Source organism: Mesorhizobium sp. WSM4807, assembly GCF_055811615.1.
In genome coordinates this window covers 1-106,778 of record NZ_JBVVQY010000021.1, presented here as the reverse complement: position 1 = coordinate 106,778, position 106,778 = coordinate 1, and the positions used below count along the sequence as shown (strand labels likewise).

The window sequence follows — 106,778 nt, the reverse complement described above, 5'->3', positions numbered from 1 at the left end:
GAACCCCCTCGCGCACAATGCGCAAAACTGTTCGCGATGTCCTCGCACACCTGTTCGCGATGTCCCCAGTCCAAACATCTCCTTGTGGGGGAGATGTCCGGCAGGACAGAGGGGGGCGCTGTCCCTCCGCGATCAAAGGTTCTGCACCGCAGCAGCGCTCCAAGGCAACGGAATGGCTCCCAGGGTCTGCGCCACGTCGCTTCGCTCCTTGCTCCGCCCTTGGATGAGGAAGGCGCAGGGGGCTTAATCGCAAAAGTTGGAGATTGGTGCTAGGAGCAGCCGGCGCCTGATCCAAGATCTCTTCGCGCGACGTCTTTTCGCGCGGCACCGAGGCGGCCGATGCGCTAGAAGCCGAAGAATTGCCAGCCGACCAGATAGCCAAGCGCGACGACCACCAGGGGAAACAGGGCCGGCGCCAGCTGGCTGAAGACGGAACGCCTTGCCGGTTCCTTTGGGGCATTCCTTTCGGCGTTTCCGAGATTTTTGGTCATGGTCCAATATAGTAGCAATCGCTGATTAACGATTCACCAACATGCTGCGCCCGCCCCGGAAACGGGGCGGTTTTTTCGCGTCTTCCACGGAGCTCGTCGCCATTGCCGCCCAAAACTGTCGTGCCGGTCGATTGAACCTGCATGGAGCCGGTCGCGTCGCAGCATGCGGGAACCAATCGCCGCCCACCTGCTTTGGCAAGGAGGTTCGCGGGAAAGGAGTTCGACATGAAACCTTTCGCATTCCTGCCGAGCGCGTTGATCATCGGCGTGCTCGGCGCACTGGCGTTGGCGGCGCCGGCTGCCGCCCAGACGGATGACCAGACACAAGACCAGGCGCCTGCCGGCCCCTGCCAGGCCCAGCCGCAGAACGGCCAGCAGCAGGAGCCGCCCGCCAACAACGGTGCCGGCGACAGCCTGACCGACACGCTTGATCCCTGCAACGGCGTGCTGCTGCCGCCGCCGACCGGCGATCAGGGCATGGCCGCACCGCCGCCGGACGAAGGCAGGACACCGGTGCTCAAGCCCGGCGAGGTGCCGGCGCAGCCGCAGAAACAATAGGTTGGGGCATTTGCCGTCTCGGCGCCTGACGGGAGCCCGACGCCGGCAGGCTTTTTTGCTGGGGGGCGGAACATTAGTTCTCGCTAAATGTTCCTTTCGAAGCAGTCGATATCACCCCCTCCGGTATCGCTGCTGATCGGGCAATCCGATCGGCCCGCGTGCCTGCGAAAGGAACGCGGGCCACCGCGGCGGCTCGCGGGAACGCACCAGAGCGGCGCCAATACGGCGATCGATTAGCCGCCGCTCACGGAACAAGAAGGTTGCGTGAGCGTTTCCAAAGAGGGCCCGCCGTCCCGATTGTGATCTATTGTTGCCACCAGTGGAAGGCGAAGTCCGCCAACAAGAACAGGAGAAGACGATGAAGATCCACCTTGTTCCTGCCGCCGCCGGGCTGGTTCTGCTCACCGGTGTCGGCGTGGCCACCGCAGACCAGGTGATTGTCACGCCCGAGCAGCAGACGGTCATTCGCGAATATGTGGACAGGCACCCGCTGGCGTCGATCAGCCTTCTGGGAGTGGAGCTCAACATCGGTTCCACCGTGCCCGACACGGTTGAGCTTCACCCGATCGACGTTCCCGACGTGAAATACAGATACGTGGTCGTCGACGATCGCACCGTGCTGGTCGATCCCGGCACCCGCAGGATCGTGAAGGTCATCGACTGACCTTCACCCGCCGCTCTCTCGGGAAGACGCGAGAGGAGCGGCGGCTGGCCGGCAGGCAGCCGGCTGTTGATCGTCTTGTCGCGGGAAGGAGCCATTTCCATGTTGCCGCATGTCGAGTCACGCAATGTGGCCGCATCTGTCGACAAGCTGCTTGCTGAACGGGGCACTGCCCTGTTGTCGATGAAGGAGTTGATTGCAGCCGTGCGTGAGCAAACTGGAACGGAGCGCTCGGACGCGGATCTGGCGGGGCTGATTACCAAGAAGGCGGCACTCCTCGGTGTCGCGGTTCTGTCCGAATAGGGCTGAAGCCGCCCAAAGCGTCGATCCGACTCATGACGTCGATCCTAACTCATGACGCTAATGAGAACTTGGGCTAAGACAGCTGTTGCCCAAGGCCTTGAACCGAACCGATGGAGGCAACAGTGACGGACGACAGGCAGGAACGCATTCGCCGGCGGGCTCACGCGATCTGGGAACAGGCCGGCCGGCCCGACGGCGCGCATCAGCAGCACTGGGACCAGGCCACTGCCGAGGTCGACGGTGAGGAGAGCAGGCCGAAAGCCAAGGCGGCTCGACCGAAGGAGCCGGCGGCCGCCAAGGCCAAGCCCAAGGACACTAAGCCAAAGGACACCAAGTCAAAGACTGCTCGGCCGCGCAAAGGTTCAGCGAGCTAGAACAATAACGCTTCGGCCGCGGGACGAAGCTCTGTCCCGCGGCCGAAAGCGTGAGTTTCCGAAATCGATCTCGGCTACATGCCGCAGTGCCTGTCGTTGACCGTCGGTGAGACCGTGCCGGGAGCCTTGTGCGTGGCATCAGGCAGCGCGCCCTGCGGGCCTATAGCGCAGTTCCGATCGGCATTGGAATTCGTGCCGTCGGGGCCCGCAATAATGCTACCGGTAATCCCGCGATCGACAGCATCCGGCTCATCGGCCAGGTTCGGATCGATCGGGGCCGGGTCGATAACGACGCTCCTGTCGCTGCCGGTACCCATTTCAGCATCTGTGTCGGCGGTACTCTGGGCCATCGCAGAGGTGGCCAGGCCGGCGGCGAGCACGGACGCCGCGAGAATCTTCGTAAGCATGGTTTGCCTCCATTTGTCTCCATTTTTTCGGTTGTCGCCGCATCGCGACTACAGAAAAAACCGCTCGGGGGTGGTGAAGGTTCCCATAAAATTCCAGTCTGCGACGAACCGTCGTGATCAGCAGGGCAATCTTGCCCGGCAAATGCCGGGAACTCAAAAGCGTGCTGGCAGCGAGCCGTTGACATGCCTGCCATGTCACGATATTGAACAAGACTATACAGGTTTACTGAACAGGTATTCCATGGCGCGTCGCACGACTCCGTCGTCTCCCGGAACGGGCAAGCCCGAACGGATCGCCACCGTCCTCGAACACGAGATACGCTCCGGCGTGCTCGGCTTCGGCGACCGCCTGCAGAGCGAGAACGAGCTCGTCCAGCGCTTCGCGGTCAGCCGCAACACCATCCGCAAGGGCCTCGAGGAACTGTCGAGCCGCGGGCTGATCACCACCAAGGTCGGCATCGGCTCGTTCGTCACCTTCGACGGCATGCCGGTCGACGACGCCGTCGGCTGGTCGCGGGCGCTGGCCAATGCCGGCGCCAATGCCGACACGCGCACGCTCAGGCTCGAAGTCATGCAGGATGCCGAGCTCGCCGCCAGGCTCGGCGTCGAAAGCCCGTTCTTCATCGCCGTCGACCGGGTGCGCTCCAACGCCGATGACGGCCATGCCATCTCGATCGAGCGCAGCCGCTTGCCGCTGTCGCCGGAGCTGGAGGACGTGCCGCTGCGCGGCCTGCGCGAGGGCTCGCTGCACCAGACGCTGCGCGGGGCGGGGCTCGTCCCCGATCACGGCGAGGAGTGGGCCGACATCGAGATGCTGAGCGCCGCGGACGCGGCCATTCTCGACTGCGCGCCCGGCGCGCCGTTCCTGCGCACGCGGCGCCTGACGCGCGCCGCCGATGGCCGCGCCATCGAATATGTCACCAGCCTGCTCAATCCGGCGCATTTCGCCCTTCACCTGGAGTTCTGAGCATGGACAGCGCCGAGGCGATCGACCGGGCGATGGGTGTGCTTATCGGCGGTGCGCTGGGCGATGCGCTCGGCATGCCGACGCAGCTTTTGTCGCCGGCCCGCATCGCCGAGCTCTACGGCCAGGTCGAGGATTTCGTCGCGCCCGTCGCCGATCATCCGGTGTCGAAGGGCCTGGTCGCCGGCACTGTTACCGACGACACCGAACAGGCGCTGCTGCTCGGTCGTGTCCTGGTTGTTTCAGGCGACAACTTCGATCATGCGCGCTGGGTCAACGCGCTGCTCGACTGGGAGCGCGAGGTCAAGGCGCGCGGCAGCTATGACCTGCTCGGCCCGTCGACCAAGCGCGCCATCGACGCCATCAATGACGGCGTGCCGGCCGAGGAGGCGGGACGCAGCGGCGATACCAATGGCGCGGCGATGCGCATCGCGCCGGTCGGCATCATGATGCCGCTGGAGCCGCTCGACGGGTTGGTCGCCAAGGTGGCGGAAACCTGCCGCGCCACGCACAACACCTCGATCGCCATTGCCTCGGCCGCAGCCGTCGCTGCCGCCGTCAGCTGCGGTGTTGCCGGCGGCGATTGGCGAGCAGCCTCGGACCGTGCGGTTGTGGCGGCAAGGCAAGGGGCGGCACTCGGACACTGGGTCACCGGTGGCGATATCGCCGCGCGGATCGACTGGGCGAGGAGCCTCGTCCGCGGCAAGGCCGTCACTGATGGCATCCGGCTGATCGTCGACCTGGTCGGCACCGGCGTCGCCAGCCAGGAATCGGTTCCGGCGGCCTTCGCGGTGCTGGAAATAGCCGGTGGCGATCCCTGGCAGGCGGCCGTCATCAGCGCCAATCTCGGCGGCGACACCGACACGATCGGCGCCATTGCCGCCGGCATGGCAGGCGCCTGCACCGGCTTTTCCCGATTGCCGCAGGAACACATCGCCCGGCTCCAAGGGCTCGACATGGCGCAGGTGCGCGCGCTCGCCGCCGATCTGGTCGCGGTGCGGATGGCGAAACGCGGTTCAGGCAAGGATGCGGCGGCATGAGCGGGCGTCTCGTCCATATCGGCAGCGCGGTGGTCGACTATGTCTACCGCATCGACGCCTTGCCGGCGCCCGGCACCGAAAAGACCGCATCGAGCTTTGCCCAGGTCGCCGGCGGCGGCTTCAACATGATGGTCGCGGCCAGCCGCACCGGCATTAAGGTCGTCTTCGGCGGCCAGCTCGGCAGCGGACCGAATGGCGACTTCCTGCGCGCCGCCTTGGCCGCCGAAGGGATCGCAACGCTGACGCCGCCATCACCCGTGATGGACAGCGGCAATTGCGTCGCCATGATCAGCGGCGACGCCGAGCGCACCTTCGTGTCATGGCCTGGCGCCGAGAGTGTGCTCAGCCTCGGCATGATGGCGCCCGTCCGGGTTGCGCCGGGGGATTGGGTGTTCGCCTCCGGCTATACGCTGAGCTATGTCGGGAGCCGCGACGCGCTGGCCGACTGGATCGAGGCGCTGCCGGCGGAAATTCCCTTCGTCTTCGATCCGACGCCTGTCATATCGGAGATTCCGCGCGCCATTCTCGACCGGGTGCTGGCGCGCACGAACTGGCTGAGCTGCAACACTACGGAAGCGGCCGAGATCGCCGGCCCCGGCGCTGTCGAGGCCATTGCCGCCCGGCTTCTTTCCAATCACTGCCCCACCGCCGAGGCGGTCATCATCCGCGCCGGGGCGAAAGGCTGCTTCGTGCGGCTGGCTGACGGCACCGCGCAGGCCGTGCCCGGTTTCAAGGTTGCCGCCGTCGATACCAACGGCGCCGGCGACACGCATATCGGCGCCTTCGTCAGCGCGCTGTCGCGCGGCGTGCCGCCCTTCGAAGCGGCAAGTTACGCCAATGCGGCGGCGGCGCTCTCGGTCACCCGCCATGGCGGGTCGTCGGCGCCGACCGACGAGGAGATCCAGACATTCCTCAGCCATAACGATCGATCCGCGCACGGCCGCAAGCAAAAGGCCCATTCATGACAGGCTAAATGACGCAACAAGCCCGCCAACGGGGCAAACAATGAGAGGAACGAACATGCGCATGCCAAAATTGACTGCATTTGTGACGGCAACCGCCGTCTTCGCTTCGGCACTCACGCTGGCCGCCAGGGCCGATGAGGTGCATGTGCTCAACTGGAAGGGCTACGGCGCCGACGAGCCCTGGGCCATCGCCGCCTTCGAGAAGGCGACCGGCAACAAGGTCGTCAACGACTTCTTCAATTCCGAACAGGAAATGCTGACCAAGCTCAGGACCAATCCCGGCCTCTACGACGTCGTCATGATCAACGCCGCCTTCAACGACCAGGCGATGGCGGAAAAGCTAATCCAGCCGATCGACGTCTCGAAGATTCCCAACTATGCCGACATCAGCCCGGACAAGGCAGGCTCGCCGATGCTCGCCCGCGATGGCAAGGTCTATGGCGTGCCATGGGTATGGGGCCTGACCGCGCTCGCCATCAACGAGAAATCCTTCGAGACGCCGCCGACCAGCATCACCGAGATGTGGAACGAAGCGCATAAGGGCCGCGTGGTCATTCGCGACGATGCCGTCGAAGCGGTCCAGTTCGGCGCCATCGCCACCGGCCAGAACATAAACGACATCAAGGATATGGAAGCGGTCAAGGCGAAGCTGACCTCGCTGATGCCGCAGATCAAGACATTCTGGAGCTCGGAGAACGACTGGAACCAGATGGTTGCCTCCAACCAGATCGACATCGGCACCTATTGGAGCGGTTCGGCCGACCGGGCCAAGACGCATTTCAAGCTGCCGGTCGCGCTGGTCATCCCAAGGGAAGGCGCCGTCGCCTGGCTCGACGCTTTTTCCATTCCGGTCGGTGCCAAGAACGTCGCCGGCGCCGAGGCCTTCATCAACTACATGATCGATCCCGGCTTCTACGTCGAGTGGGTCACCAAGGTCGGCGCGCCGGTCTCGGCCAACACCAAGGCGGTTGCCGCCCTTCCCGAAGATGCGTTCAACCGCAAGGTGATGGGCGACCCTGATGTCGCCAAGCGCATCCAATTCCAGGCGCCGATCACCGACGCGCAGCGCGAGGCCTATCTGGCGCTGTGGCAGGAGATCAAGGTCAATGTGAAGTAACGGGCGGGGTGAAGTAACGGCAAGCTTTTCGGGAGGAGCATATGGCTGGACAGGTCGCGACCGGTTCGAGGAGCGGATTGCGATCGGCGTTGCCGTTGCTCCTGCCTGCCTATCTCTGGCTGACGGTGGCGATCTTTTTGCCGCTGTCGGCCATGGTCTTCTTCTCCTTCATGACCGAATTGCCCCTGGCGGGGAAGGTGTGGGCGTTCACGCTCGACAACTACGCCACCTTCTTCTCAGAGCGGCTGTATTTGACGCTGCTGCTGGCGTCGCTCAGGCTCGGGCTCGAGGTAACGCTGTGGTGCGTCGTCATCGGTTATCCCGCGGCCTATGTGCTGGCCAAGGTGCTGAAGGGACGCAGCCGCGAGGCGATCTTCCTGCTCGTCATCCTGCCGTTCTGGTCGAACGGGCTGGTGCGCATCTTCTCCTGGGCGATGGTGCTGCGCGAAGGCGGCATTCTCGACACCGCGCTCAACGCCGTGCTGCCGTTCAAGATCAACATCGACCTGATGTATTCCTATCCGGCCGTCATCATCGGGCTGGTGCACTCCTACGTGCCCTACATGGTGCTGACCTGTTATCTCACGCTGCAGGCGATCGACGATTCTCTGATCGAGGCAGGACGTTCGCTCGGCGCCTCAAGACTGCAAATGCTGAAACGGGTGATCATCCCGCTGTCCATGCCGGGGCTGGTCGCCGGAGCGGCGCTGATCTTTGTTCCCGTCGTCGGCTCCTTCATGGAACCGCGCATTCTCGGCGGCCGCACCGGCACTTTTTACGGCACGATCATCGAGGATCAGTTCGTCGCCGTCTTCAACTGGCCGCTCGGCGCTGCCTTGTCGTTCATCCTGCTGGCCGTCGTCCTGGTCATCCTGGCGCTGGCGTCGCCGGTGCTGAAGAGGGCCGCCTGATGGCGACGACCCGTATCCTGGAATGGTGTGGGCGCCTCTACATCTGGCTGCTGCTCGCCTTCCTCTACCTGCCTGTTATCATCATGGCGCTGATGTCGTTCAACGTCTCGCCCTTCTACCAATTGCCGCTCGAATGGACGACTGAGTGGTACGCTTCGTTGTGGCAGAACGATCAACTGATCTCCGCCACCTGGAACAGCATAGAGATCGCCATCATCACCACCATCATCTCCACGGTGCTCGGCTCGGCGGCTTCGCTGGCGCTCTACCGCTATGAATTCCGCGGCAAGAAAGTCCTGCAAGCGCTGCTGTTTCCACCGATCGCCATTCCGTGGCTGATCACCGGCACGGCGATGCTGATCTTCTTCTTCGGCGTCGGCATCGGGCGTGGGCTGTTCGCGATCCTGCTCGGCCATGTGGCGCTGGCGCTGCCCTATGTCATCGTCGTCGTCTCGGCCCGGCTGCAGACATTTGCGCCGGAGCTGGAAGAAGCGGCGCGTTCGCTCGGCGCCAACCAGTGGCAGGTGACTTCGCGCGTGACGCTGCCCTGGATCATGCCGGGCGTCATCGCCGGCGGGCTGTTCGCCTTTGCCGTGTCGTTCGACCAGTTCGTGGTCTCCTACTTCCTGTCGACGCCGGGCCAGACAACGTTGCCGGTCGAAATCTACGCCGCGATCCGCAAGGGTTTTACGCCGGAGATCAATGCCGTCTCGACGATCATCATCGTCGTCTCAATGGCGCTGATGCTGCTCACGGCACGGTTCTTCAAATTCGGCGGAGAGAAATAATGGCAGGCGTGCAGGTAGCGAATTTGTCGCGCAGCTTCGGCGCGCACAAGGCGCTGGACGACGTCTCGATCGATTTCGCCGACGGTGGTTTCTATGCACTGCTCGGGCCGTCGGGCAGCGGCAAGACCACTCTGCTGCGGCAGATTGCCGGTTTCGATTTTCCCGACTCCGGCCGAATCACTATCGGCGGCGAGAGCGTCGAGCGGGTGCCGGTCGAGAAGCGGCGCATCGGCATGGTGTTCCAGAACTATGCGCTGTTTCCCAATATGAGCGTGGGTGACAATGTCGCGTTCGGCCTGTCGGTGCGTGGCGAGGCCAAGGCAACGATAGCCATCGAGGTGCAGCGCGCGCTCGAGCTGGTGCAGCTCGGCAAGCTCGGTGGCCGCCGGCCGCACCAGCTGTCCGGCGGCCAGCGCCAGCGCGTTGCGCTGGCACGCGCCATCGTCACCAAGCCGCGCGTGCTTTTGCTCGACGAGCCGCTGGGCGCGCTCGACAAAGCGCTGCGCGTCGACATGCAGATCGAGCTGAAACGCATCCAGCGCGAGATCGGCATCACCACCATCTTCGTCACCCACGACCAGGAAGAAGCGCTGACGATGAGCGACCGCATCGGCATCCTGCGCGACGGTCGGCTGGTGCAGGAAGGACCGCCGGAGGAGATCTACGACAGCCCGAAGAGCGAGTTCGCCGCCACCTTCCTCGGCGACGCCAACATCTTTCGCGGCGAGACCACCGGCACTGGCATCCGCTTGCCCGACGGCACGGCGATCGCCGCCGGGGCAGGCGCGGCGCTTGCCGCCGGCGCCAAGGCCAGCTGCGCGGTGCGGCCCGAACGCATCCGCATCGCCACCGATTCAGGGACGTCTGATCCGAACGCCAATATGCTCAGGGGGCAGGTTTCCAAGCGTATCTTCGCCGGCAACAACAGCACTTATTTCGTCGATCGCGGCGGGCAGACGCTCAAGGTCATCGTGCAGAACACCGGCATTGAAAGGTTGGCGGAGGGGCAAAAAGTGGTGCTGCGCTGGTCGCCGGAGAGCACGGTGCTGATCGCCACGGGCTGATTAAAAGCTGGCGATCCTTCCCACCCCCCTCTGTCCTGCTGGGCAGAGGGGGGTGCTGTCCCTCAGTCTGTCGGGCATAGTGGGACGCCGGAGCATGCCGATGATGCTGGAATTGACGACCGAGGATCAGTCCATGCTCGATGGCGAGCAGGGCCCGGCCGTGGCCGCCGCGATGAAGATACTGGTCGCCTTTTCCAACGCAGTCGGCGCCCGCAAGCTGTTGGACATTGCAGGAGCCCATATCGATGGCTGCCTGTATCACGGCCAGGCCAGCCTCGATTTCGTCGAAAGGCTGGTCGAGGGAGGCGGTCGTGTGGTTGTACCAACAACACTCAATGTCGGCTCGTTCGACCTCATCCATCCCGGGCTGGTGAAGATGCCGGCCGCCGAAGAAGTGCCGGCGCGGCGACTGATGAAGGCGCATCTGGAACTCGGCTGCCAGGCGACCTTCACCTGCGCGCCCTATCAGACCCGGTTCCGCCCGGCTTTCGGCGAGCAGATCGCCTGGGGCGAGTCCAACGCGATCGTCTTCGCCAATTCGGTGATCGGCGCGCGGACCAACCGCTATGGCGATTTCATCGATTTGTGCTGCGCGATGACCGGGCGCGCGCCGGCCTGGGGCCTGCATTTGAGCGATAATCGACGCGGCCAGATCCTGTTCGAGCTGACCGGTTGTTTCGAGCCTACCGATACCCTGTTCGTTGGCGTCGGGCTGATCATCGGGCAGGCGAGTGGCGACCGCATTCCTGTGATATCGGGCCTGCCGCAGCCGCGCGACGAGGACCAGCTGAAGGCGCTGGGTGCGGCGGCGGCAACGGCGGGCGCCGTGGCGCTGTTTCATGCGGTGGGCATCACGCCGGAAGCAAAGACGCTCGACGAGGCAATTCGCGGCATGGCGCCGGAGGCGATGATCCGGATCTGTCGCGCCGACATCGACCAGGCGCTGGCAAAACTGTCGAGCGTCCCCGACGGCGCGCCGCTTGCAGCGGTGTCGCTCGGCACGCCGCATTTTTCCCATGACGAGTGGATGCGCCTGCTGCCGATGCTGCGCAAGATCGCGCCGGGCAGGAGCGTTCCGATCTATGTCAACACCGGACGCGCCACGTTGAAGAGATTGCAGGATGAGGGCGAGCTGGACGATGCGCAAAAGTTCAGCCTCATTCCGGTGACCGATACCTGCACCTATGTCACCACCATCCTCGAGCGTCTCGACGGCGTGGTGATGACCAATTCCGGCAAATGGGCACATTACGCGCCCGGCAATATCGGCGTGTCAGTGGTGTTCGGCGATATGGAAGATTGCGTCCGCTCGGCAGCGGCCGGGCATGTCGTGCGGAGCGCGCCATGAAAGGGCTGGAAAAGTCGGTCTTGAAGAGAGTTGGCACGTTCCAGCTTGCCGGCGAGGCGCAAGGATTTGCGCTGGTGCTGCCGCAAGCGCTCAGCTTCTGGGGCGGCGTCGATGCAGAAACTGGCGACATCATCGACCGTTCGCATTCGGACGTGGGCGGCAACGTCGCCGGCAAGATCCTGGTGATGGCATCCGGGCGGGGGTCGTCGTCCTCGTCGTCGGTTCTGGCAGAGGCGATCCGCAGGGGCACCGCGCCGGCCGGCATCCTGCTGCAGCGGCCGGACCCGATCCTTGCCGTCGGCGCCATCGTCGCCGAGTTCCTCTACGACATCAGCATGCCGCTGGTCGTCTGCGACATATCAGGCATTGCCTCCGGCGACCGGATCGCGATCGGCCTGGGCGAGAATGCGCAAGCGATGGTGAGCAAGCTCTAGCCGGCCATCGGTCCCGCCGCGCCCCGCCGCCAATAGGCCGCAGCGAGCGCCTCGTCGCGGCCAAGCCCGAGCGTGTCGCGCCAGTGCTCGCAAACGATCCTCGCGGCAGCCGCTTCCGCCGCGAACCAGCCGAATGCCGAACCGTTTGGCATGCGGAGGCGATCCCGGTCCTCCTCGTCCCCGAAGACAATAGCCCGCACGGCATCGAGCTCAAGATTAGCCTGATCGCCGCAGCGCCACAGCCCGCGCTTGCTGGCGCGGCCTCTCTTAATCCCGGGAGCTTCCGTTCAGATCTCCGGGATGCTTTCCCTGAAGATTACCTGCAGCCTCGGCTGGTGCAACTCGTAGGGCAAGTCCCTGATCGCGTGGCTCAAGGTGTTGAGCGCCTCGCGGGCCTCGACGCGCGGGTTCTGGTCGATGACCGCGTCGAGCGTGCCGTCGAGTAAAAGGTCCTTGGTGCCTTCCGTCACTTCGTGGCCGAGAAACACGGTCGACAGCGCCCGGCCTCGCTCCTTGAGTGCGCGAGCGATGCCGGTGTTGCCGGCGCCGACATTGTAGATCGCGGCCAGGTCCGGGTGCCGGTCCAGCAGAGCGGAGGCCTCCAAATAGGCCTTTTCCCGGTCGTCGAGCATCTCGCGCATCTCAACGATCTGCAGATTGGGCGAGTCTTCCGTCAGGATGTGGCGGAAGCCCATCTCGCGCTCCTCATGGCCGCGATAGGAGAGCGAGCCGGCGAACAGCGCGACCTTGCCCGGACGATCGGCGGCCATGAAGCGGTTGAGCAGGTAGCCGGCAAGCCGGCCGGCGGCGCGGTTGTCGATGCCGATATAGGCGACCCTCGGCACGTGCAGGATATCGGATGCGATGGTGACGACCTTGACGCCGCTGGCCGATAGCGAGCGGATCGCCTCGCGGACCGTCGGATGGTCGAGCGCGATGACGCCGACGCCTTGCGTCTGGCCGCGCAATTCCTGCAGCAGGCGGGCAAGCCGGTCGGGATTGAAGCCTTCGATCGTGGCAACGCGCACATCGAGGTCCGGTCTTGACTGCGCCTGCGCCTCGATGTGCCGGTGCAGCATCTTGATGAAGGAATTGGTGCCGGCGGGCAGGGCGAAGTCGAGCCGTATGACATCGCCGCGCGGTGCATTGCGCGGGATCGGGCCGTTCGAATTTTCAGCGATGTAGCCTAGCCGCTGCGCCGTTTCCAGCACGACCTCGCGGGTGCGCGCCCTGACCCCGGCGCGGTTGTTGAGCACACGGTCGACCGTCGCGGCTGAAACGCCGGCTTCCCGGGCTATGTCTGTCAGAGTGGACCGCACAGTCGATCACCTCATTGCTGGTGCGCTACAGGCGCATCAAAATCGCGGACTAGCGGATCGGATGGCGGACGACGATTTCATTGTCATCCGCGATTCTGATGGGAAATGATGTATCCGGCCTTAGCCGATGCGCAAGCCGGCGCGCTACATCAAATCGTCGAGCCGGGCCGAAAAGGATCGGCGCGGCGCTCGGTTCCCTCAAATTCAAGCACTAGGTGCCGTGGGCTGACCTCGCTGGACTGCATCCTCTCCCTCATTTGCGATGTTATGACGTGTTTTGATTATTTATGATGTTGACAGCCTTCCCATAGTGCCGTCAATATCCATCATGAGGGCCGTGGAGGAACAAGGCCCTCGAGGGAGGACTTCCAATGTCTGATATGATCCGCATGTCGCGGCGCCGTTTGCTGGCGTCCGGTGGAAAGGCGGCCGTGCTTGTTGCCGCCGCAGGTATCGCACCGAAATTCATTCGTCCCAGCCGCGCCTATGCGGCCGATGCTCTGGTGCCGGGCATGATCGGCGGCCCGACGGGCTTCGACGGTTCGGAGCGCTATCAGTATGGTCCCGACACGCCGGAAGGCCGCGCCATCGAGGCGGCCAAGGCGATGAAGGGGGCAGGGAAGGCGCCGGCCAAGATCGTGCTCGGCCTGTCCGATGGCTCGATCGGCCAGCTGACGCAGCCGTTTCCCGCCGGCGCGCCTTCGATCAAGGATCTGTGGGAAAAGGAAACCGGCATTCCGCTCGAGATCGTCGGCGTGCCGAACGGCCAGGAATTCACCAAGACGATGCAGGACATCTCCACCAAAGGTGGAGCCTATGACATCTACGCGGTCGAATGGAACCGTCTCGGCGACCTCGCCGAAACCGGCGGCATCCTGAAGCTCGACGACTTCGTCGCCCAGTACAAGCCGGAATGGGACGACCCCGAGCGCGGCTATGTCAACGGCGCCAAGGGCGTCTCGCTGCTCAACCAGTATCGCGGCTCGACCTATGGCGTGTCGCTGGATGGCGATTTCCAGACCTGGGTCTATCGCACCGATCTGTTCGGCGACGCGGCCGAGAAGAAAGCCTTCTCCGACAAGCATGGCTACGAACTGGCGCCGCCGAGGACTTGGAAACAGCATGACGAGATCGCGGCCTTCTTCCAGCGCCCCGACAAGGGTCTGTTCGGATCGACTGATCTGCGCAACCAGGGCTGGGGCTACACCAACTGGTATCAGCGTTATGTCTCAATGGCTTCGCCCAACCAGTTCCTGTTCGACGACACCGGCAAGCCGCTGATCAATTCGGAGCAAGGCATAGCTGCGACCAACGAGTATATCGCCTCGCTGGCCCATCATTCGCCGGATGCGATCTCGTGGGGCTGGCCGGAGCAGTACGGCAATTTCGCCAAGGGCGGCGCCGCCATGACCTGCGCCTTCTCCAACCTGCCGAAATTCCTCGACAATGCCGGCAACAAGGATTCGCAGGTCACCGGCAAGATCGGCTCGATGCTGCCGCCGGGCCGCGAGATCGATGGCAAGCTGATCAGCCGGTCGGTGCTGTGGCTCAATCTGTCGGCTTCAGTCTCTTCGCAGGCCAAGAATCCGGAGGCCTGCTACCTGTTCCTGCAGTGGCTGGGATCGAGCCGTATCTATGCCTGGATGACCGCCAATCCCGGCGGCTATTTCGATCCGTTCCGGCTGTCGGATTTCTCCGACCCGCTGGTCCGCCAGACCTATCACGCCTACCACATGGATGTGGTGCGCGAGACGGTCGCCCGCACCGTGCCGACCATCAACTATCCCGGCGCCACCGCCTTCCACAATGCGCTGGACGAGAACCTCGTCGCCGCGCTGACCAAGGCCAAGACCGCCGAGCAGGCGATGGCCGACACCGAGGCCGAGTGGAAGAAGATCGCCCGCCGCACCGGCGAGGAGAAGCTTCTCGAAGCCATCAAGACCAACAAGGAGGCCTGGCCCACCGTCCTCGATCCGATCAGCTGATCCTCCTCCCAGTATCCGATTGGAGGGGAGGAGTGTGCTCTTCCCTTCCGCAAACGATGGTACCAGCAAAGCTGCAAGATGAAGCGTTCCGTTCCTTTCGAAATATTCCGCTATGCAGCGATCCTTGCGGCCATGGCGGTGACGCTGGTGCCGATCCTGTGGATGGTGTCGATGGCCTTCAAGCCGATCGCCGAATGGTCGGCGACCGGCGCCGACCTAACCTGGTGGCCGAAGAACCCGACGCTCAGCAATTTCCGCTTCGTCTTCGGTGAATCGACCAACAACCTGATCGTCGCGCTCGACCGTACCGCCCTAAAACCGATCCTGTCATCGCTGCTGTCGGCGGTGTTCGGAACGGCGATCGCCATGTCGGCGGGCACCGCGGCGGCCTACGGGCTGTCGCGCTTCGGCTCGGGCCAGAACCTGCCGCTGGCGCTGATCCAGCTCCGCCTGTTTCCGCCGATGGCGGTGATGACCCCGGTGATGATCATGTGGGCCTTTCTCAACTTTACCGACAGCTGGTGGGGGCTGTCGCTGATCTACGGCATCGTCACGCTGCCCTTTGCGTTCTGGCTGATGAAGACGTTCTTCGACGACATGCCGCGCGAGATCGAGGAAGCGGCGCTGGTCGAGGGCTGCTCGCGATTGCGCGTCTTCACCCGCATCACGCTGCCGATGATGCGCGCGCCGCTGGCCAGTGCCGCGCTGTTCGTCTTCATCCTCAACTGGTCGGACTATCTGATCGCGCTGCTTTTGACGACACGCGAATGGGTGACGGTGCCGGTCTACATGGCCTCGCTGTCGTCTTCGATGACCGGCCAGCTCTACGGTGCCAAGGCGGCACTCGGCCTGATCGCGGCGGTGCCGCCTGTCATCATGGGCATCGCGATCCAGCGCCATCTGGTGCGCGGGCTGACCTTCGGGGCGCTCAAGCAATGAGCGCGGTCACTGCCACGATTCCGGAGGACGCCTCCGCTTTGGAAGACAACAGGAAAACCGTCCAGGCAAAGCCGGCTTTGCGTGACGAGGGCGCGCGGCTCGGTTTCCGGCTGACACTGCCGGCGCAGATCCTGGTGCTGTTCATCGCGGTGTTCCCGCTGTTGATGCAGCTCTATATCAGCCTGACCGACTGGTCGCCGCTGTCCGGCCTCGGCTGGTGGAGCGCCTGGTCGCTGTGGAACAACTTCGCCAACTACACCGACCTTGCCGCCGACGCGCGCTTCTGGAGCGCGCTCAAGAGAACGGCCATCGTCATGATCGTCTGCGTGCCGGCGGAATTCCTGCTCGGCTTGGCACTCGCCACGCTGTTTGCCGACGAGTTCCCGGGCAAGCGGATCTTCTATTCGATCCTGCTGATGCCGATGATGGTGGTGCCGGCGGTGGCCGGCTACATGTTCTTCATGCTGTTCCAGTCAGGCGGACCGGTCAACGACATCCTGTCGGCGCTATCAGGCTTTCCCGTCACCATCGCCTGGCTGTCGGACCCGACGCTGGCGCTCATCGCCGTCATGCTCGCCGACATCTGGCAATGGACGCCGCTGATGTTCCTCATCCTGCTTGCCGGCCTGGTCGGCGTGCCCGTGGACCAGATCAAAGCGGCGACGCTACTTGGCGCCAATCCCTGGCAGCGCTTCGTCACCATCGTGCTGCCGAAGATGAAGACGATCATCATCATCGCGCTGGCAATCAGGGTGATCGAGAACTTCAAGATCTTCGACACGCTCTACATCATGACGGGCGGCGGTCCGGGCGTCGCTACCGAAACCATCTCGGTCTACATTTACAAGCTCACCACCCAAGACCTGATCTGGGGCTATGTCGCTGCGATCGCGCTGGCCATATTGATCGTGCTGTCCATCGTCGCGGTGTTTGCCATGAAGCGCATGGCCCGGGCGCGGGAGGTGCCGGCATGAGCGCGATCCATCTGCAGAACCTGGTCAAGAAGTTCGGCGACTTTACCGCCTTGAAGACGATGGATCTTGCCATCGCCGACGGCGAGTTCATGGCGCTGCTTGGGCCGTCGGGCTGCGGCAAGTCGACGACGATGAACATGATCGCCGGCATGGAAGAGCCGACCAGCGGCAAGATCGTGTTCGGCGAGCGCGACATGGCCGGCGTGCCGATGGGGCGGCGCGGCGTCGGCTTCGTCTTCCAGAACTATGCGATCTTCACCCATATGAGCGTGCGGCAGAACCTCGCCTACGGCCCAAAAATGCGCGGCGCGCCAAAGGCCGAGATCGATCGCCGCGTCGGCGCGATTGCCGAGATGCTGCAGCTGACTCCGCTGCTCGACCGCAAGGCCGACAGGCTGTCGGTCAACATATTGCAGCGCGTGGCGATCGGCCGTTCGGCGATCATGGAGCCGGCGATTTTCCTGCTCGACGAGCCGCTGTCCAATGTCGACGCCGCCTTCCGGGCGGTGATGCGGACCGAATTGAAACAGCTGCAGCGTCAGTTCCGGCAGACCATGGTCTATGTCACCCACGACCAGCTCGAAGCGATGACCATGGCCGATCGCATCGCGGTGATGGACCATGGCGTGCTGCAGCAGGTCGGCACGCCGCTTGAGGTCTACAACGATCCGGCCAACCTCTTTGTCGCCCGCTTCATCGGTGCGCCGGGCATGAACCTGCTCAAGGGCAGGCCGGCGGAAAGCGACCGTGGCCTGGTCATCGATCTCGGGCCGATCGGTGTCACGCCGCCGCTGCCGGACAATCTCGCCCCGGCGGTGAGGGCCGCGCGCGAAGATGTGCTCTACGGCTTTCGGCCTGAGCAGGTGATTCTCTCAGACCGCGGCCTGTCGATGCCGGTAACGTTCGTCGAGCGCATCGGCGCGCGCACCATCGTCCATTTCGGCCAGGGCGAGAGCACGGTGAAGGCGGTGTTCGACAATGACGTCGGGCTGGCGATCGGGCAGACAGCGGTTGTCGCGCCGGCCCAGGCGTCCGTGCGTGTGTTCGACGCCGCCACCGGCCTTGCCATGAAGGCGGGCTGAGACCATGGCCGATATCGTCTTCCGCAATGTGACGAAACGCTATGGCGACACGCTCGCCGTCGACGACGCCTCGTTCACTGTCAACGACAATGAGTTCTTCTGCTTCTTCGGCCCGCCGCTATCGGGCAAGTCGACGGTGCTGCGTCTGGTGCTCGGGCTGGAGACGCCGGACGCCGGCGAAATCCTGATCGGCGGCAGGCCGGTCAACACGGTGTCGCCGGCCGAACGCAATGTCGCCATGGTGTTCCAGAACCTGGCGCTGTTTCCGCATATGAGCGCGCGCGACAATGTCCGCTTTCCCCTGGTCGAACGCCGGGTCGCCGAGGCCGAAATCGAAAAGCGTGTCGCAGACGTCGCGGCCAAGCTGCATATCGGCCACATCCTGCATAAGCCGCCGGCGCAGCTTTCGGGCGGCGAGCGGCAGCGCGTGGCGATCGCTCGGGCGCTGGTGCGCGACCCCAATGCCTATCTAATGGACGATCCAATCTCGGCGCTCGACGCCAGGCTGCGCGAGGAGACGCGCGTCGAGCTGAAACGTATCCAGCGTGAGCTCGGCAAGACGCTGATCTATGTCACGCACGACCAGGAAGAGGCGATGTCGGTCGCCGACCGCATTGCCATCCTGGAGAATGGCAAGATCAGGCAGATCGGCGCGCCGGCCGAGATCTATGACCGGCCGGCCAGCACCTATGTGGCGCGGCTGCTCGGTTCGCCGATGATGAACATCTTGAAGTTGCTACGCGGCGAGGGCGGCGTCGAGGCGGCCGAAGGCACGATCCGCATCGCGGATAAGGCCGCGCCGGCCGATGCCGTCGAGATCGGGCTCAGGCCTGAAGACATCAAGGTCCGGCCCTGGCTGGATCGGGATGGAACATCGGATGGGCGCGCGGGCCGCCCGGCGCGAGTGTTCGAGGTCGAGCCGCTCGGCGGCTATACCGTCGTGACACTCGCTGCCGGGCAGGCGCGCCTGAGCGCGCTGCTGCGCGGCCAGCCGGACATCAGGCCGGATGCCATTGTGGCGATATCCTGCGAGCCGGGCAGGGTGCATTATTTCGGGCAAAGCGGGGGAGCGCTGGCAAGATGACGGCGGCTGCAAGGAACGAGCTTCGGGAGGAACATATGGCTGGCGAAGAAATAGCGGGCAAGGGCTTCGAGCCGGACGTTAAAGTCCGCACCAGGGAATACAAGATCGGCTGCGTCGGCGCCGGCATGATCATGGCCGAATGCCATCTTGCCGCTTACAAGGAAGCCGGTTTTCCGGTAGTGGCGATCGCCTCGCGGACCAAGGCCAGCGCCGAGAAGGTCGCCAGGCGCTGGGAGATCCCGACTGTCCACGACACGCCGGAACAATTGATCGAGGACGAAAACGTCGAGATCATCGACCTTGCCTTTCCGCCCGACCAGCAGCCGGCGCTGATCCGCCATGCGCTGAAGCAGAAGCATATCAAGGCGATCCTGGCGCAGAAGCCGCTGGCACTGTCGCTCAAGGATGCGATCGAGTTGCGCGATGAGGCCGCCAGGGCCGGCAAGATCCTCTCGGTCAACCAGAACATGCGCTACGATCAATCGATGCGCGTGCTGAAGCAGATCATGGACAGCGGCGCGCTGGGCGACATCGTCTTCGCGCAGATCGACATGCACGCCATCCCGCACTGGCAGACATTTCTCGAGGACTACGACCGGCTGACGCTTGCCAATATGAGCGTCCACCATCTCGATGTGCTGCGCTTCCTGTTCGGCGATCCCGACGAGATCACCACGCTGACGCGCAAGGATCCGCGCACCCGCTTCGACCATTCCGACGGCATCACCGTTTCGACGCTGCGGTTCCCGTCCGGGGTGCTCGCCGTATCGCTGGAGGACGTCTGGTCCGGTCCACGCCAGGACGGTTACAAGGACGACCAGCACATCAACTGGCGCGTCGACGGCACCAAGGGCGTCGCCAAGGGCACGATCGGCTGGCCGACAGGCGCCGCCTCGACGCTGACCTATGCCTCGACCGAGACCACCGGCGGCGAATGGGTGACGCCCAGCTGGGACACGATGTGGTTCCCGCATGCCTTCATCGGCGTGATGGAGCAGCTCCAGCACGCTGTGAAGACGGGTGAGCCGCCCGCACTTTCCGTCGCCGACAACGTCAGGACCATGGCGCTGATCGAAGCGGGCTATCGCTCGATCGATGAGGGTCGCACGGTCAAGCTTTCCGAAATCTCGACAAACTCAATCAACTGAATCGCTTACAGGGAGGACTTCACATCATGATGCAGGCAGGTATCTTCACGGGCTATTTCCCGTACGGCCTCAAGGAAACCGCGCAGAAGATCCGCGCGCTCGATTTCAACACGGTGCAGCTCGACCTCCATTTTAGGGATATCGACCTGTCGGCCGGGCAGATCACCAAGGACAAGGCAAGGACTGTTCGCGACACCTTTCGCGACCACAATCTGCCGGTATGCTGCGTGTCGGGTTACACCAACATCATCCATCCCGACATGGGCGAGCGCGAGAGGCGCGTCGGCTATCTGAAGGAGATCATCCGCAATGCGCGCCATTTCGGCACGCCTTACGTGATCTCGGAAACCGGCACCTACAACACCGAGTCCGACTGGGTGCACCATCCGAAGAACAAGACCGAGGAAGGTTTCGAGGAATGCCGCAAGGTCATCGCCGACCTTGCCCAGACGGCCTACGACCACGGCGCGGTCTTCCTGCTCGAAACCTATGTCAACAACGTCGTCGGCTCGGTCGAGGAGACGGTGAAGATGTTCGCGCAGGTCGACCATCCGGGCCTCGGCCTTTTGATGGACCCGACCAACTATTTCGAGACGCACAACATCGACAGGATGGACCAGATCCTCAACCAGGTGTTCGACACGCTGACCGACAAGATCAAAATAGCCCACGCCAAGGACGTCAAGCGCTCGGGCGGCGACAAGTCGGAGAAGCACGCCGACATCGGCGACGAGGACGCGCTGGAGAGCCACACTTTCCGCGGTGTAGGCGAGATCGAGCTGCCGGCGCCCGGCCTCGGTTCGCTGAACTACGATCTCTATCTCAAGCGGCTTGCCGAAAAGCACCCGAACATCCCGGTCATCATCGAGCATCTCTCGGAAGATGACGTGCCGCGGGCCAAGAAATTCCTCGACGGCAAGTTCCGCGCCAACGGGCTCTGACAGGTGTCCTGCGTCGCCGCGGCGGCGCTTTCAGCCGGGAGGAAATATAATGGAGGAAGAGAAATGTTGAAATTCGGATTGAAACTGGCGGCGGCCGCGACGGTGCTCGCCGGTCTCGCATTCAGCTCGCAGGCATTGGCGCAGGAGAAGACGTTCTATCTGCTGTCGCATGGCGGCCCGTCGGATGCATTCTGGCTCGACTGGAATGCCGGTGCCACCAAGGCCTGCGACCAGCTCAAGGTGACCTGCAAGATCTCCTTCAGCGGCGGCGACATGGCGGCGCAGAAGGAAGCTTTCAGCTCAGCACTCGCCGCCAAGCCGGACGGTATCGCCACCACCTCGGCCCAGCCCGGGCTGTGGACGGAAGAGGTGAAGGCAGCCAAGGCTGCCGGCATCCCGATCGTGTTCTTCAACACCGACGATCCGGCAACCGGGCGGCAGGCCTATGTCGGCGCCGATCTCAAGGAGGCCGGTGCCATCTGGGCCAAGTACCTGGTCGACCACAAGATGGTGAAGCAGGGCGACAGGGTGTTCCTGCCGGTGGAAGTGCCTGGAGCCAGCTACCAGCAGCTCGAGACCGAAGGCATCGCCAGCGTCTTCGATCCGCTCGGCATCAAATATGACGTGGTCGATTGCGGCACCGATCCGGCCGGCATCATTGCCAAGATGACCGACTACATGGTGGCCAACAATCCGCCGGCGATCATCGCGCTCGGCGATTCCGTGGCGGCCAGCATCAAGCGGGTGTTCGACAGCGCGGGCGTGCCGGCCGGCAAGATCCCGGTCGTCGGCTGGGGCAATTCCAGGGAAACCGCCGAAGCCGTCAAGGCCGGCTTCGTCAACGCGGCTGCCTGGCAGTTCCCGTCGGCGCAGGGCTTCATGCCGGTGGCGCTGCTCGGGCTTGCCGCCTCGGGTGAACCGATCGGCTACGACATACACACCTTCAGCCTCTACGACGCGACAAGCGTCGAGCCGATCCTGAAACTCTACGACAAGTGATTGAAACTGACGCCCGCCGCGCACGCGGCGGGCGTCACCTTGAAGTATGGTCCAATCCGTCATGACAATTGCCGCAGAAGAGGAAATGCCCGACGTGAAACGCAGGTCGAGCCTGATCCGCTCGCCGCAATTCTCCTCGCTTGTCATCCTCATGGTGCTGCTGGCGGTGTTCGCCATCGCCGACGCCAACTTCCTGTCGCCGCTCAACATCTCCAACATGATGGCCTTCCTGCCCGAGCTCGGCATCATCGCGCTCGGCATGACGCTGCTTTTGACAGCAGGCGAGTTCGACCTTTCGGTCGGCGCCGTGTTCGGGTTGGCGCCGGTCATGGTCATGCTGCTGGTGCAGAGCGGCCAGGTTGATATCGGTGTGGCGCTGCTTGCCGGGCTGCTGCTGTGCGTGGCGATCGGCGCGATCAACGGGCTGATCGTCACCAAGATTGGCATCTCCTCCTTCCTGGTGACGCTGTCGATGCTGCTCGTCGTGCGGGGTGCTGCGCTCTACATCACGCAAGGCTTTCCGCTAAAATCCTGGAACCAGCCAGGCTTTTTCGTGACGCTGCTGGCCGGCAGCTTCAATATCGGAACGTTCCGTTTCTATACGTCCTTGTGGTGGTTCATCGCCCTGTCGTTGCTGGCGATCTACGTGCTGCACTACGCCAAGCTCGGCAACTGGATCAGCGCCATCGGTTCGAACCGTAACGCCGCCGTGGCGCGCGGCGTGCCGGCCGATGCGGTCAAGATCTGGCTGTTCATCCTGACCTCAGTGCTGGCGGGTCTGGCCGGCATGATCAGTGCGTTCCGCATCTCGGCCGCCTCGCCGGTGGCCGGTACCGGTTACGAGCTCGAAGTGATCGCCATGGTGGTGGTCGGCGGCACGGCGCTGACAGGCGGGCGCGGCACGATCCTGGGCACGATCGTCGGCGCGCTGATGCTGCGCAGCATCCGCAACGGTATCGTGCTGATCGGCGTCCCGGGGCTCGCCTACAACATCTTCGTCGGCGTCATCATCCTTGCCATGCTCATCCTGCACGCTTTGCTGCAGAAGAACGCCGCCAGGAGCTGAATATGGAAGTGCTTCGGCTGCAAAACCTGCAAAAATCCTTCGGCAGCGTGCGTGCGCTGAAGAACGCGTCGTTCGCACTCAACGAGGGCGAGGTGGTGGCCTTGTTGGGCGACAACGGCGCCGGCAAATCCACGTTGATCAAAGCGATCTCCGGCGTGTTTCCCGTCGACCGCGGCGACATCTATGTGCGCGGCCAGAAGGTCTCGATCCGCTCGACGCGCGACGCGATGGATCTCGGCATCGAGACCATCCACCAGGACACGTCGCTGGCGCCGGACCTCAGCATCGCGCGCAATCTCTTTCTCGGTCGCGAGCCGGTCAACTTGAAATGGCTGGGCGTGTTCGCGCCGCTCGACCTCGCCAAGCTGCGCGATGCCGCCGCGGCACTTTTGAAGCGGGTCGGCATCTCGAAAAAGCTCGATGCCGATGCGCTGGTCAGCACGCTGTCGGGCGGTGAGCGCCAGTCGATTGCCATTTCGCGCGCCATGCAGTTCGCCGCCAAGGTCATCATCCTCGACGAGCCGACCAACAATCTCGGCGTCGAGGAAACACACGGCGTGCTGCGCTTCGTCAAGGAGGTGCGCGCCGCCGGCCATTCGGTGCTTTTGATCACCCACAACATCCATCACGTCTTTCAAGTCGCCGACCGTATCATCGTCATGCGCCGCGGCGAGATCGTCGCCGAGCAGACGGTCGCCGATACCGACCTGCTGACGGTGGAGAGCATCATCACCGGCGCCGACATGTCGGCGCTGCTCAAGGAGACGAGAGCAAAGTGAAGGAACTGGCCGTCACATGGTAGAGCTTTACGGCAAGACGCTTTCGCGCCGGCAGGTCTCGGAGCGGTCCGGCATGCTGTCGCAGTTCGCCGGTGTGCGGTTGATGACGCTTGGCGACGGGGTGGAGCGCGGCATACGGATGCTCGAGTTCCGCACCGGCTCCGGCCTGCGTTTCACCGCGCTGGTCGACCGGGCGCTTGATATCGCCGATTGCGATTTCAAGGGCCAGGCGATCGGCTGGCATTCGCCGAGCGGCTTTCGTCATCCCGGCCTGCACGAATACGAAGGCGAGGACGGGTTGGCCTGGGCGCGATCCTTTTCAGGCCTGCTTCTCACTTGCGGTCTTGACCATATCCTGTTCATGGACGAGGTGCCGGCTGACAGCTACAATTATCCGCCGAAGAAGACAGTGCGTCATTCGCTGCATGGCCGCGTCAGCACCATTCCGGCGCGATTGACCGGTTATGGAGAGGCCTGGGACGGCGACCGTTGCGTGCTGTGGGCCGAGGCCATCGTCCAGCAGTCGACTGTATTCGGCGAGGATCTGCATCTGTTGCGGCGGATCGAGGCCGATGTCGGCGGCAACGAGATCCGGCTTTCGGACCGGGTCGTCAATCACGGCTTCAACCGGGCGCCGCATATGTATTTCTACCACATCAATGTCAGCCACCCGGTGCTCGACGAAGGCTCGCGCTATCTGGCGCCGATTCGCGACGTTGTCTGGGCGGGCCATGCCGGCGAGCGCTACGAGGCGCAAAAGGTCGGCTATCGCACAGTGCCGGCGCCGCAATTGGGTTTTAAGGAGCAGGTCTGGCAGCACGAGCTCGGCGCCGACGCCGACGGAGACGTGCCGGTGGCGGTGGTCAACGACCGTCTTGGCCTTGGCCTGGAAGTCGTCACGCGCAAAGACCAGTTGCCTTGCGCCTATGAATGGCAGAATTTCCAGGCGGGACAGTATGCGCTGGGCATAGAGCCGTCGACGCATCACGTGCTCGGCAATCTGGCCGCGCGCGAACGCGGCGAGATGATCTGGCTGGAGCATGGCGAGAGCCGCTCCTACAATGCGGTGTTCCGGGTTCTCGACGGCGCCGGCGATATCTCGGCTGCTGAAAGCCGGATCGCGGCGATCGCCGGGCAGCCGCAGCAGGATTATCCGCAGCCGTCAGGCAATTTTCCGGTTCTCGGGGGCAGGTCGTGATGGCGAGGACGATGCGAAGCACCAGTTGGGATGTTGATTCCGGTCGGAGCGGGGAGGGCTCGCGGCCCGTCAGGATTTGGAGGTCATAATAATGGCTGGCACAATGAAGCGCGACTACAGCCTGGTCGGCGAAAGCACGCGCAGGGCGATCGAGACGGGGCTGGCCTCGGCCGAATGGTACCACACCGACGTCTCCCGCAAAGCGATGAAGGAATTGATGCAGCGTTCCGACGGTCCGGCGATCCGCGATACGATCATCTGGATCTTCGCCATCCTGGCTTCCGCCGCCGGCGGCATCTACTTCTGGGGCACCTGGTGGTGCGTGCCGTTCTTCTTCGTCTATGGCGTGCTCTACGGCTCCTCCAGCGACTCGCGCTGGCACGAATGCGGCCATGGCACCGCTTTCCGGACGCGCTGGATGAATGATGTGGTCTACCAGATCGCCAGCTTCATGCTGATGCGCAATCCGGTGACCTGGCGCTGGAGCCATGCCCGCCACCACACCGACACCATCATCGTCGGACGCGATGCCGAGATCGCCGTGATGCGCCCGCCGGACCTTTTGCGTGCGGCGCTCGCTTTCACCGGCATCCTTGATTTTCGCTATTCGCTTCCGGCGCTGGTGCGCCAAGCATTCGGCAAGCTGACGCCCGACGAGAAAAGCTACGTCCCCGAGATGGAACAGCACAAGGCCGTCATCGCCGCGCGCTGGCACGTCGCCATCTACATCGCCACGATTGCGCTCGCCCTCACTATGCGGTCCTGGGTGCCGCTGGTGCTCATCGGCGTGCCGCGCCTCTACGGCACCTGGCACATGGTGCTGACTGGCCTGCTGCAGCACATCGGTCTCGCCGACAATGTGGTCGATCATCGGCTCAACAGCCGGACCGTCTACATGAACCCGATCAGCCGGTTCATCTACTGGAACATGAACTACCACGTCGAGCATCACATGTTCCCGATGGTGCCCTATCATGCGCTGCCCAGACTGCACGAGCTGATCAAGCACGATTTGCCGGAGCCGAACCCGTCGATGTGGCATGCCTATCGCGAGGTCTGGCCGGTCCTGCTCAGGCAACTCAAATACGAGGACTATTTCCTCAAGCGCGAACTGCCTCCGACGGCGCGGCCGTATCGTGGCGAGTTCCACGAAGTGAACATGTCGGCAGCAGCTGAATAGGCACCGCGCGCCGCCGCAATGCAGAAATTTCGGGAGAAATAGAGATGGCCGATTGGGTCGAAGCGTGCGCTGTGGACGACGTCGACGAAGAGGATGTCATCCGCTTCGATCATGGCGGCCGCACCTTCGCGATCTATCGTTCCCCGGATGACGAATTCTTCGCCACAGACGGGTTTTGCACGCATGAGAAGGCCCATCTGGCCGACGGGCTGGTCATGGACGACATCATCGAATGCCCCAAGCACAATGGCCGCTTCAATTACAAGACCGGCCAGGCCAAAGGGGCTCCCGTCTGCGTCAATCTGCAGACCTATCCGGTCAAGGTCGAAGCTGGCAAGGTGATGATCCAGATCTAAAGCATGATCCCGAAAAGTGGGAACCGGCTTTTGCTGCGCTGGCCTTCGGTTCGGAAAAGATTATGCAAATTGAATCCTGACCGGCCTTCCGTTCACGTAACAAAGGGGACCAAATCGATGAGCCGTAAAAGACCCACGATCGCCGATCTGCGCGCCATAAAGGGCAAGCGGCAACTGACCATGCTGCGCGTGTTGACGATGGACGAGGCCGATGCCGCCGAAAGAGCCGGGGTCGACATCGTGTCGGTGCCGCCTGAATTGGTGCTCAACCCGCAATATCGCGATGCCGCACCCAGCCTGTTCACCATGCCGGGCGACAATTTCTACGAGATCGGCACAGCCGACGATTTCGTCCGCTGGGCGTTCCGGCTCTACAAGGCGAGCGCCGACGCGGTCTATTGCAGCGCTGGTTATGCCACTGTCAAACGGCTGGCTGATGACAATATCCCGGTGATCGGCCATGTCGGCCTGATCCCGTCGCGCGCCACCTGGACCGGCGGCTTCAAGGCGGTCGGCAAGACGGCCAACAGCGCCATGCAGATTTTCGAGGCAGTCAAGCGGTACGAGGCGGCCGGCGCGGTCGGCGCCGAGATCGAAGTGGTGCCGGTCGAGGTGGCCAAGGCGATTTCGGAGCGCACCTCGCTGATCATGCTGTCGATGGGGGCGGGCACCGGCTGCGACGCGCAATATCTGTTCGCCGACGACATCCTTGGCCAGAACCGTGGCCACATGCCCCGCCATTCCAAGGTCTACCGCAATTTTGCCGCCGAATATGACCGCCTGCAGGCGGAACGCATCGCCGCTTTTGCCGAATATGTCGCCGACGTGAACAGCCTGGCCTATCCAGAAGACAGGCATGTGGTGCATATGGACCCGGACCAGCTCGGTCTGTTCATGAAAAGGGTCGACGGCGCGACCTGAGCAAGGCGGCGTGAACCAGCTAGGCCAGCCAGTTCCCATTGGCGAGCGCTGCATGAAGCGCTTCGGCCTCGACGCCGAGCGGCCGGTCTTGCTTAAGCAGAGGGACAAGCGCGCGCACCGCCGCATGAATCGTGGCGGTCGCCGGCGCCAGCGCCAGCCCGTGGCGCAGGTCGACGGCCTGTGCGGCCGCCATCAGCTCGAAGGCGATCATCCGCTGCCACAGCACGATCATGTCGGTGCATTTCGAAACGGCCAGCGGTGCTTGCGTGGCATGGTCCTCGACGCCTTCCGAGACGGCCAGGAAGTCGAGCATTACCGGGTTGGCCTTGTGGCGGATGGCGGCGAGGATAGCGGTCACCGTCTTTTGCAGCGGCACGAAGCCGGCCGAAGCGCCGCCGACCGGCGACAGATATTTGGGCAGTCCGTTGCGGCCTGAGCCGGTGAGCTGGATGAAGCGGGCAGCACAGGCAGCCGCACATTGAGCGATGGCAAGGCCAAGCGTCTCGAAGGCCAGCGACAGCGACGGGGTGTGGAAATTGCCGGTCGACAGCACCATGTCGTCGTCGCCCAGCACCAGCGGATTGTCGGCGGCGGCGTTAAGCTCGATCTCGACGGCTTGCCTGGCATGATCGATTGCCTGCAGCAGCGCGCCGTGGATCGATGGCATGCAGCGGATCGACAACGGGTCCTGCAATGTCGTCGGCGTCGGCGCCTTGTCGCGTGCCAGCAGATCGCGCAAACCTTGCGCCGCCTGCTGCTGGCCGGCGGCCGGTCGCGCCGACTGCAAGCGCGGATCGAGGATCGTCTGGTTGGCGCCGAGGCCTTCCATGGTCAGCGCGCCCGCCTGCTGTTGTTGCGCGAAGGCGGACAGTGCGTCGACCACCGCCAGCGCGCCGCTGCCGGCGGACACCGCCGAGGCGCTTATCAGCGACAGCCCGTCCTTGGGGGCGAGGCTGACGGGGGCGAGGCGCGCCATTGCCAGCGCCTTGGCCGCCGGCATGCGCCGGCCCTGAAACTCGGCTTCGCCATCGCCGGTCAGTATGCGGCCGAGCGTTGCCATCAGCACCAGGTCGCTGTCGCCGATCGAGCCCAGCGACGGCATCACCGGATGCACGCCGGCATTGAGCGCGTCGGTGAGTGCGACGAAAACCTCCGATGAAATGCCAGAACCGCCGGCCGAAAACATCGCCGCCCGGGCAAGCATCGTCGCGCGCACGATGTCTTGCGGCAGCACGTCACCCACGGCGCCGCTGCGGCCGTCCAGCAACTGGCGCTGGAAGGCGCTGGCGTCGCCGCTGACCGACGTGCCGAGATTGGCGCCGAGCCCGGTGTTGAGCCCATAGATCGGCTGGCCTGAGGCGGCGGCGCGGTCGAGCACTTTTCGCGCCCTGTCTAGCCTCTCCATGACCGCAGGGGCTACTTCGACCTTGCGTCCGTCGCGGGCAATCGCCGCGACATCCTCGACGCGAATGCCGGCCCCGGTGAGGACGAGCGCACTCATGCAAAGCGCAGCCGCTGGCCGATGCCTTGGGCCTGCGCCTTGGCCAGCATCGCCTTGCCCAGCGCGATATCGGAGAGCGACAGGCCGCGATGCCAGAACAGGATCGTCTCGTCGTCGCTCTGGCGTCCTGGCTTTAGACCGGCGGCGATCTGGCCAAGTTCGGCGTGCAGCGTCTGTTCGCTCAGGCGTCCGGTCTCGACATGGGCGCGCAGCGAGCCGAATTTGCCGCCCTTGCACTGGCCCCAGTCGTCGACGACGATCTTTTGCATGATGTCGGTCAACGACAGCTCCACCGCGCTCATCGTCCCGTAGGGCATCACCAGCGCGCCGGGCCTGATCCATTCGGTCTTCAGCAGCGGCTGCGGTTCCGGCAGCCGCGAGGCCTCGACGATGATGTCGGCGCCCTCGACGCAAGCGCGCCAGTCGGTGACCGCCGTGACCTTCTTGCCGAGATCGGCGGACAGCTTGGCGGCAAAGCCGTCGCGGCTTTCCGGCCGGCGCGAATGCACGCGGATCTCGTCAAAGTCGAAAAGGTGGTCGAGCAGGCGCACGTTCCAGTAGGCGGTGCCGCGCGCGCCGATATGGCCGAGGATCTTCGACGTTTTTTTCGCCAGATGTTTTGCGCCGATGGCAGTGACGGCACCGGTGCGCATGTCGGTGATCCCAGTGGCGTCGAGAATGGCGCGCGGCGTGCCGGTGCGCGGATCGAAGAGGTTGAGGATTCCGAATTCTGATGGCAGGCCGTGCAGGTAATTGTCGACATAGTCACCGACAATCTTGACGCCGGCCGCATCGAGCGGCGCGACGTAGCCGCGCAGGACATTGAAATGGCCGTTGAAGGACGGGTCCGGCTCGAGATGGACGCGCGGCTCGATCACCGTCTGGCCGTTGCCCTGCGCCATCAGGCCGGCCTCGACCGCTTCGATGATTTCGGCATCGGTCATGTCAAGCGCTTCGATGTCGAGGGCGTTGAGATAATCGATGTAGATGGGCTTCATGCGCAGATTGGTCCTGATGAAGAGGGCGTTCCTAGTCAGAAGAGACGAAACGAAATCGCGAAGCGTCAAAGTTCGATGGCGAGTTTCAGTCATCGCATAACAGGTCGCGATACGACACGAAAGTTTGTTGGTCCATATCTGGACGGCGCCGCTCAAATGCTGTTCAAACCGGTGCGTCATCGATTTGCTGGACAATTGCCTGGTTCCCGGTGGCGCGGGAAAAACTTTCGTACAGTTCTGCGCATGACCGCCATTCCCGAAAACAAAGCCTTGGCCGAGACCGGGACCACGGCGCGGCAGGCGCGGCGCGTGGCGCTGATCGTCGCCGTCGCCTTCTTCATGCAGCTTCTGGATTCGACGATCATCTCGACGTCGCTGCCGCAGATGGGAGAATCCTTCGGCGTACCGGCGGTGGCGATGAGCATCGGCATGACCGTCTATATGCTGACCATGGCGGTGTTCGTGCCGCTGTCGGGCTGGCTCGCCGACCGCTTCGGCGCGCGAAACATCTTCCTCGTGGCGATTGCGCTGTTCACGCTGGCCTCGATCGCCTGCGGCATCTCGCAGAACCTGACTCAGTTCGTCGCCGCGCGTGCCGTGCAGGGCCTGGGTAGCGCGCTGATGACGCCGGTCGGCCGAATCCTGGTGCTGCGCAACGCCTCGAAGTCCGAGCTGCTCAACGCCACCGCGCTGATCACCTGGCCGGCGCTGTTCGCGCCGGTGATCGGGCCGGTGCTTGGCGGCTTTATCACCACGTATCTCTCCTGGCACTGGAATTTCTTCATCAACATTCCGCTCGGCGCAGCGGGACTAGCGCTGGTCGCCCGCTTCATTCCCGGCGACCGCGACTCCGAAACCAGGCCGCTCGACTGGCCGGGCTTCCTTCTGACCTCGGTCGGGCTCGCCTCAATGCTCTACGGCCTCGAGCGCATCGCCCATCCGGAAGACGGCGCCATGCCGACCGTAGCGCTGCTTGTCGCCGGCACCTTGGTCGGCTGGCTGGCCGTGCGGCATCTGGCGCGCGCAAAAAATCCGCTGCTCGACCTCACGGCATTCAAGGTACAGACTTTCGCCATCTCGACGCTGTCGGCCGGCACCATTTTCCGGGTCGCCATCAACGCCACGCCGTTCCTGCTGCCGCTGCTGTTCCAGGTCGGCTTCGGCCTGAGACCCGTCGATGCCGGCATGCTGATCCTGGCCTATTTTCTGGGCAATCTCGGCATGAAGACGGTGACGACACCGACGCTGAAGCGCTTCGGTTTCCGTTCGGTGCTGGTCGTCAACGGGGTGATCGCATCGCTGTCGATCATGGCCTGTGCGGCGATATCGCCGCAGACCCCGCAAGCGCTGGTGGTGGCGCTGATGATGATTGCCGGGCTGTCGCGTTCGATGCAGTTCACCGCGCTCAACACGCTGGCCTTCGCCGATGTGGCCTCACCGCAGCGGAGCTCGGCAGCGACGTTGTCCAGCATGCTGCAGCAAGTGGCGATGCTGTTCGGCGTAGCGGTCGCCGCGGCGCTGCTCAACTTGTCGCAGATCGCGAGAAGCGGGCCGGTGCTCGACCTCTTCGACTTCCGCCTCGCCTTCCTGGCGATCGGCGCTATCGGGCTCGCGGCCTCGTTCCGCTTCTTGGCGCTGCCGCCGACGGCGGGCGCCGAGGTTTCGGGCCACTTTCCGCGGAACTGAGGTCGGGCTTGACCTTCTCCCCGTGTGGGAGAAGGTGGCCGAGCCCACGGGTCTTGCCTCCGGCAAGCCCGAGGATAGGCTCCGTTCGGTCGGATGAGCGACTATCTCTGATGTCAAGTTGCATTAGCGAACTCTTTGCGCGCATCGCGTGCTTTTGCATTGAGAATGACGAGCAGCTTTCTGGCGAGTGCGATGCGGATGACCATCTTTTCCTTTCCGGCGGCCTGCAACCGTTGATTGAAGGCGCCGAGGTGAGGATCGTAGCGGGCAACGATGCGGGCAATGAGGAAGAGGATGGAGCGCGGTCCTGCGCGCCCGCCCCGCACCGGCCTTCGGCCACTGCGCTTGCCGCTGTCGTTGGCGATCGGCGCCAGGCCGGCCAGCTTGGCGATGGCCTTGTTGGAGAGCAGGCCGATCTCAGGCAGTTCGGCCATCAGCCGCGCCACGGTGCGGGAGGCCACGCCCTTGAGCGAGCGGAAGGCCTGGTCGAGGCATGCCCACAGTGGATCGTCGTCGATCAGCGAGGCGATCTCGCCCTCGAGCCGGCGGCCCTGGCGCTTGAGCACGGCAATGACCTCATCGAGGCTGGCAATGGTCTCGGCATCGGGCGGCAGCGCTCTTGCGCTGCTTCTGAACGGTGAGATCGTCCGTCACCTGGCAAAGCCGGGCGACCAGCGCCTTGAGCCGCTGCTGGGCCGCACTCGGCGGCGGCGTCGGCTGCAGCCGTTTGACCTGCGCATAATGGGCAATGACGGCGGCGTCGATCCTGTCGGTCTTCTCCAGATAGCCCATCGCCTCGGCGAAGCGGCGCACGCTGCGCGCGTTGACGATGCCGCAGGGCTGATCCATCTCCCACAGAAGCAGGTAGGCAAGACGCTCGTAGCCGCCGCTCGCCTCCATGACCACGAGCTCGACGCCGTGAGACCGACAGAAGGCGGCAAGCTCGGCTATGCCTGCCGCGTCATTGCCGAAACGGCCCCACGCGCCGCTCGGCACGACATGGGCGTCGAGCCAGTCCTTCGAAATATCTATTCCACAGATGGTCTTGTTCACGGTAACCTGCCTTGTGCGTACGATTGGAGCCAAGCGACTATTCGGTCGTGCGTGACGTTGGCGAAGATCCCAAGCTCATCCACGGTTGTAACCGGAGGGTAACGGGCGACTTCGCCATGCCTCGGGCCGGATGGCCATCCGACCCGAGGCACAGTCGCTTCCATCGCACAAAAAACCTTCCGTGCAGATACAAGGGGTGCTGGAAGAAACGCGGCGCGCAAATATAAAACGATTTGAAGCGCTTACATCTTCTATGCAACGATCCTTCCAGCACCCCTCATCCGACCTCGCTTCGCGAGGCCACCTTCTCCCACAAGGGAGGGGAGGTCAGCGCGTCACACCGGCCGATACACGCGCTCCGCCGTGTTCCAAAAAATGCCCGCCTCGGCGGCCGCGCCATGCTTCGCCACCGCGTCGCGGTGCGCCTTGATCAGCTCGGCGTGGCTGGTCCACAGTTTCTCGATCGGGAAGTTCGAGCCGAACATCAAATGGTCGCTACCGAGGATGTCGATCGCGTTGTCGACGATGTAGGCGATCAGCGCCGGGTCGTTGCGGTGGACGAAGGTGCCGAGCCCGGAGAGCTTGGCATAGAGATTGGGCGCCGCCGACAGAGTGCGCAGACCGGCTTTCCAGACTTGCGTGGTCTCCTCCGACATGTCGGTCAGCATGCCGGCATGGGTGAGGATGAAATTGGTCTCGGGATTTTCGCCGACAAGCGTCAGCCCGTCCTTCATCTGAGCCGGGAAAAGCTGCAGGTCGAACGACAGGCCGTAGTCCTTCAGTCGCGCTACGTTGGCCCGCACCTTCGGGTCGATGACCTGATCGGGGAAGGCGGCGAAGCGGAAGGCCGGCGTTTCGTGCCAGTGCAGCTGCATGCGCACGCCGCGCAGCAGAGGGTACTTGATCAGCCGGTCGATCTGGGGCCTGATATCGTCCACCGTCATGTCGGCATAGCCGACGATGGCATGCGGCCAGCCGGTCTCGTTGGCCGTCTTCTGCAGGAAGGTGACTTCGGTCTCGAAATCCTCCTTCGCCCAGTTGGTCTGGACGTAGACCGCCTTCTCGACGCCAGAGCCTTGCTGATCGGCGAGGAACTCCTCGATAGGGTAGTCGCGGCGGATCGGCTCGTAAGGGCCGAAGATGCGCGGCACCATCGGCCCGCGCAGCCACGGCTGGTCTTCTTGGCGCCAGATGTGGAAATGCGCGTCGATCGCCTTTTTCATCATGAAACCCTCTTCCAGATTGCTGCGGCCGCCGGAGCGGGGCGGGCGAGCGACAGGATGAAATCGCTAAGACCCGAGATCGAAGAACCATCGACCAGATCGTCGAGCACCGGCAGCATGGCGCGAAGCGCTGCCGTGGCCGGCTGGAAACGCGGGTCGCCGGCCAGCGGTGTCGCCAGCGACAGCCGGAAAGCGCGGGCGCTCAGCCGGCGCATCGCCATCTCAAGCTCGGCATGGCCGCCGCGCTCCAGCGCATCCGACAGGATGACAACCGCAGCGCCGCGCGCGAAGGCGGAGAAGCGCGGCACCGACAGGAAGGCGAGCAGCGCCAGCCCCATACGGGTGCCGCCGTCCCAGTCATCGACCTGCGCGGCCACCCGGGCCAGCGCCTGGTCGCGGTCGCGAACGCGCAGCGCTGTGGTAATGCGGGTCAGCCGCGTGCCGAAGGTGAAAATTTCGGCCCGGTCCGCGCCTTGCACCGCCGCATGCGCCATTTTGAGATAGTCCGATGTGTAGAGCTTCATCGAGCCCGACACGTCGATCAGCAACAAAAGCTTGCGCGGCACCATTTGCCGGCGGCGCAGCAGCGGCGACGGCACGTCGCCGTCGGCACTGACGATTTCGCGGAGCGAACGGCGCAGATCGAGCTTGCCGCGCGCGTGCGTTCGCACGGTGCGGAAGGAGCGACGGACGGGCAGGGCGGTAGCGAGCTTGCGGCGGAAGGCGGCAAGCCCGTCGCCGTCACGCTGGAAGTCGCGGGCGCTCAGCTGTTCGGCGCCGGACGACAGCTCGCCGCCTTTCTCCTGGCGCGCCACCTCGATCTCTTCATCGCTGGCGCCGCCGTCGTCTTTGACGCGGGTTTCCTCGTCGGCCTCGCCTTCGGCCACGGCCGCGGTGTTGCCGTAGAAATGGCTGTGGAAATGCGCCTCGAATTCGTCGCGGCGGTCGGGCGGCGGCGCCAGCGTGGCAAGGGCCGCTTCGTGGATATCGGCCATCGACCGCGGGCCAAGCAGCGTCACCGCCTGCATGAAGCCTGACACCTGCTCGGGCGCCACAGGGAAGCCATAGCGGCGCAGCAGCCGGCCGAAGCCGAGCAAGGGTGCAGCCGCCCGGGGTAAGGCCGCGGCGCTCACGCCAGCGCCTCCTCGACGATTCGGCCAAGCTCGGGGGCGATGTAGGACAGGTCTTCCTCGTCCTTGATCAGCACTCCGATGGCGCGGCGAAAAGCTTCCGGCCACGGGCTGCCGCCTTTTTCGAGGATCGTCGCGGCGTTCGCCCATTCGACCGCTTCGGCGATGCCCGGCGGCTTGGCCAGTGGCCGAGCGCGGATGTCGCGCACGGCGGAAGCCACGGCGCGCGCGGTCGCCTCGGCGACGTCACCGGCGCGCAGCATGATGATGGCGGCCTCGCGCTCGGCGTCGGGGTAGGTAATCCAGTGGTAGACGCAGCGGCGCCGCAGCGCCTCGGCCAGTTCGCGGGTGCGGTTCGAGGTCAGGATGACGATCGGCTGCGATTTGGTGCGAATAGTGCCGCGCTCGGGAATGCTGATCTGGAAATCGGACAGGAACTCCAGGAGCAGCGCTTCGAACTCATGATCCGAACGGTCGATCTCGTCGACCAGCAGCACGCGCTTTTCCGGCGCCTTCAGCACCTGCAGCAGCGGCCGCGCGATCAGGAAACGGTCGTCATAGATGTCGATCTCGTGCTCGCCGGCGTGGCGGATGGCGAGCAACTGGCGCTGGTAGTTCCATTCGTAGAGCGCGTGTGCTGCGTCGATGCCTTCATAGCATTGCAGCCGCACCAGATCGCGCCCGAGCAGTTCAGCTATCGCCTTCGCTGCTTCGGTCTTGCCGACGCCGGGCGCGCCTTCGAGTAGCAGCGGCTTGCCCAGCCTGATCGCCAGAAAGATGGCGGTGGCCAGGCTCTCATCGGCCAGATAGCGCGAGGCGGCGAGGCGGGATGCCACCGCCTCCGGCGACGTCGCGACAGTCTCGGCGCTTCTCTTGGGCATTTCCAGCACTCAGTTCGGCGCGCCGGCTTGCGCTTTCAGCGCCCGCAGAATGCGCTCCGGCGTGATCGGCAGCGTGTCGATGCGCACGCCGACCGCGTCGAAGACGGCATTGGCGACTGCCGGGATCTGCGGGTTGGCGCACATTTCGCCTGGTCCTTTGGCGCCATAGGGTCCGTCGGCCGAGGGCCGTTCCAGCACGATGATCTCGGTTTGCGCAAGATCGCCAGGACCCGGCATCAGATATTGGTTGAAATCGGTGCCGCCATGATCGCGGTTCGGGTAATAGGGTTCGGTCGTCTCGTAGAGTGCGTGGCTGATGCCCATCCACGAGCCGCCGACGAGCTGCTGCTCGACCATTTTCGGGTTCAGCGCGCGGCCAATCTCGAAGACATTCTTCACCGTCAGCACGGTGACCTCGCCGGTTTCGTCATCGACCTCGACCTCGGCCACGGTGCAGGCGTGCGCATAGCAGGTCGACGGTTTCATCGCGCCGGTTTCTTTCTCGGGATATGAGCGCGGGATCAAAAACATGCCGCGGCCGGAAATCGAGCGGCCGCGCTTGAAATGCGCCGACAGCGCGACATCGAAGATCGAGATCGATTTTTGCGGGGCGCCCATGACCAGGATGTTGCCCTGGCCGTCGATCTCGAGGTCCGAGGCATTCACTTCCAGCTCCTCGGCCGCCACTTCCAGCATCACCTGGCGGGCTTCCCTCGCCGCTTGGATGACAGCGTTGCCGGCGCGATGCGTGCCGCGCGAGGCGAAGGTGCCCATGCAGTGTGGGCCGGTGTCGGTGTCGGCGGTGTCGACGACGACGCGGTCGGTCGGCACGCCGATCGTCTCCGCGCAGATCTGCGCCATGATCTGCTTCATGCCCTGGCCGAGATCGACACTCGACAGCGTCACCATGAAATTGCCGGTCGGCGTCGAATGGACCAGCGCCTGCGTCGGGTCGCCGCCGAGATTCATGCCGGTCGGATAATTGATCGCGGCGACGCCGCGTCCGCGCCTGATCGCCATCTCAAGCTCCCTTCGCGTAGGACGACATCGCCATGAACTTCTCCGCCACCGGCCAGTTGGCGGCGCGCGAGGCTTCCTGCATGCACTCGATCAGAGCCGCGCCTTCGGTCGGCTGGCGGTGCGCCTTCATGTCGCCGTCGCGGTAGGCGTTGATGAAGCGGAATTCGAGCGGGTCCATGCCGATCAGCCGGGCAAGCTTGTCCATCTGCACTTCCAGCGCGAAATCGCCGATGGTGACACCGAAGCCGCGCATGGCGGAGGAGGGGGTGCGGTTGGTGTAGACGCAGTAGGTGTCGATCCAGACATTCGGGATCGTGTAGGGGCCGGGATAGTGGCCCGCGCCCTTCTGCGCGCCATAGGGCGAGTGGCGCGAATAGGCGCCGGCATCGGTATAACCGGTGACCTTGCGGGCGACGATGCGACCGTCCTTCATGACGCCGTCCTTGATGACGACCTTTTCCGCCGCGCGCGGCGAGGAGATCTGCATCTCCTCCGCGCGGCTGTAGATGAAGGAGACCGGACGCCCGGTCAGCTTGGCGCCGAGGATCGCAATCGGCTCGACAATGACGTCGACCTTGCCGCCAAAACCGCCGCCGACTGTACCGCCGACGAAATGCAGTCTGTTGCCGGGCATCTGCAGGATGATCGAGGCATTATCGAGCGTGAAGAACATCGCCTGCGTGTTGGTGTAGCAGGTGAAGCGATCGTTGCCCTCAGGGGCGACGATGCAGCCGGTCGTCTCGGTCGGCGCATGCTCGATCGGCGACGATTGGTAGGTCTGTTCGAGCACGTGATCGGCGCTGGCGAAGCCGGCCTCGACATCGCCGAAGCGCACCTTGCGGCATTCACCGCTGTCATAGAGATAGTAGTTCCGGCCGTGATATTCGTTGACTATCGGCGCGCCGGGCTTCAGCGCTTCCTCCATGTCGAAGACCGCCGGCAGCACCTCGTAATCGACCTTGACCTTGGCCGCCGCCTCCTGCGCGGCACGCTCGGTCTCGGCCAGCACCGCCACCACCGCCTCGCCCTTCCAGCGCACCTTGCCGTCGGCCAGCACCGTCTCGTCCTCCGGCCCGATCTGGATCAGGATCAGGATGGTGTAGACATTGTGCGGGACGTCCTTGGCGGTCAGAATTTTCACCACGCCCGGATGCTTTTCGGCCTCGGAAGTGTCGATGCTGCGGATGCGGGCGTGATGGTGCGGGCTGCGCACCATCTTCAGATGCAGCATGCCGGGGAAATTGCGGTCGGCGAAATAAGTGGTCTTGCCGGTGACGTGACCGGGTGAATCCGAACGCGGCCGCGGTTGGCCGATCTCGTGCAGATCGTCCTTGCGCTGGTCGGCGAAATAGCTCTTGCGGAGTTCCATCTTTTTGACTCCCGTCAGGCCGCATTCTGCGAATTGGACCGCGCGGCGGTCAGCACCGCCTGGATGATCGGCTCGTAGCCGGTGCAGCGGCAGATATTGCCCGACAGAGCTTCGACCACCTCGTCGCGGCTGGGGTTCGGCGTGTGGTCGAGCAGCACCTTGGCGGCCATGATCATGCCCGGCGTGCAGAAGCCGCATTGCGTGGCGAAGACGTCGAGGAAGGCGCGCTGCAAAGGGTGCAGCACGCCGCCTTCCGAAAGACCTGACGTCGTGGTGATGGCGGCGCCGCTGCAGGTCTCGGCCAGCGTCAGGCAGGAAAGCCGCAGCTCGCCGTCGATGATGACCGAGCAGGCGCCGCATGTGCCCTGATGGCAGCCGCCCTTCGGCGAGGTGTCGCCGATCTTGTCGCGCAGCGCATGAAGCAGCGTCGTGCCGCTGTCGATGAATTCGGCCTTCTCCGCGCCGTTGAGCGTGAACTGAACCGGGACCTTTGCCATCTTTTCTACTCCTTGCGCCGCAGCCAGGCGGACTTACCTGCCATTGGCTTTCAGGCGAGCAAAAGCCGGCCGAGATGGACCGGCAGGACTTCGTTGCGATACCAGGCACTGGCGATCGGATCGGTGATCGGCGCGGTGCCGTCGCTCGCAACGGCCAGCGCCGGCGCGATGCCGTCGCTGGTGAGTATTCTGCCGAGCAGCGCCTTCTCCGCCGCCGTCGCGCGCATCGGACGGTCGGCCATGCAGCCAAGCGCGATCCGCGCCGAAGTCACGGTGCCGTCCGGCGCCTGTTCCAGCACGGCGGCGATGCTCAGCACCGAGACGCCCTTCGGCTTGATCCGCGACACTTTCAGGAAGCGAAAGCCGCCTTCCACTGACAAGCTGAAGCCGACCGAAGTGACGATGGCGTGATTGCTTTCGCGCTTTGCCAGGAAGGTTTCGATCGGCATCTCGCCGCCATCGATGCTGACTGTTGCGTCCAGCGCCAGCAGCGCCACGGTGAAATCGCCATAGGGCGCCGGGGCGAAGAGATTGCCGCCGACCGTCGCCATATTGCGGATCGCCGGGCCGCCGACGGCGCGCGCGGCGCGGGCAAGGGAAGAGAGGGCCGGGTGACGGGCGATCGCCGCCATGGTCACCGAAGCGCCGATGCGGACCTTGCCGCCGGAAACAGTGATGGCCGACAGCGCCGGCTCGGTCGACCTGATAAGACTGGAGACCGAGACATCGCCTTCATTGGCGGCGCGCACGGCCAGCGTGCCGCCGCCGAGATAGCGGGTGCCGGCGGCTTTCAGCGCCGCATTGGCGTCCTTGACCGTCGAGAAAGTCTGCAGTGCAAGCGCCATGGAACGCTCCCTTGGCTCAGCTTTGGCCAGCGAAATGACTTTTCAAAGCGTTGAAACCGCCCTGGAAGACGTTGGCGCCCATGCCTTCGGCCAGCTTGTCGGCTTCCTCGGGAGCAGCGTCGAAGCTGGCGGTCCATTCGGCATACGTGCGGTCGCCATCGGTCACCCGCCGCAGCTGCAGCGTCGCCTTGTGGTTGGTGAGCGGTTGGGGCGTCTCCAGGATGGAGTAGCTGACGAGGAAATTGTTGTCGGAGAAGTCGAGCAGCTTTTCGCGGATGCGGGCGCCGCTGGCGAGCTGAAAGTTGCGCACGCAGCCGATCGCGCCGGCATCCTTGCCGTCCTCGATATGGCTTTCGACCATGCGCGGGTGCCAGCTCGGCAGACCGTTGAAGTCGCGAATGCGCGCCCAGACCTTTTCGACCGGTGCGTCGATGACGCTGGAGATGGTGACTTTCGCCATATGATCGTTCCCTTGCAAATATCTGTGTCGCGAGGGTAGGGCGGCGAGCCCGGCGGCGCTTATCAATGCGTCTTGAACGCCTATCAATAAGTCTGAAAATGTTCAGGAGATGGCCCGCGCCGCCTCGCGATAGAGTGTCGGCGGAACGCCGACATGATCGCGGAAGAAGCGCGAGAAATTGCCCTGCGTGGTGAAGCCGAGATTGCAGGCGACCGAGATCAGCGGCTCCTGTGACCATTGCAACTGCCGCACTGCTTCCTCCATGCGCAGCGTGTTCCAGTAGACGTTGGGCGTCAGATTGGTCTGCTCCTTGAACAGCGCGAAGAAATGCGGCCGCGACAGGCCGACGCTGCGCGCCACATCATCGAAGCAGATGCGTTCGCAGACATTGGCCTTCATCAGCTGGATCGCCTTACGGACACGAAAATCCTGCATGGTGTGGACCCGGGCGCGCGCCACTTGCGGCGCCGAGGCGTCGGCGGCGTCGAGCACGCTGTCGATGAAGCGCTCGATCTCGTAATTGGCGATGTCGTCGATGCTCTCATTGTCGCTGAGATGGTCGAGTAGGTTGGCTGCCGCCTTGTGCAGCCAGGGCTCCAGCGTGATCGCCGGCGCTGAAAATAGCGGCGCGGACGACGGCAGGTCGCGGCGCCGGCGCGCCCAGTCCGGATCGATGTAGAAGGCGAGGAACAGGCCGGGCCGGCCGTCGCGGGACAAAGCGTGGCTGTGCGGCTGGAAGGAATTGATGCCGGCGGCGGTGCCCGGCCCAAGCCGCACCGTCTCGCGGCCGATGGTCATCTCGCCGGCCGTGCCTTCCAGCCAGATGATTATATGCGCCTCGACATGGGCATGAGTGACGAAGTCGCTGGCGACGTTCAGGACAGAAACATGTCCGAACCGGCCCCAGTAGAGCCTGATCGCTTCAGTCATGGGTATATCCTCCCGCAGGCGACTGGCCTCCCTTCGCCTGCAATGGGGATAGTGTGGCTCAGTCCGGGCCTGCGTCAAGGCACATGCGCACGCCTGGGGCCCGTCATGGGCCGTACCGGCCGATTTTCAGACTGAGCGATAGCCAAGGGAAACGAATAGCGCTCGTGACCTACGGCCTATTCATTGCGCCTGAAATTGCGGAGCCGGTCGAACAGGACGGCCAGCAGAATGGCACCGCCGATGAACACCCCTTGCCAGAAGGCGTTGATGCCGAGCAGGCCGAGGCTGTTGCGGATCACTTCGATCAGCGCCGCGCCGACGACGGCGCCAAAGGCCGTGCCCATGCCGCCGGCCAGGTTGGCGCCGCCGATGACGGTGGCGGCGATGACCTGGAGCTCCATGCCATTACCGAGATTGGTGGTGACGGCGCCCAGCCAGCCGGTCTGGATGATGCCGGCAAGGCCCGCCGCCAGCGCCGAGATCATGTAGACCGCGACCTTGATCTGGCGCACCGGAACGCCGGTCAGCGTCGCCGCATGCTCGTTGCCGCCGATGGCGAAGATGTGCCGGCCGAATTTCGTCCAGCGCAGGACAAAGCCGGTGATCAGCGCCAGCAGGATGGTATAGAGCACCGGATTGGCGATGCCGAACACAAAGGCGCCGCCGCCCAGCGCCAGTAGCTTGTCGTGATCGGGCCCGAACTGGAAGACGACGGTGTTGTTGGAGGCGACCATGGCCAGGCTGCGGGCTATCGACAGCATGCCGAGCGTCACCACGAAGGGCGGAAAGCCGAGATAGGCGATCAAGATGCCGTTGAAGGCGCCGATGATCAGCGCCGTCGCGATCGCAGCGGCAATGCCGATCTCGATGCCGTAGCCGGCATGCATGGTCACGGCCAGCACCATCGAACACAGGCAAAGCACCGAACCGACCGAAAGGTCAATGCCGCCGGTGATGATGACGAAGGTCATACCGAGCGCGACGATTGCGACGAAGGTGACGTTGCGGGTGATGTTGTAGAGGTTCTTCGTCGTGGCGAAGGAATCCGTGGCCACGGACAGGAACAGGCAGGCGAGGATGACCGCGATCACCACCCAGAAGGTCTGGCTGGCAAACACCCTGGTCAGCAAAGTGTGCTGTTTCTGCGCGATCGTCTGGTCAAGAGTTACTGCCATCGTCGACCTTTATCTGCTTGCGTGGTGAAACCCGCTGACATCAAACCTGTTCGATGGCGCCGGTGATGAGCCCGGTGACTTCCTCGGGCGAACTCGACGCGATCGTCTTGTCGGCAACCTTGCGGCCGCGCCGCATGACGATGACGCGGTCGGCAACGTCAAAGACATCGGGCATGCGGTGACTGATCAGAACGACCGCAATGCCCTGGTCGCGCAAATGGCGGATCAGGTTCAGCACCTCGGCCACCTGCCGGACCGAGATCGCCGCCGTAGGCTCGTCCATCAGCACGATCTTGGCTTGCGAAAGCATGGTGCGGGCGATCGCCACCGCTTGCCGCTGGCCGCCCGACATCTGCTTGACCAAGTCGCGCGGGCGGGTTTCGGATTTCAGCACGGCAAAGATCTGGCCGGCACGCTTGTACATCGCGGCATAGTCGAGGATGCGAAACGGCCCGACGCCGCGGCGCAGCTCGCGACCGAGATAGACGTTGGCGGCGGCCGTCAGATTGTTGCACAGCGCTAGGTCCTGGTGGACGATCTCGATGCCGTGCTGGCGCGCCTCCACCGGCTTGTGCAGGATCAGCTCCTTGCCGTCCATCTGCATTGTGCCATGGCTCGGGCGGAAATTGCCGGCGATCATCTTGACTAGCGTCGACTTGCCGGCGCCGTTGTCGCCCATCAGCCCGACCACCTGTCCGGCCTCGAGCGACAGCGAAACGTCGTTGACAGCCTGGATGGCGCCGAAATGTTTTGAGATGTTGGCGAGTTCGAGAACCGACACCAGACTGCTTCCTCCGTGCTTTCCGGCCTGCGGTTCTGCCGCCGGCCTCGCTCTTCCCAGCTCCTCCCGGGAACCGCTTTCGCCATTTACGCACAAGCCCCCTTGCCGTCAACAGCGGCTTGTTTCGAAAAATCCGTTTTGTAGGACAAATAGCAATTGACGTTGGTCGCAAGCCGATATTAGCTAAGCGTCGAGGAGATTATGCCGATCTCCTGTCCCGGTTCGCCGGGCAGAATCGGCGGAGGTTTATCGGTCGAGGATCTGGCAGCGTCCGTATCGCGCTGGTCCGCGACCGCATCTGGAAATGCTTATCGGCCCGGCTTGACGACACGAGCGCTCGCGAAACGAACCTCTGTCATCGCGCATCCGGGCTGGTCTGTGTGGCGGGCACGCCGTGTCCGTCTGTTTCAAGGGAGGACTGAAATGAGGAAATCACTATTGCTCGCTGCCGTCGCCGTGTTGGCGTTGGGCGCCGGGCCGGCTTTGGCCAAGAAACAGCTCGTCATCGTGGTGAAGGGGCTCGACAATCCGTTCTTCGAGGCCATCCACCAGGGTTGCGAGAAATGGAACTCGGAAAACGCCAGCTCGGAATATGAATGCTTCTACACCGGTCCAGCGTCGACTTCGGACGAGGCCGGCGAAGCCCAGATCGTCCAGGACATGCTGAGCAAGCCGGACACGGTGGCGATGGCGATTTCGCCGTCCAACGCGCCGCTGATTGCGCAGACCATCAAAAGCGCCAATCCGTCGATCCCGATCATGACGCTCGATGCTGACCTCAGCAAGGAAGATGCGGCGCTGCGCAAGACCTATCTTGGCACCGACAACTACCTGATGGGCTACAAGATCGGCGAGTACATCAAGAAGGGCAAGCCGGAGGGTGGCAAGATCTGCACCATTGAGGGCAATCCGGCGGCCGACAACATCCTGCGCCGCGCCCAGGGCATGCGCGACGCGCTTTCAGGCCAGAAGGATCTCCCGGCGCTCGCCGGCGAGGGCGGCTGGACCGAGGTTGCCGGCTGCCCGGTGTTCACCAATGACGATGGCGCCAAGGGCGTGCAGGCGATGACCGATATCCTCGCCGCCAATCCCGATCTCGACGCCTTCGGCATCATGGGCGGCTGGCCGCTGTTCGGCGCGCCGCAGCCCTATCGCGACCTGTTCAAGCCGATGGCCGACAAGATCGCCAGCAACGAGTTCGTCATCGGCGCCGCCGATACGATCGGTGACGAGGTGGCCATTGCCAAGGAGGGTCTGGTGACCGCGCTGGTCGGCCAGCGGCCGTTCGAGATGGGCTACAAGGCGCCCTCGGTGATGATCGACCTGATCGAAGGCAAGCCCGTCGCCGATCCGGTCTTCACCGGTCTCGACGAGTGCACCAAGGATACGGTCGATACCTGCATCCAGAAGTAGGTTCGCAGTTCGGGGCGTCCGATCGACGGGCGCCCCGTCACACCGGTTCATGAAAAACGTGCGAGGTGACATTGCCGGGGCGATAGGCTCCCGCTTTGCCGCGCCTTGAGTTCAGCCTGTGCCGGGGAACATGGATGTCGGACGCAAGATTGAAAAAGCGACTTACCACGGTCAAGGCACGGGCCAAGGTCAAGGCACCGGCCGCCCGTCCAACCGGCGCCCGCCGTGCCGATGCGGCGCTGATCCCCGGATCGAGCGTGCATGCGTCGCTGGCCAACGAGATCGGCCTCAGGATCGTGCGCGGCGACTATCCGCCGGGAACCATCCTGCCCAACGAAGCCAAATGGTCGGAAACCTTCGACGTCAGCCGCTCGGCGGTGCGTGAGGCGATCAAGATGCTGATGGCCAAGAGCCTGCTGGCCTCACGCCCCAAGATCGGCAGCTGGGTCGAGCCGAAGGAGCGCTGGAACCTGCTCGATCGCGACGTGCTGGCCTGGTACGCCACGGCGCCCGATCGCGAAATGTTCCTGCGCACCGTCCAGGAATTCCGCCACATCATCGAGCCGGAAGCCAGCGCCTTTGCGGCGATCCGGCACAGCGACGAGCAGATGGCTGAGATCAGCCAGGCCTGCCGGGAGATGGGCGAGGCGGCGACGCTGCCGGAGCGCACCCGCGCCGATACGCGATTTCATCTCGCCATCCTGCGAGCGTCGGGCAACGACCTCCTGGTGCCGCTCGGCGTGTTGATCGAATCCGCGCTCGACCATCTGTTCGTCTTTGTCACCCGCGAGACCAGCGACCAGCGGCGGGCGCAGTCACTGCATGAGGCGATCGAAAAGAACATCCGTCTCAGGCGTCCGGCGGCTGCAAGGAATGCCGTGCACAGGCTGCTCGCCAACACCGACGACGTTATCGGGCGGTCGCGGCGATAAGGTCAAACGCAATCGCTCTGAACGGCAAAGTTCGGCTCTAAGCGGAAACTCGTTCGCGCTCGGCCGAATTCCCGCCCATGAACCGAAAGCGACCTTCGTAGGTCGGGCCGGAACGTCTGCAAAGGGGGCAATCCACTTCGTAGCACGCGATGGCAACAACCGCTTAGGCCCGATTTTGTTGAGAACCTCGGCAAGCGCGAGCGCTTTAGCCGTCAACTAACCCGCGCAGGGATACGGCAAATCCAGGTATAAGCCTAATCGAAGACGAGACGAGTGCGCTGTAGGAACAGCCAAGATATCCACGTTCGCGGAAAGGACTGTCGGCGTTGACGGGATTGGCGTAAACTACACGCTTGGGGTGTCATCCATGCGTATCATCACAGTGGCTTTTGTGGCGCTCGCGGCGTTGTTCATCTGCCCCGCGCGGGCGGAGGTATTGGTCGGGGTTTCGGCCGCGATGACGGGACGGCTCGCCTGGATTGGTGAGCAGGGGCAGCGTGGGGCAGAGATGGCTGTTGCCGACTTCAATGCGGCGGGCGGCGTTCTCGGCCAGCAGGTGGGGTTAATCGCGGTCGACGATTTCTGCGATCCCGAGCAGGCGGTGGTGGCAGCCCGGAAGCTGGTCGCTGATGGCGTGGTGCTCGTCATCGGTCATTACTGCTCCGGAGCCTCGATCCCGGCATCGAAGGTGTACGAGGCGGCGGGAGTTCTGCAGATTTCGCCGGGATCGACCAATCCGCAGCTGACCGAACAGGGTCGGGCCAACGTCTTCCGCGTCATTGGTCGCGACGATACGCAAGGTATCGTGGCCGGCAACCACCTAGCCGATCGCTGGGGCGACAAGAAGGTCGCGATCCTTCACGACACCACGACATATGGGAAAGGTCTCGCCGATGAGACCAGAAAGCAGCTGAACAAGCGGGGCGTGACCGAAGCTGTCTACGACGCGTACACCCCAGGCAAGGACGACTATTCGGCCGAGGTCGCTGCACTACAGGCCGCTGGCGTCGCCGTGCTGTATGTCGGTGGGTATCATGCCGAGGTTGCGCTGATTGTTCGCGCCGCACGCGACCGCGGCTACGCGGTTCAGATCATCTCCGGCGATGCCCTGGCGACCGAGGAATTTGCCCTGATCGCCGGCCCCGCGGCCGAGGGGACCCTCTTCACGTTCTCCGCGGACCCACGGCGAAACCCCGAAGCGGTCCCGGTAGTGGAGCGATTCCGTGCCGAAAACTTCGAGCCCGCAGGCTACACGCTGCTGAGCTACGCAGCCGTCCAGGTCTGGGCGCAGGCGGTCGAGAAGGCAGGTTCGCTGGAGCTGGCGACGGTCATCGCGACCCTGCGCGGGCAGGAGTTCGACACTGTCCTGGGCTCGATCGATTTCGACGACAAGGGCGATCTCTCGACCCAGAACTGGGTATGGTACGTCTGGCGAAGTGGAGAGTACGTGCCGGTCGAGTAAGAACCGGTCATCGGCGCTGCTCGGGACATCTGATGCAGGGCAAATCAGCCGCTCGTTCGGATCGAGCATCGGTACGAGCCTGAACGCCTCGGTATATGCAGCCGCCTGTTGCGTCTCCGTTGCCGGGATCGCGGCCGACCCAGGCACGTCCCGCCTGCGGAAAGGGCTGTCGGCGTTAACCATATTAGCGTAAGCTAAGGTTTGGAGGTGCAGTCATGCACCGCGTGGTTACCATAGCTGTCGCCGCGTTTGCGGCCTTGGTCATCTGCCCGGCGCGGGCGGAGATACCGATCGGAGCAGCTGGTCCGGTCACTGGGCGGCTCGCTTGGAATGGCGAGCAGCTGCAGCGCGGCGTGGAGATGGCCGTAGCCGACATCAATGCTGCGGGCGGCGTACTCGGGCAGCAGGTACGGCTCATCACCGCCGACGATTTCTGCGATCCCGAGCAAGCGGTAGCGGCCGCCCAAAAGCTGGTGGCTGACGGTGTCGTTTTCGTTGTCGGGCATATGTGCTCCGAGTCGTCGATCCCGGCATCGAAGGTCTATGAGGCGGCGGGGATTTTGCAGATTTCGCCAGCCTCCACTAACCCAATGCTGACGGAGCAAGGTAGCGCCAACGTGTTTCGTGTCATTGGCCGCGACGATACGCAGGGGACCGTGGCCGGCAACTACCTGGCCGACCACAGGGCCGACAAGCAAATTGCAATCCTTCACGACCGCACGACCTATGGGAAGGGCCTCGCCGACGAGACCAGAAAGCAGTTGAACAGGCGGGGCGTAACCGAAGCGATCTATGAAGCGTACGACCCCGAGAAGACCGACTATTCGGTTGAAATCGCTGCTCTAGAGGCAGCCGGCATTGCAGTGTTGTACCTTGGCGGCCGCTATGACGCGGCCGCACTCATGGCCCGTGCTGCACGCGACCGCGGATACTCACTTCAACTCGTCTCAGGCGATGCCATGGCGACCGAGGAATTCGGCCTGATCGCCGGCCCCGCGGCCGAGGGAACTCTCTTCACGATCCCTGCGGACCCGCGGCGAGACCCTGAAGCGGCTCCAGTCGTGGAGCGGTTTCGTGCCGAAAACTTCGAGCCCGAAGGCTACACGCTGCTGAGCTACGGCGCCGTCCAGGTCTGGGCGCAGGCAGTCGGGAAGGCTGGTTCCCTGGAGCTGAACGCAGTCATCGCAGCACTGCGCGGCCAGCAGTTCGACACGGTGCTCGGCCTGGTCGATTTCGACGAAAAGGGCGACCTCACGAACCAAAGTTGGGCGTGGTACGTCTGGCGGGATGGAGGTTACGTGCCGGTGGAATAGGATGATCCCGCCCCGCCGCCGCCGCGCCTGAGGCATCTTATGCGGACCAAGTTAGCGCGCTCGTTCGGATCAAAGCGTCGCCGCGATGCTTGAAAGTCTCGGCATACGCGGCCGCCTGCTGCTGGCTTTTTTCGGGATCAGCGCCTTCGCAGTGCTGGCAACAGCGGCTGCCCTGTATGCCTTTCTCCAGGTCGGCGACGTCGTCGACCGCATCACCAGGGATCGAGTGCCGTCGGCGCTTGCCTCCCTCCAGCTGTCGCGCCAGGCCGAGCGGGTCGCGGCCATTGCGCCGGCCGTGCTGACGTCAACTAGCAAAGCCCGGCACAACGAAGTCTCGGCCGCGATCGGGGTCGAGATGACGCGCCTCGAGGAGCTGCTGGCCGCGCTCAAGGGTGCCGCGCTTGGAACGCCAGCGGTGGCTGAGATCGAGGCTGCGGTGTTCGGTCTCAGGCGCAACCTCGACGCTCTCGACGACCTTGTTGCCACGCGCCTCGCCGTGGTCGCGCGCAAGGAAGAGCTGTTGCGCCGCTTGTCGGCGACGACAATTGCAGGCCAGCGTCTCGTGGCCCCCGGCATCCTGGTGATGAATTCCAGGCTCGCGCAGTGGCGGGCCGCGGCCGACGCATCGCTCGCGCCGGATCGAAGCGCGGCGGTCATGGCCGATCTCGTCCAGGCGATTGCAGCCTACATCCCCCAACAGAGGGCGCACCAGGAAATGTCGGCGGTCAACGACGCTCTGGTCAGGACGGCGGACGCGTCGACGCCGGGCGATCTGGCGTTGATCCTGTTTCCGCTGCGCCGGTCCCTTGCCGCTCTGGAAACGATCTCCGCCGAGATCGACGAGAAGCTGCAGGTCCGCTTCCGACAACGGGTGGACGAGTTTAAGGCGCTGATCGATGGCGAAAAGAGCATCCCCAAGGCCCGCCAGGACGAGCTCGCCGTCTTGGCGCAGGGCGAAAAGCTTCTCGGCGAAAACAATCGGCTGTCGCGCAGCCTCACCGCTGCCGTTGATCGGCTGGTCGCCGCGGCGGACCGCGAGATCACCGCGTCCGGTCTCGAAGCCGCGGTCGTCCAGCGCTACGGCACCGGAGTTGTCCTTGGCTCCGCCTTCCTCAGCCTTCTGAGTTCGGTTCTGGTGGTCTGGCTCTATGTTGACCGAAGCCTTCTCGCCCGGCTGGGGGCGGTGAGCCAAGGCATGTTCGCGATCGCTGGCGGCAACCTTCGAGCGCCCCTACCTGCCGCCGGCCGAGACGAAATCGGCCGCATGGCCGAGGCGCTCAGGCTGTTCCGGGACACCGCGGTCGAGGTCGAGGAAAAGAACCTGCGCGAGGTCGCCGAGGCGCGCCAGCGGCTCGTCGATGCCATCGAGAGCATCTCCGAGGGATTCGCTCTCTACGACGGGCAGGACCGGCTCGTCCTCAGCAACAGCCGCTATCGCGAACTGCTCTACGCCGGCCTGGAGGAAATGACGCCCGGCACGATATTCGAGCACATCATCCGCCGGTCTGCTGAGCGCGGCTACATCAAGGATGCTGAGGGGCGGGTCGAGGAATGGGTCGCCGAGCGGCTCTCCCGGCACCGCAACCCTGGCGACCCCTGGGTGCAGCGGCGCGGCGATGGACGATGGATCATGATAGGCGAGCGGCGGATCACCGGCGGCGGAACGGTCGCCGTCTACTCGGACATCACGGAGCTGAAGCAACGGGAGGAGAACCTCGCCGAGAAATCCGCGGCTCTCGAGGCGCTTTCCAACAAGCTGGCCAAGTATCTCGCGCCGCAGGTGTACAAATCGATATTTTCCGGCCGTCAGGACGTCAGGATCGCCAGCCAGCGCAAGAAGCTGACCATATGCTTCTCAGACATCGCTGGCTTTACCGAGACCACTGACAAGATGGAGTCCGAGGATCTCACCCAGCTCCTCAACCACTATCTGACGGAAATGTCGAAAATTGCTTCGGATCACGGCGCAACGATCGATAAGTATGTCGGTGACGCGATCTTGATGTTTTTCGGCGATCCGGAGACTCGCGGTGTCAAGGAGGACGCGCTCGCCTGCGTCGAGATGGCCCTCGCCATGCAGAAGCGGATGACCGACCTTGCCGAAATCTGGCGTGACATCGGCATCGAAACGCCGCTGCGCTGCCGCATCGGCATCCATACCGACTACTGCACCGTCGGCAATTTCGGCAGCGAAGACCGGATGGACTACACGATCATCGGCGGCGCCGTGAACCTCGCCTCACGCCTCGAGCAGGAGGCGCCGCCGGGCGCCGTGCTCATTTCCTATGAGACGTTTGCGCAAGTGAAGGACATGATCGACTGCGACGAACTGGGGCACATCCACGTCAAGGGGATCGCCTATGCGGTCGCCACCTATCGCGTCATCGATCTGAAGGCCAATATGGTCGCCGCCCGCAGCGCCGTTCGAACCGTGCTGCCGCATCTCAGGCTGGAGGCTGAACCCGAGCTGATGTCTGCTGACGAGCGTGACCAAGCCGCTAATGCGCTTCGAGACGTGCTCGATCGACTTTGTCACAAGCTTGGGTAGTGGGGCTCGCGCCCGCACCCGGTTCGTCGCCTTCTACAGCGCTCACCTTGTCGACCAACGCAGGGATGGTTCCTTCGCCAGCGCCTCCTTTGGGGCCGAGACTTTACCTTCCCGGCGTCGCTGGCAAGGTCGGCAATTGGCGCCACTTGCTCGTTCTCATCGGCGAGACGAATGGCAGCATTCTACCCATCTTGGCCATTTGCGCTGGCTGGTTGGGTTTGCCCCTAGATGGTAGTCCTAAAGGTTCGGTTCGGAAGATGATGATCAAGCAGGAGCATAGCGCCTGGTTCTATTGCAATGAATCAGGCTTTGGGCTCATGAAAATTCCATGTCGGCTCTGCAGCCTTCATTGCGCGTCCTATCGGACGCGTGGCGCTGTAGGCGGCGTCAGGTCGACGCCGTTGACCTTGCCGATATGCGTGGCCAGCATCGGCACATACTGATCGGCCGGCCCGGCGGCGAATGCGCCGGCGAAGGCGTTCTTGGTGGCATTACCGAGCGGGTTGGCGATGCCGGCGGCACCCGCCATCGATTCGAGATAGGTGAGGTCTTTGAAGGCGTTGGCGATGGTGAATTTGTGCGCGTCGCGGTCGCCTTCCAGCGTCCAGCGCATAAAGGTCTGGTAGAAGCCGCAATCCATGCGGCCGTTGCGGATGACGCTGTCGAAGCGCGGCGGCGAGATGCCGACCTTCTGCGCCAGCGCCAGCGCCTCGGAATAGATCGCGGCATAGCCCAGCGAAATGAAATTGTTGAGCAGCTTCATGCGGTGGCCGTCGCCGGTGTCGCCGATATGGACGATACGTCCGGCCCAGGTGTCGAGCACCGGCTTCAGCCGGGCAAAGACCGCGTCGGATGCGCCGACCATGGCGTCGAGCGTGCCTTCCCACGCCTCGTTCGGCGTGCGGCTCAGCGGGGCATCGACATAGTCGACGCCGAGCGCCTTAAGTTCGGCGGCAAGCGTTACCGTCGAGGTCGGATCCGAGGTCGAGCAATCAACGACCACCGAACCCTTCTTCAGGCCTTCCTTGAGGCCGCCGGGCCCGCGGATGATAGCTTCGACCTCGCGCGAGCCGGTGACGCAGATGAAGACGATATCAGATGCCACTGCCACGTCGCGCGAGGTCGCGGCTTCCTCCGCACCCCGGCCAAGCAGGTCTTGCGCCGGCGCGCGGTTCTTGCGGCCGAGAAACGTCAGGGAATAGCCCTTGTCGACGATATTCTTCGCGATCCCGTGGCCCATCAAGCCAAGTCCGATGAAGCCGATCTTCTCGCTCGCGGCGGTCGTGTTCATGTCGTGTCGTCCTGTGTTGCTGATATCGATGACGGCGCTGCACTTTGGCAGGCGAATTGTTGAAGCGGGTTTTCGCCGCAGGCGGTTGGCAGGCGATTGCGGAATGCCATATTGTCTGACAATACACATGAATCTTAGGGAATGTGGAGAGCAAAATGACGAAGCGGATCATGTTCACCGGCGGCAGCGGCAAGGCCGGGCGTCACGTCGTGCAGTATCTGGTCGAGCAGGGCTGTCAGGTGCTCAACATCGACACCAAGCCGCTCGACAATCCCAAGGTGCGCACCTTGATCACCGATATCACCGACAGCGGGCAGGTGTTCAATGCGCTGTCGAGCTATATGGGCCTGCATGAATTCGACCCGTCGCTGCGCGCGCAGCCAGTCGATGCGGTGGTGCATTTCGCGGCGATCCCGCGCATCATGATCACGCCCGACAACGAGGTGTTCCGCATCAACGCGCTCGGCACCTACAATGTCATCGAGGCGGCGGTGAAGCTCGGCATCCGCAAGGTGGTGATCGCTTCCAGCGAGACGACCTATGGGCTGGTCTTCGCCAACGAGCCGCGCGACCCGACACATTTCCCGCTCGACGAGGAGTACGATGTCGATCCGATGGATAGCTACGCGCTGTCGAAGATCGTCAACGAGAAGACGGCGCGCGCCTTCGCGCTGCGCAGCGGCATCGACATCTACGCTTTGCGCATCGGCAACGTCATCGAGCCGCATGAATATTCGCTGTTTCCGAAATGGTTCGCCGATCCGGGTTTCCGCAAGCGGATCGCCTGGAGTTATGTCGACGCGCGCGACCTCGGCCAGATCACGTTGCGCGCCATCGAAAAGGACGGGCTCGGCTATCAGGTGTTCAATGCCGCCAATGACGACACCTCGTCCGACCTGCCGACGGCCGAATTGCTGAAGCGGTTTTATCCCGGCGTGCCGGTCAAGGGCGAACTTGGTGAATACGAAACGCTGCTCTCCAACCGCAAGGCGCGGGATATGCTCGGATTCCGCCCGGAACACAGCTGGCGGAAATACGTCAAAACGACATGACGGGGTCGATGCATCCGGGCTGATCTGTGCACAGAAGCAGGCTTTGCAGCCCGAGGCTTTTCCCGTGCTTGACAGCTTTCGGAATCCGGACTTTGTGAACGCATGCGGGACGGCAAGCCGAATAAGGGAAAAACACCGGCCAAGGCGGCGTCTGCCGAGCGGGCGGCAGTCGTTCGCCGTGCCGACGCGGCGCGTATGCCTGGGTCGAGCGTGCATGCGTCGCTGGCCAACGAAATCGGTCTCAGGATCGTGCGCGGCGACTATTCGCCGGGAACCATCCTGCCCAATGAAGCCAAATGGTCGGAGACCTTCGACGTCAGCCGCTCGGCGGTGCGCGAAGCGATCAAGATGCTGATGGCCAAGGGCCTGCTGGCGTCGCGCCCGAAGATCGGCAGCTGGGTCGAGCCGAAAGAGCGCTGGAACCTGCTCGATCGCGACGTGCTCGCCTGGTACGCGACATCGCCCGACCGCGAGGTGTTCCTGAAAACGGTGCAGGAGTTCCGCCACATCATTGAGCCGGAAGCGACCGCCTTTGCCGCCATGCGGCGCACAGACGAGCAGATGGCCGAGATCAGCCAGGCCTGCCGGGAGATGGGGGAGGCGACGACGCTGCAGGAGCGCACGCGCGCCGATACGCGTTTTCATCTGGCCATCCTGCGCGCCTCCGGCAACGATCTTCTGGTGCCGCTCGGCGTGCTGATCGAATCGGCGCTCGATCATCTGTTCGCCTATACGACGCGGGAACTGGACGATTTGCAGCATGCGCAGAAGCTGCACGAAGCGATCGAAAAGAACATCCGCCTGCAGCGGCCGGATGCGGCGCGCAACGCGGTCCGCAAGCTCCTGGCCAATACAGATAGCGTCATCAAGTCGAGGTAGGCCGACCCTCTAATCTTCTCTCGGGCGACCAAACGCGGCGCGCAGTTCGTCCTTGGCGTCCTCCAGCACTTTCTTCTGTTTGGCCGGCAGGTTTTTGCCGGCACGGTTGATGTAGAAATTCAGCATCGACATGGCGGACTGGAACGGCTCGGCCTTGCGCCGCTCGCTCTGTTCGGCCGATCGCTTCAGCGATGCCGCAATCTTCTTGGGGTCGTGGGATTCGAAGATATGCTCCTCGAGGTCCAGCGCATCGCTGTGCTCGGTCACCTCGGCCGACCATTTCCTTTTCGCGGTCATGACAAACTCCTTCCATTGGTAAGTTTGATGGAAAACTCCGGGACGGCAGCCACTGTTCCACCGCAGTTCGATCCCTGGAGCCACGGATTTGCCTGTCGTGGCGCTGCACGGCGCCGCCAATGCACCGATAGTGGTGTCGAACCGGTCGATTTTCTCAGAATCGCGGACAGGAAACGCCTTGACCACAACCGTCTCCAGCCAGGCAAGCAGCCGCGGCATCGACAGCGCCTATGCCTGGATGCGGCTCGGCATTTCCGTGCTGCTGGCGACGATCGGCGGCGTCGGCATGTGGGCGGTGGTCGTGGTGCTGCCCGCCGTGCAGGCGGAATTCGGCGTCGATCGCGCCGCCGCGTCGATGCCCTATACCGCGACCATGGTCGGTTTCGCGGCCGGCAATGTGCTGGTCGGCCGCGCCATCGACCGCATGGGCTACTGGATCCCGGCGCTCATTGCCTCGGTGGCGCTCGGTACCGGTTTCCTGCTGGCGTCGCTGACCACTTCGATCCTGCAGTTCACTCTTGTCCAGGGACTTTTGATCGGCGTCGGCACCTCGGCGATTTTCGGGCCGCTGATCGCCGACATCTCGCACTGGTTCAACCGCCGCCGCGGCGTCGCGGTGACGGCTGCCGCCGCCGGCAACTATCTCGCCGGGGCGATCTGGCCGTTGGCGATGCCCTTTGTCATGCAGGCCGAAGGCTGGCGTTTCACCTATGCCGCGATCGGCGTCGTTTGCCTCGCGACCATGGTGCCGCTGATCCTGCTGCTCAGGCGCGGCGCACCACGTGCCGCCGCTCCCGGTTCGCCCGGCAGCCGGCCCGTCCAGCCGATCTCACTGTCACCGGCAGCCTTGCAGGTGCTGCTCGTCGTCGCTGGCCTTGGCTGCTGCGTGGCGATGTCGATGCCGCAGGTCCATATCGTCGCGTATTGCATGGACCTCGGCTACGGCGTTGCGCGTGGCGCCGACATGCTGTCGATCATGCTGGCGGCGGGCGTCGTCAGCCGGCTGGCGTCCGGCTTCCTTGCCGATCGCATCGGCGGCGTGAAAACCCTGCTGATCGGCTCGGTGCTGCAAGCCCTGTCGCTGTTGTTCTACATCCCCTTCGACGGGCTCGCGTCGCTTTACGTCGTCTCGCTGGTTTTCGGCCTGTCGCAGGGTGGCATCGTGCCTTGCTATGCCATCATCGTGCGCGAATACATGCCTGCCAAGGAGGCCGGCCAGCGCGTCGGCATCGTCATGATGGCAACCATCTTCGGCATGGCGATCGGCGGCTGGATGTCGGGCTGGATCTATGATCTGACCGGCTCCTACGCCGCCGCGTTCCTTAACGGTATCGCCTGGAACCTGTTGAACATAGCGGCCATGATGCTGCTGCTGTGGAAAGCGCGGCGCAGCGCCGCGGCAATGGCCTGAGCACTGACCCTTTGAACTTCGGCTCACGACCCCCAGCGGAAGTTCGCTGACTAATGACTGACCGTCCGCGATCACCGGTCCACGTTCCTGCTTGACTTACTCATATCTCGGTGGTTATTGGTTTATCAATAGCCAACAAGTTATCGATTGCGATGCCACAGCCCCACGAGATCCTTTTCAGAACGCTTGCCGATCCAACGCGACGGGCCATCTTCGAGCGGCTGTGTCGCGACGGAGACCAGACCGTCGCGGCCCTGACCGCTCGGGCCGGGGTCTCGCAACCGGCCGTGTCAAAGCATCTTGGGATGCTGAAGCAGGCCGGGTTGGTACACGACCGTCATGAAGGCCGCAACACGCATTATAGCGCGCAGCTCGGCGCCTTGGCGCCGCTGATCGACTGGACGAACCAAATGGCTGGGTTCTGGCAAAGCCGGTTCGACAACCTCGAAGATCTGCTCAAAAGGATGGACCAATGACCAACACTGAGACCGAAGCGCGCGCCGTCGTTGTCGAACGGGAGGTCGCTTTTCCGCCGGAAAAGATCTGGCGCGCGCTCACGCAATCACACCTGATCGAGGAGTGGCTGATGAAGAACGATTTCAAGCCAGACGAGGGGCACCGTTTCAATCTCAGCGCGGACTGGGGGGCGGTCGACTGTCAGGTCCAGGCAGTCGAGCCCAACAAAACGCTGTCTTACACGTGGGATACCAAGGATCTCAAAAGTGTCGTCACGTGGACGCTCACCCCTACGAGCACGGGGACCCATCTGCGAATGGAGCAGTTGGGCTTCCGGCCGGATCAGCAGCAGTACTACCAGGGTGCCCAATACGGATGGCAGCGGTTCTTTACTAACCTGGAGCAGATCCTGGCGCGGATAGAGTAAGGCGTGCCGGCGCCAACGGGCAATGGCCAACAAGACGTCATCAAATCAAACAAGCTTGCAAATAAGGCTGCCGCCAAGCGGGTCGCCCTATCCGCTTCAGCTCGTCTTCAGAGGAGGTGCTCATGAACTGGAATACGTGGATTCGGCAATTCCACCGCTGGCTGTCGATCATTTTTACGGCGGTCGTCGCTGCCATCTTCATCACCTTGGGCGTAGGTGTCGAGCCCGCCTACTGGGTGTACCTCATGCCGCTGATCCCGCTCGGCTTGCTCATGCTCAGCGGTCTCTACTTGTTCGCGTTGCCCTATGCCACGAGGTGGCGCAGCGGACGACGCACGGCGTAGAAGCCTGAGCACGGTGGACGACAAGACGCCCGCGAACCCACCCACAGCCGAAATTCAAACTGTGGCGCTACCCGAGTTCGGGTAGCTGTCCTGGCCGGTTCGCTTGACAATGGGGTAAGGCTGCGCGACGCCAGACGGGTGCGGCAAGTCGGGTTGGCATGGCGACAGTGGCAAAGACGCTGAACAGCATTTCGCGGCCGCGCTTCGGCGAAGGCGCCGCGTTCGGGACAAGGCTATGACCAAACCGCGCTCGCGCCGCGGCGGCGGCCGTCCGACGATTGCCGATGTCGCGCGTAAGGCCGGTGTCGGCGCCATCACGGTTTCCCGCGCCTTGCGCGAGCCGGGGCGTGTTTCGGAGGATCTGCGCCGCCAGATCCAGGCGGCCGTCGATGAACTCGGCTATCTGCCCGACCCGAATGCGCGAGCATTGGCTTCGGCGCGCGCCGAGGTCTTTGGCGTGCTGGTGCCGTCGCTCACTAACAGCGTCTTTGCCGAAGTGCTGCGCGGCATCTATGACAGCCTGTCCGACAGCTCCTACCGCATCCAGCTCGGCAATACCCATTATTCCGGCCTCGAGGAGGAACGGCTGCTGCAGGTGTTCGGCCCGCAACGCCCGGCGGCGCTGATCGTGGCGGGCATCGACCAGACGCCAACGTCGCGAAGACTGCTCGAGACGGCCGGCTGTCCGGTGGTGCAGGTCATGGAGACCGGGCCCGATCCGGTCGACATGATGGTCGGCTTCTCGCATTTCGACGGCGGCAAGGCGGCGACGGAGCACATGATTGAAACGGGCTATCGCCGCATCGGCTTCATCGGCGCGCGCATGGACCCACGCTCGCAGCGTCGGCTGGCCGGCTATCGCGCGGCGATGGAGGCGGCCGGTCTGTTCGACGCGCGGCTGATCACCACCACGCCGGTGCCGTCCAGCGTGACGCTCGGGCGCGAACTGTTTCGTGACGCGCTGGCCAAGGTGCCGACGCTGGACGGAGTTTTCTGCAACAATGACGACATTGCGCTCGGCGTACTGTTTGAGTGCCACCGCGCCTCGATCGCCGTGCCGAAGACGATCGGCATCACAGGCTTCAACGATCTCGACATGATGGAAGTGGCTTTTCCATCCATCACCAGCGTCCGGACGCCTCGCTACGAGATCGGCCGGCTGTCGGTCGCGATGGCGCTCGCGGCGATTGCAGGCAAGCGGCCGCAAGAGCCGGTCGTCGACCTCGGCTTCGAGCTCAGGTGCCGCGAGAGCACTGCCCGCTGAAAGCCTTCCAGGCATCGCGAAATGACGCTTTACACGGCGTCATGGGTAGCGCTACCATCTGCCTTTGGGAGGAAGCACGCGGCAAAGACCGAAGTCTGTTTATTATATATAAGCGACAGCTCATGCTTGTTTATTATGTATAATATGATAGTTTTTACTTCGGTTAGCCGAGCGACAAGGGAGGAGATCGGGTCGGCATTCGGCCGCCTGGAAGGCGCGAAGGGCAAGGCGGGAGGTGCCGGGCCGGACGCGCGAGACGCGTAGGCACAATCAAAACTGCAACTGGGAGGAATATCGATGTTCAAGTCACTTGTTGGTGGCATCGTTGCCGCCACTGCATTCGTCATGCTGAGCTCGTCGGCGCTCGCCGAAGCCGAAATCGTCAAAGGCCCGTCCGCCGAGCCGGACTGCTTCGCGCCGTGGGCGGCCGACACGCAGTTCTTCAAGTTCCCCAAGAAGGAAGGCCCGTACCGCATCGCGCTTGCCAATGGCTACATCGCCAACACTTGGCGCATCCAGATGGTGCAGACGGCGAAGGCCTATGCGGCGCAGCCGGAGGTCGCGGCGAAACTGAAGGAATTCAAGGTCGTCTCGACCGGCGAAGACGTGCCGGCGCAGATTTCGGCGATCAACAACTTCATCGATTCCGGTTATGACGCGATCGTCGTCAACGCGCAGAATCCGACAGCGTTCGGACCGGTCATCAAGCGCGCCAAGGAAGCCGGCGTCGTGCTGGTCGCCTTCGACAACATTCTCGACACCAAGGACGCCATCAACGTCAATGTCGACCAGAAAGGCCTTGGCGAGTTGTGGGCCAACTGGCTGGTCAAGCATGTGCCCAATGGTGGCAAGATCCTTGAGGTGCGCGGCGTTGCCGGCACGTCGGTCGACACCGACCGCCATAACGGCATCCACGAGGTTTTCAACGCTTCCGGCAAGAAGTGGGAGGTCACCGAAGTCATCGGCAAATGGGACGATGGCGTGGCGCAAAAGGCTACGGCCGACGCGATCGCCACCAACGGTCCCTTCGACGGCATCACCGGGCAGGGCGGCGACACCGGCATCGTCCAGGCGATGATCGATGCCAAGCATCCGTTCGTGCCGTTCGGCGGCGAAACGGAGAATGGCTTTCGCAAATTCTGCGCGAAGTTTGCCGCAGAGGGGCTGAAATGCTCGTCGGCCGGAACCGGCCCGGCCCAGGTAGCGGTCGCCATCAAGACGGCGATTGCCGCGCTCGAAGGCCAGGTCGTCCCGCAAGCGGTGAAGCTGCCGCTGGCGATCGTCGAGGATCCGAACTTCAAGGAAGGCGAGGACTATTTCCCCGACCAATCCGACAATTTCTTCGTCGGCAACTCTTTCCCGACCTGCGGCATCAACTTCACCGCGCAGGAAATCATGGGCCAGAGCAAGGAAAACCAGTAGACTGTCGCTCGGCGCCGCGGGCTATCCCGCGGCGCCGGTCCCAAAGAACAAGCGCCTTGGGAGGGGCCGATGGACGGTGCGGTTCCGCTCTTCCGCATGGAGGGCATATCCAAGCGCTATGGCGGTGTGCGGGCGCTGGAAAAGGCCGAGCTTTCGGTTACATCAGGCAGCATTCACGCCATTCTTGGCGAAAACGGCGCCGGCAAATCGACGCTGATCAAGGTCATGGCCGGCGTCGTCGCACCTGACGAAGGCCGCATGATGCTGGACGGAAGCGAAGTGACCTTCGCGTCGCCGGCCGCGGCCAACCAGGCCGGCATCGTCTGCATCTTCCAGGAACTGTCGCTCGTCCCCGAACTCAGCGTCGCCGACAACATCGTCATTTCCGATCCGCCCAGGCGTTTCGGCATGATCGACCGTAAGGCGCAGCGCCGCATCGCGGAAGAAGCCCTTGCTCGCGCCGGCGCTGCCGACATCCACCCGCTGGCGCTGGTCAAGGATCTTCCTCTTTCAAGAAGGCAGATGGTCGAGATCGCCAAGGCGCTGGCACGCAAGCCGCGCATCCTGATCCTCGACGAGGCGACCTCGGCGCTGACCGCGGCCGACGTCGCGAAGATTTTCGGCGTCTTGAAGCGGCTGCGCTCGGAAGGGCTGGCGCTGCTCTACATCTCGCATCGGATGAACGAGATCGCCGAGCTAGCCGACCAGTGCACGGTGTTCCGCAACGGCCGCAACGTCGCCAGCTACGCGGCTGGCACGAAGAGCGACAATGAAGTCGTCGAGCTGATGATCGGCCGCGAATACAGCCACATCTTTCCGCCAAAGCCGGTGCGCGCGCCGGCCACCGCCGCGCCCGTGCTGGAGGCGCGAAAACTGTCCTGGACCGATCGGCTGGACAATATCTCGCTCACGGTCGGGGCAGGCGAAGTCGTCGGCCTTGGCGGTCTCGACGGCCAGGGCCAGCGCGAGTTGCTGCTCGCCTTTTTTGGTGTGCTGCGCGGCCTCAGCGGCCAGATATTGATCGATGGCAAGCCGGCGGTCATCGCCAGCCCGGCCAAGGCTCGCAGTGACCGGATCGGCATGGCGCTGATCCCGGAAGATCGCAAGACGGAAGGCCTGATGCTGCCGATGACGGTGCGCGAAAACCTCTCCTTCGCCGCACTCGACCGGCTGTCCAGGGCCGGCATCATCGACCGTGCAGCCGAGCAGCGGCTGATCGACGACATGGTGGGTCTGCTGGCGATAAAGACGGCAGGGCTCGACATTCCGGTCGGCGCGCTGTCCGGCGGCAACCAGCAGAAGGTCGTCATCGCCAAATGGCTGATGCGGCAGCCGCGCATCATCCTGCTCAACGACCCGACGCGGGGCATCGATGTCGGCACCAAGCAGGAACTGTATCAACTGATGCGCAAGCTTGCCGACCAAGGCGCGGCGATCCTGTTTTACTCCACCGACTATGACGAGCTGATCGGCTGCTGCGACCGGGTGCTGGTGCTCTATGACGGAGCGGTCAAGCGCGAGCTGGTCGGCGCCGAGATCACCGAGCGGGCGCTGATCGCCAGCGCGCTCAACATCCATGGCGAAGAGATGCCTGTTAGAGGCATGGCGAAGACGCCAGCCCGAGGAGCGGACGCGTGAAGGATTGGCGCTATTGGCTTGCCGAACAACGCGGAACGCTGCTGGCGTTCGGCATCTTCATCGTGATGTTTACGATCTACACCTCGAACCATCCGGCTGGCTTTACCGCCAACGTCGTGCAGACGGCTTCCAACAAGGGCGTGCTGCTTGCCTTCGTCGCCATGGCGCAGACGCTGGTGGTGATCACCGCCGGCATCGACCTTTCCGTCGGCATGATCTTCCTGCTGACCAACTGCCTGGCCTCATGGCTGGTCATCGGCACCGGCATCGAGACCGCGTTGGGCGTCGTCGCGGTGCTTGGCACCGGGCTGCTGTGCGGGGCGATCAACGGCGCCATCGTCATCTACGGACGGCTGCAGCCGATCGTCACCACCATCGCCACCGGCGCGGTCTATTTCGGCATCGCGCTGCTTTTGAGACCCTTCCCGGGCGGCTCGGTCAACGAGGATCTCGCCGATGCGCTGACCGGACGGCTGTTCGGCGTGGTGCCGGCGAGCCTGGTGGCGCTGCTGGCCGTCGTGCTCGTCGTCTGGGTGCCGTTCAGCCGCTCCGTGCTTGGCCGCGCGGCTTATGCGGCCGGATCGTCTGAGATGGCGGCCTACATGTCCGGCGTGCCGATCCGCCGCGGCAAATTCGCCGCCTATACGCTGGCCGGCCTGCTGGCCGCGATCGGCGGGCTGTTCCTGACCTTCTTCACCTATACGGGCGAGGCGGCCTATGCCAGCGGCAATGCCTATACGCTGTTCTCGATCGCCGCCGTGGTGCTCGGCGGCGTCTCGCTGTTCGGCGGCAAGGGCAGCGCCATCGGCGCGATTTTTGGGGCGCTCGCCTTCCGCACCATCGGCGACCTGCTCTTCGTTTTCGATTTCGATCCGCTCTGGCAGCCGCTGTTCCAGGGCGTCATCCTGCTGATCGCGGTCAGCCTCGGCGCCTTCGCCCTGTTCAGAGTCCGCAACCGCCTGGAGTGGTTCCTGTGAGCGAAACGACCGTCGGCGGCATCGCTGGCCGCATGCCGAAATTCATCCGCCGCGCCGACCCTGCGGTGCTGACCGCCTTTGCCTGTATCGTGCTGCTGCTGTTCGTCGGCAGTCTCTATTCGCGCAGCTTCCTGTCGCCGGAATATCTGCTGCAGCAGCTCAAGGTGGCCTCGTTTCTCGGCATCATCGCCACCGGCATGATGCTGGTCATCCTGCTCGGCCAGATCGACCTGTCGGTGCCGTGGTCGGTGGCGGCGGGCGCAATGATGGCCTGTGCGGCCGCCGCCTACGGCCCGGTCGGCGTGGCGCTGGCGATCCCGTTCGGCATCTTCTGCGGTCTGCTGATCGGCGTCGTCAACGGCATCGGCGTCGCTTATCTGCGCATTCCCTCGATGATCATCACGCTTGCCACCAATGCCGTCGCGCAAGGGCTGATGGTGGTCTATACGGGCGGCTTCTCGCCGCAGGATTCGGCGACCCGGGCGATGCGCTATCTGGCGACCGGCTTTGCCATTCCAGGCGTGCCCAACGCGGTCGTCATCTGGGCGCTGATCGGTGCTGCGATGGTTTTCGTGCTGACCCGCACAGGCTTCGGCCGCACGGTCTACGGCATCGGCAACCGCGAGCGCGCCGCCTACCTCTCCGGCATCGACACGCGGCGCGTGGTGCTGATCGCCTTCGCCGTGTCCGGCGGGCTCTCCGCCTTCGGCGGCGTGCTTCTGGCCGGCTATGCCTCCAAGGCGGCGCAGTCGATGGGCGACGCCTATCTCCTGCCGTCGATCGCAGCGGTCGTGCTTGGCGGCACCTCGATCCTCGGCGGCCGCGGCTCCTATCTCGGCACGGTCGCTGGCGTCATCCTGATCACGCTTTTGCAATCCATTCTTTCGGTCATGCAGATGCCGGAGGCGGGCCGGCAGATCATCTACGGCGTCGTCATCGTCGCAATGCTCCTGCTTTACGGCCGCGCGCCGGCCAGCCGCTGACCCGCATCGTGGACGAAAAGGCAGCACAAATGCAGAGGGATGCTGTCCGGTCCGCACCGGCCGTCGTGGTGATGGGCGTCGCCGGTTGTGGCAAGTCGGCCGTCGGCGAAGCGCTGGCCGCAGCGTTGGGCGCCATCTTCGTCGAGGGCGACCGGCTGCATCCGCCGGAAAACGTCGCGCGTATGGCAAGAGGCGAGCCGCTGACCGACGCATTGCGCGAAGGCTGGCTCGACGCGATCGGCCGGCGCATTGCGGGATCGGTCGGCGAAGGGCAATGCGTGGTCGCCGCCTGTTCGGCGCTGAAGCGCAGCTACCGCGAACATCTGCGCGGCTTTTGCCAAGACATCGTTTTCCTCTATCTGGAAATCGATCCCGCGACCGCAAAGCAGCGTGTCGGCTCCCGCCAGGGCCATTTCATGCCGGCAAGCCTGGTCGACAGCCAGTTCGCCACGCTCGAAGCGCCGGCAGCCGACGAGAACGCATTGACGCTCGATGCGACGCGCCCGGTCGCCGACATCGTCGGCGATGTCGTGAGCCTGTTTGAGGCGAATTCATGAGCCGGTTTCGCCGGCGCGGATCCCGCTTTAGCGGCGGCTGATCAGATCTGCGACGTCAGTTCGACTGGAAAATCGTCATTGTCGGCGTCGCGCATCGCGGCGAGGCTGCGATTGTCCAGCACCTCGGCGATCGCCTGGCGCACCTCCAGCATCATGTTCCGGACCTGGCATGTCGCTTCGTCGCAATCCTCGCAGCGCTGATATTGGGTGCGGCTGGCGCAAGGGATTGGCGCCAGCGGCCCGTCGAGGACACGCACGACATGGCCGATCTTGATCTCGGAGGCCGGCCGGGCGAGGCGATAGCCGCCTTCCTTGCCCTTGCGGCTCTGGACGAACCCGGCATTGCGCAATTCGCCCAGAATGGCATCCAGGAATTTCTTCGGGATGTTGTTGGCGACGGCAATGTCGTTGACGAATGCGAGCTGGCCGACCGGCAAGCCTGACAGATGCACGAGGGCCTTGAGGCCGTATTTGCCTTTTTTGGTAAGCATGCCCGATTCAGTTCATGAAAACCCCAACCGCCCCGCATCTGGCGGTTGTTTGTGTGTAAATCATGACGTTTTGGTCGCGCGATGCAGTTTCGCGAAAACAAGCCGTCTGATGGAACGGTAGGCACAAACACGTTGATTCTTCGTGACGTTTTGGATGGTCCGCCCCGAAAATGCGCGAAATCACCTTTCCGGACCGCGAAAACGAAGAAGGCCGGCAAAAGCCGGCTTTCTTATCACGTTCGAAGATTGCTTGCTTCAGCGGCTACCATAGGTCTGGTCGAGCAGTCCGCCGGCTGCGAAATGCTCGACCTTGACCTTGGCCCAGCCGCCGAAGACGTCCTCCACCGTCAGCAGGCGGACATCGGGAAACTCGGCCTTGTATTTGGCGGCGACCGCCGCGTCGCGAGTCCGCAGGCCGTTGCGGGCGGCGATGTCCTGGCCCTGCGGCGTGTAGAGGAAGTCGAGATAGGTCTTGGCGAGGTCACGCGTGCCATGCTCGTCGGCGACCGTATCGACGATCGCCACCGGAAACTCCGCCAGCAGGCTGACCGAGGGTGTCACCTGCTCGAACTTGTCATCGCCATACTCCCTGCGGACGCCGCGCGTTTCCGACTCGAAGGTGATCAGCACGTCGCCGATCTCGCGCTGCACGAAGGTGGTGGTGGCGGCGCGTCCGCCGGAGTCGAAGATCGGGACGTTGTTGAACAACTTGGTGACGAATTCCTTCACCTTGGCGTCGTCGTCCTTGAAGGCCTCCTTGGCGTAGGCGGTGGCCGCCAGATAGGTGTAGCGCGCATTGCCAGACGTTTTCGGGTTGGGGAAGATCACCTGGACGTCGTCGCGCACGAGATCGTTCCAATCCTTGATGTTTTTCGGATTGCCGGCGCGCACCAAAAAGGACGGCAGCGAATAGAAAGGCGAGGCGTTGTCGGGGAAGTCCTTCTGCCAGTCGGCGGAGATAAGACCCTTCGAGACCAGGAAGTCGATGTCGATGACCTGGTTGAAGGTGACGACATCGGCGCCGAGGCCCTCGGCAATGGCGCGCGCTTGCGCCGACGTCCCGGCATGCGACTGATCGATGGCCACGCCGGGGTGCTCGGCGATGAAGGCCTTGTTGACCTGCGCAAACAATTCGCGGCCTACATCATAGGACGCATTCAGCAGTCTGTCGGCCGACCAGGCTTGGGAGGATGCCAGGAACAGGCCGGCCAATGTGGCGACGCCAAGCAAAAATCGCTTCATGAAAACAGGCCTCCAACGCAGTGCGCTTATTACCCAACCATAGCGGCAAGGCATGATGGGCGACGAGACACGTAGAACGGCTTCGCCACATCATCGCGAGAAAAATGTTCCCATTCCGGGCCGTCGCTAGGATTTTCTTTCAAGCAGGGTGTTCGAGGCTCACCTGGGCAGCGGTGCCCGGTCGGCCCTTGTGCTGGCAAGACGATTGCGTCATGGCGTAATCTGGCATATACAAATGGTATATACAAGGGAGCCGTCGCCATGCCCCAGCGCCGCCATTCTACAACGCCACCGAAAGAGGCGAAGCTGTTTCGTAACAATCGCAGCCAAGCGGTGCGCATTCCTGTCGAGTTCGAGCTCCCCGGCGAAAAGGTCTTGATCAGCCGTGAAGGCGACCGCTTGGTCATCGAGCCGGTCCGCAAACCTGGCCTCACGGGGCTGCTCGCGCAATGGGCGAAAGAGCCGCGGCTCGGTCCCGAGGAGGACTTCCCCGAGATCGACGATATGCCTGTCAAATCCGAGGATTTTTTTAAATGAGGTTCATGCTGGACACGAACATTATCAGCGACATGATCCGAAACCCGGCAGGCAGAGCCGCCAGCGCCATCCTGCGCGTGGGAGACGCCGCCGTGTGTACCAGCATCGTCGTCGCCTCGGAACTGCGATATGGCTGCGTCAGGAAAGGATCGGTCAAGCTGCTCAAGAAAGTCGAGGAATTGCTGGCTGAGATTCCTGTCTTGCCGCTCGATGTGCCGGTGGATGTCGAGTACGGCGCGATTCGCGCCGAGTTGGAACGCATCGGCCAGACCATTGGCCAAAACGACCTTTTTATTGCTGCCCACGCCTACGCACTGGGCACTACCCTGGTGACGGCCAACACGGCAGAGTTCAACCGGATCAAAGGCCTGAAGGTCGAGAACTGGCTGGTGTAGGCCGGATAGAGGATCAAGCAGTCGGAAAAAGCTTCCAGCGCCGCGGCCTGAACGCCACCCGGCTTTTCTGCGCCGCCGGATGGTCGACGGGCAGCTCGATCTCGACCCGCTGACGCTCGCCGCCGATTTCGAGCTCCACCCGTCTGGTGCCGGCGACGCGGCGGCTGGCGGCGACCGTGCCGGCGATGCAGCCATTGCATTCGTCCACCAGTTCGACATCGTGCGGACGGAAGAACAGCGTCGCTTCGCCTTGCGGTGCATGCGGCGCGGACAGCCCGATCGGGCGGTCGGCGATCCAGACCTGACCGTCTTCGACCTTGACGGGAAGCGCACTCGATTCACCGATGAAGCCGTAGACGAACGGCGAGTTCGGTGTGTCGTAGATTTCATCGGCGGTGCCGACCTGCTCGATGCTGCCCTGGCTCATCACCACGACGCGGTCGGCAAGCTCGAGCGCCTCTTCCTGGTCATGGGTGACGAAGACCGTGGTGTGGCCGGTGGCGTCGTGGATGTCGCGCAGCCAACGGCGCAGTTCGCGGCGGACCTGGGCATCGAGCGCGCCGAACGGCTCGTCGAGCAAAAGCACGGCCGGTTCGATCGCCATGGCGCGGGCAAGCGCCACACGCTGGCGCTGGCCGCCGGAAAGCTGCGCCGGATAGCGTTTCTCCAAGCCGGAAAGCTGGACGAGGTCGAGAAGCTCTGAGGCACGGCGGCGGATTTCCTGCGCCGACGGCCGTGACGGCCCGTGCCGAACTTTTAAGCCGAAGCCGATATTGTCGGCCACCGTCATATGGCGAAACAGCGCATAATGCTGGAAAACGAAGCCGACATTGCGCTCCTGGATCGACTTTTGCGACGCATCCTCCTCGCCGAAGAAGATCTTTCCTTTCGTCGGCCGCTCCAGCCCGGCTATCAGCCTGAGCAGCGTTGTCTTGCCGGAGCCGGAAGGCCCGAGCAGCGCGATCAACTCGCCGGACTTGATGTCGAGCGAAACGTCGTGGAGGGCCGGAAACCGTTCAAACTCCTTGCGCACGTTGGCAACGCGAACTTCCATCAACCGTCCCTTTTTTCAGTGTCCGCGCGTCGCGGCGATCTCGGCGCCGTAGCGCATTTCGAGAAGTGTTTTCAAGACCAGCGTGACGAGCGCCAGGCCCGCAAGCAGCGAGGCGACGGCGAACGCGGCGGCAGCATTGTACTCGTTATAGAGGATTTCGACATGCAGCGGCATGGTGTTGGTCAGCCCGCGTATGTGGCCCGACACCACCGACACCGCGCCGAACTCGCCCATGGCGCGGGCATTGCACAACAAGACGCCGTAGAGCAGCCCCCATTTGACGTTGGGCAGCATCACGTACCAGAACGCCTGCCAGCCATTGGCCCCGAGCGACAGCGCCGCCTCCTCGTCGCCATTGCCCTGTTCCTGCATCAAGGGGATCAGTTCGCGGGCGACGAAGGGAAAGGTGACGAAGATGGTGGCGAGCACGATGCCCGGCACGGCAAAGAGGATGACGATGCCATGCGACTTCAGCCAGGCGCCGAGCAGGCCTTGCGCGCCGAACAACAGCACATAGACCAGTCCGGAAATGACCGGCGAGACCGAAAACGGCAGGTCGATGAGCGTGGTTAGGAAGGCCTTGCCCTTGAACTCGAACTTGGCGATCGCCCAGGCGGCGGAGATGCCGAAGACGATGTTGAGCGGCACCGAGATCGCCGCCACCAGCAGCGTCAGGTGGATCGCCGAGCGCGTGTCGAGGTTGGTCAGCGCCTCCGTATAGGCACTGAGGCCCTTTGCGAAGGCTTCGTTGAAGACGACGATCAGCGGCAACAGCAGGAAAATGCCGAGGAAGGCAAAGGTCACGATCATCAGCACGGCTTTCGCCGGGCGGCTTTCGGTTATTGCCGCCGACTGGCTTTCGTGGTGCGGTGCGTAGGATTTGATCTCCGGATCAGCCATAGCGCTTGCGGCTCCACGTCTGCACCAGATTGATGACCAGAAGCATCACGAACGACAAAGCGAGCATGATCGCCGCGATCGCGGTCGCCGCCGCATAATTGTATTCCTCCAGCCGGATGACGATCAAAAGCGGCGCGATCTCGGATTTGTAGGGCAGATTGCCGGCGATGAAGATGACGGAGCCATACTCGCCGACACCGCGCGCGAAAGCCAGCGCAAAACCGGTGACGATGGCCGGCGCCAGGCCCGGAAGCAGAACCCGGGCGATGGTCTGGAAGCGATTGGCGCCGAGCGTGGCAGCCACTTCCTCCACCTCCTTGTCGATCTCCTCCATAATCGGCTGGACGGTGCGCACGACGAAGGGCAGGCCGATGAAGATCAGCGCGATGACGATGCCGAGCGGCGTGTAGGCGACCTTGATGCCGAGCGGCGCCAGCAGGCTGCCGAGCCAGCCATTCGGCGCGTAGAGCGTGGTCAGTGCGATGCCGGCAACCGCCGTCGGCAGCGCGAAGGGCAGGTCGACCATGGCATCGACGATTCGGCGGCCAGGAAAGCTGTAGCGCACCAGCACCCAGGCGACGATCGTGCCGAAGACGACATTGACCGCGGCGGCAAAGAAGGCGGTGCCGAAGCTGATTTCAAGCGCATTGATGGTGCGGCGGTCGGTGGCGATCGCCCAGAAATCGGCCCAGCCGAGCGCGGCCGATCGCCAGATCAGCCCCGACAGGGGAATGAGGATGATGAGCGTGAGGTAGGCAAGCGAGAAGCCGAGCGTCAATCCGAAACCCGGAATGACGCTCGGCTGTCTGAACCGCCACCCCGCCTTGGCGGGTGCTGTGGTCATGTCGTCCTGATCTAGAATCTAGCTTACTGGGTCTACTGGGCCGGCTTGTAGATCTGGTCGAATATACCACCGTCGCCGAAATGGTAAGGCTGTGCTTTCTTCCAACCGCCAAAAAGCGGATCGTCGATGGTGATCAGCTTGATCTCAGGCAGTTTGGCGAGGTCCTCCGCCGGCACCAAATCGGGCTTCGACGGGCGATAGTGGTTCTTGGCGATCAGCGTCTGGCCTTCCTTGGAGTAGAGATAGCCTAGATAGGCTTCGGCGACTTTTCGCGTGCCTTTGGCGTCGACATTGGCGTCGACCACGGCGACCGGCGGCTCGGCCAGGATCGAGGTCGGCGGGTAAACGATATCGAAATTATCGGCACCGAATTCGTCGAGCGCCAGATAGGCCTCGTTTTCCCAGGCCAGCAACACGTCGCCCAGGCCTTTTTGCGCGAAAGTCACGGTCGCACCGCGCGCACCGGTGTCGAGCACCGGAACATGAGCGTAGAGATTGCCGACGAATTCCTTGGTCTTGGCCTCGTCACCGCCATCCTTGGCGTTGGCGTAGGCCCAGGCGGCGAGATAGTTCCAGCGCGCGCCGCCCGAGGTCTTGGGGTTCGGGGTGATCACCTGGACGTCGTCCTTGACCAGATCGCCCCAGTCCTGGATGCCCTTCGGGTTGCCTTTGCGGACGAGGAAGATGATGGTCGAGGTGTAGGGCGCCGAGTTGTTCTCGAACTTGGTCCGCCAGTCGGGATTGATCGTCTTCGATTTCTCCACGATGGCGTTGATGTCGCCTTCGAGCGCTAGCGTCACCACGTCGGCGTCGAGGCCGTCGATCACGGCGCGGGCCTGCGCGCCCGACCCGCCATGTGACTGCTGGACGGTTACCGTCTCACCGGTCTCGGCCTTCCAGTGGGCGATAAAAGCCTCGTCGAATTGCTTGTACAGCTCACGCGTCGGGTCATAGGACACGTTGAGGATGGTGGTATCGGCAAACGCGAAACCGAGCGTGCCGAACTGGACAGATGTGGCAACCAGTGCGCCGAGCAGTTTCCTGAAACGAGGATTGGTCATTTCCGCCTCCGTTGAGCTCACCTCAATCTACTGAATTGGTAGAAATTAGATGCAATCAATGTTGCTTTTTTTGGCCTTGTGAAGCAATTTTTCGCCGACCTTTGGCCTCATGAGGAAATTCTTTCCTCGCAACGCTGCAGTGCGGATTCGGGCTCATGAAGCGATCTATCTAGAGACAGGTCGCGTCTCGGCAATGGCTGGATGTGGTGCGAGCGCGAATTGCCTTCGCAGCGGCCAGCGTTTAGTCGGCGGTGACGGGAAAATCGAAGCGCTGCTTTGGAAATGGCTCGTTTTCCAGCGTGAAGTGCCACCATTCGCGCGCATAATTCCTGAAGCCGCCGGCGCGCATGGCCTCGACAAGCCTCTTGCGATTTGCGGTTGCTTCCCCGGCGAGCGGACGGTGCGCCGTTTCGCTCATCGGGTCGAAACAGTCGAAGCCGGTGCCGAAATCGAGCGTATCGGCATTGGGCGCGCCGCAGGCCTGTTTTGGAGCGGTGTTGCGGTCGGCTCGCGCGATGGCGACATCGACGGTCGAGCCGCGCGAATGCGTCGACAGTTCGCCGACATATCCTTTGGCGATGAGGTCCTTGCGCTTGACCGTCGGATACCATTGCGGGTCGGGTGGTCCGCCTTCCCCAGTCCATTCGCCAATGTCGGAGACGGCGCGCGCCGGGCGGTAGCAGTCGAACACGACCAGCGTCAGCCCCTCGGCGGCAATCGCTTTCTGGACTCCGGAAAGCGCTTCCGCCGCTCGCCCGGTGAGGATGCATACCGGCGCGTCGTAGCCGGCTGCCTTGCGGTGCAGGAAATTATCTGTGCGGGCGTAGCGGATGTCCTGCCGGATGGTGCGATCGATGTCGGCCAGCCGAACGAAGCCGGCGGGGAGGTCTGCGGACAAGACAGGGGCGGTACCGGCAGCCGACAGCAGGGCGCAAAACGCAATGCGCTGAATCGCTTGGCGCATTCTATTCAACGAACACTTTCACGCTGGCCGCGCGCCCGGCCGCGTCGATCACGGTCAGGGTCGAATAGCCGGCGCCGTCCGGCTGCCAGGTCGCGGTGCGCCGCCGGTCGATGCCGACCAGCGGCTTGCCATTGGCCAGCCAGCGGAACGGGGCGCGGCCGCCTTGCAGCTTCAGCACAAGCGGCGTGGCGTCGGCGGCAGTGGTGCCGAGATCGACGCGGGCGCCGTCGGGCGGAAAAATGATCGTCGGCGCGGGCTCGGTCGACGTCGCCTGGACCAACCCGTCGGCGCCAGAACCGAAGCGCGCCAATGTCACCGGCAGTTCGTCGCGCCTGGGTCTGACGACGCCGGCCGGCTGGCTTGGCAGCGGCACGGCAGCCAGGCCGGAGCGGACAAAGCCCTCGAACAGGATCGGTGCGGCCGAGACATAGCCGGACAGGCCAGGCACCGCGCCGGCATCAGGACGGCCGACCCAGACGCCCAGCACGTAGCGCCCGTCGAAGCCGACCGACCAGGCATCACGGTAGCCGTAGGAGGTGCCGGTCTTGTAGGCGATGCCGCGCCGGGCGGCACCCTCGGGCGGCTTGACGCCCGACAATATGTCGGTGATCTGCCAGTTCGCCTGATCGTCGAGGATGGAAGCGGTGGAGCGTTCGGCATTCGCCGGCTCGGTGCCGTCATGCAGCGTGTGCGCCTTGCCGCCATTGGCAAGCCCGGCATAGAGCTGGACGAGGTCGCGCAGCGTCACGCCGACGCCGCCAAGGCCGATGGCGAGACCCGGCGCCTTGTTGACGGGCAGGATCGGCGCGACGCCGGCCTGGCGGAAGCGCGCGAGCAGCCGCGCCGGCCCGACCGCGTCGAGCACACTGATCGCCGGTACGTTGAGCGACAGTTGCAGCGCCTGCCGGATGCTGACGTCGCCCTGGTAGTCCATGTCGAAATTCTTCGGCCGGTAGCCGGAAAAATCGGTCGGCCTGTCGTCGATCAGTGTTTCCTGCGCGACCAATCCCTGTTCGAAGGCGAGCCCGTAGATGAACGGTTTCAGCGTCGAACCGGGCGAGCGGACGATCCTGGTCATGTCGATCCAGCCGGAGCGGCTGGCGTCGAAATAGTTGGCAGAGCCGACTTCGCCGAGGATCTCACCGGTGCGGGCGTCGGCCAGCACCATGGCGACGGAGAGGCGGGGGCCAAGCCTGGTTGCGGCATCCCTGGCCACCTGTTCCAGCCCTTCCTGGACGCTCTTGCGGATCGTCAGTCGCAGCTTCTGGCCAGGAACGGCCCTGGGCAGCATCGCATTGGCGGCATGGGCGGCGAGCGCCGGCAGCGTGCGGCGGATGGCGGAAACATCGTCGAGCGCGGCACGTGCGGCCTCGCGCTCGCCGAGCAGGCCTGACGAAACCATCCGCATCAGCACCCGGTCGCGGGCGGCGTGGGCGATTGAAAGGTTGCGGTCGGGCCGGCGCTTTTCCGGCAATTGCGGCAGCGCGACGAGCAGGGCCGCCTCCGAGACCGTCAGCCGCTTCGGCTCCTTGCCGAAATAGGCGAGCGAGGCGGCGCGCACACCTTCGAGATTGCCGCCATAGGGGGCCAGCGTCAAATAGCGTTCGAGGATCTCGCGCTTGGTGAGCCGCCGCTCGACCTGTAGGGCGCGCAGCATCTGCTTGACCTTCGAGCCAAGGCTGCGGCTGTCGCGCGGTTCGGTCAGCCTGGCGAGCTGCATCGACAGTGTCGAGCCGCCGGAGACGATACGGCCATTGGCCACGAACTGGCCGGCGGCGCGGGCCAGCGCCAGCATGTCGACGCCTTCATGGTCCCAGAAGCGCTTGTCCTCATAAGTCACCAGCATGTCGACGAACTGTCTGTCGACCTGATCGAGGCGAGTGGCGAGCCGCCAATAGCCGTCCGGCGTGGCGAAGGCCCGCAACAGCTGGCCGTCGCGGTCCTGCACTTCGGTCGATACCGTCAGCGCCGCCGGCAGCGGCGGCGGAAAGGCGCGGTCGAGCTGCCAGAGGGTGGCAGCGGAGAGGGCGAGGAAGCCGGCGAGGGAGGCGGCGGCGATGGCCGAACGGCGCAAAATTTTTCGGGAAAGCACGGCGCCGCCCCTCATCCGCCTGCCGGCACCTTCTCCCCGTATTGTGACGGGGAGAAGGGGGCTGTCACGGCCCACGGTGGCTTTTCTGCAGCGTTCGAGTTTGGCGAAAACTTCGGCGCAGGCCTCTTTCTCCCCGTCACTATACGGGGAGAAATGCCCGGCAGGGCAATGAGGGGCAGCGCCATCGCCATGTTCCTGTTCGCCATCTTTGTCTTACGGCGCCTTGACCTCCATCATGCCGGTCGCGGTGCGGGCCGAATATTGCGGCCGGTACATGTCCTCGACACTCGCCGCCGGATGCGCATAGGCGCCCGGCGTCACCGCACGCACGACATAGGCGAGCGTGATGTTGCGGTCGCCGTCGCCATCGTTCGGATTGAAGGCGGCGACGAAACGGTCGTCGCGGAATTCGAGATGGGCGGCGTCGGTCTGGGCCAGCCAGGAGAAGTTCGACAACTGGGCGCTGGAAACCAGGCCCGGATTGTCGATCTCGAAGCCGGCCGGCAGCAGATCAGTGATCACCAGACGCGACGGCCATTTGTTCTGCTCGTAGACCTTGAGCACGACGACATAGCGTTCGTTCTGGGTCGCCTCCGTGACATTGGCTTCGGTGCCGTCGAGCTTGTAGTAGGTGCGGCCGATGGTGAAGCCGTTGCCGCTGGCCGGCAGCGGCTGGATCGGCGAGGCCACCGTGGTGACGACCGCCTGCAGCGGGTTGCTGCCGGTGTTGGCGACGGTCAGTGGACTGTCGGCAAGGTCGCTGCCGGCGATCTGGTCCGAATAGGCGCCGGCATGCGGCGCGCCGTTGATGGTCAGCGCGATCGAATCGTTGCCGGCCTTCAGTGCGCGGGCCGCCAGCAGCATCCAGGACTCGTCCTGCGTGCTGGTCCATCTGACGGCGGCGCGTTCCTGCGTCACCCGCTTGATCAGCGCCGGCACGATCGTCGGTACCGGCTTCGATTCGGCGGCGAGCGCCAGCATCGCCGCGCCGTCACGCAGCGGCGAGCCATAGTCGGACCTGTAGTAGTCGTATGCGGAGGTCGACTGGGCCAGTTGCAGGGCGGCCTGGAAGGCGGCTTCCGAGCGCTGCGTGTCGCCGTAGAGCGCCAGGCCTGCCGCCAATTGGGCGACGGCCATCGGGCTGGAAAAGGCTTCGAGCTGTGTGTCGGCATAGTAGCGCAGATCGCCGATCGAGGCCTTCTTGTTGCGGGCCAGCACATAGAGCGCATAGGCGATCTCACTGCCGCGATCCTTGACGTCCTGGTCGTAGCCGATCGCGTTTTGCAGATTGCTCAGCGCCTGGTTCATCGCCTGGGCCGGCACGTCGTATTTCTGCTCGCGCGCCCGGGTCAGGAAGTCGGTGACATAGGCGTCGAGCCACAGGTCGCCGGAGCCCGGACCCCACAGGCCGAAGCTGCCGGCCGAGGCCTGGTAGCTCAGCACCTTGTAGATTGCGTCCTGGATGCGGCCATGCAGGTCGGCGTCGCTGGCCATGCCGACGCCCGACGCCATCTCGTTGACATAGAGAAGCGGCATGGCGCGGCTGGTGGTCTGCTCGGCGCAGCCATAGGGGTAGCGGTCGAGCGTCATCAGGAGCGACGGCACGTCGAAGGCCGCCGCCTGCGAAACGCCGACGCTGACCGAAGCGCCGTCGAGCAGGCTTGCCGCCAGGAGCTCCTTGTCGACGCGCAGCGACCCGCCATTGCCCTTGAGGTCGACCACCATGCGGGTGGTCACCGGCAATTGCGCCGGGCGCACCGGCACATAGAGCGTCTGCTCGACAGCGGTGCCGTCGGCATGGGCGAGCTTGATGGTGATCGAGGCGTCACCCGGCGTTTCAGCGATCAGCGGCACGGTCAGCGTCTGCCGCTTGCCCTTGGCGAGCGTCAGCTTTTCGGGCAAGGCGGCACTGCCGGTCGAAAGATTGCCGGTGGTGTTTATCGACAGTGCATAGTCGCCCTCCGGACCGTCGGTGTCGGTGACATCGAGCCGCATGACGGCCGAATCGTCGGGCGCCAGGAAGCGCGGCAAGCCGGCGGTGATCACCACCGGATCGCGCACGATCACGTCGGACTGGGCATGGCCGACCCCGTCCTCGGTCCAGGCGACGGCCATGACGCGCACGGTGCCGTTGAACTGCGGGATGTCGAAGTCGATCCGCGCCTTCCCGTCGGCATCGAGCTGGACCGGACCGGAGAAGAAGGCGACCAGCTTTTCGGTCGGCGGGTTGCCTTGCGACTGTATGTTGGCGCCGTCGCCGCCGGTGCGCAGCTTGCCTGACGTGCCCAGCGAGCCGTCGATCAGGCGGCCGTAGAGGTCGCGTACCTCAAGGCCGAGCATGCGCTGGCCGAAGAACCAGGTCTCCGGATCCGGCACCTTGTAATTGGTCAGATTGAGAATGCCGACATCGACGGCCGCGACCATGACATAGGCGTTGGCGCCCGGCTGCACGCCGGCCACGGAGACCGGGATCGACAGCTGCTGGCGTGGCATGGTCTTGTCCGGCGGCGTCAAGGTGACGGCGAGCTTCTTCGAGCCCGGATCGACCTTCAGCCATTTGACGCCTATGGCGCGCGCCGGCATGCGGGTTTCCTGCGCATCGCCCGGCCTGAACAGCGTTGCCGTGACATAGGCGCCGGCGCCCCAGTCGTCGCCGACCGGGATGTCGATGGTGCTGCCGCCGGCCGGCACGCTGGCTGTGACGGTCTTCAAGAGTTTGTCGGCGCCGATGGTGACGAGCAGCTCGCCGGCAAAATGCGGCGACACTTTGAGCTTGGCCACTTCGCCCGCCGCGTAGTTATCCTTGTCGAGGGCGATTTCCAGGCCGTCAGGCGTTTCGGTTGTGGTGGAGCTGACATACCAGCCGGCGTCGAATTCGTAGCTGGTCGCCGGGCCTTCCGGGTCCGAGGTCTCGATTTCGAGCCGATAGCGGCCCCAGTCGACCGGCAGCGAGACGGTGGCCTCGCCGTTAGCGGTCAGGTCGACCTGGCCGTTGGCCACCGACTTGGTGAAAGTGACCGGCTCATAGTTCCAGGAATTGCTCGAGCGGTACCATTGGTAATTGCGTTCGACCTTGACCAGCGACCATTGCGCGCCCTGCAACGCCTCGCGCTTGCCGTTGGGGTCAACGGCAATCAGGCTGAACTTCGCCGTGCCGCCTTGCGGCACCTCGTCACCGTCGAAATCCGGGCGGATGCCGATCATGTGGCCTTGCGGCCGGATGCCGATGTTGAGCGAGCGCTCGACGGCGCGGCCGCCGGTCTCGCGCATCCTGACCGTAACCTTGGCATCGACCAGTTTGGTGGTCGAGGGCAACTGGTCGACGGAAACCGGGAAGGTTGCCTTGCCGTCTTCACCGACCACGGGCAGGCCGGTGAACGGCGTGACTGACGGTTCCGCCGACTGCTCGTCGGCGAGGCCGAAGGAATAGCCCTTGAAGCGGTCCCAGTCGCGGATGGTCGACAGCGTCAGTTCGCCTTCGAGCGCCAGCCCCGCGGCCGGCGCGCCATAAAGGAAGCGGCCGTCGACAGTGACGTTGGCAGTTTCGCCCTGCGCGATCTCCTGCTTGTCTGAGGACAGGTCGAACTCGATGCGATCCGGCACGAAATCCTCGACCAGGAACATCTGGCTAGCGACCGCCGCCTGCTTGGGGTCGGTGTGGATCGCTACCGTCCAGGTGCCGCGCATGGCGTTGGGTTCGAGCGGCAGGTCGACGGCATGGCCGCCGGCCGACACGCCATCGCTGACGATGCGGCGGTTCTCGACGCCGTCGGGACGGGTGAAGATGAAGGTCAGCGGCAGGTTCTCGACCGCCTTGGCGGCGCCATCGCGGGCAAGCGCCGCGACATGGACGTCCTCGCCGGCGCGGTAGATGCCGCGTTCGGTCCAGGCATAGACGTCGAGCGCGCCCGGCGCCGGACGCCCCGTGACGCCGCGATCGGAAAGATCGAAGCCGGCGCGGCCCATGTCGAGGAAGACGAAGTCGCTGTCACCCTGCTTGGCTGTCAGCACGGCTGGGACCATGCCGCCGTCGCCCCGCGTCAGTCCAGGCTTGAAGACGGCGCGGCCTTCCGCGTCCGTGGTTGCGGTGCCGAGGATTTCATTGTTCCTGGCCAGCAGCGTCAGTTCAGCACCTGATATCGGCTTGGCGGTTCCGAGCGAACGGGCAAAGACGTTCAGCCCATCCTGCCCGGTATAGGTCGACAGGCCGATATCGGAGACGACGAACCATTGCGTGGCGCGCGAATCATAGTCGTTGTCATTCTCATCGACCGGTTGCGCGGTCAGCACATAGACGCCGGGCTTGCGCTGCGGCAGCGCTTCGTCGACCGGGAAGGAGGTGGTGACTTCCTTGTTCAGGTCGTTGGCGATGTCGAGCTGGCCTTGCCAGACCGGCTCGCCCATCTGATCGGAAATGTTGGAGATGTCGTAGCCGTCAAGCTGGCGCAGGAACTGGTAGCCGGACAGAAGCTGGGTCAGCGAGCGGTCGCCGATGCGGTAGAGCTTCATTTCGGCGGCGCTCATGTTGACGGTGACGACCGGGATGCCGCGGCGCGCGCCGGCCGGCAGCACGAAGCTGTCGCCGGTGAAACGGGCGGACGGAGCGCGGTCCTGCACATAGATCGACAGCACCACCGGGGTGGTGATCACCTCGCCGATGGCGGCCGGCAGGCCGGGGCGGAAGGTCACGTCGTAATGCTGGCCGTGCTCGAGCCCCTCGACGCAGATCTGCTTGTCCTTGGCCTCGACGCCCTTGGGGGCGGCGTTGTCGACGGTGACGAATTGCGAGTAGTCGACACCGGTCTTGACCAGGTCCTCGGAAAACTGCGCGCAGATACGCGGCGCGCTGGTGTCGGCGTCGACCGTGTGATCGACGACGCGGAAGCCCTTGCGGGCCTTGAGATCCTGATAGGCGGCCGAGACCCAAGGCGAACTGACCAGCGCGAGGCTCGCTTCGTAGGCCTGCAGGGCCGGCCGGGGGAGGTCGCGGCGGTCGAGCCCGTCGCCAAGCAGCGCCAGCGCTTCGGAGCGCGTTTTTGTAGTGCGCAGCAATTTGTAGGCGTTGAAGCCGGCGGAGGTGGCGTTCGCCGGCAGGGTGGACGCCTCCGCGCTGTTGGCGGTCGGCTGCACGGCGAGCGTTTCCCGCGCCAGTTCGAGCCAAAGCTGGCCATCGTCGGGCGATACCGAAACCAAAGCCTCATATTTCTGCATGGCCGTGCGGTGGTCGCCGGTCTGCGACGCCTGTTTTGCCGCCTCCCGCAGCGCCGTCAGCCCTTCGGTGGGCTTGGTGTAGGCCGGGCCGGTGAGCCTGTTGCGGTATTGCTGGGCCTGGTCGGCCATCCAGGCGGGGAAGAAGGCGAGGTCCGGCGGCGCGCCGATATCGGGGTCGCCATCGACGTTGACGACCTTGCCGGCGACGGCGCCGTTGAAGGGCTTCAGCGTGTTATAGTCCGATTTGAGAAAGCACCATTTGACTTTGGGGTTATAGGTGAAGGCGCGGCAGGCGGGATCGCCGAGACATGTCGTCTTGCACTGGTCGAGGCTGACATTCTGGTCGGATCTGAGATCGAAACCGAAATAATCGGAATTGCCCGATGTCACCACCCGGCGCGCTTCGGCCGCTTGGGCGACACTGCTCCAGGCGAAAAAGAGAAGAAAAAAGATCGACAGACCACGAGCCGCGCGCATTGCCATAACACCCTCCAGACACTGCTTACGTTACGTCCAGACATGTTCAAGCTCAGTCACGCTTGTCAACACGAGGACGCGGCAGGTTCCGCCTGCCAACGGTTTCCTTTCCGGCCGATGACCGGTAGTACCTCCATAGGACAGGGATCACGCATTCTTGCGGCGACGCAGAAGGTGTGAATTCCAAGCCCTGTCCATTTCAGACAATTGGATTGTGGCTCCTTTACGAGCAATTCAGAACTTCATTCCAATTTTAGCTTTGGCAGCTAGTGTAGAGTTGTAATGTCGGCGTATGAAAGGCAGATGTGGGGAGGAACCGCGCCACGGCGTGTGCTTTCGCACGCCCTGCTTTTCGCCTTGCTGTGCTCGACTGCATTGGTTGCCGCGAGCGGAAATGCGGCCGCTTTCGAGATCTTCGGCATCAAGCTGTGGGGATCGTCAGAGGACGAAGACGCCGACATCGTCGATCCGCTGCGCTATGCGGTGACCATCGAGGCGCCCGACGCCGACGAGGACCTCGCCGAGAAGCTCGAAAACGCCTCGGCGCTGCAGGACGACGAAGAACGTCCAGTCTCTGGTTCGCTCGGCCTGCTGGCCAAGGCGCGTGGCGACCGCGATCAGCTTGTCGCCGCACTTTACGCGGACGCCCGCTATGAGGGCGTCGTCACCATCACCATCGAAGGCAAGCCGCTCGACGATTTGCCGCCCGACGCCGAATTTTCGGGTCCGCAGCCGATCCCGGTGGTGATCAACATTGCGACCGGGCCGAAATTCACGCTTGGCGACATCAGGCTGGAGGGCGATGCGGCGGGGCTGGCGGGCGCCGATTTCGGCCTGATCGCCGGCGGCGATGCCGGTTCCGGTGCCGTGCTCAAGGCCGAGGCGTCGATCGTGCGGGCGCTCAAAGAGGAAGGCAGGCCGCTGGCCAAGGTGACGGAGCGCGAGATCGTCGCCGACCACGCCACCTCGACGCTCGACGTAACGCTGACCGTGGCGGCCGGGCCGGTTGCCGGCTACGGCGACACCACGGTCGAGGGCACCGAAAAGGTCGACCGCGATTTCACCGAATATATGACCGGCCTGAAGCGAGGCCGCCAATATTCGCCGGAAGAGATCGACGAAGCGCGCGACCGCCTGCTTGGGCTGGAAGTCTTCAACAGCGTGACGCTGAAGGAGGCCGACGGTCTCGACGCCGACGGCAACATCCCGATCGGCGTCGAAGTGAGCGAGCGCAAGCCGCGCTTTTTCGGCCTTGGCGGCACCTTCTCCAACACCGAGGGGCTCGGCCTCGAAGGCTATTGGGGCCACCGCAACCTGTTCGGCCGTGCCGAAAAGCTGCGCATCGAGGGCGCAATCAGCGGTATCGGCAGCAATGAGCTGACCGAGCTCAACTACAATGCCGGCATCATGTTCGAAAAGCCGGGCGTCGTCGGGCCGGCGTCGAAATTCTTCGCCGGCGTCAACACCGTATTAGAGCATCCCGACGCCTACGACCATTTCTCGGTCAAGGGCAACACCGGCCTGTCTTATGAACTCGACAGGCAGCAGACGGTTTCCGCGGAAGTCGCGCTCGACTATTCGAAGATCACCGACTCTTTCGGCAAGCACACCTATCTGATCGCCAGCGTTCCGCTGCGATATGTCTTCGACAATCGCGACAGCCGGCTGAACCCGACGACCGGATTCAGGGCGCTGGCCTATGCCGAGCCGAGCTACGACATTTTGAACGGCGCGGCCTTCGTCAAGCTGAGAGGCGAAGGATCGGCATATCAGTCGCTCGATGCGGCCTCGAAGTTCGTCTTGGCCGAACGCGTCGCCATCGGCTCGATCATCGGTGCCGGCCTTCAGGATGTTCCGGCCGACCGGCGCTTCTATTCCGGCGGCGGCGGCTCGGTGCGCGGTTATGCCTATCAGGGCATCGGTCCGAAGGACGCCGACGGAGAGCCGATCGGCGGGCTATCCTTCTTCGAGACCTCGGTCGAGATGCGCATTGCCATCACCGACACGATCGGCGTCGTGCCGTTCGTCGATGCCGGCACGGTCTCGACCAAGCAGTTCCCGGATTTTTCCGACACTCAGGTCGGCGCCGGCGTCGGCCTGCGCTATATTACCCCGTTCGGACCGCTGCGCATCGATGCGGCGGTGCCGCTCAACCGGGGTCCCGATGACCCGCATTTCGGCATCTATGCCGGCATCGGCCAGGCGTTCTGATGACAATGTTCAAGCGCGTCCTTCGCATTATCCTTTACACGCTGCTCATCGTGGTGGCGGCGGTCGTCGGTGCGCTCGTCGTGCTGACCAAGACCGAGCGCGGCCGCGACAATCTCGCCGGCATCATCTCGACCATGGCGTCGACCGATGACCGGAAGGTCAGGGTCAGCGGCATCGACGGCATCTGGTCCGGTGCGCTGACTGTCGATCATGTGGTGCTGGAGGATCGCCAGGGCGCCTGGCTGGTGGCGCGCAAGGTGGCCGTCGACTGGTCGCCGCTGGCGCTTCTGTCGAAAAACTTCAGCGCCGGCCGCATCGCCGCCGATCGCATCGAACTGGCGCGGCTGCCGGTGGCCGGCACCCAGCCGAGCCAAGATGGCGCCACCACCCTGCCGGTGTCGCTCGACATCAAGCAGATCGACCTGCCGGAAATCGCGGTCGGGCAGGCGCTGGCCGGCAGCGGTATCGCAGAGCTCGCGGCCAAGGGGTCGTTCAAGGCCGACGCGGCGCCGCTGGCGCTCGAAACCAGCCTCAACATCACCCGCCATGACGGCAAGCAAGGCCAGGTCGACGCCAACATCCATTTCGCGCCCGCCGACAACAAGCTCGACCTCGATCTGAAGGCATCGGAGCCGGCCGGCGGCATCATCGCCAATCTGCTCAATTTGCCGGATGCGCCGCCGGTCAACATCGTCGTCACCGGCACGGGACCGGTCGCCAACTGGAACGGCATCGGTACCTTCGTCGTCGACGGCCAGATCGTCACCCAGATCACCGGCCGCCATCAGTTCACCGATAAGGGCAACTATGTCGAGGCCAAGGGCGACGGCGACTTCCAGCGCTTCATGCCCGACAATCTGAAGTCCTTATTTGCCGGCAAGACCAGCTTCGACCTTGCCGGAACCGCGATCGTGACCGGCGGCGTCGAGGTCGAGCGCGCCGGCATCGACAGCGATGCCGTGCATGGCACCGCCGCCGGCATCATCGACCCCAATGGCGCCAGCGACCTTTCGGTGGAGCTCGCCGCCAAGGGCCCACCGATCGTGCTCAGCCTCGGCACCGCGGTGCAGCCGGTGACGGTCGCGATCACCGGCGCCACGGCCCGCGCGTTCGGCGGCGGCAAGGCGCCGATAGTCGACATCGGCGCGTCTCTGGTCTCGGTGGTGGCGGGCGGCACGCGGGTGGACGATCTGTCGGCTGAAATCCATTCCGACGGCTTCGACATCCAGGACCGCAGCGGACCGGTCACCATCAAGCTTATAGCCGGCGGCCTGAACACCGACGTGGCGACGCTGGCGCCGCTGGTGACCGGCAGGGTGTCCGCGGACCTCGCCGGGTCGGTCAGCAAGGACGAGATCGTCGTCGACCAAGGCACGCTGCGCAGCGATGCGCTCAATGCCTCGGTGACGTCCAAGGTGACGCTGGCCGATTTGGCGATGACGCTCAAGATGAATGCCGATGCCGTCTCGACAGCGCTGCCGCCGCAGATCCGCCCGGTTCTCGGCGAGCGTGTGACATTCTCGGCGACCGCGACCCGCGACCCGCAAGGCTTGTTTGCCGCCAATGCACTGCAATTCACTTCGGGCTCGCTCAGCGCCAGCGGCACCGCCAGCGCGACGGGCACCGACATCCAGGCCGATATCAGGGGTACGCTCGGTGACGTTTCGGTGCTGTCGCCGATGGTTGGCGTACCGGTGGGCGGGGCCGTCGATTTCGCGCTGACGGCGAGCGGCGCGCGCACGGCGCCGGATTTTTCGGTTTCGGCCGACAGCGACAGCCTGACCGCGTCGGGCCGCACGGTTAAGACGATCAAGCTGACTGCGACGGGGAAGGCCGACATCGCCAATCCCGCCGCCGATGTCTCACTGACCGGGTCCGTCGACGACCAGCCGCTCGATCTCAGGGTATCGTTGGTGACGCGTGACGGAAAGCGTTCCCTCAACGGGCTTAGCCTGTCGCTGGCCGACAACAAGATCTCGGGTGATCTCGCTCTCGACGACAGCTTGCTGCCGCTCGGCACGTTGGCACTCGAAGCGCTCGATATCGGGCCGCTGGCCGCACTTGCCGGGCAGACGGCGGCAGGCGACGTGCAGGGCAGCATCCGCCTCTCGAGTGATGGTGGCGCGCCGACGGTCGCGATCGATCTGACGAGCGGGTCTATTTCGCGCGGCGATCTGGCGGCAAAGACCATCGCCGTCAAGGCGCTGGTTGCCAACTATCTCAAGGCACCGGCGATCTCCGGCACGATCAAGGCTGAAACGGTCACTTCGGGGGCCACCGTGGTCAGCGGCATCGGTGTCGATTTGAAGCGCGAAGGCGATTGGACCGGGTTTTCCGGCGGCGCCACCGTCGCCGGCATTCCGGCCACGCTCGAAGGCAGGGTGAAGATCGCGGACGGCACGACAAGCGTCGAGATCGCCTCGGGCGAAGCGACCATTCGCGGCATCAAGGCGGCGATCGTGCAGCCGTCGACCCTGAGCATCGCCAATGGCACGGCCAGCATCGAGAAGCTGCTGCTCGATGTCGGCGGCGGATCGGTGACCGTGTCCGGCACCGCCGGCCCGACGCTCGACCTCGCGGCGGAGTTTTCCGCACTGCCGGCCGCCCTTGCCAATGATTTTTCACCCGGCCTCGTCGCCGCGGGTACGCTCGGTGGAACGGCGCAAGTGACGGGACCGTCGGCAGCCCCCGACATTCGTTTCGAGGCGCAGCTCAGCGGCGCCGAAACCAGCCAGACACGTCAGGCGGGGCTCGGCCCTCTCAACCTCGACGCGGCAGGCCGCTTCTCCTCCGCCAGTGGCGTCGCCATCGACCACGCGACGCTTGCCGGTGACAAAATTTCCGGCAAGGCCGCCGGCACCATCAATCCGAACGGCTCCAGCGATTTTGCGCTCGACCTCGCCTCGACCGGCCCGAGCCTGCCGCTGGCGCTTGGCAGCACCGAGAGCCCGATCAATCTCGAGTTGCAGGCGCTGTCGGTGGAGGTCGCGGGGCAGGGCATGCAATCGACGCTGAATATCTCCGCGACACTGCCGTCGGTCGCCACCAACCTCGCCAACGCCGAAGGCATCGCGCTTGCGCTCCATTCCGACGCCTTCGATCTGAAGGGCCGGACAGGGCCGATTTCCGGCACGGTGACGGCGGACAAGATCGGCCTGGACAATCCGACCATCGCGCCGCTGCTCGCCGGAAAGATCACTGCCAAGGTCGCCGGCGATCTCGCTACCGATACCATCGTCATCGACAGCGGGTCGGTGACGGGCGACGCGCTGAACACCGGCTTCGACGGAAGGGTCTCGCTGGCCGACGGCGCCATCGATCTCAACCTCAGGGCGGATGCGGCTTCCGCAGCGCTGCCGGCGGCAGCGCGCGGTGTGCTCGCCGAGCGGACAGAACTCAGCGCGGCACTGAAGCGTGACGCCAATGGCAATGTCACCGCCAACGCGATCAGGCTGGTATCAGGTGCATTCAGCGCCGACGGGCAGGCCAGCCTTGCCGACAACCAACTCGCCGCCGACATCAAGGGCGCGCTGACCGACATCTCGCTTCTGTCCGGGGATGCCAGGGGCGCCATAACGTTCGCGCTGAACGCGCAGGGCGCCGGTACAGCGCCCGACCTGTCGCTGACGGTCAACAGCGACCGGCTTTCGGTGGCGGCGCGAGAAATCACCGGGCTAAAGCTCACCGCGACGGGGAAGGGCGACATTGCCAGCCCGGCGGCCGATATCTCGCTCACCGGATCCGTCAATGACGAGCCACTCGATTTCAAGGCGTCGCTGGTAACGCGCGGGGGAAAGCGGTCCATAAACGGACTAAGCCTGTCGCTGGGCGACAACAAAGTTTCGGGCGACCTTGCTCTCGACGATAGATTCCTGCCGCTCGGCACGGTGGCGCTGGATCTACCCGATATCAGTCCGCTCGCAGCCCTGGCGCTGGAAAAAGCTAACGGCGACGTGCGTGGCACGATCGCCTTCTCGAAGACCGGCAATGCGCCTGATGTCGCCATCAAGGCGACCACAGATTCAATTTCGCGCGGCGATCTTTCGGTAAAGACGGTCACCATCGATGCACTGATTGCCAACTATCTCGCCGCACCGGTGATCTCCGGAAAAATCCGTGCCGACAGCGTCACCTCCGGCGGCACCGTCATTCGCGGCATCGATGTCGATCTCAAGCGTGACGGCGACTGGACCGGGTTTTCCGGCGGCGCCACCGTCAAGGACATTCCGGCCAGGGCCGAAGGCAGGGTGAAGATCGCGGACGGCACGACAAGTGTCGAGATCGCCTCGGGCGAAGCGACCATTCGCGGCATCAAGGCGGCGATCGTGCAGCCGTCGACCCTAAGCATCGCCAATGGCACGGCCAGCATCGAAAAGCTGATGCTCGATGTCGGCGGCGGATCGGTGACCGTGTCCGGCACCGCCGGCCCGACGCTCGACCTCGCGGCGGAGTTTTCCGCACTGCCGGCCGCCCTTGCCAATGATTTTTCACCCGGCCTCGATGCCGCGGGCAGGCTCGGTGGAACGGCGCAAGTGACGGGACCGTCGGCAGCCCCCGACATTCGTTTCAAGGCGCAGCTCAGCGGCGCCGAGACCAGCCAGACCCGCCAGGCGGGGCTCGGCCCTCTCAACCTCGACGCGGCAGGCAGCTTCTCGTCCGCCAGCGGCGTCGCCATCGACCACGCGACGCTTGCCGGTGACAAAATTTCCGGCAAGGCCGCCGGCACCATCAATCCGAACGGCGCCAGCGATTTTGCGCTCGACCTCGCCTCGACCGGCCCGAGCCTGCCGCTGGCGCTTGGTAGCACCGAGAGCCCGATCAAGCTCGAGCTGCAGGCGCTTTCGGTAAAGGCTGCAGGGCAGGGCACGCAGCCGAAGCTCGACATTTCCGCGACGCTGCCTTCGGCCGCCACCAATCTAGCTAAGGTAGAGGGGCTCACCCTGGCATTGCACTCGGACGCCTTCGACGTGAAAAGCCGAACGGGGCCGATTTCCGGCACGGTGACGGCGGACAAGATCGGCTTGGACAATCCGACCATCGCGCCGCTGCTCGCCGGCAGGATCACAGCCAAGGTCGCCGGCAGCCTCGCGACTGACACCATCGTCATCGACAGCGGCTCGGTGACAAGCGAGGCACTGGACAGCGGCTTCGACGGAAGGGTCTCGCTGGCCGACGGCGCCATCGATCTCAACCTCAGGGCGGATGCGGCTTCCGCAGCGCTGCCGGCGGCAGCGCGCGGTGTGCTCGCCGAGCGGACAGAACTCAGCGCGGCACTGAAGCGCGACGCCAACGGCAATGTCACCGCCAACGCCATCAGGCTGGTGTCCGGCGCGCTGACCGCCGACGGGCAGGCCAGCCTTGCCGACAACCAACTCGCCGTCGACATCAAGGGCGCGCTGACCGACATCTCGCTTCTGTCCGGGGATGCCAGGGGCGCCATCGCTTTCGCCCTGAATGCGCAAGGCGCCGGCACCGCGCCCGACCTATCGCTGACGGTCAACAGCGACCGGCTCTTGGTGGCCGAACGCGAGATCACCGGGTTGAGGCTCACCGCCACCGGCAAGGCCGATGCCGCCAACCCGGCGGCCAATGTCCAACTGACCGGAAATGTCGCGGGCCAGCCCCTGCAAGGCCGTGCCGTGCTGGCGACGTCCGACGGCAAGCGCGCCATCAACGGGCTTTTGCTGTCACTCGGCAAGAACCGGGTATCAGGCGACCTGGCACTTGACGATGCCTTCGTGCCTGATGGCACCGTGGCGCTCGACCTGCCTGATATCGGACCGCTCGCAGCCCTTGCGCTGGAAAAGGCGGAAGGCGACGTGCGTGGCACGATCGTCTTCTCGAAGACCGGCAATGCGCCTGAGGTCACCATCAAGGCTTCGACGGCTTCGATTTCACGCGGCGATGTTTCGGCAAAGACGGTCACCATCGATGCATCGATCGCCAACTATCTCGCGGCACCGGTGATCTCCGGAAAGATCCGCGCCGACAGCGTCACCTCCGGCGGCACCGTCATTCGCGGCATCGATGTCGATCTCAAGCGTGACGGCGACTGGACAGGCTTTTCCGGCGGCGCCAACGTCAAGGACATTCCGGCCAGGGCCGCCGGCCGCGTCAGGATCGCCAACGGCACGACGACGGTCGAGCTCACCTCCGGCCAGGCGACCATGCGCGGCATCAAAGCGGCGATCGCGCAGGCCTCGACCATCACCATCGCCAACGGCACCACCAGCCTGGATCGGCTCGCGCTCAACCTCGGCGGCGGCACGGCGACGGTTTCGGGCAGGGTCGGGGAGGCGCTCAATCTCAACGCGACGCTGGCGCGGGTGCCGATGTCGCTCGCCAACAGTTTCTCGCCGGGCCTCGACGCCGCCGGCTCGATCTCGGGCACGGTGAAGGTGACGGGCGCGCCGGCCAATCCGGCCGTCGCCTTCAAGATCGACGCCGCAGGCGTCCAGACGTCGCAGACCCGCGGTGCCGGTTTCGGCGGCATGGGCGTTTCGTCCTCCGGCACGTATTCGGGCAACAGACTGGCCTTCGACGCCAACATGAGCGATGCCGCCGGTCTCGGCCTCAAGGGCGGCGGCACGATGACGACATCAGGCACGCCCACCCTTGATCTCGACTTTTCCGGCAAGGTGCCGTTCGCCTTCCTCACCCGGACACTCGCCGCGCAAGGCCTGTCGTTGAGCGGCACGGCCGACGTCGATTTGAAGGTGCGCGGCCCGGCGACGTCGCCGGTGATCACAGGCACGGTCCGCACGTCGGGTGCCCGCCTGATCGATGCACGCTCGGGACTTGCGATCAACGATATCACCGCCGATGTGGCGATCGGCGGTGGCGTCGCCAGGATCAACCGCCTGACTGGCAATTTGTCGACGCGCGGCAGCCTGTCGGCCAGCGGCACGGTCGGCATCAATCCGGCGCAAGGCTTTCCAGCCGATCTGTCGGTCAAGCTCGTCGACGGCCGCTACACCGACGGCAGGGTGGTCACCGCCAACCTCGGCGGCGACCTGACCATCAAGGGGCCGCTCGCGTCGGCGCCGGTGATCTCGGGTACGATCAACCTGGCCAAGACCGTCATCACCGTTCCCGAAAAGCTGCCGGGTTCGCTAGCGGCGCTCGACGTCAAGCATAGGAACGCACCGGCCGCCGTGCGCGCGCAGGACAAGGCGTTGCGCCCGGCGACGGCGAGCGGCAGCGGCGGTGGCGGCGGCCTCAATCTCGATGTCACGGTCAACGCGCCGAGCCAGATCTTTATCCAGGGCAGGGGTGTCGATGCCGAGCTTGGCGGTTCGCTGCGGCTGACCGGCCCGGCATCGTCGCCGCAAGCGGTAGGCACATTTGACTTGCAGCGCGGGCGGCTGACGATCCTCGCCAAGCGGCTGACCTTCACCGAAGGCACGGTCGGCTTTTCAGGCTCGCTGGTACCTTATCTCAACCTCACGGCGACATCGACGACGAGCAGCGCCACCGTCACCATCGTGGTGTCGGGCGAGGCGACCAATCCGAAATTCAACTTCTCGTCGGTGCCGGCGCTGCCGGAAGACGAGGTCCTGGCGCAACTGATTTTCGGCCGCTCGATGTCGAACCTGTCGCCGCTGCAGATCGCCCAGCTTGCCGAAGCCGCCGCGCAGCTGGCCGGTGTCGGCGGCTCGACCTCGCTGCTCCAGAACCTGCGCAGCGCGATCGGCGTCGACGATCTCGACGTCATAACCGACGAAGAGGGCGGCACCGCCGTCTCGGCCGGCAAATATCTCAACGACCGCACCTATGTGACGATCCAGAAGGGCGACAAGCCGGGTTCGGGCAAGGCGGCGATCGATCTCGACGTCGGGCGCGGCGTCAAATTGCGCGGCGAGGCCACCGACGCCGGCGAAGCCAAGGGCGGCGTTTTCTACGAGCGCGAGTACTGAAGCCGGCCGACGCGCTGTCACACCCCTATCCGGGATCGGCTGGCGCTGTGCAAAGCTTGGCGCATCACGCAGAAAATCGGAATCGATTTTCGGTTAGGGATCATGCGCAAAATCAAAGTGCTACAGCGTCCTTTGCACCCACCGGTACGCGCGGCGCTGTCGTGAATGTCTCGGTTTAATCGATGCCGGAGATTCGAACGAAATCTGCCGGGCAATAGCAATTTTGCGCCAAGACTGTCGTTATCACGCGAACTGCTTCCCTTCCAAAGTTGCACATTCCTTGGCATGTTCCCAACCCGTGCCGTTTTTGACATCATGGCCCGGATGCGGAATGGTAAAAGGCAGAAAGCCAACAATGGGAGTTCGTGATGACAATCTACAAGAGTAATGGCGATCGCGTTCCGGATCACATCCATGCAATGGCCGAAGAAGCCAGGGCCGGACGTGTCGATCGCCGCGAGTTTCTCGCTTTGGCCAGCGTCTTCGGCGCGTCCACGGCGATGGCCTATGGTATGCTCGGCCTCGCCGATCCGACGCCGGCGAGAGCACAGGACGTACAGGGCAAGAAGGGCGGCATACTGAAGGTCGCTATGTGGATCAAGGATGCGAAGGATCCGCGCAAGGCCGACTGGTCGGAAATCGCCAATGCCGAGCGCCAGGCACTCGAGCCGTTGGTCAAGTACACAAACGAATACACGTTCCGCCCTTATCTGCTCGAGAGCTGGGACGTCAACGACGATGCCACCGAGTACACGCTGCATGTGCGCAAGGGCGTCACCTGGAACAACGGCGATCCGTTCACCGCGGACGACGTCATCTTCAACTTCAAGCGTTGGGCCGACAAGAAGGCCGAAGGCAATTCCATGCCCGGTCGTCTCGGCTCGCTGGTCAAGGACGACAAGCTGGATGAGAGCGCAGTCACCAAGGTCGACGATATGACGGTCAAGCTGAAGCTCAGCACGCCGGATATCGCGCTCATCCCCAATGTGTGCGACTATCCCGGTCTCATCGTCCACAAGACCTTCGACGAAAAGGGTGGTGATTTCAAAGCCTGCCCGATCGGCACCGGCCCGTTCGAACTCGTCTCCTACGATGTCGGCCAAAAAGTGGTCTACAAGCGCCGCGAAGACAACAAGTGGTGGGACGGCGAGGTCTTTCTCGACGGCATCGAGTTCATCGACTACGGCACCGATCCGGCGGCCACGGTCAGCGCCTTCGAATCCGGAGAGGTCCATACTAATTTCGAGACGTCGGCCGACTATGTGTCGATCCTCGACGGTGTCGACCTGGTCAAGTACGAGGTGGTCACCGCAGCGACCATCGTCTGCCGCACCAATGTGGCCAACAAGCCTTATGACGATCAGAAGGTCCGCAACGCGCTGCAGCTCGCAGTCGACAACGCTGTCGTGCTCCAGCTGGGCGGTGGCGATGCCGGTACTGTCGCCGAAAACCACCATGTCTCGCCGATCCATCCGGAATATTACGAGCTGCCGAAGATTGCCCGCGATCCGGCCAAGGCGAAGGCGCTGATGGAGGAAGCCGGTCAGGCCGATTTCGAGCACGAGCTGATCACGGTCGACGAAGACTGGCACAAGAACACCGGCGATGCGATCGCCGCGCAGATGCGCGACGCCGGCATCAAGGTGAAGCGCACGGTGCTGCCGGGTTCGACGTTCTGGAACGACTGGACCAAATATCCCTTGTCGATGACCAACTGGAACATGCGGCCGCTCGGCGTCCAGGTTCTGGCGATCGGCTACCGCACCGGAGAAGCCTGGAACGAAACCGCCTGGTCGAATCCCGAATGGGATGCCAAGCTCAACGCCGCGCTTTCGGTCGCCGACGCCGCCAAGCGCAAGGAGATGATGAAGGACATCGAGCAGATCCTGCAGGATTCCGGCATCATCATCCAGCCCTACTGGCGCAAGCTCTACAGTCACTCGGTGGCTGCCGTTAAGAACTACGCCATGCACCCGACCTTCGAGCGCGACTACGGCAAGGTCTGGCTCGACGAGGCCTGATCGGATCGATCGTGGAAGGGGCGGTTCGCCCCTTCCACCCACGCCATGCATGATTCCAGAACCGAAAGTAGGCGCAGCAAGAAAAGCGCGGACTCTTCGGATAGGGGCGTGCAATAAGACAGGGTTGATCGCATTCTGAGGGTCCGTTTGACAGCCAGCTCTGCCGATAAGCGGCTGAGTTGGTTCCAAGCCGGCCTCAACCCCAACCAGACCGGCAGGGGGCCGCCATGCTTTCCTTCATCCTTCGACGCCTCGGCACCATGGCATTGACGATGCTGTGCCTGACGTTGGTCGTCTTCTTCCTGATCAATCTCGACCCCAACCTGAAAAAACTGGCCATCAGCCAGACCGAAATGCACACCTCGGCCGAGCAGCTCGAAAGCTGGCTGGTCAACCATGGCTACCGCCAGAATTTCTTCTCCCGCTACGGCCAATGGCTGGGTATCGTGCCCAAACAGCCGGTCACAGACCCGGCAACGGGCAAACCCGCGCGACGTTTTTCCTTCTGCAACGATCCAGTCGAGCCGACGTTCTCCGGCGTGCTGCAGGGTGATTTCGGGTGCTCGACCAAATTCAAGACGACGGTCGCGTCGAAGCTTTTCCCGGCGCTCGGCGCCACCGGCATACTGATGTTCTGGGTGCTTGTGGTGATGGTGCCGATCTCGCTGCTGATCGGCATCCTCGCCGGCATGCGCGAGGGCACGCGAACCGACCGGACGTTATCCGTCGTCTCCATCGCCTCGACGGCGACGCCCGAATATGTGTCGGGCGTCATCTTCACCGTCATCTTCGCCTCATGGCTCGGCTGGCTGAACGGTTCGGCGGCTTCGGCCAGCCGGGGCATCACCTTCTACAACTTCACCTTGCCTGTCATGACGCTGGCGATCTACGCCATCGGCTACATCGCAAGAATGACCCGCGCCTCGATGGTCGAGGTGATGACGCAGCAATATATCCGCACCGCCCGGTTGAAGGGCCTCTCCTTCGGCAGCGTCGTGGTCAAGCACGCGCTGCGCAACGCGCTGATCGCGCCGTTCACGGTCATCATGCTGCAATTTCCCTGGCTGCTCACCGGCGTCGTCATCGTCGAGGTGATGTTCCGCTATCAGGGCTTCGGCTACACACTGGTCGAGGCGGCCGGCAACAACGACATCGATCTTTTGCTCGGTTGCTCCCTGGTCTCGGTGCTCATCGTCCTGATCACGCAGCTCATTTCCGATGTCGGCTACGCGTTTCTCAATCCGCGTATCAGAGTTCAATAGGGGATCGGGCGGATGTTGCTTGAATATATCGGCGCCTTCAATGTGGTGCTTGGCGTGCTTGCGCGTTTCTGGCCGGTCTGGATCGCTCTCGTCCTGTTGATGGGGACGAGCTTCGCCTACAAGAAGAGGCTTGGCCTCTATGGTCAGCTCTTCGACAGCGCCGTCGGCATCGTCGGCGTCGGAATCTGCCTGTTCTGGCTGTTCACGGCGATCTTCGCGTCGACCATCTCGCCCTTCAATCCGCTTGCCCAGGTGGCGATCATGAAGGATGCGCTGCCGGGCGCGATCGAGCCGCAATCGGGACTTGTCTACCTCTTCGGCGGCGACAAGCTCGCCCGCGACGTGTTCAGCCGCATGGTCTTTGGCAGCCAGATCGTGCTGATCATCGCGCCGGCGGCAACCGGCTTCGCGCTGATGGTCGGCATCACGCTCGGCCTGCCGGCCGGCTATTATGGCGGCAAGATCGATACGGTGCTGTCCTTCCTCGCCAACCTGGTGCTCGCCTTCCCGGTGATCCTCCTGTTCTACCTGCTGGTGACGCCGGGCATCATGGACACGCCGATACCCTATGCGCTGGCCGGCCTGTTCTTCCTGTTCCCGATCATCTTCTTCAGCGTGCTGTTCTGGACGCGCTACAAGAAACGGCCCGACCGCCTCTACATCCTCTTGGGACTGACGCTGATTATTGGCGGCTGGGTCTATGCCGGCCTGGTCTTCGATGCCGACCCGTTCAGGATCATCCATATCGATCCCAACCAGCTCAACATCTTCGTGGCGGTGGTGTTCGCCTCCAGCCCGGGCGTGTTCCGTATCGTGCGCGGCCTCACCATGGACATCAAGACGCGCGACTATGTTGCGGCGGCGCAGACGCGCGGTGAATCGCCCTGGTACATCATGCTGTGGGAGATCCTGCCCAATGCGCGCGGGCCGCTGATCGTCGATGGCTGCCTGCGCATCGGCTACACCACGATCCTGCTCGGCACGCTCGGCTATTTCGGCCTGGGGCTGGCGCCCGAAAGCCCGGACTGGGGCACCGCGATCAAGGACGCCAGCCGGCTGCTGCGCTCCTTTATCCACCCGGCGCTGCCGCCGACGATCGCGCTGATGTCGTTCGTGCTGGGGCTGAACCTTCTGGCCGACTCGCTGCGCGAACAATCGATGAAAGATTGATGGACGGGTCTTCGACCCTATTTAGAAGAACAAGGATTGGAGCGACCCATGAATGAGGCAGTTCGAAATCCCACCAACCCGACCAATGGGCCGATCATCGAGATCGAGAACCTGTCGATCTCCTTCTTCACCCGCAAGGGTGAGATACCGGCCGTCATGGACTTTTCCTGCACGGTCATGCCTGGCGAAGCGATGGGCATCGTCGGCGAATCCGGCTGCGGCAAGTCGACCGTGTCGCTCGGCATCATGCGCGACCTCTCCAACATCGGAAAGATCGTCGGCGGCCGGATAAAGTTCCAGGGCAAAGACATGGGCGAGCTGTCCGACGAGGAACTGCGCGCCATCCGCGGCAACAAGATCGCGATGATCTACCAGGAGCCGATGGCCAGCCTGAACCCGGCGATGAAGGTCGGCCAGCAACTGATGGAAGTGCCGCTGATCCACGACAAGGTGTCGAAGGAAGAGGCTTACAAACGCGCGCTGGAAATGGTGCGCTCGGTCAGACTGCCCGATCCGGAGCGCATGATGCGCTCGTTTCCGCACCAGCTTTCCGGTGGCCAGCAACAGCGCATCGTCATCGCCATGGCACTGCTGTCGAAGCCGGCGCTGCTCCTGCTCGACGAGCCGACGACAGCGCTCGACGTGACGGTGGAAGCCGGCATCGTCGACCTGGTCAAAGGGCTCGGCGAGAAGTTCGGCACCTCGATGATCTTCGTGTCGCACAATCTCGGCCTGATCCTGGAAACCTGCGACCGCATCACGGTGATGTATTCGGGCGAAGCGGTGGAGACCGGCAAGATCAAGGACGTCTTCGACCGGATGCGCCATCCCTACACGCAGGGCCTGTTCCGCTCGATCCCGCTGCCCGGCGCCGACAAGAATTCGCGGCCTCTGATCTCCATCCCGGGGCAATTGCCGCTGCCGCACGAGCGGCCGAAGGGCTGTAATTTCGGCCCCCGCTGCCACCATTTCGTCGAGGGCGTCTGCAACGCCGCCGAAATCCCGATGATCGCGGTCGAAGGCCATGAAGGCCATTTTTCGCGCTGCGTGCGCTTCAACGAGATCGACTGGGAAGCGCTGCCGCCCGGCGCCAAGAAGGTCAACGAGCGCGTCGAGCCCGGCGCGCCGGTGCTCAAGATCGAGGATCTCAAAAAGTACTACAAGGTCGGCGGCAGCGAGGTGTTCGGCTCGAGCGAAGGCCGCGTCGTCAAGGCCAACGAGACGATCTCCTTCATGGCGCGAGAATCCGAGACCGTCGCCATTGTCGGCGAGTCCGGTTGCGGAAAGTCGACGCTGGCCAAGGTGCTGCTCGGACTGGAGACAGCAAGCTCGGGCAGCGTGACGCTCGGCAACCAGCAAATCCAGTCGACCGGCGTCGAGAACCGCAGCGTCGAGACGGTGTCGTCGATCCAGATGGTGTTCCAGAATCCGTTCGACACGCTCAACCCCAGCCACACGGTCGGCTCGCAGATCATCCGCACGCTGGAAAAATTCAATGTCGGCAACACCGTCGCCGACCGCCGCAAGCGCATGCTGGAGCTGCTCGACCTGGTGAAGCTGCCGCGGGCGTTCGAGACCCGCAAGCCGCGCCAGCTTTCAGGCGGCCAGAAGCAGCGCATCGGCGTGGCGCGGGCCTTTGCCGGCGACGCCAAGGTGGTGGTGGCCGACGAGCCGGTCTCGGCGCTCGACGTGTCGGTGCAGGCGGCGGTGACTGAGCTTTTGATGGACATCCAGCGCAAGAACAAGACGACGATGCTGTTCATCAGCCACGACCTGTCGGTGGTGCGCTACATCGCCGACCGCGTCGTCGTCATGTATCTCGGCTATATCGTCGAGCAGGGCACGACCGACCAGATCTTTTCGCCGCCCTATCATCCCTATACCGAGGCGCTGCTCTCGGCGATTCCGATCGCCGACACCAGCGTGATCAAGAAGCACATCGTGCTGGAAGGCGACATTCCGTCGGCGATGAACCCGCCAACCGGCTGTCCGTTCCAGACGCGCTGCGGCTACAAGAAGCTGGTGCCGGACAATCTTTGCGAGACGCAGGTGCCGCCAGTGAAGAATCTCGGCGACGGTCATATGAGCCTGTGCTGGCTTGCCGACGACGTGCTGGCGAAAATGGAGCCGGTGATCAAGTTCGACAAGGAGCATGCCGCCAATGAAGGCGTACCGGACGACGCGCCGCACGGCGTCGGTCCGGGCTTTGCCGGCGTTCCGCCCAAGCGTCCACGCGGCAAAAGGCCGAAGCTGACGGATGGCTAGGTCCGAGACGCCGTCAAGGCGCGCATTGGCGTAGCTGCGCGGCGTAGTCCCGAGCCATCTGCTCGGTGGCCCGCGCATAGCGCTGCACCCCGGCATCGCCGCGGTTCCCGCGGCCATAGGCCGTCCAGCCGAGATAATAGGCCAGATAGAGGTTGTAGGTGTCGTTGCGAGCGACGCCGAGCGTGTCGGCGGTCTTGGAATGATACCAGCCGACGAAATCGACGGCATCGGCGAATCTGGTGCGGCGCGCCGCCCAGCTGCCGGTCTCGCTTTGATACTGCGCCCAGGTGCCGTCAAGCGCCTGCGAGAAGCCGGTGGCGCTGGAGACACGTTTCCAGGGAATGAAGCCGAGAAGCTTGGTGCGCGGCGGCCTGGCGTTGCTCTTGAAGCCGGATTCCTTGCGCACAGTCGCCATCAGCACGGGAACCGGCACGCCGTGCTTCTGTTCGGCGCGTTCGGCCGCCGCCTGCCAGTTGTCGAACCAGCCGTCATTCTGGTCGAACACGGCGCAGACATCGTTGATATGGTTCGGCGGCGTCGCGCAGGCCGACAGCGCCAGCAGCACGGTAGCAGCTACAATTTTACTAAAACTCGACCTACCCATTGGAAGAGGATTAGGCCGAAAACATAAAAGGAATCTTGCTGCGTTCCTTAACGGCCCATCGGCCGCTTTGGTCGGGCAGAGCGAAGATGGATATTCCGACGTTTTCCGTCGCTTTTGTCGGCATGAAGCTACCAAAATGCCGCTTTGGCTAAAATCACGCCCGTGGGTGGCGGATTTCTGACAGCCCGATCGTCGTGCCGGCGCTTTGATGCGCCGCATGACCGAACCGAGACGCAAGCGCGGCGCTGAGCGAACCAGCAACAGGGGGCCGGCCGCCATCCCGCAACTGCCGCTGCGGCGCGTGACAAATCCCTATCCGCCAATGGCGATGCTCTCGGCCGACCAGATCGAGGCGATCCATCAGGCGTCGATGCACATTCTGGAGAATTTCGGCATCGAGGTGATGAGCTCGCGGGCGCTTTCGCTGTTCGAAAAGGCTGGGGCCAAGGTCGATCATGCGTCGATGACTGTCCGCATCGACCGCGGCATGGTCGACCAGGCACTGGGGACGACGCGGTCGAGCTATACGCTGACGCCGCGCAACCCGGTCCGTGCCGTTCATCTCGGCGGCAACACCATCAATTTTACGCTCGTCGCCGGACCTCCCAACGTGCACGACATGGAACGCGGCCGCCGCGCCGGAAACCTGCGCGACTACTGCGATCTCACCCGGCTGGCGCAGCATTTCAACTGCATCCACATGCTGGGCAACCAGGTCTGCGCGCCGGTCGAACTGCCGGCCAATTCCCGCCACCTCGACACCTATTTCGCCAATCTGACGCTGACCGACAAAAGTTTTCACGTCTCGGCGATCGGCCGCGGCAGGGCGTTCGACGGCATCGAAATGATGGCAATCGCGCGCGGACTGACGCTCGATCAGATGCGCGACGACCCCGGCGTCACCACCATCATCTCGGTCAACTCGCCGCGCCGCTTCGACGAGATGATGGCCGAAGGGCTGATGACCATGGCCGAGTTCGGCCAATCGGTCGCGGTGACGCCGTTCACGCTGATGGGGGCGATGAGCCCGGTGACGCTTGCCGGCGCGCTGGCGCAACAGAACGCCGAGGCACTGTTCGGCGTGGTCTTGACGCAGCTTGTCCGCCCCGGCGCCCCGGTCATGTATGGCGCCTTCACCTCCAATGTCGACATGAAGTCGGGCGCGCCGGCCTTCGGCACGCCGGAGAACACCAAGGCCAACATCGCCTCCGGGCAGCTGGCACGGCGCTATGGACTGCCCTACCGGACAACGCCGGGCTCGGCCTCCAACGCCGCCGACGCGCAGGGCGCCTATGAGACGCTGATGGCGCTGTGGGGCGCGGTGCTCGGCCACGGCAACCTCGTCTACCACGCAGCCGGCTGGCAGGAGGGCGGGCTGACCGCGTCGTTCGAAAAGTTCATCATCGACGTCGAGATGATCCAGCACATGATGGAGTTTCTGCGCCCGATCGAAGTCAACGAGGCGGAACTCGCTGTCGAGGCGCTGGGTGCGGTGCCGACCGGCGGCCATTTCTTCGGCGAGCCGCACACGCTGGAGCGCTACGCCACCGCCTTCTACCAGCCGATGCTTTCCAACTGGCAGAACTACGAGGCGTGGCAGGAGGCCGGCGGGCTCGACGCCACGGCGCGGGCGACGCGGCTGTGGAAGAAAGCGCTGGAAGATCATGTCGAACCGGCGATGGATATTTCCGTGCGCGAGGCGCTGGAGGCGTATGTGGCCAGGCGCAAGGAAGCGATCGGGCAGGGCGAGCCGTGATGGTCGAAGGCTTGCGTTCGTGTGGCTTGGCTCCTCCCACCCCGATTCATCGTTCCCCTCCAACTTCCTGAAATAACGAGAAAATCCATGAAATCGCATGCAAAGGTCGTGGTCATTGGCGGGGGCGTCGTCGGCTGTTCGGTGCTGTTCCATCTCGCCCGTCACGGCTGGACCGACATCGTGCTTCTGGAGCGTGACGAGCTGACCTCCGGTTCGACCTGGCATGCGGCCGGCGGCATGCACACAATCAACGGCGATCCCAACGTCGCCAAGCTGCAGAAATACACGATCTCGCTCTACAAGGAGATCGAGGAGCTGTCGGGCCAGGCGACCGGCGTCCACCTGACCGGCGGCGTGCTTTTGGCGGCGACCGAGGCGCGGCTCGACTGGCTGCGCGGCGTCGTCGCCAAGGGCCGCTATCTCGGCATCGACCTCGAGGAGATTTCACCTGATGAGGCGGCCGAATTGATGCCGCTGCTCGACCCGAAGCAGTTCGTCGGCGCCGTCCGCAACAAGGAGGACGGTCATCTCGATCCATCGGGTGTCACCCACGCCTATGCCAAGGCGGCGAGAAAGCTCGGCGCCGAGGTTGAACGCTTCACCAAGGTCGAGGACATCGTGCGCCGCGCCGACGGGCTGTGGCGCGTCATCACCAACAAGGGCGAGGTGGTGGCCGAGCATGTCGTCAACGCCGGCGGCCTGTGGGCGCGCGAGGTCGGCCGCATGGTCGGGCTGGAACTGCCGGTGCTGGCCATGGAGCACATGTACCTGATCACCGAGGACATGCCGGAGGTTGCCGCCTGGAACCAGAAGACCGGCACGGAGATCATCCACGCGGTCGATTTCGACGGCGAACTTTATCTGCGCCAGGAGCGCGGCGGCATGCTGATGGGTACCTATGAGAAGGCCAACAAGCCATGGTCCGAATTTACCACGCCGTGGAATTTCGGCCACGAACTGCTGGAGCCTGACATCGACCGCATCGCGCCATCGCTGGAAGTCGGCTTCCGCCATTTTCCGGCCTTCCAGAACACCGGCATCAAGCAGATCATCAACGGCCCCTTCACCTTCGCGCCCGACGGCAACCCGCTGGTCGGGCCGGTGCGCGGCCTGCCGGGTTTCTGGGTCGCCTGCGGCGTCATGGCGGGTTTCTCACAGGGCGGCGGCGTCGGCCTGGCGCTGTCGAACTGGATGATCGAGGGCGATCCAGGCGCCGACATCTGGGCGATGGATGTCTCGCGCTACGGCGATTGGGCAACGATGGCCTACACCAACGCCAAGGTGCGCGAGAATTATTCGCGGCGTTTTTCCATCCGCTTCCCCAATGAGGAGCTGCCTGCCGGGCGGCCGCTCAAGACCACGCCGGTCTACGACCTTTTGTCGGCCAAGGGCGCGCAATGGGGCGTGGCCTATGGGCTGGAGGTGCCGCTGTGGTATGCGCCCGAGGGCGTCAGGGACAAGTTCTCGTGGCGACGCTCGAGCGATTTCGAGCATGTCGCAAAAGAGGTGAGGACAGTGCGGACAAGTGTCGGCCTGTCAGAGATTTCGAGCTTCGCCAAATACAGGGTGACGGGCGAGGGCGCGGCGGTCTGGCTCGACCGCCTGCTTGCCTGCAGGCTGCCAAAATCCGGCCGCATGACGCTGGCGCCGATGCTGAAGGAAGACGGCAGACTGATCGGCGATTTCTCGCTGGCCAATCTCGGCAGCCCCAATTCCAACGGGGAGGGCTGGTTCCTCGCCGGTTCCGGCATTGCCGAGGAGTATCACATGCGCTGGTTCGAGGCGCATCTGCCGCAAGATGGCTCGGTCCATATCGAGGCGCTCGGGGCGAGACTGACTGGCCTGTCGATTGCCGGTCCGAGGGCGCGGGACGTGCTGGCAAAAGTCACGCGGGCGGATGTGTCGAATGCGGCGTTTCCGTTCATGGCCGTCCGCAAGGTGGATATCGGCATGGCGCCGTGCCTGGTCGGCCGAGTCAGCTACACCGGCGATCTCGGCTACGAGATCTGGGTGGCGCCGGAATATCAGCGTGCCACGTACCAGACCCTGATGGCGGCTGGCGAAGAATTCGGCATCGGCCTGTTCGGCTCGCGCTCACTCAATGCGCTGCGGCTGGAGAAGAACTACGGCTCGTGGGCGCGCGAATACCGGCCGACCTATGGTCCGCTGGAGACCGGGCTCGATCGCTTCGTCGCCTACGGGAAAGAAACCGATTTCATCGGCCAGCAGGCGGCACTCGCCGAGCGCCGGCAAGGCGGCAAGCTGCGGCTGCGTGCCTTTGTCGTCGATACGGCAGACGCCGACGTCATCGGTGACGAGCCGATCTGGTTCGACGGCGTCGTGCGCGGCTGGGTCACGTCAGGCGGCTACGCGCATCATTCGAAGACGTCCGTGGCTATGGGCTACGTGCCGAAGGAAATCGCCGATGAGGCCGACGGTTTCGAGATCGAGCTCTTGGGTAAGCGCTATCCCGCGCGCGTGCAGCCGACACCGCTGTTCGACGCGAATCTCGAGCGGATGCGGGGGTAAAGGCGCCGCTGGTGGCGGCTCAAGCGCTGCGGCAGTTGTCCAGCGCCAAGGCGCCGGGACCAGCAAACACCAGATAGAGGAAAATGAAGCAGAACGAGATCGTCGCGTCGCCGCCATTGTTGACGGGGAAGAAATCGCGCGGCATGTGCGCCATGAAATAGGCGATCGCCATCTCGCCGCTGAGAAGAAATGCGACCGGCCTGGTGAAAAGCCCCAATACCAGCAGGATGCCGCCGACGAATTCGAGGATGCCCGCGGTCAGCGATAGGCCGCTCAGGGTGCCGGCGTGTTCGCTGACCGGGAAATTGAACAATTTCTGGGTGCCGTGCTCGATGAACTGCAACGCGGTCATGATGCGCAGAACCCCCAGCGCCTGCGGCTGATATCTGGCAAGGCCGTCGAAAAACTCCATCTTACCCCGAACCGGCCATGAATTATCGCCCGGCAAGGGACCATTCACTTCGCATGGCCTGCCATCAACAATCGGTGATTGGAAATGTCCCTCGTCCTTTAATATTTTTTCTCGCTAGGGTTGTATTTATATCTCTATAGTTGTATTGATATCCAGACACTCCAAACCATGTGGGTTCCGTTGCCATGAGAAAAGTCGTCGTCAGCCTATTCGCTATCCTTGCAGGCACCAGCGTCGCCATGGCCGACGACGCCGGCTGTGCTGCCTTCAAATGGCCGGTGACGCGGGAGGAGGCGCTGTTTGCGGCGGCGCCCGCTGCGCAGTCCGGGGCTGACCTTTCGGTCGGCGAGGCTGCAGATGTGGCATTGGCGCCGGTCGACGCGATCAGCTTCACCGCTCCGCCGGAACGCGCGCCGGCAGCCGGTACGTTCGGCGCAACGGCAAACGTGGCCGTGCCCCCGGAGGGAGAGCTCCAGATCAGCCTGTCTGATGAGGCCTGGATCGATATCGTTCAGGACGGCAAAGCCGTGAAGTTGGCGGCTTTCAGTGGTATTAAGACCTGTCCGGGCATCCGCAAGAGCGTGCGCTTCAAGCTGGCCGCCGGCCCGGCGACCATCCAGCTGAGCGGCGCCAAGAAAGAGACCCTTAAGATTGCGGTGCTGGCGCCGGAATGATTTTGCGCCCTGAGGCAATTCAGGCCATGCTGTTCGCTCGGTCGATTTCAGCGGCGTGGAAACCTGTCCTGGCATTTGCAAAAGCGTGCGTTTTCAAGCTTGCGGCGGGTGCCGCGACCGTCCAACTCAGCGGCGCCAAAGGCCGGTCTCAAGTCAAGTGCTGACGCTGGAATGATCCAGCGGCAGCACTCGGTTGGTCAGGACGCCTACCTGACCGGCGCCGTCAGCGCGAAATGGGCGCCTTGCGGGTCCGTGCACTGCACGATCCAGCTGCCGCCGGGGACCTCCATCGGACCCATCACGATCTTGCCGCCATTGTCGGTCACGCGCTTGGCTGCCGCGTCGATGCTAGGTACATTGAAATAGAACAACCAGGCCGGCACGGGAATCTGCTCGGGCTTGTTCATCATGCCGCCAATAGGTTCGCCGCCGGCGGCAAAGAGCTGGTAGATGCCCATCGGCCCCATATCCATGGCGTCGCCCTTCGTCCAGCCGAATTGCCCGGCATAGAAATCGAACGCAGCCCGCCAGTCGGTCGTGTAGAGTTCATGCCAGCCGATATTGCCGGGCGTCGCCAATGGCATCGGCGGCTGGTCGGGGCCATCCGGCTGCAGGAAGTTGAAGGCCGCGCCTTGCGGATCGGCGACGACGGCAAAACGGCCGACGCCCGGAATGTCATCGGGTTCGCGGTGAACCGTACCGCCGGCTTCCTTCAACGATTTCGTCGAAGCGTCGACATCCCTGGTGTGGATGTAGCCGACCCAGGCCGGCGGCATGCCCATCTTGCGCACGTCCTCAGGCTGCGCCATCAGCCCGCCGACGCCGCGCTCGCCGATATTCATGACGATATAGCGCGGCATGCCGGGCGCGCCCTCGAAGGGTTGCGCCTTCCAGCCAACCACGTCGGTATAGAATGCCTCGGCGGCGTCGAGGTCGGTGGTCATCAATTCGTACCAGAAAAAGGACATCGGAGACTTTGGCATTGTCGTACTCCTTGGGTTTCCAGTGATCGATCATGCGTGATCCATTCTAGGATGATCTTCGCGACGGAATTCCGACATCTGGGCCAGAAATCGATGGCGGCAAGGCACCCCTCGTTCGCAATCTTGCGCATGCTGCGGTTTTCGACTTTGCTTATCGTCAACGGGGGGTGTTGATCCATGCGTCGGATGTCGCTCACTTCAGAGCCTGTCGCGCCATGCCATCGGAGGAGGCCGATCCCGGTCCCGATGGCAGCTGGACGCAACTGGACGATGAGGATTTCCAAACCCTCGCGTCGCGGCTATCTGATGGAGCAGACGCGGGCCCCTTGTGGGTGTTCGCCTATGGCTCGCTGATCTGGAAGCCGGCTTTCGAGTCCGTCGAACAACAACGAGCCACCGCTTTCGGCTGGCATCGGTCCTTCTGCCTCGACATGGTCCGCTGGCGCGGCAGCGCCGAGCAGCCGGGCTTGATGATGGCGCTCGAACGGGGCGGGCGGTGCAACGGGGTGATCTACCGCTTGCCGGAAGGCGAAAAACCGCTCCAGATCGAAAGACTGTTGCGGCGCGAGATCGACGATCACGAGAGTATTGGTTCAGTCAGATGGCTTCCGGTGCGTACGGCTCAAGGTTCACTGCGGGCGCTGGGCTTCTGGGTCGGTGTGACCGGCAGGGGGACGTCGCTCAACCAGCCGCTGGAGAGGGTGGCCCAAGTGCTGGCGCGGGCGTGCGGGCATGTCGGGTCGGGCGCCGAATACCTCTATAATACCGTCAGTCACCTGGAAGAATTCGGCATTCGCGACCGCAATCTGTGGCGGCTGCAGGAACTGGTCGCGAACGAGATCAGGTCGATCCATGGTCGTGCCCCCGGAATGGGCCTCCTGTCTGCGTCGTGATCGCTCGCACATCTCGAAAACATGACTACAATTATCATATTTTTATTAAGCGTTTTCAGCAACTTGGCTGAAAATTGACCAATTGATAAAAAAACAAAACGTGTTAGCCTTCCCCAAAACCACAAGAAATGGGGAAGCGGAATGGCGACTGGTCATTTCAAGCAGGGCATTGCCGGCGGCCGGCTTTCGCCTGAACAATATGCGGATAATTTTTCCGACCTGCATCCGCCGCTCGATCATCACGAGGCGCTGGTCGAGTCCGATCGCTGCTATTTCTGTTATGACGCGCCGTGCATGAACGCATGCCCGACCTCGATCGACATCCCGCTGTTCATCCGCCAGATCTCGACCGGCAATCCGATCGGCTCGGCCAAGACGATTTTCGACCAGAACATTTTGGGCGGCATGTGCGCCCGCGTCTGCCCGACCGAGACGCTGTGCGAGGAAGTCTGCGTGCGCGAAGTGGCGGAAGGCAAGCCGGTGCAGATCGGCCGCCTGCAGCGCTACGCCACCGATGTCGCCATGGCTGAGAATAAGCAGTTTTACCCGCGCGCCGCCCCGACCGGCAAGACGGTCGCCGTCGTCGGCGCCGGACCGGCCGGGCTTGCCGCCGCTCATCGGCTCGCCCGCCACGGTCACGACGTGACCATCCTGGAAGCCCGTCCGAAAGCCGGCGGCCTCAATGAATACGGCATCGCCGCCTACAAGAGCATCGACAATTTCGCCCAGGCCGAGGTCGACTATATCACGTCGATCGGCGGCATCGACATCCAGAAAGGCAAGGCGCTCGGCCGCGACTACCAGTTGTCGGACCTGACCAGGAATTACGACGCGGTGTTTCTCGGCATGGGGCTTGGCGGCGTCAATGCGCTGCGCGCCGACGGCGAGGACGCGCAAGGCGTCACCAATGCGGTGGAGTTCATAGCGGAGCTTCGCCAGGCAAGCGATCTTGCCAGCCTGCCGGTCGGCCGGCGCGTCGTCGTCATCGGCGGCGGTATGACGGCGATCGACGCGGCGGTGCAGTCCAAGCTGCTCGGCGCCGAAGAGGTGACGATCTGCTACCGGCGCGGGCAGGAGCACATGAACGCCTCCGAATTCGAGCAGGATCTGGCCGCCGCCAACGGCGTCATCATCCGTCACTGGCTGCAGCCGAAGCGGGTCATCGCCGAAGGCGGCAAGGTGTCGGGCATCGAACTCGAATACACGGCGATGGATGGCGACAAGCTCGTCGGCACCGGCGAGCGGCTGACGCTTACCGCCGACCAGGTGTTCAAGGCGATCGGCCAGAGCTTTGTCCCGGCTGCGCTGAACGGCAGCGGTGCCTTGCTTGCTTTGGAAGCCGGCCGCATCAAGGTCGATGCCGAAGGCCGCACCTCGCTGGCCAATGTCTGGGCCGGCGGCGACTGCATCTTTGGCGGCGACGACCTGACAGTCTCCGCCGTCGCACAGGGCCGCGACGCAGCCGAATCGATCCACCGGGCACTGACCTCGAACGGGAGGGCATGAGCATGGCAGACATTCGCAACAATTTCGTCGGCATCAAATCGCCGAATCCGTTCTGGCTTGCTTCGGCGCCGCCGACCGACAAGGCCTACAACGTCATCCGCGCCTTTAGAGCGGGCTGGGGCGGCGTTGTCTGGAAGACGCTCGGCGAGGAAGGCCCGCCGGTGGTCAACGTCAACGGCCCGCGCTACGGCGCGATCTGGGGCGCCGATCGCCGCCTGCTCGGCTTGAACAACATCGAGCTGATCACCGACCGCGACCTGCAGGTCAATCTGCGCGAGATCAAGCAGGTCAAGAAGGACTGGCCCGACCGCGCCATTGTCGTCTCGCTGATGGTGCCTTGCGAGGAGCATGCGTGGAAGGCGATCCTGCCGGTGGTCGAGGAGACGGGAGCCGACGGCATCGAGCTCAATTTCGGCTGCCCGCATGGCATGTCGGAGCGCGGCATGGGCTCGGCGGTCGGCCAGGTGCCGGAATACATCGAAATGGTGGTGCGCTGGTGCAAGGCCAACACCCGCATGCCTGTGATCACCAAGCTGACGCCCAACATCACCGACATACGCAAGCCGGCGCGTGCCGCCCTTGCCGGCGGCACCGACGCGGTGTCGCTGATCAACACCATCAATTCGATCACCGGCGTCAATCTCGATAGTTTCGCACCGGAGCCGACGATCGACGGCAAGGGTTCGCATGGCGGCTATTGCGGCCCGGCGGTGAAGCCGATCGCCATGAACATGGTCGCCGAGATCGCCCGCGATCCGGAAACGCATGGGCTGCCGATCTCCGGTATCGGCGGCATCACCACCTGGCGCGACGCCGCCGAATTCATGGCGCTCGGCGCCGGCAATGTTCAGGTGTGCACGGCGGCGATGACCTATGGCTTCAAGATCGTGCAGGAGATGATCGCCGGCCTGGAAAACTGGATGGACGAGAAGGGCCATGCCTCGCTCGACGACATCGTCGGCCGCGCCACGCCCAACGTCACCGACTGGCAGTATCTCAACCTCAATTACATCGCCAAGGCGCATATCGACCAGGAGGCCTGCATCAAATGCGGCCGCTGCCACATCGCCTGCGAGGACACTGCGCACCAGGCAATCACCGCAATCGTCGATGGCGTCAGGCATTTCGAAGTGATCGAAGCTGAATGCGTCGGCTGCAATCTCTGCGTCAATGTCTGCCCGATCGAGAACTGCATCACCATGGAGCCGCTGGCGGCCGGCGTGATGGACCAGCGCACCGGCAGGCCGGTATCGCCGGTCTACGCCAACTGGACAACGCATCCGAACAACCCGATGGCCAAGGTGGCGGCGGAATAGGAGGCGGACGGGTGAGCCATCTGTCTCCCTGGGCAGAGGAGATTCGTTCGGCGCCCGAGCGTGCAACTTAGCAGAACTTGGGTTCCTCGCCCCACGGAGTGGGGAGAGGTGGCCCGGCGAAGCCGGGACGGAGAGGGGCCTTCGCGGCGTCTGGGAGTTCGTTATCTCAAGGCGCCTGATAGGGTTGCATCATGGCCGGTCTTGCGCCCAGTCCCTCACCGGTTCGGGCTTCGCGACTGTCGTCCCCCTCTCCGTCCCAGCTTCGCCGGGCCACCTTGTATGGGGCTTTCGCTGTCAAGGGGCCTTTCAAGGCGGCCATCCCTTTGTTCGACGGTTTGGCGGCCATCCCTCCGTCCCGACCTGCTTTTGGAGGGAGCGTCG

The 106,778-nt window shown here is 63.9% G+C and carries 89 protein-coding genes and 2 pseudogenes; 59 read left to right on the top strand and 32 right to left on the bottom strand.

From position 1 onward, the window contains the following. Nucleotides 1–344: 344 nt before the first annotated feature. A complete protein-coding gene (locus AC0L3N_RS24330) occupies nucleotides 345–491 on the bottom strand; it encodes a hypothetical protein (RefSeq protein WP_473549901.1) in 147 nt (48 codons plus the stop codon). Nucleotides 492–716: 225 nt separating this feature from the next. On the opposite strand from AC0L3N_RS24330, the gene AC0L3N_RS24325 reads away from it, so the two are divergent. The 4 genes from AC0L3N_RS24325 to AC0L3N_RS24310 all read left to right on the top strand — a co-directional run bounded on the left by AC0L3N_RS24325 (nucleotide 717) and on the right by AC0L3N_RS24310 (nucleotide 2,387). Continuing rightward, on the top strand, nucleotides 717–1,049 hold the full coding sequence (locus tag AC0L3N_RS24325) for a hypothetical protein (protein WP_473549899.1): 333 nt from the start codon (nucleotides 717–719) through the stop codon (nucleotides 1,047–1,049). 358 nt (nucleotides 1,050–1,407) lie between these two features. Next, nucleotides 1,408–1,713 carry a DUF1236 domain-containing protein gene (locus AC0L3N_RS24320; RefSeq protein WP_473549897.1) on the top strand — a complete coding sequence of 102 codons (306 nt, stop codon included), beginning with the start codon at nucleotides 1,408–1,410 and terminating at the stop codon, nucleotides 1,711–1,713. 99 nt (nucleotides 1,714–1,812) lie between these two features. Next, a complete protein-coding gene (locus AC0L3N_RS24315) occupies nucleotides 1,813–2,013 on the top strand; it encodes a hypothetical protein (RefSeq protein ID WP_123152077.1) in 201 nt (66 codons plus the stop codon). A gap of 122 nt (nucleotides 2,014–2,135) precedes the next feature. Continuing rightward, nucleotides 2,136–2,387: a DUF2934 domain-containing protein gene (locus AC0L3N_RS24310; protein WP_473549896.1), complete on the top strand. Its 252-nt coding sequence runs from the start codon at nucleotides 2,136–2,138 to the stop codon at nucleotides 2,385–2,387. 74 nt (nucleotides 2,388–2,461) lie between these two features. Here AC0L3N_RS24310 and AC0L3N_RS24305 read toward each other — a convergent pair whose 3' ends face one another. After that, nucleotides 2,462–2,794, bottom strand: coding sequence for a hypothetical protein (locus AC0L3N_RS24305; protein WP_473549895.1), 333 nt, complete (start codon nucleotides 2,792–2,794; stop codon nucleotides 2,462–2,464). A gap of 241 nt (nucleotides 2,795–3,035) precedes the next feature. Here AC0L3N_RS24305 and AC0L3N_RS24300 point away from each other — a divergent pair, with 241 nt between their 5' ends. The 9 genes from AC0L3N_RS24300 to AC0L3N_RS24260 all read left to right on the top strand — a co-directional run bounded on the left by AC0L3N_RS24300 (nucleotide 3,036) and on the right by AC0L3N_RS24260 (nucleotide 11,425). Next, complete coding sequence (locus AC0L3N_RS24300) at nucleotides 3,036–3,761, top strand: GntR family transcriptional regulator (RefSeq protein ID WP_473549893.1); 726 nt, start codon at nucleotides 3,036–3,038, stop codon at nucleotides 3,759–3,761. Between the two features lie 2 nt (nucleotides 3,762–3,763). Further along, nucleotides 3,764–4,798: an ADP-ribosylglycohydrolase family protein gene (locus AC0L3N_RS24295; protein ID WP_473549892.1), complete on the top strand. Its 1,035-nt coding sequence runs from the start codon at nucleotides 3,764–3,766 to the stop codon at nucleotides 4,796–4,798. Next, nucleotides 4,795–5,763, top strand: a complete 969-nt coding sequence (locus AC0L3N_RS24290; RefSeq protein WP_473549891.1) for a PfkB family carbohydrate kinase — start codon at nucleotides 4,795–4,797, stop codon at nucleotides 5,761–5,763. The genes AC0L3N_RS24295 and AC0L3N_RS24290 overlap by 4 nt, the downstream gene beginning before the upstream one ends. Nucleotides 5,764–5,818: 55 nt before the next feature. After that, nucleotides 5,819–6,880: an ABC transporter substrate-binding protein gene (locus tag AC0L3N_RS24285; protein ID WP_473488156.1), complete on the top strand. Its 1,062-nt coding sequence runs from the start codon at nucleotides 5,819–5,821 to the stop codon at nucleotides 6,878–6,880. A 41-nt stretch (nucleotides 6,881–6,921) separates the two neighbouring features. Next, nucleotides 6,922–7,791, top strand: a complete 870-nt coding sequence (locus AC0L3N_RS24280) for an ABC transporter permease (protein ID WP_473549889.1) — start codon at nucleotides 6,922–6,924, stop codon at nucleotides 7,789–7,791. After that, nucleotides 7,791–8,579 (top strand): ABC transporter permease, encoded by a 789-nt coding sequence (locus tag AC0L3N_RS24275; RefSeq protein WP_473549888.1) that lies wholly within the window; start codon nucleotides 7,791–7,793, stop codon nucleotides 8,577–8,579. The genes AC0L3N_RS24280 and AC0L3N_RS24275 overlap by 1 nt, the downstream gene beginning before the upstream one ends. Then, on the top strand, nucleotides 8,579–9,643 hold the full coding sequence (locus AC0L3N_RS24270; protein ID WP_473549886.1) for an ABC transporter ATP-binding protein: 1,065 nt from the start codon (nucleotides 8,579–8,581) through the stop codon (nucleotides 9,641–9,643). The genes AC0L3N_RS24275 and AC0L3N_RS24270 overlap by 1 nt, the downstream gene beginning before the upstream one ends. Nucleotides 9,644–9,743: 100 nt before the next feature. Further along, nucleotides 9,744–10,991, top strand: coding sequence for an aconitase X (locus tag AC0L3N_RS24265; protein WP_473549885.1), 1,248 nt, complete (start codon nucleotides 9,744–9,746; stop codon nucleotides 10,989–10,991). Then, complete coding sequence (locus tag AC0L3N_RS24260) at nucleotides 10,988–11,425, top strand: aconitase X swivel domain-containing protein (protein ID WP_123152069.1); 438 nt, start codon at nucleotides 10,988–10,990, stop codon at nucleotides 11,423–11,425. The genes AC0L3N_RS24265 and AC0L3N_RS24260 overlap by 4 nt, the downstream gene beginning before the upstream one ends. Here AC0L3N_RS24260 and AC0L3N_RS24255 read toward each other — a convergent pair. Continuing rightward, entirely contained in the window at nucleotides 11,422–11,577 is a 156-nt protein-coding gene (locus AC0L3N_RS24255; RefSeq protein ID WP_244603139.1) for an SIP domain-containing protein, read from the bottom strand. The two genes, AC0L3N_RS24260 and AC0L3N_RS24255, sit on opposite strands and share 4 nt — an antisense overlap. 135 nt (nucleotides 11,578–11,712) lie before the next feature. Further along, nucleotides 11,713–12,744: a LacI family DNA-binding transcriptional regulator gene (locus AC0L3N_RS24250; RefSeq protein WP_123152068.1), complete on the bottom strand. Its 1,032-nt coding sequence runs from the start codon at nucleotides 12,742–12,744 to the stop codon at nucleotides 11,713–11,715. 371 nt (nucleotides 12,745–13,115) lie between these two features. Between AC0L3N_RS24250 and AC0L3N_RS24245 the strand changes: the two genes are divergently transcribed. From AC0L3N_RS24245 to AC0L3N_RS24180, 14 genes are all read left to right on the top strand, one after another. Next, on the top strand, nucleotides 13,116–14,729 hold the full coding sequence (locus AC0L3N_RS24245) for an extracellular solute-binding protein (protein ID WP_473549883.1): 1,614 nt from the start codon (nucleotides 13,116–13,118) through the stop codon (nucleotides 14,727–14,729). 78 nt (nucleotides 14,730–14,807) lie between these two features. Beyond that, nucleotides 14,808–15,668, top strand: a complete 861-nt coding sequence (locus AC0L3N_RS24240) for a carbohydrate ABC transporter permease (protein WP_123152066.1) — start codon at nucleotides 14,808–14,810, stop codon at nucleotides 15,666–15,668. After that, the gene (locus AC0L3N_RS24235) at nucleotides 15,665–16,642 is read left to right on the top strand and encodes a carbohydrate ABC transporter permease (protein WP_473549882.1); all 978 of its coding nucleotides are present in this window, start codon (nucleotides 15,665–15,667) and stop codon (nucleotides 16,640–16,642) included. The genes AC0L3N_RS24240 and AC0L3N_RS24235 overlap by 4 nt, the downstream gene beginning before the upstream one ends. Next, a complete protein-coding gene (locus tag AC0L3N_RS24230) occupies nucleotides 16,639–17,724 on the top strand; it encodes an ABC transporter ATP-binding protein (protein WP_473549880.1) in 1,086 nt (361 codons plus the stop codon). Before AC0L3N_RS24235 ends, AC0L3N_RS24230 begins: the two co-directional genes overlap by 4 nt. Nucleotides 17,725–17,728: 4 nt before the next feature. Beyond that, nucleotides 17,729–18,808, top strand: a complete 1,080-nt coding sequence (locus tag AC0L3N_RS24225) for an ABC transporter ATP-binding protein (RefSeq protein ID WP_473549879.1) — start codon at nucleotides 17,729–17,731, stop codon at nucleotides 18,806–18,808. Nucleotides 18,809–18,843: 35 nt separating this feature from the next. Then, a complete protein-coding gene (locus tag AC0L3N_RS24220; protein ID WP_473549878.1) occupies nucleotides 18,844–19,956 on the top strand; it encodes a Gfo/Idh/MocA family protein in 1,113 nt (370 codons plus the stop codon). Between the two features lie 26 nt (nucleotides 19,957–19,982). Beyond that, nucleotides 19,983–20,897, top strand: a complete 915-nt coding sequence (locus AC0L3N_RS24215) for a sugar phosphate isomerase/epimerase family protein (RefSeq protein ID WP_473549876.1) — start codon at nucleotides 19,983–19,985, stop codon at nucleotides 20,895–20,897. A 63-nt stretch (nucleotides 20,898–20,960) separates the two neighbouring features. Beyond that, the gene (locus AC0L3N_RS24210) at nucleotides 20,961–21,896 is read left to right on the top strand and encodes a sugar ABC transporter substrate-binding protein (protein ID WP_473549875.1); all 936 of its coding nucleotides are present in this window, start codon (nucleotides 20,961–20,963) and stop codon (nucleotides 21,894–21,896) included. Between the two features lie 46 nt (nucleotides 21,897–21,942). After that, nucleotides 21,943–22,962: an ABC transporter permease gene (locus AC0L3N_RS24205; RefSeq protein ID WP_473549873.1), complete on the top strand. Its 1,020-nt coding sequence runs from the start codon at nucleotides 21,943–21,945 to the stop codon at nucleotides 22,960–22,962. A gap of 2 nt (nucleotides 22,963–22,964) precedes the next feature. Further along, nucleotides 22,965–23,741 (top strand): ATP-binding cassette domain-containing protein, encoded by a 777-nt coding sequence (locus AC0L3N_RS24200; RefSeq protein WP_473549872.1) that lies wholly within the window; start codon nucleotides 22,965–22,967, stop codon nucleotides 23,739–23,741. 16 nt (nucleotides 23,742–23,757) lie between these two features. Next, complete coding sequence (locus AC0L3N_RS24195; protein WP_473549871.1) at nucleotides 23,758–24,939, top strand: aldose 1-epimerase family protein; 1,182 nt, start codon at nucleotides 23,758–23,760, stop codon at nucleotides 24,937–24,939. A 91-nt stretch (nucleotides 24,940–25,030) separates the two neighbouring features. Continuing rightward, nucleotides 25,031–26,119, top strand: a complete 1,089-nt coding sequence (locus tag AC0L3N_RS24190) for a fatty acid desaturase family protein (RefSeq protein WP_473549869.1) — start codon at nucleotides 25,031–25,033, stop codon at nucleotides 26,117–26,119. A gap of 44 nt (nucleotides 26,120–26,163) precedes the next feature. Continuing rightward, nucleotides 26,164–26,475 (top strand): MocE family 2Fe-2S type ferredoxin, encoded by a 312-nt coding sequence (locus AC0L3N_RS24185; protein ID WP_473549868.1) that lies wholly within the window; start codon nucleotides 26,164–26,166, stop codon nucleotides 26,473–26,475. A gap of 117 nt (nucleotides 26,476–26,592) precedes the next feature. Then, on the top strand, nucleotides 26,593–27,396 hold the full coding sequence (locus AC0L3N_RS24180) for a 3-methyl-2-oxobutanoate hydroxymethyltransferase (protein ID WP_473549866.1): 804 nt from the start codon (nucleotides 26,593–26,595) through the stop codon (nucleotides 27,394–27,396). Nucleotides 27,397–27,415: 19 nt separating this feature from the next. Here the strand turns inward: AC0L3N_RS24180 and AC0L3N_RS24175 are convergent, their stop codons facing one another. After that, nucleotides 27,416–28,897: an HAL/PAL/TAL family ammonia-lyase gene (locus AC0L3N_RS24175; RefSeq protein ID WP_473549865.1), complete on the bottom strand. Its 1,482-nt coding sequence runs from the start codon at nucleotides 28,895–28,897 to the stop codon at nucleotides 27,416–27,418. Beyond that, nucleotides 28,894–29,895: an ornithine cyclodeaminase family protein gene (locus AC0L3N_RS24170; protein WP_473549864.1), complete on the bottom strand. Its 1,002-nt coding sequence runs from the start codon at nucleotides 29,893–29,895 to the stop codon at nucleotides 28,894–28,896. Before AC0L3N_RS24170 ends, AC0L3N_RS24175 begins: the two co-directional genes overlap by 4 nt. Nucleotides 29,896–30,138: 243 nt before the next feature. Between AC0L3N_RS24170 and AC0L3N_RS24165 the strand changes: the two genes are divergently transcribed. Further along, complete coding sequence (locus AC0L3N_RS24165; protein ID WP_473549862.1) at nucleotides 30,139–31,581, top strand: DHA2 family efflux MFS transporter permease subunit; 1,443 nt, start codon at nucleotides 30,139–30,141, stop codon at nucleotides 31,579–31,581. Between the two features lie 113 nt (nucleotides 31,582–31,694). On the opposite strand, the pseudogene AC0L3N_RS24160 reads toward AC0L3N_RS24165, so the two are convergent. The 12 genes and pseudogenes from AC0L3N_RS24160 to AC0L3N_RS24105 form a co-directional block, all read right to left on the bottom strand. Continuing rightward, nucleotides 31,695–32,634 (bottom strand): annotated as a pseudogene (locus AC0L3N_RS24160) (IS110 family transposase). Nucleotides 32,635–32,969: 335 nt separating this feature from the next. Continuing rightward, a complete protein-coding gene (locus AC0L3N_RS24155) occupies nucleotides 32,970–33,857 on the bottom strand; it encodes an amidohydrolase family protein (RefSeq protein WP_473549908.1) in 888 nt (295 codons plus the stop codon). Beyond that, nucleotides 33,857–34,933 (bottom strand): vWA domain-containing protein, encoded by a 1,077-nt coding sequence (locus tag AC0L3N_RS24150; RefSeq protein ID WP_473549907.1) that lies wholly within the window; start codon nucleotides 34,931–34,933, stop codon nucleotides 33,857–33,859. Before AC0L3N_RS24150 ends, AC0L3N_RS24155 begins: the two co-directional genes overlap by 1 nt. 53 nt (nucleotides 34,934–34,986) lie before the next feature. Further along, the gene (locus AC0L3N_RS24145; RefSeq protein WP_123152119.1) at nucleotides 34,987–35,868 is read right to left on the bottom strand and encodes an AAA family ATPase; all 882 of its coding nucleotides are present in this window, start codon (nucleotides 35,866–35,868) and stop codon (nucleotides 34,987–34,989) included. A 9-nt stretch (nucleotides 35,869–35,877) separates the two neighbouring features. Then, on the bottom strand, nucleotides 35,878–36,888 hold the full coding sequence (locus AC0L3N_RS24140; protein WP_473549861.1) for a xanthine dehydrogenase family protein molybdopterin-binding subunit: 1,011 nt from the start codon (nucleotides 36,886–36,888) through the stop codon (nucleotides 35,878–35,880). A gap of 1 nt (nucleotide 36,889) precedes the next feature. Next, complete coding sequence (locus AC0L3N_RS24135) at nucleotides 36,890–38,257, bottom strand: xanthine dehydrogenase family protein molybdopterin-binding subunit (protein ID WP_123152050.1); 1,368 nt, start codon at nucleotides 38,255–38,257, stop codon at nucleotides 36,890–36,892. Nucleotides 38,258–38,271: 14 nt separating this feature from the next. Beyond that, nucleotides 38,272–38,754, bottom strand: coding sequence for a (2Fe-2S)-binding protein (locus tag AC0L3N_RS24130; RefSeq protein ID WP_123152049.1), 483 nt, complete (start codon nucleotides 38,752–38,754; stop codon nucleotides 38,272–38,274). Nucleotides 38,755–38,804: 50 nt separating this feature from the next. Then, complete coding sequence (locus AC0L3N_RS24125; protein WP_473549859.1) at nucleotides 38,805–39,599, bottom strand: FAD binding domain-containing protein; 795 nt, start codon at nucleotides 39,597–39,599, stop codon at nucleotides 38,805–38,807. Nucleotides 39,600–39,615: 16 nt separating this feature from the next. Beyond that, a complete protein-coding gene (locus tag AC0L3N_RS24120; RefSeq protein ID WP_473549858.1) occupies nucleotides 39,616–40,059 on the bottom strand; it encodes an SRPBCC family protein in 444 nt (147 codons plus the stop codon). A gap of 102 nt (nucleotides 40,060–40,161) precedes the next feature. After that, nucleotides 40,162–40,989: an AraC family transcriptional regulator gene (locus tag AC0L3N_RS24115; RefSeq protein ID WP_473549856.1), complete on the bottom strand. Its 828-nt coding sequence runs from the start codon at nucleotides 40,987–40,989 to the stop codon at nucleotides 40,162–40,164. 176 nt (nucleotides 40,990–41,165) lie between these two features. Further along, on the bottom strand, nucleotides 41,166–42,164 hold the full coding sequence (locus tag AC0L3N_RS24110; RefSeq protein ID WP_473549855.1) for an ABC transporter permease: 999 nt from the start codon (nucleotides 42,162–42,164) through the stop codon (nucleotides 41,166–41,168). A gap of 40 nt (nucleotides 42,165–42,204) precedes the next feature. Further along, on the bottom strand, nucleotides 42,205–42,945 hold the full coding sequence (locus tag AC0L3N_RS24105) for an ATP-binding cassette domain-containing protein (RefSeq protein WP_123152118.1): 741 nt from the start codon (nucleotides 42,943–42,945) through the stop codon (nucleotides 42,205–42,207). A 423-nt stretch (nucleotides 42,946–43,368) separates the two neighbouring features. On the opposite strand from AC0L3N_RS24105, the gene AC0L3N_RS24100 reads away from it, so the two are divergent. From AC0L3N_RS24100 to AC0L3N_RS24080, 5 genes are all read left to right on the top strand, one after another. Next, a complete protein-coding gene (locus AC0L3N_RS24100) occupies nucleotides 43,369–44,358 on the top strand; it encodes a sugar-binding protein (protein ID WP_123152044.1) in 990 nt (329 codons plus the stop codon). A 134-nt stretch (nucleotides 44,359–44,492) separates the two neighbouring features. Beyond that, nucleotides 44,493–45,290 carry a FadR/GntR family transcriptional regulator gene (locus tag AC0L3N_RS24095; RefSeq protein ID WP_473549853.1) on the top strand — a complete coding sequence of 266 codons (798 nt, stop codon included), beginning with the start codon at nucleotides 44,493–44,495 and terminating at the stop codon, nucleotides 45,288–45,290. Nucleotides 45,291–45,657: 367 nt separating this feature from the next. Next, nucleotides 45,658–46,752, top strand: coding sequence for a branched-chain amino acid ABC transporter substrate-binding protein (locus AC0L3N_RS24090; RefSeq protein WP_473549852.1), 1,095 nt, complete (start codon nucleotides 45,658–45,660; stop codon nucleotides 46,750–46,752). A 215-nt stretch (nucleotides 46,753–46,967) separates the two neighbouring features. Next, entirely contained in the window at nucleotides 46,968–48,065 is a 1,098-nt protein-coding gene (locus AC0L3N_RS24085; protein ID WP_473549851.1) for a branched-chain amino acid ABC transporter substrate-binding protein, read from the top strand. An 85-nt stretch (nucleotides 48,066–48,150) separates the two neighbouring features. Then, a complete protein-coding gene (locus AC0L3N_RS24080) occupies nucleotides 48,151–50,613 on the top strand; it encodes a PAS-domain containing protein (RefSeq protein ID WP_473549849.1) in 2,463 nt (820 codons plus the stop codon). A 358-nt stretch (nucleotides 50,614–50,971) separates the two neighbouring features. On the opposite strand, the gene AC0L3N_RS24075 is transcribed toward AC0L3N_RS24080, so the two are convergent. After that, complete coding sequence (locus tag AC0L3N_RS24075; protein ID WP_473549848.1) at nucleotides 50,972–51,904, bottom strand: NAD(P)-dependent oxidoreductase; 933 nt, start codon at nucleotides 51,902–51,904, stop codon at nucleotides 50,972–50,974. Between the two features lie 155 nt (nucleotides 51,905–52,059). Here AC0L3N_RS24075 and AC0L3N_RS24070 point away from each other — a divergent pair, with 155 nt between their 5' ends. Beyond that, nucleotides 52,060–52,956, top strand: a complete 897-nt coding sequence (locus tag AC0L3N_RS24070) for an NAD-dependent epimerase/dehydratase family protein (protein ID WP_095493104.1) — start codon at nucleotides 52,060–52,062, stop codon at nucleotides 52,954–52,956. A gap of 102 nt (nucleotides 52,957–53,058) precedes the next feature. Continuing rightward, entirely contained in the window at nucleotides 53,059–53,835 is a 777-nt protein-coding gene (locus AC0L3N_RS24065; protein WP_473549846.1) for a FadR/GntR family transcriptional regulator, read from the top strand. 9 nt (nucleotides 53,836–53,844) lie between these two features. Here the strand turns inward: AC0L3N_RS24065 and AC0L3N_RS24060 are convergent, their stop codons facing one another. Continuing rightward, nucleotides 53,845–54,132, bottom strand: a complete 288-nt coding sequence (locus AC0L3N_RS24060) for a DUF3175 domain-containing protein (RefSeq protein WP_473549905.1) — start codon at nucleotides 54,130–54,132, stop codon at nucleotides 53,845–53,847. Between the two features lie 238 nt (nucleotides 54,133–54,370). Between AC0L3N_RS24060 and AC0L3N_RS24055 the strand changes: the two genes are divergently transcribed. From AC0L3N_RS24055 to AC0L3N_RS24010, 10 genes are all read left to right on the top strand, one after another. Further along, on the top strand, nucleotides 54,371–55,543 hold the full coding sequence (locus AC0L3N_RS24055) for an MFS transporter (protein WP_473549903.1): 1,173 nt from the start codon (nucleotides 54,371–54,373) through the stop codon (nucleotides 55,541–55,543). A gap of 152 nt (nucleotides 55,544–55,695) precedes the next feature. Beyond that, nucleotides 55,696–56,019: an ArsR/SmtB family transcription factor gene (locus AC0L3N_RS24050; protein WP_473549902.1), complete on the top strand. Its 324-nt coding sequence runs from the start codon at nucleotides 55,696–55,698 to the stop codon at nucleotides 56,017–56,019. Beyond that, the gene (locus AC0L3N_RS24045; RefSeq protein ID WP_473549845.1) at nucleotides 56,016–56,426 is read left to right on the top strand and encodes an SRPBCC family protein; all 411 of its coding nucleotides are present in this window, start codon (nucleotides 56,016–56,018) and stop codon (nucleotides 56,424–56,426) included. The genes AC0L3N_RS24050 and AC0L3N_RS24045 overlap by 4 nt, the downstream gene beginning before the upstream one ends. 122 nt (nucleotides 56,427–56,548) lie before the next feature. Then, nucleotides 56,549–56,770, top strand: a complete 222-nt coding sequence (locus AC0L3N_RS24040) for a hypothetical protein (protein ID WP_027154326.1) — start codon at nucleotides 56,549–56,551, stop codon at nucleotides 56,768–56,770. Between the two features lie 235 nt (nucleotides 56,771–57,005). Next, the gene (gene gntR / locus AC0L3N_RS24035) at nucleotides 57,006–58,034 is read left to right on the top strand and encodes an HTH-type transcriptional regulator GntR (protein ID WP_473549842.1); all 1,029 of its coding nucleotides are present in this window, start codon (nucleotides 57,006–57,008) and stop codon (nucleotides 58,032–58,034) included. Between the two features lie 297 nt (nucleotides 58,035–58,331). Beyond that, nucleotides 58,332–59,456: a sugar ABC transporter substrate-binding protein gene (locus AC0L3N_RS24030; RefSeq protein WP_123152034.1), complete on the top strand. Its 1,125-nt coding sequence runs from the start codon at nucleotides 58,332–58,334 to the stop codon at nucleotides 59,454–59,456. A 69-nt stretch (nucleotides 59,457–59,525) separates the two neighbouring features. Next, on the top strand, nucleotides 59,526–61,094 hold the full coding sequence (locus AC0L3N_RS24025) for a sugar ABC transporter ATP-binding protein (RefSeq protein WP_473549840.1): 1,569 nt from the start codon (nucleotides 59,526–59,528) through the stop codon (nucleotides 61,092–61,094). After that, a complete protein-coding gene (locus tag AC0L3N_RS24020) occupies nucleotides 61,091–62,071 on the top strand; it encodes an ABC transporter permease (RefSeq protein ID WP_473549839.1) in 981 nt (326 codons plus the stop codon). The genes AC0L3N_RS24025 and AC0L3N_RS24020 overlap by 4 nt, the downstream gene beginning before the upstream one ends. Continuing rightward, nucleotides 62,068–63,054, top strand: a complete 987-nt coding sequence (locus AC0L3N_RS24015) for an ABC transporter permease (RefSeq protein WP_473549837.1) — start codon at nucleotides 62,068–62,070, stop codon at nucleotides 63,052–63,054. Before AC0L3N_RS24020 ends, AC0L3N_RS24015 begins: the two co-directional genes overlap by 4 nt. Before the next feature lie 29 nt (nucleotides 63,055–63,083). After that, the gene (locus tag AC0L3N_RS24010; RefSeq protein WP_473549836.1) at nucleotides 63,084–63,611 is read left to right on the top strand and encodes a gluconokinase; all 528 of its coding nucleotides are present in this window, start codon (nucleotides 63,084–63,086) and stop codon (nucleotides 63,609–63,611) included. 41 nt (nucleotides 63,612–63,652) lie between these two features. On the opposite strand, the gene AC0L3N_RS24005 is transcribed toward AC0L3N_RS24010, so the two are convergent. After that, complete coding sequence (locus AC0L3N_RS24005) at nucleotides 63,653–64,102, bottom strand: RrF2 family transcriptional regulator (protein WP_029351604.1); 450 nt, start codon at nucleotides 64,100–64,102, stop codon at nucleotides 63,653–63,655. Between the two features lie 255 nt (nucleotides 64,103–64,357). Further along, nucleotides 64,358–65,344 carry a sulfate ABC transporter substrate-binding protein gene (locus AC0L3N_RS24000; RefSeq protein ID WP_473549835.1) on the bottom strand — a complete coding sequence of 329 codons (987 nt, stop codon included), beginning with the start codon at nucleotides 65,342–65,344 and terminating at the stop codon, nucleotides 64,358–64,360. A gap of 261 nt (nucleotides 65,345–65,605) precedes the next feature. On the opposite strand from AC0L3N_RS24000, the gene AC0L3N_RS23995 reads away from it, so the two are divergent. Continuing rightward, nucleotides 65,606–65,881: an antitoxin gene (locus AC0L3N_RS23995; RefSeq protein ID WP_123152028.1), complete on the top strand. Its 276-nt coding sequence runs from the start codon at nucleotides 65,606–65,608 to the stop codon at nucleotides 65,879–65,881. Continuing rightward, a complete protein-coding gene (locus AC0L3N_RS23990; protein ID WP_123152027.1) occupies nucleotides 65,878–66,276 on the top strand; it encodes a type II toxin-antitoxin system VapC family toxin in 399 nt (132 codons plus the stop codon). The genes AC0L3N_RS23995 and AC0L3N_RS23990 overlap by 4 nt, the downstream gene beginning before the upstream one ends. 13 nt (nucleotides 66,277–66,289) lie before the next feature. Here AC0L3N_RS23990 and AC0L3N_RS23985 read toward each other — a convergent pair whose 3' ends face one another. The 7 genes from AC0L3N_RS23985 to AC0L3N_RS23955 form a co-directional block, all read right to left on the bottom strand. Next, a complete protein-coding gene (locus AC0L3N_RS23985) occupies nucleotides 66,290–67,330 on the bottom strand; it encodes a sulfate/molybdate ABC transporter ATP-binding protein (RefSeq protein ID WP_473549833.1) in 1,041 nt (346 codons plus the stop codon). A gap of 15 nt (nucleotides 67,331–67,345) precedes the next feature. Continuing rightward, entirely contained in the window at nucleotides 67,346–68,230 is an 885-nt protein-coding gene (cysW, locus tag AC0L3N_RS23980; protein WP_473549832.1) for a sulfate ABC transporter permease subunit CysW, read from the bottom strand. After that, nucleotides 68,223–69,074, bottom strand: coding sequence for a sulfate ABC transporter permease subunit CysT (cysT, locus tag AC0L3N_RS23975; protein ID WP_123152024.1), 852 nt, complete (start codon nucleotides 69,072–69,074; stop codon nucleotides 68,223–68,225). Before cysT ends, cysW begins: the two co-directional genes overlap by 8 nt. A 32-nt stretch (nucleotides 69,075–69,106) precedes the next feature. Then, nucleotides 69,107–70,135, bottom strand: coding sequence for a sulfate ABC transporter substrate-binding protein (locus AC0L3N_RS23970; RefSeq protein ID WP_473549830.1), 1,029 nt, complete (start codon nucleotides 70,133–70,135; stop codon nucleotides 69,107–69,109). 241 nt (nucleotides 70,136–70,376) lie between these two features. Further along, the gene (locus AC0L3N_RS23965) at nucleotides 70,377–71,033 is read right to left on the bottom strand and encodes a M15 family metallopeptidase (protein ID WP_473549829.1); all 657 of its coding nucleotides are present in this window, start codon (nucleotides 71,031–71,033) and stop codon (nucleotides 70,377–70,379) included. Nucleotides 71,034–71,100: 67 nt separating this feature from the next. After that, nucleotides 71,101–73,206, bottom strand: a complete 2,106-nt coding sequence (pbpC, locus tag AC0L3N_RS23960; RefSeq protein ID WP_473549827.1) for a penicillin-binding protein 1C — start codon at nucleotides 73,204–73,206, stop codon at nucleotides 71,101–71,103. A gap of 198 nt (nucleotides 73,207–73,404) precedes the next feature. After that, on the bottom strand, nucleotides 73,405–78,885 hold the full coding sequence (locus tag AC0L3N_RS23955) for an alpha-2-macroglobulin family protein (RefSeq protein WP_473549826.1): 5,481 nt from the start codon (nucleotides 78,883–78,885) through the stop codon (nucleotides 73,405–73,407). Between the two features lie 276 nt (nucleotides 78,886–79,161). On the opposite strand from AC0L3N_RS23955, the gene AC0L3N_RS23950 reads away from it, so the two are divergent. The 6 genes from AC0L3N_RS23950 (at nucleotide 79,162) to AC0L3N_RS23925 (ending at nucleotide 95,724) form a co-directional block, all read left to right on the top strand. Further along, on the top strand, nucleotides 79,162–81,090 hold the full coding sequence (locus AC0L3N_RS23950) for an autotransporter assembly complex protein TamA (RefSeq protein WP_473549824.1): 1,929 nt from the start codon (nucleotides 79,162–79,164) through the stop codon (nucleotides 81,088–81,090). Further along, complete coding sequence (locus AC0L3N_RS23945) at nucleotides 81,090–89,006, top strand: translocation/assembly module TamB domain-containing protein (RefSeq protein ID WP_473549823.1); 7,917 nt, start codon at nucleotides 81,090–81,092, stop codon at nucleotides 89,004–89,006. The genes AC0L3N_RS23950 and AC0L3N_RS23945 overlap by 1 nt, the downstream gene beginning before the upstream one ends. A gap of 368 nt (nucleotides 89,007–89,374) precedes the next feature. Beyond that, nucleotides 89,375–91,027: an ABC transporter substrate-binding protein gene (locus tag AC0L3N_RS23940; protein ID WP_473549821.1), complete on the top strand. Its 1,653-nt coding sequence runs from the start codon at nucleotides 89,375–89,377 to the stop codon at nucleotides 91,025–91,027. A gap of 227 nt (nucleotides 91,028–91,254) precedes the next feature. Further along, the gene (locus tag AC0L3N_RS23935; RefSeq protein ID WP_473549820.1) at nucleotides 91,255–92,289 is read left to right on the top strand and encodes an ABC transporter permease; all 1,035 of its coding nucleotides are present in this window, start codon (nucleotides 91,255–91,257) and stop codon (nucleotides 92,287–92,289) included. 12 nt (nucleotides 92,290–92,301) lie between these two features. Continuing rightward, nucleotides 92,302–93,459: an ABC transporter permease gene (locus tag AC0L3N_RS23930; protein WP_473549818.1), complete on the top strand. Its 1,158-nt coding sequence runs from the start codon at nucleotides 92,302–92,304 to the stop codon at nucleotides 93,457–93,459. 48 nt (nucleotides 93,460–93,507) lie between these two features. Then, the gene (locus AC0L3N_RS23925) at nucleotides 93,508–95,724 is read left to right on the top strand and encodes a dipeptide ABC transporter ATP-binding protein (protein ID WP_473549817.1); all 2,217 of its coding nucleotides are present in this window, start codon (nucleotides 93,508–93,510) and stop codon (nucleotides 95,722–95,724) included. A gap of 13 nt (nucleotides 95,725–95,737) precedes the next feature. Here AC0L3N_RS23925 and AC0L3N_RS23920 read toward each other — a convergent pair whose 3' ends face one another. Next, nucleotides 95,738–96,328, bottom strand: a complete 591-nt coding sequence (locus AC0L3N_RS23920; RefSeq protein ID WP_123152015.1) for a transglycosylase SLT domain-containing protein — start codon at nucleotides 96,326–96,328, stop codon at nucleotides 95,738–95,740. A 217-nt stretch (nucleotides 96,329–96,545) separates the two neighbouring features. Between AC0L3N_RS23920 and AC0L3N_RS23915 the strand changes: the two genes are divergently transcribed. Next, nucleotides 96,546–98,084 (top strand): trimethylamine methyltransferase family protein, encoded by a 1,539-nt coding sequence (locus AC0L3N_RS23915; protein WP_473549815.1) that lies wholly within the window; start codon nucleotides 96,546–96,548, stop codon nucleotides 98,082–98,084. A gap of 87 nt (nucleotides 98,085–98,171) precedes the next feature. Then, nucleotides 98,172–100,613 carry a GcvT family protein gene (locus AC0L3N_RS23910; RefSeq protein WP_473549814.1) on the top strand — a complete coding sequence of 814 codons (2,442 nt, stop codon included), beginning with the start codon at nucleotides 98,172–98,174 and terminating at the stop codon, nucleotides 100,611–100,613. A gap of 19 nt (nucleotides 100,614–100,632) precedes the next feature. On the opposite strand, the gene AC0L3N_RS23905 is transcribed toward AC0L3N_RS23910, so the two are convergent. After that, nucleotides 100,633–101,025: a DoxX family protein gene (locus AC0L3N_RS23905; RefSeq protein ID WP_473549811.1), complete on the bottom strand. Its 393-nt coding sequence runs from the start codon at nucleotides 101,023–101,025 to the stop codon at nucleotides 100,633–100,635. Between the two features lie 239 nt (nucleotides 101,026–101,264). Here AC0L3N_RS23905 and AC0L3N_RS23900 point away from each other — a divergent pair, with 239 nt between their 5' ends. Further along, nucleotides 101,265–101,699, top strand: a complete 435-nt coding sequence (locus AC0L3N_RS23900) for a hypothetical protein (protein WP_473549810.1) — start codon at nucleotides 101,265–101,267, stop codon at nucleotides 101,697–101,699. A gap of 206 nt (nucleotides 101,700–101,905) precedes the next feature. Here AC0L3N_RS23900 and AC0L3N_RS23895 read toward each other — a convergent pair whose 3' ends face one another. Then, entirely contained in the window at nucleotides 101,906–102,682 is a 777-nt protein-coding gene (locus AC0L3N_RS23895; RefSeq protein WP_473549808.1) for a VOC family protein, read from the bottom strand. Between the two features lie 177 nt (nucleotides 102,683–102,859). Here AC0L3N_RS23895 and AC0L3N_RS23890 point away from each other — a divergent pair. The 3 genes and pseudogenes from AC0L3N_RS23890 (at nucleotide 102,860) to preA (ending at nucleotide 106,397) form a co-directional block, all read left to right on the top strand. Continuing rightward, a pseudogene (locus AC0L3N_RS23890) lies at nucleotides 102,860–103,575 on the top strand (gamma-glutamylcyclotransferase). A gap of 141 nt (nucleotides 103,576–103,716) precedes the next feature. Beyond that, entirely contained in the window at nucleotides 103,717–105,081 is a 1,365-nt protein-coding gene (locus AC0L3N_RS23885) for an NAD(P)-dependent oxidoreductase (RefSeq protein ID WP_473549807.1), read from the top strand. Nucleotides 105,082–105,083: 2 nt separating this feature from the next. Continuing rightward, the gene (gene preA / locus AC0L3N_RS23880) at nucleotides 105,084–106,397 is read left to right on the top strand and encodes an NAD-dependent dihydropyrimidine dehydrogenase subunit PreA (protein WP_473549805.1); all 1,314 of its coding nucleotides are present in this window, start codon (nucleotides 105,084–105,086) and stop codon (nucleotides 106,395–106,397) included. Nucleotides 106,398–106,778: the final 381 nt, after the last annotated feature.

What these genes read in the sequence shown, in the direction of transcription:
- AC0L3N_RS24185 (WP_473549868.1), top strand. Translation starts at nt 26,164, where the DNA reads ATGGCCGATTGGGTCGAAGCGTGCGCTGTGGACGACGTCGACGAAGAG.
- AC0L3N_RS24225 (WP_473549879.1), top strand. Translation starts at nt 17,729, where the DNA reads ATGGCCGATATCGTCTTCCGCAATGTGACGAAACGCTATGGCGACACG.
- cysT (WP_123152024.1), bottom strand. Translation starts at nt 69,074, where the DNA reads ATGACCACAGCACCCGCCAAGGCGGGGTGGCGGTTCAGACAGCCGAGC.
- AC0L3N_RS23995 (WP_123152028.1), top strand. Translation starts at nt 65,606, where the DNA reads ATGCCCCAGCGCCGCCATTCTACAACGCCACCGAAAGAGGCGAAGCTG.
- AC0L3N_RS24300 (WP_473549893.1), top strand. Translation starts at nt 3,036, where the DNA reads ATGGCGCGTCGCACGACTCCGTCGTCTCCCGGAACGGGCAAGCCCGAA.
- AC0L3N_RS23930 (WP_473549818.1), top strand. Translation starts at nt 92,302, where the DNA reads ATGTTGCTTGAATATATCGGCGCCTTCAATGTGGTGCTTGGCGTGCTT.
- AC0L3N_RS24130 (WP_123152049.1), bottom strand. Translation starts at nt 38,754, where the DNA reads ATGGCAAAGGTCCCGGTTCAGTTCACGCTCAACGGCGCGGAGAAGGCC.
- AC0L3N_RS24070 (WP_095493104.1), top strand. Translation starts at nt 52,060, where the DNA reads ATGACGAAGCGGATCATGTTCACCGGCGGCAGCGGCAAGGCCGGGCGT.
- AC0L3N_RS24115 (WP_473549856.1), bottom strand. Translation starts at nt 40,989, where the DNA reads ATGACTGAAGCGATCAGGCTCTACTGGGGCCGGTTCGGACATGTTTCT.
- AC0L3N_RS24120 (WP_473549858.1), bottom strand. Translation starts at nt 40,059, where the DNA reads ATGGCGAAAGTCACCATCTCCAGCGTCATCGACGCACCGGTCGAAAAG.
- AC0L3N_RS23935 (WP_473549820.1), top strand. Translation starts at nt 91,255, where the DNA reads ATGCTTTCCTTCATCCTTCGACGCCTCGGCACCATGGCATTGACGATG.
- AC0L3N_RS24280 (WP_473549889.1), top strand. Translation starts at nt 6,922, where the DNA reads ATGGCTGGACAGGTCGCGACCGGTTCGAGGAGCGGATTGCGATCGGCG.
- AC0L3N_RS24245 (WP_473549883.1), top strand. Translation starts at nt 13,116, where the DNA reads ATGTCTGATATGATCCGCATGTCGCGGCGCCGTTTGCTGGCGTCCGGT.
- AC0L3N_RS24170 (WP_473549864.1), bottom strand. Translation starts at nt 29,895, where the DNA reads ATGAAGCCCATCTACATCGATTATCTCAACGCCCTCGACATCGAAGCG.
- AC0L3N_RS24060 (WP_473549905.1), bottom strand. Translation starts at nt 54,132, where the DNA reads ATGACCGCGAAAAGGAAATGGTCGGCCGAGGTGACCGAGCACAGCGAT.
- AC0L3N_RS24210 (WP_473549875.1), top strand. Translation starts at nt 20,961, where the DNA reads ATGTTGAAATTCGGATTGAAACTGGCGGCGGCCGCGACGGTGCTCGCC.
- AC0L3N_RS24040 (WP_027154326.1), top strand. Translation starts at nt 56,549, where the DNA reads ATGAACTGGAATACGTGGATTCGGCAATTCCACCGCTGGCTGTCGATC.
- gntR (WP_473549842.1), top strand. Translation starts at nt 57,006, where the DNA reads ATGACCAAACCGCGCTCGCGCCGCGGCGGCGGCCGTCCGACGATTGCC.
- AC0L3N_RS24190 (WP_473549869.1), top strand. Translation starts at nt 25,031, where the DNA reads ATGGCTGGCACAATGAAGCGCGACTACAGCCTGGTCGGCGAAAGCACG.
- pbpC (WP_473549827.1), bottom strand. Translation starts at nt 73,206, where the DNA reads ATGAGGGGCGGCGCCGTGCTTTCCCGAAAAATTTTGCGCCGTTCGGCC.
- AC0L3N_RS24175 (WP_473549865.1), bottom strand. Translation starts at nt 28,897, where the DNA reads ATGAGTGCGCTCGTCCTCACCGGGGCCGGCATTCGCGTCGAGGATGTC.
- AC0L3N_RS24085 (WP_473549851.1), top strand. Translation starts at nt 46,968, where the DNA reads ATGCACCGCGTGGTTACCATAGCTGTCGCCGCGTTTGCGGCCTTGGTC.
- AC0L3N_RS24320 (WP_473549897.1), top strand. Translation starts at nt 1,408, where the DNA reads ATGAAGATCCACCTTGTTCCTGCCGCCGCCGGGCTGGTTCTGCTCACC.
- AC0L3N_RS23945 (WP_473549823.1), top strand. Translation starts at nt 81,090, where the DNA reads ATGACAATGTTCAAGCGCGTCCTTCGCATTATCCTTTACACGCTGCTC.
- AC0L3N_RS24075 (WP_473549848.1), bottom strand. Translation starts at nt 51,904, where the DNA reads ATGAACACGACCGCCGCGAGCGAGAAGATCGGCTTCATCGGACTTGGC.
- AC0L3N_RS24305 (WP_473549895.1), bottom strand. Translation starts at nt 2,794, where the DNA reads ATGCTTACGAAGATTCTCGCGGCGTCCGTGCTCGCCGCCGGCCTGGCC.
- AC0L3N_RS24165 (WP_473549862.1), top strand. Translation starts at nt 30,139, where the DNA reads ATGACCGCCATTCCCGAAAACAAAGCCTTGGCCGAGACCGGGACCACG.
- AC0L3N_RS24145 (WP_123152119.1), bottom strand. Translation starts at nt 35,868, where the DNA reads ATGCCCAAGAGAAGCGCCGAGACTGTCGCGACGTCGCCGGAGGCGGTG.
- AC0L3N_RS23885 (WP_473549807.1), top strand. Translation starts at nt 103,717, where the DNA reads ATGGCGACTGGTCATTTCAAGCAGGGCATTGCCGGCGGCCGGCTTTCG.
- AC0L3N_RS24110 (WP_473549855.1), bottom strand. Translation starts at nt 42,164, where the DNA reads ATGGCAGTAACTCTTGACCAGACGATCGCGCAGAAACAGCACACTTTG.
- AC0L3N_RS23955 (WP_473549826.1), bottom strand. Translation starts at nt 78,885, where the DNA reads ATGGCAATGCGCGCGGCTCGTGGTCTGTCGATCTTTTTTCTTCTCTTT.
- AC0L3N_RS24055 (WP_473549903.1), top strand. Translation starts at nt 54,371, where the DNA reads ATGCGGCTCGGCATTTCCGTGCTGCTGGCGACGATCGGCGGCGTCGGC.
- AC0L3N_RS24090 (WP_473549852.1), top strand. Translation starts at nt 45,658, where the DNA reads ATGCGTATCATCACAGTGGCTTTTGTGGCGCTCGCGGCGTTGTTCATC.
- AC0L3N_RS24000 (WP_473549835.1), bottom strand. Translation starts at nt 65,344, where the DNA reads ATGAAGCGATTTTTGCTTGGCGTCGCCACATTGGCCGGCCTGTTCCTG.
- AC0L3N_RS23895 (WP_473549808.1), bottom strand. Translation starts at nt 102,682, where the DNA reads ATGCCAAAGTCTCCGATGTCCTTTTTCTGGTACGAATTGATGACCACC.
- AC0L3N_RS24220 (WP_473549878.1), top strand. Translation starts at nt 18,844, where the DNA reads ATGGCTGGCGAAGAAATAGCGGGCAAGGGCTTCGAGCCGGACGTTAAA.
- AC0L3N_RS23940 (WP_473549821.1), top strand. Translation starts at nt 89,375, where the DNA reads ATGACAATCTACAAGAGTAATGGCGATCGCGTTCCGGATCACATCCAT.
- AC0L3N_RS23920 (WP_123152015.1), bottom strand. Translation starts at nt 96,328, where the DNA reads ATGGGTAGGTCGAGTTTTAGTAAAATTGTAGCTGCTACCGTGCTGCTG.
- AC0L3N_RS24080 (WP_473549849.1), top strand. Translation starts at nt 48,151, where the DNA reads ATGCTTGAAAGTCTCGGCATACGCGGCCGCCTGCTGCTGGCTTTTTTC.
- AC0L3N_RS24155 (WP_473549908.1), bottom strand. Translation starts at nt 33,857, where the DNA reads ATGAAAAAGGCGATCGACGCGCATTTCCACATCTGGCGCCAAGAAGAC.
- AC0L3N_RS24205 (WP_473549873.1), top strand. Translation starts at nt 21,943, where the DNA reads ATGGTCCAATCCGTCATGACAATTGCCGCAGAAGAGGAAATGCCCGAC.
- AC0L3N_RS23925 (WP_473549817.1), top strand. Translation starts at nt 93,508, where the DNA reads ATGAATGAGGCAGTTCGAAATCCCACCAACCCGACCAATGGGCCGATC.
- AC0L3N_RS24200 (WP_473549872.1), top strand. Translation starts at nt 22,965, where the DNA reads ATGGAAGTGCTTCGGCTGCAAAACCTGCAAAAATCCTTCGGCAGCGTG.
- AC0L3N_RS24030 (WP_123152034.1), top strand. Translation starts at nt 58,332, where the DNA reads ATGTTCAAGTCACTTGTTGGTGGCATCGTTGCCGCCACTGCATTCGTC.
- AC0L3N_RS24125 (WP_473549859.1), bottom strand. Translation starts at nt 39,599, where the DNA reads ATGGCGCTTGCACTGCAGACTTTCTCGACGGTCAAGGACGCCAATGCG.
- AC0L3N_RS23990 (WP_123152027.1), top strand. Translation starts at nt 65,878, where the DNA reads ATGAGGTTCATGCTGGACACGAACATTATCAGCGACATGATCCGAAAC.
- AC0L3N_RS24180 (WP_473549866.1), top strand. Translation starts at nt 26,593, where the DNA reads ATGAGCCGTAAAAGACCCACGATCGCCGATCTGCGCGCCATAAAGGGC.
- AC0L3N_RS24140 (WP_473549861.1), bottom strand. Translation starts at nt 36,888, where the DNA reads ATGGCGATCAGGCGCGGACGCGGCGTCGCCGCGATCAATTATCCGACC.
- AC0L3N_RS23910 (WP_473549814.1), top strand. Translation starts at nt 98,172, where the DNA reads ATGAAATCGCATGCAAAGGTCGTGGTCATTGGCGGGGGCGTCGTCGGC.
- AC0L3N_RS24295 (WP_473549892.1), top strand. Translation starts at nt 3,764, where the DNA reads ATGGACAGCGCCGAGGCGATCGACCGGGCGATGGGTGTGCTTATCGGC.
- AC0L3N_RS24010 (WP_473549836.1), top strand. Translation starts at nt 63,084, where the DNA reads ATGCAGAGGGATGCTGTCCGGTCCGCACCGGCCGTCGTGGTGATGGGC.
- AC0L3N_RS24215 (WP_473549876.1), top strand. Translation starts at nt 19,983, where the DNA reads ATGATGCAGGCAGGTATCTTCACGGGCTATTTCCCGTACGGCCTCAAG.
- AC0L3N_RS24230 (WP_473549880.1), top strand. Translation starts at nt 16,639, where the DNA reads ATGAGCGCGATCCATCTGCAGAACCTGGTCAAGAAGTTCGGCGACTTT.
- AC0L3N_RS24135 (WP_123152050.1), bottom strand. Translation starts at nt 38,257, where the DNA reads ATGGAACTCCGCAAGAGCTATTTCGCCGACCAGCGCAAGGACGATCTG.
- AC0L3N_RS24050 (WP_473549902.1), top strand. Translation starts at nt 55,696, where the DNA reads ATGCCACAGCCCCACGAGATCCTTTTCAGAACGCTTGCCGATCCAACG.
- AC0L3N_RS24315 (WP_123152077.1), top strand. Translation starts at nt 1,813, where the DNA reads ATGTTGCCGCATGTCGAGTCACGCAATGTGGCCGCATCTGTCGACAAG.
- AC0L3N_RS24275 (WP_473549888.1), top strand. Translation starts at nt 7,791, where the DNA reads ATGGCGACGACCCGTATCCTGGAATGGTGTGGGCGCCTCTACATCTGG.
- AC0L3N_RS24065 (WP_473549846.1), top strand. Translation starts at nt 53,059, where the DNA reads ATGCGGGACGGCAAGCCGAATAAGGGAAAAACACCGGCCAAGGCGGCG.
- AC0L3N_RS24270 (WP_473549886.1), top strand. Translation starts at nt 8,579, where the DNA reads ATGGCAGGCGTGCAGGTAGCGAATTTGTCGCGCAGCTTCGGCGCGCAC.
- AC0L3N_RS24260 (WP_123152069.1), top strand. Translation starts at nt 10,988, where the DNA reads ATGAAAGGGCTGGAAAAGTCGGTCTTGAAGAGAGTTGGCACGTTCCAG.
- AC0L3N_RS24330 (WP_473549901.1), bottom strand. Translation starts at nt 491, where the DNA reads ATGACCAAAAATCTCGGAAACGCCGAAAGGAATGCCCCAAAGGAACCG.
- AC0L3N_RS23905 (WP_473549811.1), bottom strand. Translation starts at nt 101,025, where the DNA reads ATGGAGTTTTTCGACGGCCTTGCCAGATATCAGCCGCAGGCGCTGGGG.
- AC0L3N_RS23915 (WP_473549815.1), top strand. Translation starts at nt 96,546, where the DNA reads ATGACCGAACCGAGACGCAAGCGCGGCGCTGAGCGAACCAGCAACAGG.
- AC0L3N_RS24290 (WP_473549891.1), top strand. Translation starts at nt 4,795, where the DNA reads ATGAGCGGGCGTCTCGTCCATATCGGCAGCGCGGTGGTCGACTATGTC.
- AC0L3N_RS24325 (WP_473549899.1), top strand. Translation starts at nt 717, where the DNA reads ATGAAACCTTTCGCATTCCTGCCGAGCGCGTTGATCATCGGCGTGCTC.
- AC0L3N_RS24265 (WP_473549885.1), top strand. Translation starts at nt 9,744, where the DNA reads ATGATGCTGGAATTGACGACCGAGGATCAGTCCATGCTCGATGGCGAG.
- AC0L3N_RS24285 (WP_473488156.1), top strand. Translation starts at nt 5,819, where the DNA reads ATGCGCATGCCAAAATTGACTGCATTTGTGACGGCAACCGCCGTCTTC.
- AC0L3N_RS23950 (WP_473549824.1), top strand. Translation starts at nt 79,162, where the DNA reads ATGTCGGCGTATGAAAGGCAGATGTGGGGAGGAACCGCGCCACGGCGT.
- AC0L3N_RS23970 (WP_473549830.1), bottom strand. Translation starts at nt 70,135, where the DNA reads ATGACCAATCCTCGTTTCAGGAAACTGCTCGGCGCACTGGTTGCCACA.
- AC0L3N_RS24095 (WP_473549853.1), top strand. Translation starts at nt 44,493, where the DNA reads ATGTCGGACGCAAGATTGAAAAAGCGACTTACCACGGTCAAGGCACGG.
- AC0L3N_RS24235 (WP_473549882.1), top strand. Translation starts at nt 15,665, where the DNA reads ATGAGCGCGGTCACTGCCACGATTCCGGAGGACGCCTCCGCTTTGGAA.
- preA (WP_473549805.1), top strand. Translation starts at nt 105,084, where the DNA reads ATGGCAGACATTCGCAACAATTTCGTCGGCATCAAATCGCCGAATCCG.
- AC0L3N_RS24240 (WP_123152066.1), top strand. Translation starts at nt 14,808, where the DNA reads ATGAAGCGTTCCGTTCCTTTCGAAATATTCCGCTATGCAGCGATCCTT.
- cysW (WP_473549832.1), bottom strand. Translation starts at nt 68,230, where the DNA reads ATGGCTGATCCGGAGATCAAATCCTACGCACCGCACCACGAAAGCCAG.
- AC0L3N_RS24025 (WP_473549840.1), top strand. Translation starts at nt 59,526, where the DNA reads ATGGACGGTGCGGTTCCGCTCTTCCGCATGGAGGGCATATCCAAGCGC.
- AC0L3N_RS24255 (WP_244603139.1), bottom strand. Translation starts at nt 11,577, where the DNA reads ATGCCAAACGGTTCGGCATTCGGCTGGTTCGCGGCGGAAGCGGCTGCC.
- AC0L3N_RS23985 (WP_473549833.1), bottom strand. Translation starts at nt 67,330, where the DNA reads ATGGAAGTTCGCGTTGCCAACGTGCGCAAGGAGTTTGAACGGTTTCCG.
- AC0L3N_RS23900 (WP_473549810.1), top strand. Translation starts at nt 101,265, where the DNA reads ATGGCCGACGACGCCGGCTGTGCTGCCTTCAAATGGCCGGTGACGCGG.
- AC0L3N_RS24195 (WP_473549871.1), top strand. Translation starts at nt 23,758, where the DNA reads ATGGTAGAGCTTTACGGCAAGACGCTTTCGCGCCGGCAGGTCTCGGAG.
- AC0L3N_RS24005 (WP_029351604.1), bottom strand. Translation starts at nt 64,102, where the DNA reads ATGCTTACCAAAAAAGGCAAATACGGCCTCAAGGCCCTCGTGCATCTG.
- AC0L3N_RS24045 (WP_473549845.1), top strand. Translation starts at nt 56,016, where the DNA reads ATGACCAACACTGAGACCGAAGCGCGCGCCGTCGTTGTCGAACGGGAG.
- AC0L3N_RS24100 (WP_123152044.1), top strand. Translation starts at nt 43,369, where the DNA reads ATGAGGAAATCACTATTGCTCGCTGCCGTCGCCGTGTTGGCGTTGGGC.